The following is a 111,142-nucleotide window of genomic DNA, read 5'->3' on the forward strand; positions in this document are numbered from 1 at the left end:
CTGGTCGTCCTCACGTCCAACCGCACGCGCGAGGTGCACGACGCCCTCAAGCGCCGCTGCCTCTACCACTGGCTGGAACACCCCGACCTGGCCCGCGAGGTCGCCATCCTCCGCCGCCGGCTGCCGGGCGTCACCGAACGCCTCGCGCACCAGGTGGCGTCAGCCGTGCGGCGGTTGCGCGAACTGGACCTCCTCAAGCCGCCGGGCGTCGCCGAGTCCCTCGACTGGGCGGAAGCCCTGCTCATCCTGGGCCGGACCGAACTGGACGCGGACACGGCGGCGACCACGCTCGGTGCCGTCCTCAAGTACCGGGAGGACGCCCAGCGCGCCCTTTCAGCCGGTGTGCTGGGCGGCATGACCGGGAGCACAATCGGGGGATGACGGGAGCCGGGGCGTCGATCGGGCTCGTGGGGTTCGCCCGCGCGCTCCGGCACGGTGGCACCGCGTGCGGGCCCGAGCGGGTGCAGGCGTTCGTCGCGGCGGTCGACCTGCTCGACGTGGCACGGCGCGAGGACGTCTACTGGGCGGGCCGGGTGACGTTGTGCGGCGAGCCCGACGACCTGCCCCGGTACGACGCGGCGTTCGCGGCCTGGTTCGGGGGGATGCCGCCCGCTCCACCGGGCAGGCGCGCCCGGCAGACCAGTCACCTGGCCGCCCTCGGCAGCGGCACGGCGAGGCACCGCCGGGCGGCGCCCGCGGTCAAGGTGGCCGCCAGTGACGTGGAAGTGCTGCGGCACAAGGACATCGCCACGCTCAGCCCCGCCGAGAAACGGCACCTGGACGAGCTGCTGGCCGTCCTCAAGCCCGTCCCGCCTCAGAGACGCGCGCTGCGCCGCACACCGGCACGGCGAGGCGCGATCGACCCACGCCGCACCCTCAAGGACATGCTCGCCACCGGCGAGACGACCCGGCCGCGCCACCGCCGCCGCGCCACCCGGCCCCGCAAGGTCGTGCTGCTGATCGACGTCTCCGGCTCGATGAAGCCCTACGCCGACGCCCTCCTCCGCTTCGCGCACGTCGTCGCCCGCCGCATGCCCGTCGAGGTCTGCACGCTGGGCACCCGCCTGACCCGCGTCACCCGCCACCTGCGCCACCGCGACCCGGAGCAGGCGCTGCGAGCCGCCGCGCGCGCCGTGCCCGACTACGAGGGCGGCACCCGGCTCGGCGAGACGCTCAAGGCCTTCCTGGACCGCTGGGGCCAGCGCGGAGCCGCACGGCGCGCCGTCGTGGTCATCTGCTCGGACGGCTGGGAACGCGGCGACGCGGCCCTGCTCGCCGACCAGGTCCGACGGCTGCGCCGGCTCGCGCACAAGGTCGTCTGGGTCAACCCGCACGCCGGCCACGACGGGTACCGGCCGGTGCAGTCCGGCATCGTCGCCGCCCTCCCGCACCTGGACCGGTTGCTCGCCGGGCACAGCCTCGACACCCTGCACGCCCTGCTGGAGGAGGTTCGACTTGCGTGATGTCCTCGCCGAACTGGCCGATCGCGTCGACCGGGGCGAGACGGTCGGCGTCGGCACGGTGGTCGCCACGTTCAGCTCCGCGCCCCGACCACCCGGCGCGGCGATGCTGGTCGGCGCGGACGGCGCCGTCGTCGGCAGCGTCTCCGGCGGCTGCGTCGAGGGCGCGGTCTACGACCTGGCCCAAGAGGTGGTGCGCGAGGACCGGCCGGTCCTCCAGCGGTACGGGGTGAGCGACGACGACGCGTTCGCGGTGGGCCTGACCTGCGGCGGGATCATCGACGTCTACGTCGAGCCGGTCAACCGGCAGAGCTTCCCCGAACTGCCCGAGGTCCTCCAGACCGTCCGGGCCCAGGAGCCGGTGGCCATCGCTACGATCGTGGAACACCCGGAGTGGGTCGGCCGGCGGGTGGTCGTCTGGCCCGACCGCGCCACCGGCGACATCCCCTCCGCCCGAGCCCGCGACGCCATCACCGACGACGCCCGCGGCCTGCTCGCCACCGGCCGCAGCGGCACCCTGCACTACGGTCCCGACGGGCAGCGACGCGGCGAGGGCATGGCGGTGTTCGTGAACTCGTTCGAGCCGCCGCCCCGGATGCTGGTGTTCGGCGCGATCGACTTCGCCGCCGCCGTGGCCAGGCTGGGCGCGTTCCTCGGCTACCGCGTCACGGTGTGCGACGCGCGCCCGGTGTTCGCCACGAAGAGCCGGTTCCCCGAAGCCGACGAGGTCGTCGTCGACTGGCCGCACCGCTACCTCGCCGGGCAGGCCGACGCCGGGAAGGTCGACGAGCGCACGGTGGTCGCCGTCCTCACCCACGACCCGAAGTTCGACGTGCCGCTGCTGGAGGTCGCGCTCCGCCTCAAGCTCGGCTACGTCGGCGCGATGGGCTCCCGCCGCACGCACGACGACCGGCTGCGCCGGCTGCGCGAGGCGGGCCTGGCCGAGGGCGAATTGGCCAAGCTCGCGTCCCCGATCGGCCTCGACCTCGGCGCGCGCACGCCAGAGGAGACGGCGGTGTCGATCGCCGCGGAGATCATCGCGCTGCGCTGGGGCGGGGGAGGCGAGCGGCTGGCCCGGACGGACGGCTCCATCCACAAGTGAGGGGGTTGTTTGACGAGGCAACAACGAGCAGGCTCGGCTGTGACCCCCATCACCACCACTCTTGGAGGGTTCATGCGGATAACGGTCACCGTCGACGGCGTCGACTACCGCGACGACGTCGAACCGCGCACGCTGCTGGTCCACTACCTGCGCGAACGACTCGGCAAGACCGGCACGGTCGTGGGTTGTGACACCAGCAACTGCGGCGCGTGCACGGTCCACCTCGACGGCCACAGCGTGAAGTCCTGCGCCGTGCTCGCGGTGCAGGCGAACGGCCGCGAGGTCACCACGGTCGAGGGACTCGCCCGCGACGGGCAGCTGCACCCCGTCCAGCAGGCGTTCCACCGCAACCACGCGTTGCAGTGCGGTTTCTGCACCCCCGGGATGATCATGCAGGCCATCGACCTGCTCGCGGACAACCCCGACCCCGACGAGGACGAGGTGCGGCACGGCCTGGAGGGCAACCTCTGCCGCTGCACCGGCTACCAGAACATCGTGCGCGCCGTGCGCGACGCCGCGCGGACGATGAGCCCCGGCGCCGGCCCCGAAGCGGAGCGCGTGGACGAGGCGGCGCTGGTCGACCGCGCCCCGCTGCACGCCGGCGGTGGCGAATGACCGCCACCGCCGAACCGGAAGCCGGCGCGCGGGAGGTCGGCCGGGCCCGCCGCCGCAAGGAGGACGCCCGGCTGATCACCGGCGCGACCCGGTGGACCGACAACATCCAGCTCGCCGGGATGCTGCACATGGCCGTGCTGCGCAGCCCCGTGGCGCACGCCCGGATCACCTCGGTCGACGTCACCGAGGCCGTGCGGATGCCCGGCGTGCTGGTCGCGCTCACCGGCCAGGACCTGGCCGCCGAGCAGGGCAGCCTGCCGTGCGCGTGGCCGATCACCGAGGACATGCTCGCGCCGCCCGCGCCCTCGCTGGCCGTCGACCGGGTGAACTTCGCCGGCGAGGCCGTCGCCCTGGTCGTGGCCCGCAGCGCCGCCGAGGCGCACGACGCGCTGTCCCTCGTCGACGTGGACTACGAGGACCTGCCGGTCGTGCTCGACCTCGAGGAGGCGGTCAAGGACGGCGCCGACCTCGTGCACCCCGACCTGGGCACGAACGCCAGCGCCACCTGGGTGTTCGACTCCGCCGAGGCGGGCACCGGGTCCGACGTCGACCAGGCCGTCGCCGACTCGGACGTCGTCGTCGAGCGCACCTTCCGCCAGCAGCGGCTGATCCCGGCGTTCATGGAGCCCCGCTCGGTCGTGGTGGACCCGTCGCCCGACTCGGTGACGATGTGGTCGTCCACGCAGGTGCCGCACATCCTGCGGTGGATGCTGTCGGCCGTGCTCGACATCCCGGAGCAGCGGATCCGGGTCATCGCGCCGGACGTCGGCGGCGGCTTCGGCGGCAAGCTCCAGGTCACGCCGGAAGAGGTGCTGACCCTGCTGGTCGCGCGCCGGCTGGGCAAGCCGGTCAAGTGGACCGAGTCGCGCACCGAGTCGATGCTGTCCGGCCACCACGGCCGCGACCAGCTGCAGCGCATCACGATCTCCGCCCGCCGCGACGGCACGGTCACCGGCCTGAAGGTCGACCTGCTCGCCGACATGGGCGCCTACCTGCGGCTGGTCTCGCCCGGCGTGCCGATCCTGGGCGCGTTCATGTTCAACGCCATCTACAAGTTCCCGGCCTACCGGTTCACCTGCACGAACGTGTTCACGACCAAGGTGCCGACCGACGCCTACCGCGGCGCGGGACGGCCCGAGGCCACGTTCGCCATCGAGCGGATCATGGACGAGCTGGCCGCCGAGCTGGGCGTCGACCCGCTGGAGCTGCGCGAGCGGAACTGGATCAAGCACGAGGAGTTCCCGTTCACCACGGTCGCGGGCCTCACCTACGACTCGGGCGACTACGAGGCCGCCACCGCCCGCGCGAAGGAGCTGTTCGGGTACGACGCGCTGCGCGCCGAGCAGGCCGAACGCCGCGCCAACGGCGACCCGGTGCAGCTGGGCATCGGCATCTCCACCTACACCGAGATGTGCGGGCTCGCGCCGTCACGGGTGCTGGGCGCGCTGCGGTACGCGGCGGGCGGCTGGGAGCACGCGGCGATCCGGATGCTGCCGACCGGCAAGGTCGAGCTGATCACCGGCACCTCGCCGCACGGCCAGGGCCACGTGACGGCGTGGAGCCAGATCGTGGCCGACCGGCTCGGCGTGCCGTTCGAGGACGTCGAGGTGCTGCACGGCGACACGCGCGTGTCGCACCGCGGCATGGACAGCTACGGCTCGCGGTCGCTGGCCGTCGGCGGCGTGGCCGTGGTGCTGGCCGCGGACAAGGTGCTGGCGAAGGCGCGCACGGTCGCCGCGCACCTGATGGAGGTCGCCGAGGACGACGTCGAGTTCACCGCCGGCACGTTCTCCGTGCGCGGCACGTCCACGACCATGGCCCTCGGCGACGTGGTGGTGGCCGCGCACGTGGCGCACAACCTGCCCGACGGCGTGGAGCCCGGCCTGGACGCCGAGGCCACGTTCGACCCGGAGAACTTCTCCTACCCGCACGGCACGCACCTGTGCGCCACCGAGGTCGACACGCAGACCGGCGCGGTGAAGATCCGCTCGTACGTGTGCGTGGACGACGTCGGCAAGGTGGTCAACCCGATGATCGTGGAGGGCCAGGTGCACGGCGGCCTGGCGCAGGGCATCGCGCAGGCCCTGTACGAGGAGGCGGTGCACGACGAGAGCGGCACGCTCACCACGGCCACCTTCGCCGACTACCTGCTGCCGTCCGCGGTCGACCTGCCGCACTTCACCACCGACCGCACCGAGACGCCATCGACCACCAACCCGCTGGGCGTGAAGGGCGTCGGCGAGGCGGGCACGATCGCGTCCACGCCCGCCGTGGTCAACTCGATCGTCGACGCCGTGCGGCACATGGGCGTCACCGAGGTGGAGATGCCGTGCACCCCGATGCGGGTCTGGAAGGCGATCCACGGCCGCGGTGACGGCGTGCCGACGACACCCGGCGCGGGCGGCGGCCTCGGTTCGCTCGACTCGCGCGCCGCCGACGAGCGGGGAGGTGCGGAATGATCCCGGCCGAGTTCGACTACGTCGCGCCCACCACGGTGGACGAGGCGGTGCGCGCGCTCGCCGCCGGCGGCGAGGACGCCAAGGTGATGGCGGGCGGGCAGAGCCTCATCCCGGTGCTGCGGATGCGGCTGGCCGTGCCGACCGTGGTGGTCGACCTGTCCGGGCTGACCGAGCTGACCGGCGTGCACGACGACGGCGACTCGCTGCGCATCGGCGCCATGACCACGCACTACGAGGTGCAGCGCGACCCGTTGGTGCGCGAGCACGCGGAGCTGCTGCGGCTGGCCACGGACACCGTCGCCGACCCGCAGGTGCGGCACCGGGGCACGTTCGGCGGCTCGCTCGCCCACGCCGACCCGGCGGGCGACCTGCTCGCGCCCGCGTTGGCGCTGGACGCCGTGATGGTGTGCGCCGGGCCCGGCGGCACGCGCGAGGTGCCCGCGGCGGAGTTCTTCGTCGACTACTTCACCACCGCGCTGGCGCCCGACGAGCTGCTCACCCACGTCAAGGTGCCCAAGCTGACCGGCTGGGGCGCGCACTACGAGAAGTTCAACCGCGTCGCGCAGGCGTGGTCGATCGTGGGCGTGGCCGCCGCGGTGCGGGTGTCCGAGGGCCGGATCGCCGCCGCGCGGGTCGGCCTGACCAACATGGGTTCGACCCCGGTGCGGGCCCGCGGCGTGGAGGAAGCGCTGGTCGGGCAGCCCGCGACGGCCGAGGCGATCACGTCGGCGGCCACCCGTGCCGCCGAGGGTGCCGACCCGCCGAGCGACGGCAACGCCGACGCCGAGTACCGGTCGCACCTGGCCCGCGTGCTCACCGAGCGGGCGGTGACGGCCGCGGTGAGCGCATGAAGCTCGAGCACCGGTTCGCCGTCCCCGCGCCCGTGCCGGACGTGTGGGCGGCGCTGCTCGACCCGGAGAAGGTGGCGCCGTGCATGCCGGGCGCCACCCTCACCGGGGTCGACGGGCGGAAGTTCACCGGCACGGTCAAGGTCAAGCTCGGGCCCGTCACGCTGGTGTACAAGGGGGCCGGCGAGTTCACCTCCGTGGACGAGCGGGTGCACGCGGCCGTGCTGAAGGCGTCCGGCAAGGACACCAGGGGCAACGGCACCGCGTCCGCCTCCGTGTCCGTGGCGCTGGTGTCGGCCTCGGACGGCACCGAGGTGTCCGTGGTCACGGACCTGAACGTCACCGGCCGTCCGGCCCAGTTCGGCCGGGGTCTGATCAGCGAGGTCAGCGGCAGGATCATCGGCGAGTTCGCGGAATGCCTGGCGACGCGGCTCGCGCCGGCGGAAGCTGAGGAGGTGACTGGAACCGAGACCGCCGCCAAGCCGCACCTGCGCGCCGTGCCCGACGAGCCGATCGACCTGGTCGACGCGGCGGGCGCGCCCGTGCTCAAGCGGGTGCTGCCGGTCGTGGCCGGGCTGCTGGCGGTGGCGCTGCTGGTGCGCGGGCTCCGCGGGCGGCACCGCTGAACGCGCGCGGCGGGCGATCGGTCCTCGGGCTGGTCGCCTGCCTCTGCCTGCTCGCGGCGTGCACCGGGTCGCCGGTGGTGATCACGACCGCGCGGCACGCGCCCGCGACGTCGTCGGTCGCGCCCGAGCCGCCGTCGTTCACCCTGGCCGCGGGCGGTGACATCCTCATCCACCCGGCGCTGACCGAGCAGGCCGACGCCGACGGCGCGCGCAACTTCGTGCCGCTGCTGGAGGGGCTGCGCGAGGCGATCGACGCCGACGTGTCGATCTGCCACCTGGAGACGCCGCTGTCCGCGCCCGGCGCGCCGACCTACGGGTACCCGGCGTTCAGCGCGCCGCCGGAGGTCGCGTCGGCGTTGAAGGAGATCGGCTACGACAGCTGCTCCACCTCGTCCAACCACACCCTCGACCGGGGCGCGCCGGCGATCAGGACGACGCTGGACGTGATGGACGCGGCAGGGCTGAAGCACACCGGCTCGTTCCGCTCGCCGGAGGAGTCCGCGACCCCGTTGCTGCTGGACGTGGGCGGGGTGAAGGTCGGGCACATCGCGTTCACGTACGGGTTCAACGGCATCCCGCTGCCGCAGCCGTGGATGGCGAACCAGCTGTCCACGGAGGGCGTGCTGGCGGCGGCGCGCGCGGCTCGCGCGGCCGGCGCGGAGGTCGTGGTGGCGAGCCTGCACTGGGGCAACGAGTACCAGCACGAGGCCACGCCGCAGCAGCGGGAGATGGCGCGGGCCGTCCTCGCCGACCCCGCGGTGGACCTGATCATCGGCACGCACGTGCACGCCGTGCAGCCGATCGAGCAGATCGGCGGCAAGTGGGTCGTCTACGGCATGGGCAACGAGGTGGCCCGCCACTCCGAGCCGCGCGGCATCACGGAGGAGGGCATCGTCACCCGCTTCAAGTTCGTGAAGGGCCCGTCCGGCTGGGCGGTCCAGGAGGCGTCCTACGTCCCGACCCTGGTCGAGTTCGGCCCACCGATCCGCGTGGTCGACCTGACCCGGGCGCCCGCCAACCCCCGCCGCACCGAAGCGCTGAACCGCACCGACGGCATCGTGCGCAGCCTGGGCTCCACCATCGCCCACCCGTGAGCGGACAGGTCCCCTCCTACGGGTGACCGTCGGACACGGCCCGGCCCCACCGGTCCAGCCGTAGGATCACGTCGGTGAGCGCCGGAGGGGTGACGTCGTGGTCGACAGGTTCCGCGACCCGCTGCTGACCACGAAGGAGACCTCCCGCCACCTCCTGATCCCGCAGAGGACGTTGAACAACTGGTCGGCCGAAGAGGCAGGCGGCGCGCCCTTGGTGCACCGGGTCGCCCCGGAGCGCCGGGGTTGGCCGAGGGTTCCGTTCATAGCGGTGGTCGAGGCCTAACGTCCTGCGGTCGCTCCGCGATCTCGGGCTCACGAAGCGCAAGGTCAGGGACGCGGCGGCGGCGGTGCGCGGTGAGTTCGGCACGGCTTACGCCCTGGCGACGAAGAAGATCGTCACGGACGGGGTCGACATCTTCCTGGACTACGCCGACGGCGACCTGGCGCGGGTGGGGCGCGCCGGCGTCGAGCAGAACAAGGTCCCGGTCGACGCGATCGTGGAGATGTGGCTGGCGGGCGACTCGCCCAAGGACGTCGGCTACGAGTACGACCTGGACCCCGAGCAGGTCGAGGCGATCTGCCGGGCCGCGCAGCGTGTCCCGGCTTGAGTTCCTCCTCGATCGCGGTCTCGGCCGGGGCGTGGCGGACGGCCTGCGCGCGCGGCTGGCTGGTGCACCGCATAGCCGATCACTTCCCCGACGACGCCCAGCACGTCGCGGACGAGGACTGGCTGTCCCACGGGTTGGAACGCGGTGGGTGCCGCTGTGCAAGGACGGCCGGATCAAGGGCCGGCACCACGAGCGCGAGCCGCTGGTCGTCCACTCGGCGGTGCTCTTCCACCTCGACAACCAGCAACTCCGCCGCGACGAGATGGTTGCCCGCTTCCAGCGGGTGAGGTCGGCGATCGACCACGCCGTGGCACGCGGCGGACCGGCCGTCTACGCGATCGGCGACTCGGGTATCCGGCGAACCTGGCCGTGACCCGGGCGCCCGCCGACCCCGCCGCACCGAAGCGCTGAACCGCACCGACGGCATCGTGCGCAGCCTGGGCTCCACCATCGCCGACCCGTGAGCGGACCCGGCGAGTCGTAACGCTCCGAAACCGTTGGGGCGAAAAGGAAAGCCACTTGTCACCCACTCAGTTATTACCGGCCGGGATCGGCGGCCGGGCACAGACGGACGAGCCCGCCTGTGTTGCACTCGATGGGCGAACACTCACGGGCAGCCACTACGACGAACGTCGTGACGCCCACGGTGGAGGGAGGCTCCAATGTCTGTTCACACCTTCGTCCGGCCGGTCGCCGCGCCGGCGGACCTGGCGGAACTCAGCACGCTCGTGGCCGAGCCCGAGTCCACGATCGGCGACCCGCCGCTGCCCGAGCCGAACGCGGCGGGCGCGCTCCTGCTCGGCCTGCTGATCTCGCCCCCGACGCCGAAGGAGCCGCGGAAGTAGCCACCTGCCGCCCGGGGCCGGGCGGATGTGATCGGTGACGGGAGGGACCTGTGGACGCGTCGTCCTGCGCGCGTGACGCCGCCGACCTGGCCGGTCGGGTGCTCGGCGCACTGCGCGGCGGTGGCGGCGCGGACCTGGCCGATTTCCTCGACTCGTGCGCCGACACGACCGCCGGCCTCGGTGCGGTGCGGCTGGTGGGCGCGGACGTCTTCCTGCCGCACGTGGTGCTGGACCACCCGCTGACCGACCGGGACGCCGAGGTGGTCGCCGCGTCCTTCACCGTCTTCCCGCCGGTCACCGCGCCGGTCGCGAACGAGCAGCGGGTGATGGCCTGGCACGACTGGTCCACCGTCCGGCTGCTGGCGCGCTTCACCGGCGACGCGCCCGTCACGACGCCGGACGACCCGGCCGTCGTGCTGGGCCCGGCCGAGGACTGGCCGCGCTGGTCGGTCGTGGTGGCCCAGTTGTCAGCGCTGGCGCACCCCGGCGCGACCGGCCCCGTGGTGGACGCGGTCGCGGCGCGGCCCCTGGCGCTGTGCCGGGGCGTCGTCCGGACCGTGCTGCGCCGCGACTTCGCCACCGCGAGCCGCCTGACCCGCTGGGTGGCCCTGGTGCACGCGGGCGGTGCCCGGCTGCCGGTGGACCCGGTGCTCCTGGTCGAGCACGTCGGGTCGCGACTCGGCGCGGAGCCGCGCCGGCTGCTGGACCTGGCCGTGGCCCGCCACCTGCTGGAGGCACCGTGAAGAGCGTGGTCCACCTCGCCCACACCGTGACGGCGGGCGCGCTGGGCTGGTTGCACGCCAACCGCGAGCTGGGCGCGTTCGAGGACGACGCCACCGCGGACCTGGACGAGCCGGACGGCGTCTACAAGCCGCTGTGCGAGCTGGCGCTCGCGTCGTCGCTGGTGCTGCGCGAAGGCGTGGCCGGCACGGCGGAGCTGAGGGCGGCGCGCGAGCTGGTCGAGTTCTCGTGGCGGCAACTGCGCGAGGGCGACCTGCTCTACGAGCGCCAACTGCGCCACGCCCTGCTCACCGACCCGCTGGAGACCTACGTCCACCACGCCCGCAGCGGCTTGCGCCACGAGGCGCTGGAGCGGGCCGTCGTCCAGGGCTCGGCCGCGGACGTCATGACCGAGGTGCTGCCCAACCGGCGGCTGGCCGTGGCGAACGCGCACCGCGTGGTGGGCGTGCGGCGGGACGACGACCTCCTCGGCATGCTCCGGCAGACCTGGCTGGGCCGCACGCCGCAGCCCTGGGCGCTGGACTGGCACACCGCCTACTACATGACCCACACCGTCTTCCACCTCACCGACTGGGGCGCGCTGCCCGGGCAGCTGCCCGCCGACGTGGTCGAGTACCTGGAGAACTGGCTGCCGGTGTGGTTCGCGGTGTGGGCGGAGGCGGCGCAGTGGGACCTGCTCGGCGAGCTGCTGATCGTGGGGGCGTGCCTGCCCGAGCCGCGGTGCGACCGGGCGGAGTGGGAGCTGGTGGCGGGCGCCCAGCACGCCGACGGTCTCGTGCCGCGGGACGCCGAACCCGTCGACGACGACCCGCGCGTGCGCTTCCTCGACCACCAGCACACCGCCGTGGTGGCCACCATCGCGGGGACGCTGGCCACGTCCCGGCTGCTCGGCGGGAGCACGTGAAGGACCTCGTCGCGCACCTGCCGGCCGCCGTGCGCGACGCCACGGGGGTCGCGGTCGCCCTCCGGGAGGGCAGCCGTGAGCTGGTCCTGGTCGGTGGGACGACCGGTGGGCGCGACCCGCGGCCCGTGACCGGGCGGACCCGCTTCGAGCTCGGCTCGCTGACCAAGACGTTCACCGGTCTGCTGCTGGCCGACATGGTCGACCGGGGCGAGGTGCGACCGACCGATCCCGTGCTGCGCCACCTGCCGTTCGGGGCGGCACCCCACCTGGGTCCCGAGGTCACGTTGGAGGGCCTGGCCACCCACACCTCCGGGCTGCCGCGCCTGCCGCCCGGGCTCCGTCGCCTGGCGGTGCGGCGCTGGCGCACCAACCCCTACCGCGATTTCACCGGCGACGACTTCGCCGCCGCCTTGCTCCGCACCAGGGGCCGAACGCCCGGCGCGTACCGCTACTCGAACCTGGGCGTCGCCCTGCTCGGTGAGGCCCTGTCCCGCGCGGCCGGGAGGCCTTACGCCGAACTGCTGGCCGAGCGCGTGCTGCGCCCACTGGGCCTGACCGACACCGACTGCTCGCCGTCCGCGCAGGTCACGGGCCACCTGCGCGGACGTCCTCGACCGCCGTGGGAGATGCCCGGCATGCCCGCCGCGGGCGCCCTGCGCTCGTCGGCGGTCGACGTGCTGCGCTACCTGACCGCCCACCTGCCCCCGCCGACCGGACCGCTGGCGAGGGCCTGCGCCGACGTGGCCCGACCCCGTGCGTCGGCACGCGACCACGACGTGTGCCTGGTCTGGAACCTGCGTCGCCGAGCCGGCCGGGAACTGCTGTTCCACTCCGGCGGCACGCGCGGCTGCACCGCGTTCGCCGCCTTCAGCCCCGGCGCCGGCACCGCGTTCGTGGCCCTGGCCAACGCCGGCTGGACCGTGGACAGCACGTTCGTGCACCGTTCCTACGAAGCCGCCTGGTCACTGGTCGAGCGCGCCGCGAGTCGACCCTCCAGGCCCCTCGTGTCGAACACCCAGGACCCCTGAACCCACCACTCAGGACAAGGCCCGGACCCGGTCGAGCCGGGCCAGCCACCGGGCGGCAGTCTCCTCGTCGGCGGCGAACTCGCCGAACCGGTCGGGGTCCGGTGCGTGCGTCGGCACGGGCAGGCGGCCGTTCACCGGCAGCAGCGAGTCGCCGGTCACGTCACCGTCCATCAGCGACAACGTGGCCAGGCCGCACGCGAAGTCCAACTCGGGCAACGCGCCCGCCAACGCCAACCCGGCCGCCATCCCGACGGACGTCTCCACCGCCGACGACACCACGCACGGCAGCCCGCACGCCTCCGCCACGGCCAACGCCCGCCGCACACCGCCCAGCGGCGCGACCTTGATCACCGCGACGTCCGCCGCACCGGCCACCGCCACCTTCAACGGGTCCTCCGCCCGCCGGATCGACTCGTCCGCCGCGATCCGCACGTCGACCCGCCGCCGCACCGCCGCCAACTCCTCGATGGACGGGCACGGTTGCTCGACGTACTCCAAGCCGCCGGCCGCCCGTTCCAGCTCGCGGATCGCGCGCACCGCCGTGTCCACGTCCCACGCCATGTTCGCGTCCACCCGGACGGCCCCGGACGGCCCGAGCGCGTCCCGCACCGCCTCGACGCGCGCCAGGTCGTCGGCGAGCGGCGTGCCCGGATCGGCCACCTTCACCTTCGCCGTGGCGCAGCCCGAACGGGCGACGATCTCGTGCGCGCGCTCCGGTGAGACGACGGGAACCGTGCAGTTGACCGGGATCTCGGCGCGGACCGGCGCGGGCCAGCCCCGCTCGGCGGCCTCCAGCGCGCACGCCAACCACGGCGCGCACTCGTCGTCGGAGTAGTCGAGGAACGCGCAGAACTCACCCCACCCGGCGGGCCCTTCCAGCAGCACGCCCTCGCGCACCGTGATGCCGCGGAACCGGTTGCGCATCGGGATCGAGTAGACCAGCACCGGACGAGCTTAGAGCGGGTCCAGCGCGGCGACCCGGCGCAGTGCGGGGCCCGTGAGCTCCGGGTCGGGCTCCTCCACGGCGATCCGCAACGCCGACTCGAACTGGTCGAGCCGGCGGTCCAGTTCGGCCAGCTCACGGGTCGGCTCGGCGATCGCGGCGGCCAGGCCCGGCCGGTTGTCCGTCCGCCGCAACGCCTCCCGCACTGGCTGGCTGTCCCGCAAGGCCAGCAACGCCCGCCACAGCAGCCGTTCCACCTGCGCCACCCACCGCGCGTCCAGGTCGCGCATCGCGTCGAAGTGGGCGCACAAGCGGCCGGCACGGCGGCGTTGGCCGGGATCGGTGAACTGCTCGCAGTGCACGACGTCCCGCGCGCCGGCCGCCAGCACGACGTCCCACTCGGACGGCCGCGCCCAGACCCGTTTCCCCTTCGCCGCACGGCGGATCGCGTCGAGGTCGGCCTCGGGCCGCCACATCCACCAACGGGGTAACGGCGCGATCCGGGTCACCGGTCCTTAATAGCGTTCTTCTCCCGGACCGCAAAATCCCCGGGCTCGCCCCGACCCGGACGCGGGTCGGGGCGTCCCGGTGCGTCGGCTCAGCCGACCTCGGGCAGCTTCGGGCCGAGCAGGTCGTCCGCGTCCACGATCTTGTACGCGTAACCCTGCTCCGCCAGGAACCGCTGCCGGTGCGCCGCGTAGTCGGTGTCCAACGTGTCCCGCGACACGACCGAGTAGAAGTGCGCCTGCCGCCCGTCGCCCTTGGGCCGCAACAACCGGCCCAGCCGCTGCGCCTCCTCCTGCCGCGACCCGAACGTCCCCGACACCTGCACGGCCACCGACGCCTCGGGCAGGTCGATGGAGAAGTTCGCCACCTTCGACACCACCAACGTCCGCAGCTCGCCGCGCCGGAACCTGTCGAACAGGGCCTCGCGCTCCTTGTTCTTCGTCGAACCCTGGATGATCGGCGCGTCCAGCGCCTCGCCGAGCGACTCCAGCTGGTCCAGGTAGGCCCCGATCACCAACGTCGGCTCGTCGGGGTGCCGTTCCAGGATCGCCTTCACCACCGGCAGCTTCGTCCGGGCCGTGGAGCACAGCTTGTAGCGCTCCTCCGCCTCGGCCGTCGCGTACTCCAGCCGCTCGTTGTCGGTCAACGTCACCCGCACCTCGACGCACTCGGCGGGCGCGATCCAGCCCTGCGCCTCGATGTCCCGCCACGGCACGTCGTACCGCTTCGGCCCGATCAGCGAGAACACGTCGCCCTCCTGGCCGTCCTCGCGCACCAGCGTCGCGGTCAGGCCGAGCCGGCGGCGCGACTGGAGGTCGGCCGTCATCCGGAACACCGGCGCGGGCAGCAGGTGCACCTCGTCGTAGACGATCAGGCCCCAGTCCCGCGAGTCGAACAGCTCCAGGTGCTTGTACTCGCCCTTCGACTTGCGGGTGATCACCTGGTAGGTCGCGATCGTGACCGGCCGGATCTCCTTGCGCTCGCCGGAGTACTCGCCGATCTCGTCCTCGGTCAACGACGTCCGCGCGACCAGCTCCCGCTTCCACTGCCGACCGGCCACGGTGTTGGTGACCAGGATCAACGTGGTCGCGCCCGCCTCGGCCATCGCCGCCGCGCCGACCAGCGTCTTGCCCGCGCCGCACGGCAGCACGACCACGCCCGAGCCGCCCGCCCAGAACGCCTGCGCGGCCCGGCGCTGGTAGTCGCGCAGCTCCCAGCCGTCCTCGACCAGGTCGATCGGGTGGGCCTCGCCGTCGACGTACCCGGCCAGGTCCTCCGCCGGCCAGCCGATCTTGAGCAGCAGCTGCTTGAGCCGGCCGCGTTCGCTCGGGTGCACGACCACCGTGTCGTCGTCGACCCGGGCGCCCAGCATCGGCTTGACCTTCTTGTGCCGGAGGACCTCCTCCAGCACGGCGCGGTCCAGCGAGTTCAGCACCAGGCCGTGCGCGGGGTGGTTGGCCAGCTGCAGCCGGCCGAACCGGCCCATCGTGTCGACCACGTCCACCAGCAACGGCTGCGGCACGGGGTAGCGGGAGAACCGGACCAGCGCGTCGACCACCTGCTCGGCGTCGTGGCCGGCGGCACGCGCGTTCCACAGCGCCAGCGGCGTGATGCGGTAGGTGTGCACGTGCTCGGGCGCGCGTTCGAGCTCGGCGAACGGCGCGATGGCGGTGCGCGCGTCGTCCGACAGCGGGTGCTCGACCTCCAGCAGCAGGGTCTTGTCCGATTGGACGATCAAGGGGCCGTCGGTCACGGGTGCGCGCTCCTGTCGCTTGGTGTCCTTCAAGTGTGCATACCGCGTGCAAGTCGAAAGCGGACAGTACGCGCACGTGCACGCAACGCTTACGGACTCGGTTCGGTAAAGCCGTGTACGCCCTCGTGATGCAGTCGATAGCGTCCCTGCGCCCCACCGCGACCCTACGCGCGGATGCACTGGGGCCCTCCCCGGATGAACGAAGGTCCACATGAGCACGGACATGCCCGCGTCCGCACCGCAGTACCAGAACGGTCCGCAGCACCAGGGCGCCCCGCAGTTCCACAACGCCCCGCAGGGCCAGCCGATTCCGCCGGCGCCGAAGAAGAAGGGCATCGTCGCGCGCATCCTCACCGCGATCATCGGTATCGCGGTGGCCGGTGTGGTCGTCTACGGCATCAACTACTTCACCAGCGACGCGGCCCAGTCCAAGGCGGGCGACTGCGCGAGCGTGACCGGCACGAACACGAAGCCGGAGTTCAAGACCGTCGACTGCGGCTCGGCCGAGGCGAACTACACCATCGGTCAGGTGCTCGACTCGACCACCGCGAAGTGCGCCAGCGAGTACTACGACGAGTACACCGAGACCGCTCGCCGGGGCCCGGACTCGAAGCTGTGCCTGGTGCCGAACCTGGTCGAGGGCAGCTGCTACGACCTCGACAGCACCACGCAGATGGGCTACCCGGCCGTCGACTGCGGCAAGGCGGGCACGGTCAAGCTGGTCAAGCTGATCAAGGGCAGCGCCGACGAGAGCGCCTGCGGCGAAGGTGCGCCGCTGACGTTCCCCGAGCCGAAGACGACCCTCTGCTTCGCGCCCACCGAGAGCGCCTGATCCACCTCGCGGGTGCGCGTGGCGCTACCTTCTGGGGCGTCACGCGCACCCGTCCAGCGAGGATGATCATGAGCAACGAGCCGAGTCGACCCGCCGACGACGACGCGCCGACCGGGGCCGCCGGCGATCCCGCCGCCCGTCCCGACGTGCCGCCCGCCGACGCCGAGCGCATCGCGGCCTCGCGGGACGCCGCCGCGACGGCCGACGAGCGGGAGCTCGCCGGCCCCGCGTCGTCCGGTCTCGGCTCCGGCTCCGCCGAACCCGACGACACCGCTCCCGAGCCGGGCTCCGCCGCCAGGGAACGCCCCGTGGCCGGCAACGAGCCCGTCACCCCGGCCGGCCCGACCGCCGTGCCCGGCGCGCGTCCGGCTCCCGCCGCGGACCCCGTGGCCGCCTCCCCGGCGAACGGGACCGGCAAGCCCGGCGGCAGTGGCCGGAAGATCCTCATCGGCGTGCTGGTCGTGCTGCTGATCGGCATCGTCGTCTACGGCGTGCGCTACCTCACCAGTGATCCCGCCAACGCCGAGGTCGGCGACTGCGTCAGCGTGGCAGCCGAGGCCGACAACCGGGCCGAGGTCGACACCCTCGACTGCTCCGCCGACGAGGCCTCGTACAAGGTGGCCAAGGTCCTGGAGACGACCGACGCCACCTGCCCCGAGGACGGCCTCTACACCGAGATCGTCCCGGCCGCGCGCGTCGGCGACGGCTACAAGCTGTGCCTGCTGCCCAACATGGCCGAGGGCGCCTGCTACAAGCCCGACGAGGGCACCGGGTTCGTCAAGACCGGGTGCACCGGCCCCGAGACCATCAAGGTGGTCAAGGTCATCGAGGGTTCCGCGGACCTGGAGGCCTGCCCCGACGGCGCGGGCATGGCCTACCCGGAGCCGCCGGTCACGTACTGCCTGGCACCTGCCGAGATGTGACGCCCGCTGCGATGTGACGCCCGCCGAGGTGTGACCCCGTCCGGGGCCCGGCCACTGGCGGGTGAACCCGCTCAACCCGGCGCGCGGCCGTGCCGATGCCCTGTTCCATGCGGAAGATCGGGTTGGGCATCGGGGTGGTCGCGGTCGTGGTGGCGGGCGCGTTCGCGTTCACGCTGCTCACCGGCGGGCCCGAGGGCGCCCGGCCGGGCGGCTGCGCGCACATCGAGAAGGCCGAGAAGGGCGCCAGGTACCGGCCGCTCGACTGCGCGGCCGACGACGCCAACGTGCGGGTCGCCAAGGTCGTCGACGAGGCCTCGCAGTGCCCCACGGGCGGCGCGCCGTACACGATCTTCACCCTCGCGGAGACGTTGTGCCTGATGCCGAACTTCGTGCAGGGCGCCTGCTACCAGGGCGACCGCGAGTCGGGGATGAAGAAGGTCGACTGCACGACCGCCCAGTCGATCCGGGTGGCGAGCGTCGCCCGTGAGCCGGTGGAGTGCGCGAACGGCCAGAAGTTGACCTACGTGGAGCCCGTCGTCACGTTCTGCCTGGTCCGCGCCTCCGACAAGGGCTGAAATCGCTGCGCCCACGCGACGCGCGAGGGTACGTTCCGCTCGTTGTACGTCGAGAGGAACGCCAGGTGACCACGCCACCCGACCAGCCGTCCCACGGCTCCCCGCCACCCCAGCAGCCGGGCTGGGGCCCGCCGTCGTCGCCGCAGGGCTTCCCGGCCCAACCGCCCGGCGGGCAGCCGTACCCGCAGCAGCCCCACCAGCAACAGCCCTACCCGCAGCCGGGTCACCCGCAGGACCCCGGCCACCCGCAGCCGGGCCCGGGCTACCAGCCGATGCCCGGCTACCAGGACCAGCCGCCCCAGTACGCGCAGCCCCACCCCGACCAGGCCCGATTCCCGGGTCAGGCCGCGTACCCGGGTCAGGCCGCCCAGCCGGGCCAGTTCGGCCAGCAGCCGGGTCAGCCCGGGCAGTTCGGCCAGCCGGGCCCGTTCGGCCAGCCAGGTCAGCCCGGCCAGTTCGGGCAGCCGGGTCAGCCCGCTTACCCGCAGCAGTTCCCGCCCCCGCCCGCCAAGGGCACGTCCCGCGGTGCGAAAGCGCTGGTCGCGGTGGTGGCGCTCGGCATCGTCGGCATCGTCATCGCGGGCATCATCGCGAACATCACCGGCCCCTCGGGCGCCGAGGCGGGCGACTGCATCAAGGTCATCTCCGCCTCCGTCACGGACGCCGACGTCGAGAAGGTCGAGTGCTCGTCGCCCGAGGCGGCCTTCAAGGTCGCCGCCAACCTGGACAGCAGCGCCGACTCCTGTCCCGACGGCGACTACGCCGAGTACTCCGACAGTGGCGGTCGGCGCAGCAACGGCTTCAAGCTGTGCCTGATGCTCAACGCCGCCGAGGGCGACTGCTTCAAGGAGGAGGGCTCGATTGTCGCGGGCAAAACCACCAAGGTGACCTGCGATTCGAGCGCTTCGTACAAGGTGGGCAAGGTCGTGAGGGGACGCGCGGACGAGAACGAGTGCGAGAGCGGCGACACCGTGACCGTTTACTCACAGCCCGCTACGACGATCTGCATGACGGAAGCCTGATCCGGCGACGCGCCGTGACGGGTTCGCCACCGGATCGAGTTCCAACCGACGCGGAAATCGAAAAAAAGGGGGCCTTCCCGCAATGGGAAGGCCCCTTTTGAAACCGGTTTCGCTGACGGTGAGTCAGTTGGTGGTTCCAGGCGGCAACAACCCGCCGACGTCCAACCGCTCCTTCAGCACCTCTTCGGTGTCCATCATGTCGGCCACGCGCTGCAGCCGGACCGGGTTGAGCGACAGCGGGAACGTGCCGACCGACACCAGCGCCGCGGTCTGCTGGTCGACGTCCATGTAGCCGGTCAGCGCGTTCTGCACGGACAGCTTGTCGTTCGACGCGGCCTCCTGCGCGTCCCGCAGGACCTGCCGGAACAGGGCCAGCGTGCGCGGGTTGCCCTCGGCGAACTTCTTGCTCGACGCGTACCCGGACATGGGGAAGTCCTTGGTCGGGCCGACGGCGGTGTCGGTGAGGATGCGCGCGCCGGCCCCCGCCTGGGCCTGCGTGATGTACGGCTCGGTCATCCACGCCGCGTCGACCTGCTTGGCCTGCATCGCGGTGACCATCTGCTCGAACGGCATCTCGGCCGGCCTGATCCGCTGCTTCTCCACGCCCGCCGTCTTGAGCACGGCCTTCGTGGTCAGCGCGCCGACGTCACCGGCCGAGGGCACGGCGATGCGCGGGTTGGGCAGCTTGCCGGGGCTGTCGTAGTTCGGGTCGAGCGTGACCAGCGCCATGGTGTTCGCGCCCGCCTGGTACGCCTCGCCCTGCAGCTGCAGCTCGGTGCCGTCGGCGTAGCTGCGGAACAGCGTGACGTGCGTCGCCCAGGTCAGGTCCAGCGTGGTGTCGAGCTGCTCGACGCCCTCGAGCTCGTTGTTCAGCGGAACCAGCTGCACCTGCAGCCCGGCCTTCTCGAACAGCTTGTTGTTGAACGCGAGGCGCAGCGGCGCCACGTCCACCACCGGCAGCACGCCGATGCGCAGTGTGTTGCGTTCCACGTCGGGGCGGCTGTTCCCGTCGGTGCCGGGGATCAGTCCGCACGCCGTCAAGGTGGCGGCACAAGCGAACAACGCTGCCGCACGTCGCAGAACACGCGCTGGGGTAGGCATGGCACCTCTCGCCGGGATGACCTCGAGAGCGGGGTCTTTTGATCAACGAATTTGTCGACGCACTTGTCGATGCCCGGGATGGTAACCACCCGGAGGTATGAAACGACAGCCCTGCTCCGATACGGTGAGTGCTTCCGGAGTCTTCCCGGGAGCTGGGGTCGAGCACTACGCTCCCCGGCTGGTGGCACAGGTCGTCGCAGACCGTCGTGTCCCCGCGCGGGGTGGGGGTGACTAGCCGGCACCACCGCTCCTGTGCTGCAATTCGGCCCGAATTCGAGTCCATGCTTCGGTCCGCGGGGGAGAGGCCGGAACCACTGCTGCCGGAAGAGGAAGCCCAGGGTGGCCCGTCGAGAGAGAGGTCCCAGCCAGTCAGGCGTGGGGATTACACCGCGCTCCGAAAGGCCCGGAACGGGTGACGGACTGGTTGCGCTGAGTGATGGAACTGTGACCGAGCAAACGGGGCCGACGACGACGGGCTCGACCGCGGCCGGACGGGTCCAGCCGACCCGCACGGCCGGCTGGCGCCTGCGCAACTGGCGACTGCCCACCAAGCTGACGGCCGTCCTGCTGATCCCGACCATCGCCGCGGTCGCGCTCGGCGGCCTGCGCGTGAACTCCGACCTCGCCGACGCGGCCGACCTCAACCGGCTCGCGAACCAGATCCAGCTGGAGTCGGCGGTCGCCGACCTGGTGCAGCAGTTGCAGCGCGAGCGCGACCTGAGCGCGAGCCACGTGGCGTCCGGCAAGCAGCTCGACCGCGTGGTCCTCGACCGCCAGCTGCGCCGCGTCGAGGACACCGTCCAGGCCCTCAACGCCAAGATCGTGGACCTCAGCGCCGACCTCGACGACGAGGTGGTGACCCGGTTCCGCCGGGCGTCCAGCCAGCTCAACCGGCTCAACAGCCTCCGCAACGCGGTCCGCGAGACGCAGTACCCGTCCGACGCCGTGATGCGCACCTACTCCGAGTCCGTGGAGAGCCTCCTCGACCTCGGCGAGCAGGCCATCGCGGGCATCAACGAGCCCGAGCTCGTGCGGCTGCACCTGGCGACCAACGCGATCGCCCGCATCAAGGAGCAGGAGTCGCGCAAGCGCGGCATCATGCTCGACGTCTTCCAGCGCGGCCAGTTCGGTCCGGGCCAGGAACGGCAGCTGCTGGCCGCGAACGCCGAGCTGGACGCGGCCCGCAACGACTTCCGCAAGTCCGCGACGGCCGACCAGGCCAAGATCTACGACGACACCGTCACCGGTCTCATCGTCGACACCGCGAACGACATGCAGGAGACGGCGCTGAACCTGGCCGCCGCCGACAAGCCGATGACGTCGCTGCGCCCGGAGAAGTGGGACATCGCGTCCACGCTGACCGTGAACCTCACCCGGGACGTGGAGAACCTGCTGCTGGAGCAGCTGCAGAACCGCACCGACGAGCTGACCGGCGTGGCCCGCGCCGCGGCGTTCCGCGACTCCGGCATCGTGCTGGGCGCGTTGCTGCTGGCCCTGGTCATGGCGCTGTTCGTGGCCCGCTCGATCCTCAACCCCCTGCGCACGCTGCGCCGCACCGCGCTCGCGGTGGCCGACCACGGCCTGCCCGAGGCGGTCAACCGGATCCTCGCCGACCCGAACCCGCAGGAAGCGGCGAAGACGGCCATCGCGCCGGTGCCGATCACCACCCGCGAAGAGGTCGGCCAGGTGGCCCGGGCGTTCGACGCGGTGCACGGCGAGGCCGTGCGGCTGGCCGCCGAGCAGGCCCTGCTGCGCGACAACGTCAACTCGATGTTCGTCAACCTGTCCCGCCGCTCGCAGGCCCTGGTCGAGCGCCAGCTGAACCTGATCGACCGGCTCGAGCAGGACGAGCAGGACCCCGACCAGCTGGCCAGCCTGTTCGAGCTGGACCACCTCGCCACCCGCATGCGGCGCAACAGCGAGAACCTGCTGGTCCTGTCCGGCACGGACCTGTCCCGGCGGCTGACCCGCCCGGTCCCGGCGGCCGAGGTGCTCGGCGCCGCGGTGTCCGAGGTCGAGCAGTACGCCCGGGTGCAGGTCGGCCAGACCCCCGAGCTCACCGTCCAGGGCCGCGCGGTCAACGACCTCGTGCACCTGATCGCGGAGCTGCTGGACAACGCCACCGCGTTCTCCGACCCGGTGACGAAGGTCACCGTGCGCACCGCCCGCACCCGCAAGGGCGAGCTGGCGATCGAGATCCAGGACCGCGGCGTCGGCATGGGCGAGCAGGAGATCAACGACGCCAACGAGCGGCTGGCCGACCCGCCGGACGTGGACGTCGCGGTGTCCCGCCGGATGGGCCTGTACGTGGTCGCGCGGCTGGCCAAGCGGCACGACATCAAGGTGCGGCTGCGGTCGAACGAGGACATCGAGGGCGGCACCACCGCGCTCGTGCTCGTGCCCGACACGCTGGTCGCCTCGCCCGGCTCGATGGGCTCCCCGATGGGCGCCGAGCCCGCCTCGGCGTTCGGCGACTCCGGTTACGCGGACTCCGGGTTCGGCGACTCCGCCGGGTTCGGCGACTCCGGGTTCGGGACGACGGCGCAGCGCGCGTCCGGCATCGCCGGCGCGTTCGGCACCGGCACGGTGTCCCGCCTGGACGACGACTCGAGCTTCCCGAGCATGCCGCGCATCGAGGACGAGCCGGCGTTCCCGGTGAGCTTCGTGCAGGGCCAGGGCGAGCAGGACCCGGCCCGCGTGCCCGCCTTCGGCGAGGCGCCGGCGTTCGGGCAGGCTCCCGAGGAGTCCCCCGCCGAGGTGTCGCAGTCGTGGATGCGGCCCGCGGACGAGCGCGACGTGGAGCGGGAGCCGGAGGGCTCGTTCGGCGAGCCGACCCTGTTCACCGCCTACGAGGACCGCTCCGAGCACGACGCCGACTACGAGCACGGCTTCGAGACCACCCAGTTCGCGCCGCTGGACAGCGGCTTCCTCATCGAGCCCGAGCCCGCACCGGAGCCCGAGCCCGCGCACCGCAACGGCTCGGCCCCGCAGGCCGCGCCCGCGGCCAGGGAGATCGATCGCGACTTGGACGCGCCGACCGAGCGGCTGCCGATCTACGAGGCGGTCCTCTCCCAGTGGTTCCAGGCCGTGGGCAGCGAGACGTCGGCGGCGACCGCGCAGGCGGTGCCACCGGCGCCGGCCGCCGAGCCGGAGCGCGCCGCGCCCGCCGAGTCGGTGCTGCCGACCCGCAGGCCGCGCCCGATCCCGCCGGTCGCGCCCACCACGTCCGCCGACCCGCTGCCGTCGCGCGGCCTGCTCGACTCGGGCCACCACGCCCAGCCCCAGCGCGAGCAGGAGGGCGGTGCGCTGCCCCAGCGGGGCGAAGCGACGACCGATCGCGCCGAGGGCACTAGTCTGACCGAGGGCGGGCTGCCCAAGCGGCGGCCCGGATCGCCCAACAACCTGCCCAAGCGCGCCGCGGAGGTGTCCCGCGTGACCGAGCCCGAACCGGTCGCCGAACCCGAGCCGGCCGCACCTGCCGCCGAGGCGGTGTGGGAGTCCCCCGCCGACGAGGGTTGGCAGGCGGCACAGGCCTTGCTGAACAAGGCGCCCGAGACCACGACACAAGCGGGTTTGCCCAAGCGGGTGCCCAAGGCTCAACTTGTGCCGGGATCCGCCGCACCGAAGCCGACGGCCTCGGAGCGGCAACCGCAGCGGCCCCCGCTGCCACCACGATCGGCTGACGCGATCCGTGGACGCATGTCGAGTCTTCAGCAGGGCGTCCGTCGAGGGCGACACGCTTTGATCGACGCTTACGCTGGTGACATGTCGAGCCGGCAAGACGAGGAGCAGGAGTGACGACCGCAGCTCAGCCAGGCAGCTTTGGTTGGCTTATCACCGACTTCGTGCGCCGGGTTCCCGGTGTGGCACATTCCGTGGTCGTGTCGGCGGACGGGCTGTTGCTCGCCGGCTCGCAGGGCCTGCCCCGCGACCGCGCGGAACAGCTGTCCGCCGTGGCATCCGGGCTCGTCAGCCTCACGGCGGGCGCGGCGCGGTGCTTCGAGGCGGGCACGGTCAACCAGACCGTGGTCGAGATGGAACGGGGCTACCTGTTCCTGATGTCGATCAGCGACGGGTCGTGCCTCGCGGTGCTCGCGGCCCCGAACTGCGACATCGGCCTCGTCGCGTACGAGATGACGTTGCTGGTCGAGCGCGTGGGCCAGCAGCTCACCCCGGAGCTGCGCGCGCAGCTCCAGGGCGTGGTTCGGCGGTAGATCCTCATGAGATCGTGGGGGTGAAGGTAAATGGCTGAACGATCTGGCGCCGGCGGCCGACGCTTCGGTAGGAACTTCAACTACCAGGAGTGGGCGGTCGGCGGCTTCCAATTCGCTGAGCCGGATGCCGACCCCGCACAGGACGAGGAAGCCGAGGACGCACCCAACTCGTGGCGAGGCCGCCGGGCGGAGCAGGCGCAGCGGTCACGGGTCGAAGGCACAGGGCAGGGGCAAGGCGATATGTCTCAGCGTGAGGTTGACGACTCGTCGTACGACTACGACGACGTTCCCAACCGGTTCGACATCGACGGGTACGGCAGCGGCCTGTTCGGTGGTCCGGGAGCCGATCTCTTCGGCGCGCACGGCCTGCCGGACAGCGTGCCGGAACAGGTGCCCTACACGACGGGCCCTCAGCCGGTCGTGCGGCGCGAGGAGAACCCGGCGGCGGAGTCCGGGTCGCTGGTCCGCCCGTACACCCGGACCGGTGGCCGGACCCGGCCCGACTACGACCTCGCGATCGAGGCGCTGGTGTCGACCAGCGAGCGGGGTCTCGAACGCGACGCGGCGGTGCTCCCCGAGCACCGGTCGATCTGCGGGCTGTGCACCGACACCAGGTCGGTGGCCGAGGTCGCCGCCCACCTCCGGCTCCCGCTCGGCGTGGCCAGGGTGTTGATCGGCGACATGGCGAGCATGGGTTTGGTTTTGATTCATCAGGGTGGCTTGATCACGGGGGACAAGCCGTCCATTGATTTCCTTGAGAGGGTGCTCAGTGGGCTTCGCAGGCTCTAGCCCCAACGCGGCCGATGGCGAACGGAAGCCGACGACCTCCGCGAAGATCGTGGTGGCCGGTGGCTTCGGCGTGGGCAAGACTACGTTCGTCGGTTCCGTGTCGGAGATCGTTCCGCTGACCACCGAAGCGGTGATGACCGAGGCCAGTGCCGGGGTGGACGACCTCTCGGCCACGCCGAACAAGGTCACCACGACGGTGGCCATGGACTTCGGTCGGGTGTCGTTGGACCAGGATCTGATCCTGTACTTGTTCGGCACACCGGGCCAGCACCGGTTCTGGTTCATGTGGGACGACCTGGTGAAGGGCGCGATCGGTGCGATCGTGCTGGTGGACACGCGCCGGTTGGCCGATGCGTTCGCGTCGATCGACTTCTTCGACGATCGGCAGTTGCCGTACGTGGTCGGGGTCAACTGCTTCGACGGGTTGCTGCACCACCGCATCGAGGACGTTCGCGAGGCGCTCACGATCGACCAGTCGGTGCCGATAGTGACGTGTGACGCGCGGAACCGGCAGTCGACCAAGCAGACGCTGATCACGTTGGTGGAGCACGCCATGCGGCAGTGGATGTCGGTCCGCGCCGGTTGATCGGTCTCGTGGTCGATCGGTGTGCGCATTGATCTGACGGCTTTCGCGCCGAAGGGCGGTCTCCTCGTAGGAGGCCGCCCTTCGACGTGCCCGAGCAGGCGGGGGTGGCCCGGCCGTTCGACGCACGGTGATGTGTGGCGCGAGCGCCGCGACTCGACGCTAAGGCGTTGCGGGTTCACCGATCAGGTGATCATCACTGCCGAACGGGTATTACGCGCCGTCACCCTCGACCAGGGCGGCGGACGTGATGCGGTGCAGGGGGAACCGGCGGACCTCGCCGTAGCTGACGTCGACGCCCTCCAGCACACCACCGCCCACGACCTGCGGCGTGATCACCCGACGGGCGGCGGTGCCATGGCTGTCCACGAAGTCGACCAGCACGCTGCGACCCTCCCGAGCCGCCCGTTGCAGCAATGCGAGCGTGGCCGAAGGTCCCGCGCCCAGGTGACCCGGCACCGAGACCCGCGCACCGCCGGTGGTCGTCGCCGCACGGTCGCCCGCCCGCACCAGCCGCACCAGCTCGTCCAACTGCTCGTCCGACGGCGCACCCGGCTGCACCGGCCGTCGCCGCCCCTTGCCCGCGATCCGCCGGCCACCGGCCCGCAGGTCCAGCACGTGACCGTCCGGGCCCTCCGCGGCGGGAGCGAAGCCGGCGCCGCGCAACCCGTCCAGCACCTCCGCCAGCGGCAACGGGCTGACCAGCACGGTCGGCGCGATCTTGCGCAGCGCCAACCGCTCGGCCTCCGCGTGCGACATCACCTCGGTGATCAGCACGGGGTCGTCGCAGCGCAGGAACGACCCGGCCGCACCGCCCCGCAACCGGCCGTGCTTGCGCGCCGCGTCGTCGATCAGGTACGTCAACGACTGCGGCACCGGCGTGCGCGACCGGGTCTTGAACAGCTCGTGCAGGTCGGCGGCGCTGCGCCCGGCGTCGAACGCCCGCCGCACCGAGCCCTCACGCACCCGGTACACCGTGGCGCTGCCGGCCGACTCGACGTCCGCGACCAGCGCGATCTCGTCCGCCAGCTCCGGGTCCAACCGCCCGGGCGCGACGACGGTCAGGTCGGCCTGCACCAGCACGTGGTCGACCGGCGCGGGCAGCGCGTCGCCCAGCCGCTTCGCCGCCGCGCCCGGCCCCTCGGACAGCAGCGTGCGGCCCTGCGCGGTGACGGCGTTGTGCGCGAGGACGCCGACCTGCGTGCCCTCGTCCACGGTCCACCGCACCAGCTCGTCGCGCAGCCGTCCGCCACGCCGGGGCGCCCGCCACGCCAGCACGGCGGCCAGCTCGTCGGGCTCGATCACGGCGGTGCCCGGCTCCAATGCGGCCAGCGCTTCGAGGATGCGCTTGCGGTCGCGGGGCGCGCCCGGCCGGTTCAGCTCCGGCGCCAGCGGGTTGAGCAGCCGGTCCCGGTCGTCGCGCCGCCCGATCAGCCCGGGCAGGCGGGGCAGGTCGAGCCACGCCTGCGCGAGCGTCGCCCAGCGGTGCTCGGGTGCGGCGACCAGCCACGCGTCGGTCTGCGTGGTCGGCACCCACTCGGGCTCGACGCCCTCCGTGTCGGCGACCAGGCCCGCGTTGACGACCAGCTCGACCAGCAGCGCGGCCCGCCGCTCGTCCACGTCGAGGTCCTTGGCGAGCTTGCGCAGCTCCCGCACGCCGACACCGCCCGACCTCAGCACCGCCGGCGGGTCCTCCGACCAGCTCTTGAGCAGCGTCTCGACGTGCCGGCAGAGCTCCAACGCCTCCCCGCCGCCGGTGTGGTCGACGTCGGACGGGTCGCGGCGGAACGTGGTGAGCGGCGGTTCGGTGGTCTGGATCGCGCCGAGCGGTCGGTCGCCCCGGACCTTCAGGCCGATCTCGCGGGGCAGCTCGACGGTCTGCGCGTCCCGCCGGACCAGCAGGCCGCGGGCGAGCAGCTTCTGGATCGGCGTGCGGGCGTTGGCGAGGGAGACGACCTGCGCGGCGTCCTTGGTCTGGCCGACCGGCGGACCGGCTGCGAGGGTCTGCAGGACGCGGTGCTCGTCGGGGTCGAGGGCGGTGAGGTCGGCGGTGGCGAGGCGGGGCACCGAGCGGCCCAGGCCGCAGGGGAACGGGTTGACCGCGTCACGGGTGGCGGGCGGGGTGCTGAGCGCGTGGTCGCCGCCCCAGAGCAGGGCACGGGCGCGGAGCGCGTCGAGGGGCGCGCTGATGTCGGTCGGGCCGAACAGCTCCTGCACGGCGCTGCGGCCGACCGGCGTGAGGTCGGCGTCCAGCACGAGCAGCGCTTCGAGGACCGTCAACGTCAGCGTGTCGAGGTCTTCGCAGGCCCGCGCCACGGAGGCCCGCGACCCGATGCGGGTGGCGAGCACGGTCGTGTCCGCCGGCGGGGGCGTGGCCAGGTCCGGCCGGGCGCGCAGCAGCGCCACGAGCGCGGAGTCGTCCTGCGCCCGCAGCCACTCGGCGAGGGTCGTGCCGGACATCCTCACCACGGTATATGCCGACCACCCGCACCGGGCCGCCCAGCCCCCGGTAACACCGGGGTTCGGTTCGGGTGTGTGGTGGGGAAGCATGTCCTCGCCGGACGGGCAGATCAGCAGGATGAGGGCTGGTGGGTGGTTCGGTGCCCCTACCGGTAATCCTCGGGGCCGGTGGTCGGGGCGGTGGGCCAGGCGTCGCGACCGGTCAGGTGCAGGACCAGGGCGGCGATGTTCCACGCGTCGTCCGCGCCGGAGTGGTGCCTGCCCTCCAGCGGCAGGTCGGCGATCGTCAGGGCCTGCGCCATCCCCGGACGTTTCCGCAGGCCGTGCGCCTGGGCGAACACCAGCTTCGCGTTCCAGTGCCGGTTCCCGAACGGGTACGGCACGCCCGTCGCCTGGCACTGCCGCGCGAACTGCTTGCGGTCGTAGTCGCCCCAGCTCGCCCACGGCCGCGAACCCGCCCGGTGCTCGACGGCCAGTTGTCGGCACGCCTCGGCGAAGTCCACGCCGGTGTCCACCTCCGCCTGCGTCAGGCCGGTCAGCTCGGTGCAGAACGGGCTGACGGCGGAACGCCGCGGCCGGACCAGGATCCGGTGCTTGCCGACCCGTTCGCCCGACGCCGGGTCGACCGTGGTCAGGCCGATCTCGATGATCTCGCTGACCTGGCCGGGCGGCGGGTCGCCCGGCCAGCACGTGGCCTCGATGTCGACCACGTTGAGCAGTGCCGTCGTGTCGCTCACCGGCACGAGGGTAGGGATCACACCCGTGACGTGGCTCTCGCTTTTCGCCGCCGGGCACCGCGCGTCGTCACCAGGACGGATGAGGCACACTTGTCCCGACGAAGGCACGACCGAGGAGGAACCGTGGCCAAGGCCCGCCCCGAGCGCATCGACCCGCACTGGCCGGAGCCGCCCGCCGACGGCAAGTACGCGGTGTCCGAGCTGGCCAGCGACGTGCAGGGCGCGTTGTCCCCGTTCGGCAAGGTCACCTTCCCGCTGCCGGTCGAAGAGCTCGGCTACCACCACCCCGTGACGGAGATCAACCGCTAGCCCGGATGCGCGCGGCCGTCGAGCCGCGCGCGTTCCGTATATCTGCGCGGACTACGCTCGACCCCCTCTTGAGCTGTGCTGTTCTGGGAGGTTCGATGCCGGTCCCCGGCCCTGGTTACTCGATCACCGTCCGGCTGGAGGCCCCGCCATCGGCGTCGGCCGCCGGCGACCTCACCTCGGCCGTCGGCCGGGCGGGCGGCGTGATCACCGCGTTCGACGTCGTCGAGTCGCACACGGACCGGGTGATCATCGACCTCACCTGCAACGCGCTGTCGGCCAACCACGCCAAGGACATCACCGACACCCTGGAGCTGCTGCCCGGGATCGTGGTCCGCAAGGTGTCCGACCGGACGTTCCTGGTCCACCTCGGCGGCAAGATCGAGATCTCGTCCAAGGTGCCGCTGCGCAACCGCGACGACCTCTCCCGCGCCTACACGCCCGGCGTCGCCCGCGTCTGCATGGCCATCGCGGAGAACCCGGACGACGCCCGCCGGCTCACCATCAAGCGCAACACGGTCGCCGTGGTCACCGACGGCTCGGCCGTGCTCGGCCTCGGCAACATCGGCCCGGCCGCCGCGCTGCCCGTGATGGAGGGCAAGGCCGCGCTGTTCAAGAAGTTCGCCGGCGTCGACGCCTGGCCGGTCTGCCTGGACACCCAGGACACCGAGGAGATCATCCGCGCGGTCGAGCTGATCGCGCCGGTCTACGGCGGCATCAACCTGGAGGACATCGCCGCGCCCCGCTGCTTCGAGATCGAGGCGCGGTTGCGGGAGAAGCTGGACATCCCGGTCTTCCACGACGACCAGCACGGCACCGCGATCGTCGTGGTCGGCGCGCTGCGCAACGCCCTGCGCGTGGTCGGCAAGAAGATCACCGACTGCAAGGTCGTGGTGTGCGGCGTCGGCGCGGCGGGCAGCGCGATCATCCGGCTGCTGCTCAAGCAGGAGCCCGGCGACGTGGTGGCGGTCGACGTGGACGGCATCGTGCACCGCGACCGGCCGGGGCTGGACGACAACCTGAAGTCCGTCGCCGCGTCGACCAACAAGGAGAACGTCAGCGGCCGGCTGCACGACGCGCTGGTCGGCGCGGACGTGTTCATCGGCGTGTCGGCCCCGAACCTGTTCGGCGCCGAGCAGGTCGCCACGATGAACAGCGACGCGATCGTGTTCGCGCTGGCGAACCCGGACCCGGAGATCGACCCGATGGAGGCGCAGAAGCACGCCGCCGTCGTGGCCACCGGGCGCAGCGACTTCCCGAACCAGATCAACAACGTGCTGGCGTTCCCGGGCGTGTTCCGCGGCCTGCTCGACGCCCACGCCCGCACGATCACGGACTCGATGCTGATCGCGGCGGCCAACGCCATCGCCGACGTGGTCGACGGCGAACGCCTCAACGCGTCGTTCATCGTGCCCAGCGTGTTCGACACCTCGGTCGCGCCCGCGGTCGCCGAGGCGGTCCGGAAGGCCGCCACCGAATCCGCCTAGCATCGCGGGTATGAGCAACCAGTTCACCCACCTGGACGCCGCCGGCGCGGCACGCATGGTCGACGTGTCCGAGAAGGAGCCGACCACGCGCACGGCGGTGGCGTCCGGTGTCCTGCGCACGACGGACGAGGTGGTGGCGTTGCTGGGCAGCGACGGCCTGCCGAAGGGCGACGCCCTGGCCACGGCCCGCATCGCCGGGATCATGGCGGCCAAGCGGACCTGGGAGCTGGTGCCGCTGTGTCACCCGATCGCGTTGTCCGGGGTCAAGGTGGACCTCGTGCTCGGTGACGCCGAGGTGCGCATCACCGCGACCGTCCGCACGACGGACCGCACGGGCGTGGAGATGGAGGCGTTGACGGCCGTGTCGGTGGCCGGGCTGACGCTGCACGACATGGTGAAGGCGGTCGACCCGGCCGCGTCGCTGGACGCGGTGCGGGTCGAGCGCAAGGAAGGCGGCAAGACCGGCCTGTGGGAGCGCCCGTGACGACCGCGCCCCGGACCGCGCGGGTGATCACGGCGTCGAACCGGGCGTCCGCCGGCGTGTACGCCGACCGCGGCGGGCCGATCATCGTGGCGTGGCTGCGGGAGCGGTCCTACGACGTGCCCGACCCGGTGGTCGTGCCGGACGGCGAGCCGGTGGCCGAGGCGCTGCGGGCGGCCGTGGCGGACGGCGTCGCGGTCGTCATCACGACCGGTGGCACGGGCGTCAGCCCCACCGACCGCACGCCGGAGGCGACCAGGTCGGTGCTGGACTTCGAGGTGCCGGGTGTGGCCGACGCCATCCGCATGTCAGGCTGGCCACGCGTGCCGACGTCCGTGCTGTCGCGCGGGGTGGCCGGTGTGGCGGGCCGCACGCTCGTGGTGAACCTGCCGGGCTCGACCGGCGGGGTGCGCGACGGGCTGGACGTGCTCGCGACCGTGCTGGAGCACGCCGTCGACCAGGTGTCCGGAGGTGACCACGCATGACCGAGGTCCTGCGCGCGACCGTCAGCGATCAGCCGCTGTCCGTGGACGAGCACGCCAAGCTCGTGGAGCACGCGTCGGCGGGCGCGGTGGTGACGTTCGCCGGGGTGGTGCGCGACCACGACCACGGGCGTTCGGTGCGCGAGCTGGAGTACGTCGGGCACCCGACGGCCGGCGCGGTGGTGGCCGAGGTGGCGGCGGACGTGGTGGCGCGGTTCGAGGGCGTGCGCGCCGTCGCCGTGTCGCACCGGGTCGGTCCGCTGGCGATCGGGGACGTGGCGCTGGCCTGCGCCGTGTCGGCCGACCACCGGGGTGAGGCGTTCGCGGTGTGCTCGGAACTTGTCGACGAGGTGAAGCGGCGGCTGCCGGTGTGGAAGCGCCAGGTCTTCACCGACGGCACCGACGAGTGGGTCAACATGCCCTGACCAGGGGCGGGGCAACTCGGTCCGGAAACGGGTCGGGGACCCCGGATCGCCGAGGGGGGCGGTCCGGGGTCCCTGTTCCGTCGTGCACCGACTCGCGCCGGCCACAGATCACTTGGTGGCGATCTTGTGACCCGGCAGGATGAGGTCGGCGTTCGGGATGAACTGCTTGTTCAGCTCGTGCAGCTTGGCCCAGCCGCCTTCGACCTTCAGCTCCTCCGCGATCTTCGACAGGCTGTCGCCCGCCTTGATCTCGTAGTCGCCGTTCGGGTTGGAGGACGGCAGCGCCACGGTCACGGGAGCGGGGGCCTCCTGGACCGGCGCGGCCTGCTGGACCGGCGCGGGGGCGGCCTGGCGCGGCTGCGCCGGGGCCGGGGCGGTCCTGGCGGGCGCGGGGGCGCCGCCGAGGCCCTTGGGCCCGCAGACGGGCCAGGCGCCGATGCCCTGGGTCTTCATCACGTTCTCGGCGACGCGGATCTGCTCCTCGCGGGAAGCCTGGTGGGGCATTCCGGAACCACCGTGCGCGGTCCACGTGGACGGCAGGAACTGCAGGCCGCCGTAATAGCCGTTGCCGGTGTTGATGCTCCAGTTGCCGCCACTCTCACACGCGGCGACCGCGTCCCAGTTGACGCCGGACTGCGCGTTGGCGGTGCCGGCGGCCATGGCCAGCGGGGCTCCGACGATGACGCCGGCGACGGCGACCTTCGCGATGCTCCGGGCGGTGGAACTGGTGGTCGGACGGTGCTTGCCTCGGTAAGAAGCCATTTCCCTCTCGTCCACCCGCACCTGCGCGTCCGGCTCGGGTTCGGGCCCGGTGCGCCGTTCGGCTTGATCCCTGTCCGGTGGTTGTCTCTCGCTCGGGGGTGTTCCGGGACACCGTTGGACAGGTTCGGTGCGAGGCGTCCCGGTCTAGCTCTGGTCGGTCGGGGCCAACCGAGAAGCGACGGTACGTAACCGGGAGGCTCGCGCCAAATGATCTGCCATGTGACGCACATCACTGTAACGCGACCGAGTGACTCCCCGAGCGACCCGTTTAGCCTGCTCAGGGCACCGTTACCGGTCTGTTTCCGTTCCGAGATTCGCCGAGATCAATCACCGTAAGTGAGGTTTAGCTCACGTATTAAGCCGCAAGAGTGGAGAAGCCTCATCCGCCGGCGAAGGGTGGCAACACGTCGAGTTGCGCCCCGGAACACACGGCCGTGTCATGATCGCGAACGGCCACACCGTCCAACAGGTAGCTGCACGCGGGCAGCACGCGGGCCGCTTTCGCGCCGTGCCGGCTCCGGACCGCCTCGATCGCCGCCTGCACCGTGGCCGCGTCGCCGGGCAGCTCGAAGCTCTCCTCCGACACGCCCACCGCCGCCCGCGCGCCCGCGAAGTACCGCACCGTCAGCCGCACCTCACCCTCCGATCGCGCTCATGGGCCGGTCGGGCTGGCTGAACCCGGCCGAGTTGATGCCGTGCCCGGCGGCCTTGGCCCACGAGTTGCCGCGCCACACGTGCGCGATGTCCTCGTCCGACGCGCCACCGCGCAGCAACGCCCTCAGGTCCGTCTCCGACTGGCTGAACAGGCAGTTCCGCACCTGGCCGTCGGCGGTGAGCCTGGTCCGGTCGCACGCCGCGCAGAACGGCCGGGTGACCGACGCGATCACGCCGACCACGGCCGGCCCGCCGTCCACCAGCCACCGCTCGGCGGGCGCGCCGCCCCGCTCGCCCGGCTCGGGCGTCAGGGTGAACCCGGTGCTCAGGGACTCGAGGATCTCCTCGGCGGTCACCATGTCCTCGCGCTTCCAGCCGTGCTGCGGGTCCAGCGGCATCTGCTCGATGAACCGCAGCTGGTAGCCCTGCTCCAGGCAGTGGCGCAGCAGCGGCACGGCCTCGTCCTCGTTCACGCCGCGCATCAGCACCGTGTTCACCTTGACCGGCGTCAACCCGGCGTCGCGCGCGGCGGCCAGGCCCGCGAACACGTCCGCCAGCCGGTCGCGGCGGGTGAGCCGGTGGAAGCGCACGGGGTCGAGGGTGTCGAGCGAGACGTTCACCCGGTCGAGGCCCGCGGCGACCAACCCGGCGGCGCGCTTGGCCAAGGTCAACCCGTTCGTGGTCATCGAGATGCGCGGCCGGGGGTCGAGCGCCGCGGTCGCCGCGATCACGCCGTCCAGGCCGGGCCGCAGCAGCGGCTCGCCGCCGGTGAACCGGATGTCGGTCACGCCGAGCCGGGTCACCGCGATGCCGATGAGGCGGGTGAGCTCGTCGTCGGAGAGCAGGTCCGGCTTCGGCAGCCAGTCCAGGCCCTCGGCGGGCATGCAGTAGGTGCACCGCAGGTTGCAGCGGTCGGTCAACGACACGCGCAGGTCGGTGGCGATCCGGCCGAACCGGTCCACCAGCAGCGGTGAGTCCGGTCGTTCGGAGGTGTCCGGGTTGCCGCGCACGGCGGGTAGCCCCAACTCGACAGCTGTCACCCCTGCCAGGGTAATCGGCTGACACTTGTGGGTGCTGGTGGAAATGGGGGACGGCGGCGCGCGGTGAGTTGGGCGAAGATGCCGGACACGTTCGCCGGAACTTCGGGCCGGAACGCTAAGTTGCCTGACATGAGCAGTGAGCACGAGGTGCCCGCGGACGTGCTGGAGCGGTTCAGCGTCTACGCGCGGGAGACCAGCGCGCTCACCGTCCTCTTCCACACCCGGGTGGCCGAGCGGATGGGCCTGTCGCCGACCGACGAGAAGTGCCTGGACCTGGCCGTGCGGGCGCGGGGCCCGATCACCGCGGGCAAGATCGCCGAGCTGTCCGGGCTGTCCACCGGCGCGGTGACCGGCGTGATCGACCGGCTGGAGCGCGCCGGGTACGTGCGGCGGGTCCGCGACCCGCACGACCGGCGCAAGGTGCTGGTCGAGGTCACCGCGGCGGACGGCGGCAGGTTCGACCACCTCTTCGTCGGCGCGCGGGAGACGCTGCGCGAGGTGCTGTCGCGCTTCACGCCGGAGGAGCGGGACGTGCTGGAGCGCTACAACCAGGCGCTCATCGAAACGTTCCGGCGACGCGTGGTCGAGGCCTGAGCCGGCAGCATGTCCGCCATGGCCGCTCAGTGGAACTACCTGATGGACATGGACGGCGTGCTCGTGCACGAGGAGCACCCGATCCCGGGGTCGAGCGAGTTCGTCGCCGAGCTGACCGCGAACGACATCCCGTTCATGGTGCTCACGAACAACTCCATCTACACCCAGCGCGACCTGCGGGCCCGCCTGGCCCGCACGGGCCTGGAGGTGCCGGAGGCCGCGATCTGGACCTCCGCGCTGGCCACCGCGAAGTTCCTCGACTCGCAGCGGCCGGGCGGCTCGGCGTACGTGATCGGCGAGGCCGGCCTGACCACGGCGCTGCACGAGATCGGGTACGTGCTGACCGACCGCGACCCGGACTACGTGGTGCTCGGCGAGACCCGCACCTACAGCTTCACCGCGATCACCAAGGCGATCCGGCTGGTGGAGGAGGGCGCGCGGTTCATCGCGACGAACCCGGACGCCACCGGCCCGTCCCGGGAGGGCTCGCTGCCCGCGACCGGCTCGATCGCCGCGCTGATCGAGCGCGCGTCGGGCCGTGCGCCTTATTACGTCGGCAAGCCGAACCCGCTGATGATGCGGTCGGCGCTGCGGGCGCTGGGCGCGCACTCGGAGAGCACGCTGATGATCGGCGACCGGATGGACACCGACGTGCGGTCCGGCCTGGAGGCCGGGTTGCGCACGATCCTGGTGCTCACGGGGATCTCGACGGAGTCGACGGCCGAGCTGTACCCGTACCGGCCGACGCGGGTGGTCAAGTCGATCGCGGACCTGGTCGGCCACTCGGCCGACCCGTTCCCGGACGGGCTCGCGGACGAGGGCTGAGCTCGCGGGATGCGGGTCGAGCCTCGCGGATGGGGGCCGGCTCGCGGGCCCCGGTCGGGGTCGGTCCGGTGATCGACCCCGGCGTGCGGACGTGTCGGAACCGTCGGTAATCGGCGCTAGCGTGATCGGTCATGGGAATCAATCACCTGGCGGTCATCGAGCAGTACAGCGGGTCCTTCACCAAGGCGGTCGCCGGCAACCTCGGCTTACCCGTGCCGAGCTGTCCGGGCTGGACGGTGGACGACCTGGTCGCGCACATGGCGGAGGTCCAGTCCTGGTGGACCGCGGTCGTGCTGGCGAAGGGCGCGTACCCGGACGAGGAGGCGGCCCGGCTGGCCGCCGACACGGGGCCCGACCGGGTCGAGGGGTGGCGGGAGATCAGCGCCCGGTTCGTCGCCGTGCAGGAGGACTACCTGCGCGTCGCCGGGCCGGACGCGCCGGTGTGGGTGTTCTGGAACGAGGAGAAGCGCGACACGGCGTTGGCGCTGGCGTCGCGGCAGGCGCACGAGGTGGTCGTGCACTGCTGGGACGCGCAGCAGGCGGTGGGCGCGCTCGAGCCGATCCCGGCCGAGTTGGCGGCGGACGGGGTGGACGAGTTCCTCCTGCGCTTCCTCAACGGCAAGGAATGGGAGGGCGGGCCCCTGGTGCTGGAGCTGGCGGCGACCGACACCGGCGCCACGTGGCTGCTGGGCACGGACGGGTCGGCGAGGCCGGCGCGGCTGGCCGAGGGCACGGCGGACGTCCGCGTCAGCGGCACGGCCGAGCAGCTGTACCTACTGCTGTGGCGGCGGCTCGTGGTGGAGGACGTGACCGTGGCGGGCGACCGCGCGAAGGTGGACGCGCTGCTCGGGTGGCCCAAGCTGGCGTGAGGGGAAGCCGCCCTCCGCGGAGGGCATGCCGTTGATCCGGTCGGCCATGCGCTCGGCCCGGTCGCGCAGCAGTTCGGCGCGGCACGAGCCGGGGCCGCCGAACGCCGCGCCCAGGCGGTCCAGCAGGTCCGCCTGGAGGCGCAGCCACTCGATGTGCTGCCACGGGTGCCAGGTCGTGCCGGCCCGCGCGGCCACCGCGACCATCGCCTCGTCCAGTTCGCCGGCGACCTGTTCCAGGTGCTCTCTCATGGTCGGTGAGAGCCCGCCGGTCGGCTTTCGTCACGGCGATCCACCCGGATCTCACCCTGACGGGTGAGGTTCGCGGTGGTGCGGCCGAAGCCTCCGGGCCGGGCGCTGATCGACTTTTGCGCACCACACCCCCGCGTCGCTTATCGTCGCAGGTGTGGAAAGACCGCTCTTCGTGGTTGGCGACGTGCACGGGCACCTCGCCGAGCTGACCCGCGCCCTGCACGCCTCGGGCCTGGTCGACGCCGACGGTGACTGGTGCGGCGGTGACGCGGAGCTGTGGTTCCTCGGCGACTTCGTCGATCGCGGCCCCGACGGGATCGGGGTGATCGAGTTCGTGATGCGGCTGGCCGAGCAGAGCGGCGGCCAGGTCGACGCGCTCATCGGCAACCACGAGGTGCTGCTCCTGGGCATGCACCGGTTCGGCGACCGCAACGTGCCCGGCGCGCCGACCCCCCGCAGCTTCGCCCGCAGCTGGCTGCTCAACGGCGGCCTGCGCAGCGACCAGGACCGGCTCACCGACGCCCACATCGAGTGGCTGACCTCCCGCCGCGTGCTCACCGAGGTCGACGGGCACCTGCTGATGCACTCCGACACCCTCGCCTACCTCGAGTGGGGCGACACGATCGACGAGGTCAACGAGGCGGTGTGGGACGTGCTGAAGGGCGACGACCTGGACCACTGGTGGGAGTGCTGGCGCAAGATGACCACCCGCTACGCGTTCCGCGGGCCGGACGGCGCGGTGGTGGCGGGCGAGTTGCTCGAGGTGCTCGGCGGCCACGAGGTGGTGCACGGGCACAGCGTCATCGCCGACCAGCTCGGCGTGCCGCCGGAGGAGATCGACGGCCCGCTGCGGTACGCCGACGACAAGGTGCTGGCGGTGGACGCGGGTCTCTACAGCGGAGGTCCGTGCCTGGTCGTCCAACTGGTTGCGGACCAGGCGGAGTAGGCGCAGCATTGCCCCACCCGCACAGCAAGAGTCCCCACCCCGAGGGCTCCACCCGCAAGGAGGAGCGCCATGCTCACCGCGACGCGGACCACGACGATCCTGCCCGTGACCGACTCGGACCGGGCGTCCCACTTCTACGCCGACCAGCTCGGCCTCACGCCGATGGGCGGTGGTGACGACGGCACCCGCCTCTTCGAGCTCGGCCGCGGCGACGTGCTCGGCCTCATGCCCGCCGAGGAGGGCGCGCAGACCGGGCACACCGTGCTCAGCTTCGAGGTCGACGACCTGGACGCCGAGATGGGCGAGCTGGAACGGCGCGGCGTGAGGTTCGAGGACTACGACCTGCCCGAGCTGAAGACGGTGAACCACGTCGCCGTGCTCGGGTCGGAGAAGGCGGCGTGGTTCCACGACAGCGAGGGCAACGTGCTGTGCCTGCACGAGGTGATCGGCTGAGCAGGTCGGGGCTCAGTCGGCCGAGTCGGTCGGCTCGGCTGGTCAGGGGGCGGCGACGATCTCCTTGCCCAGCGGCATCAGCGAGACCGGCACCATCTTGAAGTTCGCCACGCCGAGCGGGATGCCGATGATCGTCACGCACAGCAGCACGCCGGTCACCACGTGGCCGATGGCCAGCCAGATCCCCGCGACGATGATCCACACGACGTTGCCGATGAGGGACGGCGCGCCGGCGCCGGGCCGGTCGACGACCGTGCGCCCGAACGGCCACAGCGCGTAGTTCGCGATGCGGAACGACGCCAGCCCCCACGGGATGGTGATGATCAGCACGCAGCACACCACGCCGGCGACCACGTACCCGACGGCCAGCCAGAAGCCGCTCAGGACCAGCCAGATCAGGTTCAGGATGAGCCTCACGCGTCCATCTTGCCCGATTAAGCTCCCGTCCCGTGCTGAACAAACTCCGCTGGGGTGTCGTGGCGACCGGCGGCATCGCCGACGTCGTCACCGGTGACCTCCGCCTGCTGCCCGACGTCGAGGTGCTCGCGGTGTCGTCGCGCGCCCTGCCCAAGGCCGAGTCCTTCGCGGCCAAGCACGGGATCCCGCGCGCGTACGGCGACTACGCCGACCTGCTGGCCGACCCGGACGTGGACGTCGTCTACGTGGCGACCCCGCACGTCCAGCACCACGCGGTGACCCGCGCGGCGTTGGAGGCGGGCAAGCACGTGCTGTGCGAGAAGCCCGCCACGCTGACCCTGCGCGAGCTGCAGGACGTGGTGGACCTGGCGCGCGAGCGCGGCCTGTTCTTCATGGAGGCCATCTGGACCAGGTTCAACCCGCTGATCGTGCGGATGGCGGAGCTGGTCGCGAACGGCGAGATCGGCGAGGTCCGGTCGGTCCGGGCGGATTTCGGCTTCACGCTGGAGCACGACCCGGCGCACCGGCTGTGGAACAAGGCGCTGGGCGGCGGGTCGTTGTTCGACCTGGGGATCTACCCGGTGTCGTTCGCGCACCTGCTGCTGGGCGAGCCGGAGACGGTCCACGCGCACGGGCGGATGGTCGACGGCGTGGACGCCGAGATCGGGATGCTGCTCGGCTACGAGGGCGGCGCGCACGCGTTGCTGGGGTCGTCGTTGGTCAGCCCGCTGAAGTCCGGCGCGGTCGTGTACGGGACGCGCGGCCTGGTCGAGCTGCCGGAGGCGTTGTTCAACCCGAGCCGGATCGTGGTCAACGGGGTGGAGCACCGGCACGAGCAGGAGGGCGCGGGGTACGTTCCACAGCTGCGCGAGGTCGTGAACCGGGTGCTGGCGGGTGAGACGGAGAGCCCGTCCATGCGGCCCGACGAGTCGTTGGCGATCCTGCGCACCCTCACCAGGGCCGCCGAGCGGGTGGGCCTGGACTACGACGACGTGGCGGTGGGTTGATCATGGGCAAGAAGTGGGTGCTCGCGGCGGTGGCCGGGCTCGTGGGCGCGGCGGGTGTGGTCGTGCTCTCGCGGCGGGGCGCGGGGAGCGACGAGCCGGTGCGGACCGTGGCGGTGCGCAGGCGCGAGGCGCCGCGACGGGCGGACGCGCGCCGGGTCGTCGTGCCGCGGGTCGTCGTGCCGAGGCAGGTCGGTGCGGGGAAGGGCGGCGTGAAGGTCGGTGCCGGGAAGGGCGGCGTGAGGAAGGGCGCGGCGCGTCGGTGACGGTCAGCCGGGCAGCAGGGCTTCGGTCACCAGGACCACCGCGTCGACGCGGCGGCTGCCGGGCGTGAGCAGGTGGCTCAACGCGACCCGCACGATCGTGTCCGCGATCAGGTGCACGCGCGCGTCCGGCATCGCCGGCCAGTGCTTGCGGATGTGCTGCGCGAACACCGAGGTGGCGAACGTCAGGACCGGTCGCCCCTTGGTGGTCAGCAGGGGCAGCATGTCCTCGGCGTTCGCACCGCCCAGCACCGACTTGGCCAGCTCGTCCCGGGTGGCCAGGTCGAACGCGAACCTGATGCCGCGCCGCAGGCCCTCCAAGGGGTCGGACGTGCTCGCCAGCTCCCTGCGCACGCCGTCGAGGAACTCGGCGGTCTTGTGCAGCGCCACGGCCTGCACGAGCCGTTCCTTGTTGCCGAACTCGTTGTAGACGGTCTGCCTGCTCACGCCCACCTTGGCGGCGACCTCCGCCATGCGCAGGCCACGCGAGCCGTGCGCCGCGATCAGCTCCACCGCCGCGTCGAGCAGCGCCCGGGTGAGTTCCGTCACGGCGCAAAGCTTTGCACAGCGAATAGGGTGCGAACCGTGCCTTTGACCGTGGGTTTCGACCTGGACATGACGTTGATCGACCCCAGGCCGGGCATGGCCGCCGTGATGGACGCGGTCGCGGCGGAGAGCGGCTACCCGCTGGACGGGGCCCACTTCGCGGCCAACCTCGGCCCGCCCCTGGACATGATCTACCGCGACTTCGGCGTGGTCGAAGAGGACATCCCGGGGTTGATCGCCCGGTTCCGCGAGCTGTACCCGGAGGTCGTCATCCCGGCCACGGTCGCCCTGCCGGGCGCGGCGCAAGCGCTTGCGGCGGTGCGTGAGCTGGGCGGGACGACGATCGTGGTCACCGGCAAGTACCGGGCCAACGCGGCGCTGCACCTGGCGGCGCTGGACTGGGAAGTGGATCACCTGTTCGGCGAGCTGTGGTCGACCGGCAAGGCCGAGGCGTTGAAGGCGCACGGCGCGGCGGTGTACGTGGGCGACCACGTGGGTGACGTGCGCGGTGCGAAGGCGGCCGGAGCGGTGGCCGTCGCGGTGGTGAGCGGGCCGTGCGACGCCGAGGAGTTGGCGGCCGAGGGCGCGGACGTGGTGCTGGCGGACCTGACGGAGTTCCCGGGGTGGCTCCGGGCGAACGTCGACCGGCTCAGCGCCGGGGCCGGGCGCTCCGCACCGCGCTGAACACGCCCAGCGCGAGACCCGCGGGGGCGAGCAGCCAGCCCGCGGCGAACACCCAGGCGGGAAGGCCGCGTTCGCCGGCGATGAACATCGCGACGATGGCCGCCACGCCGAGCGCGAACAACGCCACAGCCGGTGGCATCAGCTTCGAGGTCGACATGGCTGAAGCGTAGTCGCGGGTGCGGGCGGGGCCGGGGGTGGCGTAGTCGCGCGATCGGAGGTGCCCCGGCGGTGGTGTTCTGGATAGTCTGGTGGGACGCGCCTTGGGCACGCCCGGGGCGCGTTCGTCGTGTGATCGCATAAGGATTGGTGAGAACGGTGCCGACCGGCAAGGTCAAGTGGTACGACTCGGAGAAGGGCTTCGGCTTCGTCACACAGGATGGTGGCGAAGACGTCTACGTGCGGAAATCCGCGCTGCCTCCGGGTGTCGAGGGCTTGAAGGCCGGTCAGCGGATCGAGTTCGGCATGGCCGAGGGCAGGCGCGGTCCGCAGGCGTTGTCGGTCCGGCTGGTCGACCCCGCGCCGTCGGTGGCGGAGGCCCGTCGTCGGCCCGCCGAGGAGCTGCACGGCCTGATCGAGGACATGATCAAGCTCCTGGAGAACAAGGTGCAGCCCGAGTTGCGGCGGGGGCGGTACCCGGAGCGGAAGAACACGAAGTTGATCGCAGAGGTGGTTCGGGCGGTCGCGCGGGAGTTGGATCCGTAGGCCGGCTCGATGGGCGGTGGTGAGGCCGGCTCGAGGTGTGGTGGTCAAGTCCGGCTCGATTGACTGCTCGCTCAAGTCCGGCTCGATTTGACATGGGTTCGACCAGCCTGAAGGACCCGAACCCATGTCGAATCGGGCCTCGGTGGGGATGTGGCGGGTCCGTTGTAATGGGTCAGTGGCGGTCGTCGACTGAGAGGACCCAGGTGCCCCGGGCGACGAAGTCGAACGCGCCGGTGGTGCCTGCCTCGATGCGTGCGCCGTACTGCTGGACCTCGACGCTTTCGAGCTGGTCGTCGGGGTTCGGGAGCACGAGGGTGTAGGCGTACTTCGGGTCGCGTTCGGTGAAGAGGCGGCTTCGCAGTGGTTCCTGCGGTTCGCCCTGGGCGTTGCGGTAGGTGAACTTGACCGACCAGGCGGTGTCGGCCAGGTCGCCCGGCACGGAGATCTGGACCGGCTTGCCCGGGCGGACGCGCAGCACGCCGACGGCGTCCGGGGCCACGTCGCAGTTCTCCGAGTGCAGGTCGCAGTACTGGGTCGGCTGGACGTTGATCGTCTTGCCGTCGGCGTGGAACGTCACCTCGGGGTTGGTGGGTGCCGCCGCGCAACCGGCTAGGACCAGGAGCGACACGGGGATCAGGACTCGGCGCACGGCGGTCGAGCCTACGTGCCCGGCCTGGGCACGACGGGTGCGGGCCGCAGTGGGCGGTCGCCGCCCAGACCCGGGATGAGAGTCGTGCCCCGCTTGGTCTGGATGGTCTGCGCCAGGCCCACCGCGAGCAGGACGGCCAGTACGGTGAAGCCGATCCAGTACTCGGTGGGCAGCAGGACGCCGAGGGCGCCGCCGAAGACCCAGCCCAGCTGGAGGATGGTTTCCGAGCGGCCGAAGGCGGAGGCCCGGGATTCGTCGGGGACGTCGTCCTGGATGACCGCGTCGAGGGACACCTTGGCGAGCGAGCTGGCGGTGGCGCCGACCAGGCCGACGGCGGCGGCCGTGACCAGGCCGGGGAAGACGGCGGCCACGACGACCACGGCCAGCGCGGTGGTGAGGCAGCCGATGACCACCTGGTCCGGGGCGCCGAAGTGCAGTCGTGCGCCGACGGCGTTGCCGAGGAAGCTGCCGATGCCGGCCGCGGCGGCGATGACGCCCAGCAGGAGGACCTGCATGAGGGCGTCGCCCTCGGTCTGGGCGCGGACGACGAAGGCGGCGAAGAGCATCAGGAAACCGGTCAGCATGCGGATCGAGCCGTTGGCCCAGAGCGCGACGACGACCGAGCGGCCGAGTGGTTGCCGCTTCGGTTTCTGCGGCTTGGCGCGCAGCGAGGTGGGGACCTCGCCCTCGGTGACCTCGACCCACGACGGGATGCGCAGGCAGTAGAAGGCGTTGACCAGGCAGAGAGCGGCGGTGAACCAGAGGGCGCCCGGTGAGCCGAAGAGGTTCGCGAAGCCGGCCGCGACCGCGCCGAAGACGCCACCGGCCGCGAGGCCGAACACGGTCATCCGGGCGTTCGTCTTGGACAGCGTGATCTCACGGGGCAGCACGCGGGGTGTGATCGCGGCCTTGAGGACCGTGAACGACTTGGAGAGCACCATGCTGCCCAGCGCCGCCGGGTAGAGGCCCCAGTTGTCGAAGTTCAGCGCCATCGCGATGGACAGGAAGACGCGGATCACGCAGGACGCGGCCAGCGCCACCCGCCTGCCGTGCTGGATGCGGTCCAGGGCGGGGCCGATGACGGGCGCCACCAGGGCGAACGGCGCGACGGTGATCAGCAGGTAGAGCGCGACCTTGCCCCGGCTCTCGCCGGACGCGGCGGAGAAGAACAAGGTGTTGGCCAGGGCGACGGCCATCGCCGCGTCGGCGGCGTAGTTCAGCATCACCGCGTAGGTGAGGGAGGACAGGCCGGACTGCTTGGCGCCGTCGGCGTGCGCGGCCTTGCGGAACGCGGCCAGCGCCTGGCTGCTGAGCTGCCGGGTGCGGAACCACGCCACGCGCGTGACGGTCAGCTTCTTCGGCAGGGTCGGGACCGTCGGTTTGTCGGCGTCCGGGGGTGAGGTCGGGGGTGGGGCCGGCGGTGGGGTGAAGCGGGCCGATTCGCGTTGGTCACGTGGATCGCGGTTGCCGCGTGGGTCGCGGTGGTCCTGCCGGGGTGGGTCGGGTGGTGGGGGTGAGCCCGGAGTCGGGTACGGCCGGGTCCGCGGCTTGTACTCGTCGTCCTCCCACGGGTACCGCCGCGACTGGTCTTCCGGCCGAGGGGGTGTCACGTGTTCAATCCTGCCTCACCCGGTGCGGGCTGTCTCACACATTGCCGCCGGTGAGCACGGTGGCGATCGTCTCGCCCGGGAGGTCGGCCACGGCGATCGCGGCCAGGCCGACGGCCCCCGCCGGTTCGAGCACGAGGCCGAGCGTGCGCTGGGCCAGCGCCATCGCGTCTCGGATGGCGTCGTCGGGCACCAGGAGCATGTCGTCGACGAGGGCACGCAGGCGGGGGATGGCGGCGGGCACGGGGACGCGGACGGCGATTCCGTCCGCGATGGTGTCGATGGGCGTGTCGGCCACCGGGCGGCCCGCCCAGGCGCGGGCCAGGGCCGGCGCGCCCTCGGCGCAGACGCCGACGACGCGGGTGTCCGGCGAGTGCTCCTTGATCCACCGGGCCATGCCGGTGATGAGGGCGCCGTCGCCGACGGGGACCACCGCCGTGTCGAACCGGCAGGCCCGGAGGAGCTCGACGGCGATGCTGCCCGCGCCCTCGGTGATGGCGACGTCGCGGCCGTCCTCGACGAAGATCGCGCCGACGCGCTGGGCGTGGTCGCGGGCGGCGTCCTTGGCGGCGGTGAAGTCGCCCGGGACCTCGATCACGGAGGCGCCGAGGGACTTCATCCGGCGGACCTTGTCGCGGACGGCGGCCCGGGAGACGAAGACCTCGACCGGGAAGCCGCGGTTGCGGCCGACGTAGGCCACGGCCTGGCCGAAGTTGCCCGCCGACGCGCACACGACCGGGCGCCCCGGCGGCAGGGTCGCGCCCATGAAGTCCGCGCCGCGGCCCTTGAAGCTGCGCAGCGGGTTGACCGTCTCGACCTTGATCAGCACCCGGCGGCCCAGGGCGGTGCCGAGCTGCTCGTCGACGTACTGCGGTGTGCCGCGGAAGACGGGGTCGATGGTCTCGGCGGCGCGGGCGATGTTGTCGAGGTCGATGTCCACGTGCGAGACCGTAGGTCACTACCGGGTGAACCGGACCCGGAAGATCGTCGGCCAGTTCTTGCCGGTGACGAGGAACTCGTCGGTGCCCGGCACGGCCGCGATGCCGTTGAGCACGTCGGTCTTCGGCACGTCGGCCGGCCGCAGCCCGCTGAGGTCCACGGTGGCCGTGACCTGGCCGTTCGCCGGGTCGATGCGCACCACCTCGTCGGTCTGCCACACGTTGGCCCACACCTGGCCGTCGACGCACTCCAGCTCGTTGAGCAACGGGACCGGCTGCCCGTCGCGGCGGACGGCGACCGTGCCGGTCTCGGCGAAGGAGGTCGGGTCGCGGAACGCCAGCTCGTCGGTGCCGTCGCTCATCACCAGCCGGCCGCCGTCGCGGCACAGCCCCCAGCCCTCGCCCTCGTACGTGACGCGTCTCACCTCCTCGAGCGTGTCCCGGTCCCGCTCGATGGCCACGCCGTCCCGCCACGTGAGCTGCCAGATCCGGTCGTCGACGACCGTGATGCCCTCGCCGAAGAGGGGTTCGGGCAGGTCGACGCGCTGTTCGACCTCACCGGTGGAGGGGTCGAGCCGGCGCAGCGAGGACTGCCCCTCCAGGCCGGTGCCCTCGTAGAGGACGCCGTCCACGAGTTCCAGCCCCTGGGTGAACGCGCCGGTGTCGTGGGGCACCGTGCCCAGCACTTCGACCCGGGTCGGACCGCCCGTTGGACCGCTCGGCGGGGTGGTGCACGCCGCCGACAAGACGAAGACCGCCGCCATCAGGAGCCACCGCACGTCCGAAAGGGTGGCACGTGTGCGCGGGGCCGTGCGGACGTGCGGCACAATTCACCCCGTGACCGCCACGCCGACCCGCCAGCCCGATCCAGCGCTCGCCGACCCAGCGGCAGTCCGGCTCGCCCGAGCCGCCGCGCAAGAGGAGGCGGGCGCGGAGCGCGTCGGCGACCACGTGGGCGCGGTCGCCGAGGACGCGGTGTCCGCGACGCACCTGTTCGAGGCCGACCACGCCGGCTACCAGGGCTGGAACTGGGCCGTCACGGTCGCGTTCGCGGGCCCCGGCACGCCGCTGTCGGTCAGCGAGGTCGTGCTGCTGCCCGGCGAGGACGCCCTGGTCGCGCCCGAGTGGGTGCCGTGGCACGAGCGCGTGCGGGCCGGCGACCTCGGTGTCGGCGACCTGCTGCCCGCGCCCGAGGACGACCCGCGCCTCGCGCCGGGGTACGTCGGCTCGGACGACCCGGCGGTCGAGGAGGTCGCCCTGGAGGTCGGGCTCGGCCGCGTGCGCGTGCTGTCGCGGGAGGGCGTGCTCGACGCCGCCCAGCGCTGGCACGGCGGTGACTTCGGGCCGCGCAGCGAGATGGCCCGCAGCGCGCCCGCCACCTGCGGCACGTGCGGCTTCTACACCCGTCTCGCCGGGTCGCTCGGCGCCGCCTACGGGGTGTGCGCGAACGAGATGACGCCGGCCGACGGGCACGTCGTGCACGTGGAGTACGGGTGCGGCGCGCACTCCGAGGTCGAGGTCGAGGGCGGTCCGCTGGTGCCGGTCGCCGAGGTCGTCTACGACGACGCGGTGCTCGACGTCGAGGCCAACTCCGAGAGCGGGAAGTGAGCGCGGACCCGTTCGGCACCGAGGCGCTGCGCGAGTCGGTGCTGGCGGCGTGGCGCGGCTCGCCCACGCGGTTCCGGGAGGACGCCAACGCCGAGGAGGACCTGAGGCTCGGCGGGTACCGCGACCGGCTGCTGGTGGAGTTGGCGCAGAACGCCTCCGACGCGGCCGGTGACGCGCCCGGTGTGCTGCGACTGTCCGTTGTGGACGGTGAGCTGCGCGCGGCGAACACCGGGGCGCCGCTGGACGCGGCGGGCGTGGCGGCGCTGGCGTCGTTGCGCGCGTCGTCGAAGGCCGCGGACACGGTCGGCCAGTTCGGCGTGGGCTTCGCGGCCGTGCTGGCGGTGACCGACGAGCCTCGGGTGGTGTCGCGCAGCGGTGCGGTGGCGTTCTCGGCGTCCCGCACGCGCGAGGCGGTGCCGTCGCTGGCGTCCGCGCGCGGCGGTGACGTGCCGGTGCTGCGGTTGGTGTGGCCGTCGGACGAGACGGATGTCCCCGACGGGTTCGACACCGAGGTGCGGTTGCCGTTGAAGGTCGACGGTCCTGCGCTGCTCGCGGAGTTCGCGGTGCAGGTGCCCGACCTGTTGCTGGCGTTGCCGGGGTTGCGGCGGGTCGAGGTCGGCGCGGAGGCGTGGGAGCGGTCCGAGGCCGACGGCGTGGTGGTGCTGACCGGGCCCGGCGGGGCGCAGCGGTGGCTGGTGCACCGGGTCGGTGGCGAGCTGCCGGCGGCGCTGGTCGCGGGGGTCGAGTCGCGGCCGCAGTGGTCCGCGTGCTGGGCGTGGCCGATGGACGAGCCGCTGGCAGGCGACGTGCTGCACGCGCCGACGCCGACGGACGAGAAGCTGTCGCTGCCCGCGCGGTTGATCGCGACGTTGCCGGTCGAGCCGTCGCGGCGGCGGGTGCTGGCGGGCGCGGCGGCGTCGTTCGTGCTGGAGCGGGCCGCGTCGGCGTACCCGGAGCTGGTGGCGAAGCTGCCGGCGGTCGAGCGGACGTCGCTGGTGCCGCTGCCCGGGTTCCCGTTGTCCGAAGTGGACGATCGGTTGCGGACCGGTGTGCTGGCGGCGTTGCGGTCGGCGTCGTGGTTGCCGCTGGCGGACGGCGAGTGGGCCGCGCCGTCGGCGGCGAAGGTGCTGGACCTGGCGTCGTTCGAGCTGGTCGAGCTGCTGGAGGACGTGATCCCCGGGCTGCTGGACTACGAGCTGACGCTCCCGCCGCACGCGAAGGCGTTGGCGGCGCTGGAAGTGCCGCGGCTCGGTGTGTCCGAAGTGGTCTCCGCGCTGGCCGGTGTCGGCGGCGACCCGTCGTGGTGGCACCAGGTGTACGACGCGCTGTCGCCCGTCGCGGACGTCGACTCGACCGCGCGCGAGGCGATGGGCGGCCTGCCCGTGCCGCTGGTGGACGGGCGGCTCGTGAGCAGCCCGCGCGGGGTGCTGGTCGGCACGGACACGGAGCTGTTCTCGGTGCCCGGGCTGCGGATCGCGCACCCCGAGGCGGCGCACCCGTTGCTGGTGAGGTTGGGCGCGACCGAGGCCGGTCCGGCGGAGCTGCTGGACTCCGACGCGGTGCGCGAGGCCGTGCACCGGAGCCTGGACGACCCCGCGCTGGACGGTCCGGAGTTGATGCGGACCGTGCTGCGGCTGGTGTCGCGGGCCGGCGGGCGGCCGTGGCTGTCGGAGCTGGCGTTGCCGTCGGCGGACGGTGAGTGGCGGCGCGCGGACGAGCTCGTGCTGCCGGACTCGGCGCTGCTGGCCGTGCTGGAGTCCGACGCGCCGTTCGGCGTGCTGGATTCCGAGGTGGCGGCCGAGTGGCCCCGGTCGGTGCTGACGGACGTCGGCGTGATCGACGGGTTCACCGTGGTGGAGGACGACTCGCCCACCGAGCCCGACCACGACCTGGCCGACGAGGGGTACTGGTGGGACGCGTTCGACGTGCCGCCGACGCGGGTGCTCGGCATCCGTGACCTGGACCTGGTGGCGCGGGACAAGTGGCCGCAGGCGTTGGCGATGATGGCCGCCGACCCGGTGGCGTGGCGTGCGGTGAGCGAGCCGGACGGTTACACGGGCTGGTGGCTGGCCCGTTACGCGACGATCGACGGCGTGCCACTGGGGTCCTGGCGGCTGCCGGACGCGGACGGGCTGGAGGGCCTGTACGACGTGGTGCCGTCGATCGGGCTGCCGCCGCACGTGCTGGCCGCCGCCGGGGTGCGCACGTCGTTGAGCGTGGTGGACTCCGACGACGTCACGGATTTGATCGCGCGGTTGGGTGATCCGGCGCGCAAGCTGTCCGATGCCCTCGTGCTGCGCGTGCACGCAACGCTTGCCGAGGTGGCGGAGTCGGTGAGCGTCGAGCCGCCGGACCGGGTGCGGGTGCTGACCGGTGCCGCCGAGCCGGCGGACGACGTGCTGGTGCTGGACCTGCCGTGGTTGCTCGGCGTGCTGCCCCCGGCCCAGGTGCTGGCGTCGTCCGGGGCGGCGGGGGAGCTGGCCGAGCTGCTGGCGCTGCCGTTGGCGTCGGAGGAGGTGTCCGGTGCGGTGGTCGGCGAGGGTGACGAGGTGATCTGGTCGGAGCTCGGTGCCGTGCGGCTGGCGTGCGACCTGCTCGGTGTCGACCTGCCGGACGGTTCGCTGGTCGTGCACGACGATCTTGTCGTGACGGCCGAGGGTGGGGAGCACTCGGTGTCGTGGTGGGTGGACGACTCGGTCGTGCATGCCGCCGACACGCCCGAGGGCTTAGCGCGTGCGTTGGCGTGGACGACGGGTCGCTGGGATGATCGGCACACGTTCGCCGCGCTGATCGCCGACCCGACGCCCGCCGTGCTGCTGGGCTGACCGACGGGGCTGATCGACGGGGCCGACCGGCCGGGCCGCCAAGATCACCCGATCGTGGCAGCCGCTCCGGGGATGAATGGAAATCCCGGATTTGTTGCCGGAAAAGAGGGAGGCGCGGCGCCCCGGCCCCCAGTGTCGGTCGGGATCCGTCGACCGCCAGCCGTCCGCCGCTCTCGGCCGACGCGAGCGGTGGTCGACGGGCCGCAGTGGTGCGAGCGGCGGTTGGCGGGCATGGTGGTCGGCCGGTACGGGCCAGCGGCGACCGACGGCGGGCGTTGGGCAGCGGGCGGCGGTGGCCGGTGCTTGCTGGTGCGGCCGAGCGCAGCCGACGCGGCTCGTGCGGACCGGGTGTGGGCCGAGCGCGGCCGGCGTGCGCCGAGCGCGGGTGCCAGGGCTGTGCGATGTCGCTCACGCTCAGCCGAGGTTGGCCAGGCTGCCGCTCCCGCTCACTCCAGGCCCTGGCCGTGCTGGGCGGTGCGGCTGCCGCGGCGCGCGGCGGACCGTTGCCAGGTGAAGATGCCGTAGCCGATGATCCCCAGCACACCGCCGGACAGGCACGTCCACACCAGGACGGTCTGGTCGCGGGCGAGCAGCAGCACCCCGACGAGCGCCAGCAGCCACAGGGCGGTCCCGGCCACGATCGCGGGCACGGGATCGGCCAGCTTCGGTGGAAGCGGGGGCGGGGGTGGGAGGGGTGTTGCGTCCTGTTCGGCCACGTCGGGCAGGCTACTCGCCCGAAACACGAGTAGGGCACGCTCTGCCTGCTCCGCACGCACGAGCACGGCACGCGCTGCCTGCTCCGCACCACCGATCGAGGAGATGAGATGGCCACCGCCGGGACACCCGCCGCTCAGACGCCGCCGCCGACGCCGCCCAAGCCGCCGGCCCGGTCCAAGCTGGACGGGTTCTTCAAGATCTCCGAACGCGGCTCCTCGGTCGGGCGGGAGGTGCGCGGTGGGCTCGTCACGTTCGTGACCATGGCTTACATCGTCGTGCTGAACCCGCTGATCCTGGGCAGCTTCGCCGCCGACGACCCCTCCGCGAAGGTCGACGTGCTCGGCAACATCCTCACCATCCCGCAGGTCGCGGCGGTGACGGCGCTGGTGGCGGGCGTCATGACGATCCTCTTCGGACTCGTCGCCAACTACCCGTTCGCGCTGGCCACGGGCCTGGGCATCAACTCGTTCGTGGCCGTCACGATCGTGCCGCAGATGTCCTGGCCCGAAGCGATGGGCCTGGTCGTGGTCAACGGCCTGGTGGTGCTGCTGCTGGTCGTCACGGGCGTCCGCACGGCCGTGTTCAACGCGGTGCCCGCGGAGCTCAAGGCGGCCATCGCGGTCGGCATCGGGTTGTTCATCTGCTTCATCGGCCTGGTCGACGCCGGGTTCGTGCGCCGGCTGCCGGACGCGGCGGGCACCACCGTGCCGGTCGGGCTCGGCATCAACGGGTCCATCGCGTCGTGGCCGACGTTCGTGTTCGTGGTCGGCCTGGTGGTCACCGGCATCCTGGTCGCGCGCAAGGTCAAGGGCGCGATCCTGATCGGCGTGCTGGCGGCGACCGTGCTGTCCATCGTGATCGAGGCGATCGTCAAGGCAGGCCCGTCGCAGGGCACCAACCCGACCGGCTGGAACCTCGGCTACCCCGGCCTGCCCGAGCAGGTCTTCGGGCTGCCCGACCTCTCCCTGCTGGGCGACGTGTCGTTCGGCGCGTGGACGCGGGTGCCCGCGCTGACCGCCGCGCTGCTGGTGTTCACGCTGGTGCTCACGGACTTCTTCGACACCGTCGGCACGATGACCGGCCTCGGCAAGGAAGCCGGCGTCATCGGCAAGGACGGCCAGCTGCCGGGCGTGTCCAAGGCGTTGTTCGTGGACGGCCTGGGCGCGGTCGCGGGCGGTGCGGCGTCCTCGTCGTCCAACACGGTCTTCATCGAATCGGCGTCCGGCATCGCGGAGGGCGCGCGGACCGGCCTGGCGAACATCGTCACCGGGCTGCTGTTCCTGGGCGCCATGTTCCTCACCCCGCTGTACGCGGTGGTGCCGATCGAGGCGGCGGCGCCCGCGCTGGTCGTCGTCGGCGCGCTGATGATCATGCAGATCAAGGAGATCGACTTCGCCGACTTCTCCGTCGGCCTGCCCGCGTTCCTCACCATCGTGATCATGCCGTTCACGTACTCGATCGCGAACGGCATCGGCGCGGGCTTCGTCAGCTACGTGGTGTTGCGGGCGCTCACCGGGCGTGCGCGCAGCGTGCACCCGCTGATGTGGGTCGTGGCGGCGGCGTTCGTCGTCTACTTCGCGATGGGACCGATCCAGGCCGCGCTCGCTGGCTGAGGCGGGCGACTCCCGGGCGACTTCCGGGCGATTCCGGGCAACTCCTCTTCGACGGGCGACGAGATCGTGAGGTATGCTAACTACGTGGAGACCGAGGCTGAAGCGGGACTGGCGAGCCGGCTGCGACTGGCCGTCGTCCGGCTCAACCGGAGGCTCCGCGCGCAGCGGGTGAACTCCGCGATCTCGCTCACCCAGGTGTCCGCGCTGTCGACGCTGCACAAGTGCGGACCCCTGACGCCGGGCGAGCTGGCCGCCAAGGAAGGCGTCCAGCCACCGTCCATGACCAGGGTGATAGCCGCCCTGGAGGAGTACGGGTTCGCCACGCGCCGCCCCCACCCCACCGACGGCCGGCAGGCCATCGTGGAGCTGAGCGAGGCGGGGCTGAGCTACATCAACGAAGAGGTGTCCGCGCGCGAAGCCTGGCTGGACAAGCGGCTGGCCGAGCTGACACCGGAGGACCGGGGCACGCTGTCGCGGGCCGCCGAGATCATCGACAGGATGGCGGGGCAGTAACGAAGTGCCGGCGTACGCGGGTGGGGCAGAGACGGACCAGGTCGAACGCAACCCAGCCGCACCCCCGCCGCGCAAGCGCATGTTCGGCTCGCTCCGCGTGCGCAACTACCGCCTCTACGCCTCCGGCCAGGTCGTCTCGCTCGTCGGGCTGTGGATGCAGCGCGTCGCGCAGGACTGGCTGGTGCTGGAGCTGTCCGACGGCTCGCCGGTCGCCCTCGGCATCGCGGCGGCGCTGCAGTTCGCGCCCACGCTGTTCCTGTCGCTGTGGGCGGGCGTGCTCGCCGACCGGATGGACAAGCGCAAGCTGCTGCTCGTGCTGGAGACCGGCCTCGGGCTCTGCGCGCTGACGCTCGGCCTGCTCGACGTCACGGGCGTGGTCGAGCTGTGGCACGTCTACCTGCTGTGCCTGCTGCTCGGCGCGGTGTCCGCGGTGGAGACGCCGGTGCGGCAGAGCTTCGTGGTCGAGATGGTCGGTCGCGACCAGCTCACCAACGCGGTGGCGTTGAACGCGATGACGTTCAACCTGGCCCGGATGGTCGGCCCGGCCGTCGCCGGCGTGATGATCATCTTCGTGGGCACGGGCTGGGTGTTCCTGATCAACGCGATCAGCTTCCTCGGCGTGCTGGGCGGGCTGCTGCTGATGCGTGCCGCCGAACTGCACCGCGGCGACCCCGTGCCGCGCGAGAAGGGTCAGCTGCGGGAAGGCCTGCGGTACGTGCGCAAGCGCGCCGACCTGGTGATCCTGCTGTGCCTGGTGTTCTTCATCAGCACGTTCGGGCTGAACTTCTACGTCACGCTGGCCGTGCTGGCGCGCAACACGTTCGGCGGCGACGCCTCCGCCTACGGCCTGCTCTCGACGCTGCTCGCGGTCGGCACGCTGGCCGGCGCGACGCTGGCGGCCAAGCGCAGCGCGCGCGGCAAGCCGCGGCTGAGGCTGCTGATCCTGGGCGCGCTGGCGTTCGGCGTGCTGGAGGTCGTGGTCGGGCTGATGCCCACGATGTGGCTGGCCGGGCTGGCGCTGATCCCCGTGGGCATCGCCATGATGACGTTCACGACGACCGCCAACGCGACCGTGCAGCTGGCCGTGTCGCCCGCCATGCGCGGCCGGGTCATGGGCCTGTACATGCTGGTGTTCCTGGGCGGCAACCCGCTGGGCGGCCCGGTGATGGGCTGGCTGGCCGAGCACTTCACCGCGCGGGCGCCGCTGGTCGTCGGCGGCGTGGTGTCGATCCTGGCGGCCGTGGTCGGCGGCGTCGTGCTGGCCCGGCGGGATGGCGTGAGGCTGCCGACGCACCGCTTGGGCCTGCGCCGCCGCGCCCGCGTCTGACAATGGTCCGGTGGTCATCGCAACGGACTGGGTCCGGCTGCTCGTCGTCTGTCTGATCTTCACCGCCGTCGCGGGCGCCGTGGTGTGGTGGGCGCGGTTGGCGTCGCCCCGGCCCGTGGTCCGGGCGGCCGTGCGGGCGACGGCGCAGCTGGCCGCCGTGTCCGCGGTGATCACGGTGGTGCTGGCGTCGTTGCCGCTGACGGCGGCGTTCCTGGTGGTGATGGCGGGCGTGGCGACGGGGACGTCGGCGGCCCGCACGAAGACCGGGCGGCGTGGCGCGTGGGTGGGTGCGGCGATCCTCGGCGGGACGGTGCCGGCGCTGGTGGCGCTGGTGGCGAGCGGCCTGGTGCCGTTGCGGGGGATCGCGCTGGTGCCGGTCGGGGGGATCCTCATCGGTGGGGCGATGACCGCCACCACGTTGTCCGTGCGGCGGGCGTTGGACACGTTGCGGGACCGGCACGGCGAGTTCGAGGCGGCGTTGGCGCTGGGGTTCGCCGAGCCGGTGGCGGTGCGGGAGCTGGTGCGGGGGCCGGCCGCGGAGGCGTTGATCCCGGCGTTGGACCAGACCCGGACGGTCGGTCTGGTGACGTTGCCCGGCGCGTTCGTCGGGATGCTGCTCGGCGGCGCGCCGGTGTGGCAGGCGGGCGCGTTGCAGCTCGTCGTGCTGCTGGCGCTGCTGGCGGTCGAGGCGGTGGCGATCGCGGTGGTCGTCGAGCTGGTCGCGCGCGGTCTCGTGCGCAGGACTGGTGTGGTCGGTGAAGTTAGGCTAACCTAACGCTCGTCGCTTCGTGGTGGGAGCGGCAGTCAGTTCGGGAACAGACGAGGCCCCGCCTCCCGGTCGTACCGCCGGGTGGCGGGGCCTCGTCGTACCGGTTGGGCGCGGGTGGGGAATCCGGGGGCTGTGGGGGTTGACCACACGTTGGACGCGCGGGCCCTGGCAAGATAGGCGCATGGGCACCGAGGAGGACTGGCCGGTCGAGCAGACGTGGTCACTGCGCAACACGCATTGGCACGCTTATGTGGAGCACACGTCCCTCGACCACGCCTCCCCGCGCGCCGAGCGGCTGGAGCGCACGCCGGAGGAGGTCCTGACCACGCCCGCCGAGGTGGCCGCGTGGTTGGAGGTCAACCTGCGCAGCGCGACCAAGCCCGAGGAGGCCGGGAAGAAGCGCACGAAGGACGAGCGGGACTTCTCCGACTCGAACCGGGTGCACACGTCGCTGGCGTCGGCGGGCGAGAGCATCTACACCGGGGTGAAGGGCATGCTGACCCTGGCGGTCGAGGCGGTGACGCCCGACGAGTGCCGCAGCTCCCACGACGGCGCCGACGTCGCTCCGTTGAAGGCGGGTCGGCGGCGTTGAGTCGGTGATTGGGGCGCTGACCTGCTATTTTGGGTGGCGGCGGCCCTGGTGGTCGGGGCGCGAAGATCACCCGAACGCGCGAATCGAGCGGGTTCGGGGATCAATGGAAACGCCGAAAGCGTTGCCGGAAGAATGAAGGTGTGGCGCCCGGCCCGGACCAGGCATCGCGCTCTGGGCAGGAACGGCCAGGGCTGCGTGGGAAGGGCCGGGGATCGCTCGCCCGAAGGTCGGGATGCCGCCCACGGGACAGGCTGCGGAGACCCCGCCCACGGGGCAGGGCGGGCTTGGGTACGTACGCCCGCAGGTGCGCACCCGAGCGGGACCGGGGTCGAGCGTGAGCCGGTGCCCGCCACGCCCGTGGACGCGGCGGGCACCGAGCGCCGCGTGCAGAGCGCGGCTGGCACCGGGTGCCGTGAGCCTGAGCGAGCCGGGCACCGGGTGCGGCAGGGGCTACAGGCCCACGGGCCAGGTGTGGACCGGTTCGCCGGCGTGTGACAGTTCGACGTACCGGCCCAGCATGGCGGCCAGGGCGGTGTCGCGGTCGGCGCCGCGTTCCTCCAGCAGGGTCACCGTCTCGCGTTGCCACTGGGAGCCCGTGCGCCGCGCCAGGCACCTCGCCTCGATCACGCCCAGGTAGCGCTCGCACGCCTCGTCGGACACGCCGCACGCCCGCAGCCCTTCGTGGGCCAGTGGCAACAGGCGGCGCAGGACGAGTTCGTCCGGCGGCACCCAGCCGATGCCCGGCCAGTACAGCTGCGAGCCCATCCCGTGCCGCGACCCGGCGTAGAGGTTCTCCTCCGCCGCGTGGAACGACATCTGGGTCCACAAAGGACGCTCCAAAGTGGTCAGCGCCCGTTGCGCGCCGTAGAAGAACGCCGCGTTCGCCATCGTGTCGAGCACCGTCGGCCCGGCCGGCAGGACGCGGTTCTCCACGCGCAGGTGCGGCACGCCGTCCACCACGTCGTACACCGGCCGGTTCCAGCGCCACACGGTCCCGTTGTGCAGCCGCAACTCCGTCAACGACGGCGTCCCGCCCGCCCCGAGCACGTCCAACGGGTCCTCGTCGCCGGTCTCCGGCAGCAACGCCGGGAAGTAGCGCACGTTCTCCTCGAACAAGTCGAAGATCGACGTGATCCACCGCTCCCCGAACCACACCCGCGGCCGGACGCCCTGGTTCTTCAGCTCCTGCGAACGCGTGTCCGTCGCCTGCAGGAACAGCGGTATCCGGGTCTCGTGCCACAACGCCCGCCCGAGCAGGAACGGCGAGTTCGCCGCGATCGCCACCTGCACCCCGGCCAACGCCTGCGCCGCGTTCCAGTGCGCCGCGAAGTCGTCCGGCGCCACCTGCAAGTGCAGCTGCACGGACGTGCAAGCCGCCTCCGGCATGATCGACTCGGCGTAGCTGGACAACCGCTCGCCCGCCCGCCCCGGCAGGGGCGCGCCCTCCATCGACAGCACGACCTCCTCACCGCGCGCGGCGAGGATCTGGTCGTTCAACGTCGTGTACCGCGCCTGCTGCGACAACCACCGCCGGTCGAAGTGCTCGTGCCGCAACGTCGGCAGCACCCCGATCATCACGATCGACGTGCCGGCGTCGTGCGCCTTCACGTCCGCCGCCGCGAGCGTGGAGACCAGCTCCCGCTCCAGGTCCAGCGTCTCGTCACCGGCCAGCTCGCGCGGCGGGACGTTGACCTCCAGGTTGTGCTGGCCCAGTTCCAGCGTGAACGACGGGTCGTCGATCTTCTCCAGCACCTCCGAGTTGGCCATCGCGGGCCGACCCGCGCCGTCGACCAGGTTCAGCTCGATCTCCAGCCCCATCTGCTGCCTCGGGAAGGAGAAGCTCTCCTCCACCAGCATGGTTCCCAGCGCGTCCATGCACCGCTGCATGCGCTCGCGGTAGCGCTGGCGGTCCTCTCTGGTGAACGTCCGACTGGACACATCCGTACCCATGCCGCCTCCCAATCGGTAGGGCTGCTCCGGCGGGCTTAGCGGAGGCCAACCGTGACACAGCAACCATCTGCCCGCCAGCGCCCAAATCGGTGCTCTCTGTCACATAGCAGTAACAATCAGCAAGAATGTGCTGGTTGGCGGCTTGCGGCTGCGACATCCGATCCACGAGGGGTGTTCACCTGTCACCAAGTGGGACACTCCTCGGTGTGATCGAGATCGACGACCCGGCGGACCCGCGGCTGGACGACTTCCGGGACCTGTCGACGGCCGACCGGCGGCCCGACCGACCCGGTGGGCGGGGACTGGTCATCGCCGAGGGCGTCGTGGTCGTCGAACGGCTCCTGGACTCGCCCTACCCGGTGCGCGGGCTGCTCGGCGTGCGGCGGAGGGTGGAGGCGCTCGGCGACCTGCCGGCACCCGCCTACGTCACGTCCGCCGAGGTCATGGCCGAGGTGGTCGGGTTCCACCTCAACCGGGGCGTGCTGGCCGCCGCCGACCGGGCGCCGCAGCCGGACGTGGCCGATCTCGTGGCCTCGTCACGGCGGCTCGCGGTGCTGGAAGGCGTCGGCGACCACGAGAACCTGGGCTCGCTGTTCCGCAACGCCGCCGCGCTCGGCATCGACGGCGTGCTGCTCGGCCCGGGGTGCAGCGACCCGCTGTACCGGCGCAGCGTCCGCGTCTCGATGGGTCACGTGCTGCGCGTGCCGTTCGCGTCGATGCCGAACCTGACCGAAGGCTTCGAGCTGCTGCGCCACAACGGTTTCACGGTCGCCGCGCTCACGCCGCGGGCCGGTTCGGCGAACCTCGCCGACGCCGGCCTGCGCGGTCGCAAGGTCGCTGTCCTGCTCGGATCGGAGGGCCCGGGCCTGACCGACGAGGCCATCGCGGCGGCCGATGTCGCGGTCCGGATCCCCATGGCGGACGGGGTCGACTCCCTGAACGTGGCAACCGCGGGCGCGATCGCCTTCTACGCGATCGCCTGAACGCGCTACGTTCTCCTCCCGAGCAGAGGAGGACGCAGGTGGAACTGCGGGTGCAGGACGGCCGGGCCGTGCTCGCGGGCCGCGACGACGCGGGCGAGCGGGAAGTCGACCCGCACACCCTCCCGCTCGGCGCCGGGCTCGCCGACGCGTTGCACGAGTGGGCGAAGGTGGCCGACGCGGTGACGCGGGCCGACCCGCCCTCCGACGGCGCCGCGAACGCCCTCGTGACCAGGCGGGGACGACAGCTGGCGGGGAGGTTGGCGGCGGACATGGGCACACCGGTGGAGTACACCGATCCCGTGACCGGTGAGCTGGTGGTCGTGGACGTCCCGTCGGTCGAGGCCGCGGACGAGGAGCCCGAGGTGGATGACGGGGCCGAGGCCGAAGCGCCGGAACCCCAGGAGGAAACCCCCTGGGGCACCGGGCTCACGGTCAGCTTCATCGTCGCCGCCGTGGTGACGTTCACCGTCTACACGCTGTCGGTCGGGCTGGGCGAGACCAGCCAGTGGCTCGCGCTGCTGGCGAACGTCCTGGTGGTCGGCGGCATCACCCCGTCGGTGTGGCTGGCGCGGAAGGTGCCGGTGTGGCGGTGGGTCGCGTACGGCGTGGTGGCGGGTGTGCTGGCGGCGTGGTCGTCGTTGTTGCTGACGACCCTCCTGTGACGGTCGGCTAGGCCAGGGAGTCCCGCCAGGCGGTGTGCAGCGCGGCGAACCGGCCGTGCCCGCCGATCAGCTCCTCCGGCGTGCCGTCCTCCACCACCCGGCCGCCGTCGAGCACCAGGACCCGGTCGGCGATCAGCACGGTGGAGAGGCGGTGGGCGATGATGAACGCCGTCCGCTCGGCCAGGACGGTCTCCAGCGCGCTCTGCACCGCGCGCTCGGTGGGCACGTCCAGGCTCGACGTCGCCTCGTCCAGCACCAGCACCGCCGGATCGGCCAGGAACGCCCGCGCGAACGCCACCATCTGCCGCTGCCCGGCCGAGAGCCGCCCGCCGCGCTTGCGCACGTCGGTGTCGTAGCCCTCGGGCAGCGCCCGGATGAACTCCTCCGCGCCGACCGCCCGGGCCGCCGCCTCGACCTCCTCGCGGGTCGCGGACGGGCGGCCCAGCGCGATGTTGTCCAGCACGGACCCGTCGAACAGGAAGTTCTCCTGCGTCACCATGACCACCGCGCGCCGCAGCTCGGCGTCCGCGACGGACCGGAGGTCGACCCCGTCGAGCCGCACCGAGCCCTCGGTCGGGTCGTAGAACCGGGCCACGAGCTTGGCCAGCGTGGACTTGCCCGCGCCGGTCGCACCGACCAGTGCCACGGTCTGCCCGGCGGGCACGGTCAGGTCGAACGGCGGCAGCACGACCGGGGAGGAGGCCGAGTAGCGGAACTCGACGCCGTCGAACCGGACCGCGCCCCGGACGTCGCCGAGGGGCGTCGGCTCCTCGGGCTCGCGGACCTGCGGTTCCTCTTCGAGCAGGCCGGAGATCTTCTCCAGCGCGGCGGTGGCCGAGGCGTAGGCGTTGGCGAACATCGCGAGCTGGTCGAACGGGTCGTAGAACCGCCGCACGTACAGCGTGAACGCGGCCAGCACGCCCAGTTCGAGCTGCCCGTTCGCCACCCGGAACGCGCCCCAGGCGAGGATCACCGCCAGGGAGATGTTGCCGATCACCCGGACGAGTGACGTGAACGCGGCCATCACGCCCATCGCGTCGGTGTTGGCGTCGCGGAACCGGGTGTTCAGCTCACCCATGATCTTCTCGTTGCGCCGCTCCCGCCGGAACGCCTGCACCGCGCGGATGCCGTTCATGGTCTCCACGAACTGCACGATGATCTTCGCGATCGCGCCGCGCGTGTGCCGGTAGGCCCGGCCGGAACGGCGGCGGAACCACTGGGTGAGCATGATCAGCGGCAGGAAGCCGGACAGCACGACGAGCGCGAGCGGGACGTCCAGGTAGAGCAGGACGACCGAGATGCCCAGCAGGGACAGCATCGAGGTGAAGAAGCCGTCCAAGCCCTCCTCGACCAGGTCCTGGAGGGAGTCGACGTCGCTGGTCAGGCGCGAGATGACCTTGCCGGACGTGTACTTCTCGTGGAACGAGACCGACAGCCGCTGCGCGTGCCGGAAGACGCGTTCGCGCAGGACGAGCAGCACGTCCTGGCCGATCCGGCCGGTCAGGCGGACGAACGACCAGCGCAGCAGCGTGGCGGAGATCGCGGCGGTGACGTAGCCGCCTACGCACCAGGCCAGCGCGTCGGGGCGGCCGTCGAGCGCCGCCGGGATGCCGGTGTCGATGGCCGCGGCGATGAGCAGCGGGCCGGCCAGGTTGACCACGTTCTCCGCGATCACGATCACCAGCGCCAGGATCGCGGCCCTGGTGTGCGGGCGGATCAGCTCACCGAGGAGGCGGCGGGAGCGGGCCTGGAGCTTGACGCCGGTGGCGTAGTCGACGTCTTCGACGTCCTCGGCCCCCACGCCGCGCCAGGCTTCTTCGTCCGAGGTGTCGTGGGGTTGGGGTTGGGCCACGCTCGTCACGCCGCCACCTCCTCGTCCTCCATAGTGGACAAGAGGTTGCGGTAGTCCTCGTTGTCCGCCAGCAGTTGCGCGTGCGTCCCGGTGGCCGCGATCCGGCCGTCGACCAGCATCGCCACCCGGTCGGCCAGCTGCACGGTGCTCGGCCGGTGGGCGACGACGAGCGCCGTGACGCCCTTGAGCACGCGGCGCAGCGCGGCCTCGACCTCGGCCTCGGTGTGCACGTCCAGCGCGGACAGCGGGTCGTCGAGGACCAGCACGGCCGGGTGGCCGGCGACCGCGCGGGCGAGGGCGAGTCGTTGGCGCTGGCCGCCGGACAGGGACAGGCCCTGCTCGCCGATCCGGGTGTCGAGGCCCCACGGGAGGGCGTTGACGAACTCCTCGGCCCGGGCGACCTTCAGGGCTTCGCGGACCCGTTCCTCGCTGACGTCCTTGGAGCCGAGGGCCACGTTCTCGGTGACGCTCGCGGAGAACAGGATCGGCTCCTCGAACGCCGTGCCGACGACCCGGCGGAGCTCGGCGAGGTCGAGGTCGCGCACGTCGACGCCGTCGAGCGTGATCCGGCCGGCCGTGACGTCGGCCAGCCGGGGCACGAGCGCGGTGACGGTGGTCTTGCCGGAGCCGGTGGCGCCGACGAGGGCCACGGTCTCACCCGGCCGGATGTCCAGGTCGACGCCGCGCAGCACCTCGTTGTCGGAACCGGGGTGGTGGTAGCGGACGCCCTCCAGGCGGACGTGCCCGCGGACGGGGGCGGCCAGCGGTTTCGGGTCGGCGGGGGTGGTCACGGTGACCGCGGTGTCGGTCACCTCGAAGTACCGCTCCAGGGCGGAGGCGGTCGAGTTCGTCTCCGCCAGCAACCACCCGATCGAGTCGACCGGCCAGCGCAGGTAAGCGCTCACCGTGATGGCCGCGACGAGCGTGCCGACGGTGACGGTGCCGTTGGCGATGCCGATCGAGCCGAACGCCAGCTGACCGGCGATGCCCAGCTCGGGCAGCACGATCAGCACGGCCCACAGCGCGGCGAAGATCCGCACCTTCGAGATCTCGGTGTCGCGCAGCTCCCGTGCCTGGCGGATGAACCGCTTGGTCAGGTGCGGGCCGCGGCCGAAGGCCTTGAGCACGCGGATGCCGAGGACCGACTCCTCGACCACGGTCGTGAGGTCACCGGCCTGGTCCTGCGCGCGGCGGGCGACGACCTTGAACTTCGTCTCGAACAGGTAGGACAGCGCGACCAGCGGCAACGTGCTCGCGAGCACGATCAGGCCGAGGACGGGCGAGAGCCAGAACAGCACGCCCAGGCCCGTGGCCACGACCAGGGTGTTGACCACCAGGAAGATCACGGCGAAGCCGACGAACCGCCGCACCTGGGTGAGGTCGGTGGTGGCGCGGGACAGCAGCTGCCCCGACTGGTAGCGGTCGTGGAAGGCCACCTGCAGGTCTTGCAGGTGGTGGTACAGCTCGGCCCGCATCCGCGCCTCGACGTCCGACGCCGGTCCGGCGATCAGCTTGCGACGGGCGTAGAACAGCGCGGCTTCGGCGCAGCCGAGCAGCACGATGACGCCGATGAGCAGCGGCAACGCATCCAGGTCGCGGCCGGCGATCGGGCCGTCCACGATTCGTTGGGTGATCAGCGGGATGCCCAGGCCGCACGTCATCGCGAGCATGGTGGCGGCCATCGCCAGCACGACGGGTGTGCGAACGGGCTTGAGGTACGGCCACAGCCTGCGCAGAGTCGCGGCTGTGGAAGTACGGTCTTCCGACACGAGTCCCCCTCCGGTCCACCATGACGTTACGAAGGTGGACCGACGATCGGCATCCGGTTTTCGTGTCTTTGACCCTGCAAGCTGGAGTCAGGTGGAGGTCAAGGTGGATGTGCGGTATCTCCGGGCGGAGCCGACGATGGCGTTCCCCCGCGGTCGGCTGTTGGCGGTGAGCGGGGGCAGGCTGTACGTGCTCGCGCCCGACGGGTGGGACGTGGTGGGTGGGCGGCGGCCCGAGGGGGCGCGGCCGATCAGCCGGGAGGAGGCGGAGGACTGGTGCCGGTTCGAGGGGGTCGAGGTGGGGGTGCTCGACGCGGTGCCGGTGCCGGGGTGATCGTTCCTACTTCTTGCGGCGGCGGAGGATCGCAGGTGCGGTGAGCAGGCCCGCGAGGCCGTAGCTCGCCCCGGCGAGGAGGACCATGACCGTCCACCGGTCGCCGAGGGACGAGAACCGGTCCGGCACGGCGAAGTAGTGCGCGAGGCCCAGGATGACGGGGCCGATCAGGATGATCGGCCACACCGGGCGGATCTTCAGCAGCCACAGGACCGGTCCGGCGAGCAGCGCGCTGAACACCAGCGCGATCGGCAGGCCGACCACGACGAGCAGGATGAACTCGCCCAGGGTCGTCTCGTTCACCACCCGGTCGAGGACGCCGCTGCGGTAGGCCCAGATCCACGCGATGAGCAGCGCGGAACCGGTGACGGCCGACACCACGACGCGCAAGAGCACCTTGAACGCGAAGCCGCCCGCCGTGAGGCGCGTGGGGTGCGGCGTGTCAGTCACGGGCAGAAGTGTGGCTGACCGGGTGCCGTGCTGTCACCGGGGCGGCCAGGACGAACCCGATCACGCCGGCGGCGACGGAGCCGGCCGGGATCGAGATCCAGACGGTGAGCAGGGTGAGGACGGCGGTGAACGTGACGCCCACGGCGGCGTAGCCGAGCGGCCGGTCCTGGTGGGCGGCCTTGAGGACGGCCCAGGCGACGAGCACGCCGAGGACCAGGCTGATCGGCATGGCGAACAGGCCCATGGCCAGGCAGTCCCAGTCCTCGGTCGAGCAGACGGCTCCCGACGCGATGAGTTCGCGCAGGCCCCACCAGGCCGCGCCCAAACCGGCGCCCACCGCGGCGCCCGCCACCAGTCGTCCCAGCATGGCGGGTGGTTACCCGGATGAGGTGGTGGTCAAGCAGGTCCGCGGGCGGCGGTCACGGCGCGTTCGTCGTGGAGGCCCGCCGCGCCCGTTGCCGGTCCCGGGTCGACTCGGCGTGCGCCTTGACCGCGACCAGCGTGTGCTTGATCGACTCGACGTTGTAGCCGGGCCGGTCCTCGCGCCCGGTGACGCGGGGACCCAGGAACCGGCGGACGAACCAGTTGCCCACCCGGTACCAGTTCTCCGTCAGCACGCACCCGTGCGGGGCCGGCGTGATCACGTACGACCACCGCGCCACCCGGACCGTCAACGGCGACCGCACGTCGAAGGTCAGCAGCCGTCCCGGCTCGCAGGCCACGATCCGGGACGTGGTCCACCAGAGCTTGGCGCCGTTGCGGTTGAAGCCGCGGAACTCGACGTCGACCGCGGGCCCGGAGGCCCCGTGCAGCCACCGGCCGCCGAGGTTCTCCGGGCTGAACCGGCCCATCCGGGGCAGGTCGCTCACCAGCGCCCACACCACTGCCGGGTCCGCGGCCACGTCGATGCTGTGCGAGATCGTCGGTTCCACCAGATCCAAGGTAGGAGCGATCGACGCCGATGACGACCCGCGATCGGGTGGACACGGTGAGTGAGCTCTGTCCTTGGTCTGCCTGACCGGACATGAGCAGGCCCCCGCGCAGCGGTGCTGCGCGGGGGCCTGGTCAAGATCCGGTCGTTCAGCCCCGGGTGGAGCGGACGCCGAGGAGGACGTCCTCCCAGGAGGGCACGATCGGGTGGTTCTTCTTGCCACGCTTGGGCGGTGGGTCCTTGCGGGGCGGTTGCTGCTTGGCGCCCGCCGCCGGCTGTTGCGGCGCCGGGGTCGTCGGGGCCGGCGCGGGCTCCTCGGCCACCGGAGCGGGCTCCGGCGTCGGCTGGGGCTCCTGGACCGGGGGCGGGGGAGGCGGTGGCGCCGGCTCCTCGCGGACGAGGATCTCCGGTTCCTGCTGCTTCTCCAGCTCCAGGGCCTGGCGCGCCAGCTGCGTCACCGGCCGGACCGTGCGCAGGGTGCGGTTGGGGTTCGGGTCCATGAGCTCCATGGCCCCGTCGTCCAGCGCGGTCACCGTGCCGCCCTGGGCACCCGGGTGGAACGCCCAGTGCGCCAGGTTGTCGGACCTGCCGGCGGTCCAGTGCAGCTGCACGACCCAGCGGCCGTCCTCGCCCCGCCACGAGTCCCAGCTGACGTCGGCGTACTCCTGGCCGCGGAGGCCGAAGGAGTGCGCGACGACCTCGCCGAGGGTCTGCACGTCCGGGCCGTCCTCGCGGACGGGGTGGGCGCGCTGGGCCAGGTCGGCGGTGCGGGAGCGCTCGAGGAGCACGGGGTAGGCGTAGCGCTCGACCCGGTGCGCGGGCAGGCCGGCCGCCGCCGCCACCTGGGCGACGGACTCACCGGCGCGGATGCGCGCCTGGATCTCGCGGGGCCGCATCTGGCTCTCGACCTCGATCTCGATCTGGCCGAGCCGGGTGAGGTCGCCGCGTGCCGCCGCGCGCAGCCGTTCGTCGGCGGGGAGCACGAAGCGCTCGCCGCGATCCGGGTCCTCGAGGATGACGGACTTGCCGTCGTCCTCGAGCCCGATGACTCGCAACGCTCGCATCATGGCCTCCCGGATGGCTCACCTCGCCGAGTACTCACGTTAATGCGGCGCGCCGCCTTGACGGGGGAGACTCGCCGTGTTCGCCGATATCTTCGTGTGATCTTGCCGTATGTCGGCGGCCCGCGCACCTCCGTTAGCACAAGGTTCACCTCGCCCGCGATGGGTGCGGGTTCCCGAAGGGCCTGGTCATGGCTGTGGGGGCCGTCCCGGCAAGGACGACCCCCACAGGTGTGACCGGGTCAGAGACGGGAGACGACCCAGTCGACGGCCTTCGTCAGCGTGCTCACGTCGGTCGGCTCGACGGCCGGGAACATGGCGACGCGGAGCTGGTTGCGGCCCAGCTTGCGGTACGGCTCGACGTCCACGATGCCGTTCGCGCGCAGGACCTTGGCCACCACGGAGGCGTCCACCGAGTCGTCGAAGTCGACCGTGCCGACGACCTGGGACCGGTGGGCCGGGTCGGCCACGTACGGGGTCGTGTAGGAGGTCGACTCGGCCCAGGTGTACAGCCGCGAGGACGAGTCGGCGGTCCGGTCGACGGCCCACTTGAGGCCGCCGTTGGCCAGGATCCACTCGATCTGGTCGTTGAGCAGGAACAACGTGGCCAGGGACGGCGTGTTGTAGGTCTGGTCCTTGGTGGAGTTGTCCAGCGCCGTGGTCAGCGAGAGGAACTCCGGCACCCAGCGGCCCGACTTGCCGATCTCGGCGACGCGCTCCAGGGCGGCCGGCGACATCAGGGAGATCCACAGGCCGCCGTCGGAGGCGAAGCACTTCTGCGGCGCGAAGTAGTAGACGTCGAAGTCCGACGGGTCGACCGGCAGGCCGCCCGCGCCGGAGGTGGCGTCGATGGCGATCAGCGCGCCGTCCGAGCCCGCGGGGCGGGAGACGGGCACCGCGACGCCGGTCGACGTCTCGTTGTGCGCCCAGCCGACGAGGTCGGCGCCCTCGGCGTAGGCGATCTCGGGCGCGCTGCCCGGGTCGGCCTTGACCACGATCGAGTCGCCCAGGAACGGCGCGTCGCTGGTGACCTTGGCGAACTTCGAGGAGAACTCGCCGTAGGTGAAGTGCTGGGCCCGCTCGCGCACCAGGCCGAACGCGGCGGCGTCCCAGAACGCGGTGGTGCCGCCGTTGCCGAGGACGACCTCGTAGCCCTCGGGCAGCGAGAACAGCTCCCGCAGGCCGGCGCGGACCGAGCCGACCAGGGACTTCACCGGCTTCTGCCGGTGGGAGGTGCCCATCAGCGCGGCGCCCTCGGCCGCGAGCGCCGCCAGGGCCTCGGGACGGACCTTGGAGGGCCCGCACCCGAACCGGCCGTCGGACGGCAGCAGTTCGGGGGGCAGGACCAACGAGGTCGGGTCGGCGGTCTGGGTCATCGCGAAGCCTCCGGTTACGGGGAGGGGGTCGGCACGACCGGCGCCGTTGCCGGGAGCCCCCAGTGTTGCAGCCGGGTGGCCGGGCGGTGACAGCCGGGTGTCGCGGGTCACCCCACGCGGGGTGGAAACCCCCAGTTCCGGCCGGTCGGGTCAGGCGATCTCGGCCCAGCCCTCGACCTCGGACGGCGTGCGGGGGCCGGGGCCCACGTACTTGGCGGACGGGCGGACGAGGCGGCCCGTGCGCTTCTGCTCGAGGATGTGCGCCGACCAGCCGGCGGTGCGGGCGCAGGTGAACATCGCGGGCATCATGTGCGGCGGGACCTGGGCGAAGTCGAGGATCACCGCGGCCCAGAACTCGACGTTGGTCTCGATGGCCCGGTCCGGGCGGCGTTCGCGCAGCTCGGCCAGGGCGGCCTGCTCCAGGGCGTTGGCGGCCTCGTAGCGGGTGGCGCCGAGTTCCCGGCACGTGCGCCGCAGCACGCGGGCGCGGGGGTCTTCCGCGCGGTACACGCGGTGGCCGAAGCCCATCAGGCGCTCGCCCCGGTCGAGGATGCCCTTGACGAAGCCCTCGGCGTCGCCGGTGCGCTCGACCTCTTCGATCATGGGCAGCACGCGGGCGGGCGCGCCGCCGTGCAGGGGGCCGGACATCGCGCCGATGGCGCCGGACATGGACGCGGCGACGTCCGCGCCGGTGGAGGCGATGACGCGGGCGGTGAAGGTGGAGGCGTTCAGGCCGTGCTCGGCGGCCGACACCCAGTAGGCGTCCAGCGCCTTGACGTGCGCGGGATCGGGCTCGCCGCGCCAGCGGGTGAGGAAGCGCTCGGTGATCGTCGTGCACTCGTCGATGCGGTGCTGCGGCACGGCGGGCCGGCCGATGCCCCGCGCGGACTGCGCCGCGTACGACAGGGCCATGACCGAGGCGCGGGCGAGCTGCTCGCGGGCCTGCTCGTCGGTGATGTCCAGCAGCGGCTGGTAGCCCCAGATGGGCGCGACCATGGCCAGCGCGGCCTGCACGTCCACCCGCACGTCACCGGTGTGCACGGGGATCGGGAACGGCTCGGCGGGCGGCAGGCCGGGGCCGAAGCGGCCGTCTACCAGCAGCGCCCACACGTTGCCGAAGGTCACGTGACCGGCCAGGTCCTCGATGTCCACGCCGCGGTAGCGCAGCGCGCCACCGTCGCGATCCGGTTCGGCGATCTCGGTGCGGAAGGCGACCACGCCCTCGAGACCCGGCCGGAATCCGTCGTCCTCGGTCTGCACCACGCTGTGCGCTCCTTCTCGGCGGAAGTAAAGAGTTGGAGAAACCTTGCTCCCCTTCAGACGTGCGGGCAATCGCGGGTGCGCGTGTCGTCGGTCACGATCAAGGAACCGATTCAGAAGGCCCGTCGATCGTTAAGGCCTTGTTTCGGTTCGGCGGTGGGCCGTGTTTCCCGTGGTAGACCACCGGCCATGCACCTGACACCGCACGAGCGGGACAAGCTGCTGGTCCACGTGGCGGCCGACGTCGCGCGCAGGCGGCTCGACCGCGGGGTGGTCCTGAACTACCCGGAAGCGGTCGCGCTCATCACCGACCACGTGCTCGAAGGCGCCCGCGACGGCCGGACGGTCAGCGAGCTGATGGACAGCGGCAGGCACGTGCTCAGCCGGGACCAGGTGCTCGACGGCGTCCCGGAGATGATCGAGTCCGTGCAGGTCGAGGCGACCTTCCCGGACGGCACCAAGCTCGTGACCGTGCATGACCCGATCGTGTGAGGAGCAGCCCGTGGTCCCTGGCGAGATCGTCACCGGCGACGAGCCGGTCGAGCTGAACCCCGGCCGGCCGCGCACCACGCTCGTCGTGGTCAACGCGGCGGACCGCCCGGTGCAGGTCGGGTCGCACTACCACTTCGCGGCGGTCAACCCCGGGCTGGAGTTCGACCGGGAGGCCGCGTGGGGCAAGCGGCTGGACGTGCCGGCGGGCACGGCGGTGCGGTTCGAGCCGGGTGTCGAGCGCGAGGTGACGCTGGTGCCGCTGGCCGGGGCGCGGCGCGTGCCGGGGCTGCGGCCGGAGCTGGCCGGGGAGCTGGACCGGTGACCGGGATCAGCCGCCGCCGCTACGCGGAACTGCTGGGGCCGACGGTCGGCGACCGGATCCGGCTCGCCGACACCGACCTCCTGATCGAGGTGACCGAGGACCGGTCGATGGGCCCTCAGGGCTCGGGCGACGAGGTGATCTTCGGCGGCGGGAAGGTGATCCGCGAGTCGATGGGGCAGGGCGTGGCCACCCGCGCGGAGGGCGCGCCGGACCTCGTCATCACGGGCGCCGTCGTGCTCGACCACTGGGGCGTGGTGAAGGCCGACGTCGGGGTCAGGGACGGCCGGATCGTCGGCATCGGCAAGGCGGGCAACCCCGACACCATGGACGGCGTGGACCCGGCGCTGGTCATCGGGCCCTCCACCGAGGTGCTCTCGGGCAACGGGAAGGTGCTCACGGCCGGCGGCATCGACTGCCACGTCCACTTCATCACGCCGGGGATCGTGGACGTCGCGATCGCCTCGGGGCTGACCACGTTGATCGGCGGCGGCACGGGGCCGGCGGAGGGCACGAAGGCCACGACGGTGACGCCCGGCGCGTGGAACCTGGGCCGGATGCTCGCCTCGATGGACCACATGCCGGTGAACGTGCTGCTGCTCGGCAAGGGCAACACCACGCGTGAGGACGCGCTGCGCGAGCAGTTGGCCGGTGGCGCGGGCGGGTTCAAGCTGCACGAGGACTGGGGGACGACGCCGGCGGCGATCGACGCCTGCCTGAGGATCGCCGACGAGTCCGGTGTGCAGGTGGCGATCCACACGGACACGTTGAACGAGGCCGGGTTCGTGGAGTCGACGCTGGCCGCCATCGCGGGCCGGTCGATCAACGCCTACCACTCCGAGGGCGCGGGCGGCGGCCACGCGCCGGACATCATCCAGGTGGTGTCGGAGCCGAACGTGCTGCCGTCCTCGACCAACCCCACGCGCCCGCACACGGTGAACACGCTGGAAGAGCACCTGGACATGCTGATGGTGTGCCACCACCTCAACCGGTCCGTGCCCGAGGACCTGGCGTTCGCGGAGAGCCGCATCCGGCCCACCACGATCGCGGCCGAGGACGTCCTGCACGACCTCGGCGCGATCTCGATGATCAGCTCGGACTCGCAGGCGATGGGCCGGGTCGGCGAGGTCGTCATCCGGACGTGGCAGACCGCGCACGTGATGCAGCGGCGGTTCGGTGAGATGGCGGACAACCTGCGCGCCCGCCGGTACGTGGCCAAGTACACGATCAACCCGGCCATCGCGCACGGCATCGACCACGAGGTCGGGTCGGTGGAGGTCGGCAAGCTGGCCGACCTGGTGCTGTGGGAGCCGAAGTTCTTCGGCGTGCGGCCGGCGGTGGTGCTGAAGGGCGGGTTCATCGCGCACGCGGCGATGGGCGACGCGAACGCGTCCATCCCGACACCGCAGCCGATCTTCGCGCGGCCGATGTTCGGCGCCCACTCGGCGGCGCGCTCCAGCGTGCACTTCGTGTCGCAGCAGGCGGTCGACGCGGACCTGGCGGACGTGCTGCGGTTGGCGCGGCCGCTGGTGGCGGTGCGGGACACGCGCGGCGTCACCAAGGCCGACATGGTGCTCAACGACGCGATGCCGTCGGTGAAGGTGGACCCGGACAGCTTCGCCGTGCGGATCGACGGCGAGCTGGTGGAGCCCGCGCCGGTGGCGGAGTTGCCGATGGCCCAGCGCTACTTCCTGTTCTGATGAACCTCGCGGCGCTGATGATCGCGGACTCCCGGTTCCCGGGCGGCGGCCACGTGCACTCGGGCGGGTTGGAGGAGGCCGTCGCGCGGCGGCTGGTGACCGACGAGGCGTCGTTGGCGTCGTTCCTCATCGGGCGGCTGCGGACGGCGGGCGCGTTGGGCGCGGTGTTCGCCGCCGCCGCTTGCCGCGGGCGTTACGCCGAGTTGGACGCCGAACTCGACGCCCGCACGCCGTCGCCCGCCCAGCGCAACGCGTCACGCGTGCAGGGGCGCGGCATGGCGCGCGCGGCTCGGAAAGCCTGGCCGACGGCGGCGTTGGCGGAGCTGTTGCGGGTGACGCCGAGGCCGCACCACCCCGTGATCGTCGGCGTGCTGGTCGGCGAGCCGTTCGAGGCGGCGCAGACCGTGGCCTACCACGCGGTGACGGGTCCGGCGACGGGCGCGATCCGGTTGCTCGGCCTCGACCCGTTCGGCGTGAACGCGGTGCTGGCCCGGCTGGCGCCCGTGATCGACGAGATCGCCGCGATGGCCGCGGGCCACGCCGACACCCCGCCCGAGGACCTGCCCGCCCCGAGCGCGCCCGGCCTGGACCTGCTGGCCGAAGCCCATGACCGCCACCACACGGAAGAGGTGCGTCTCTTTGTCAGCTGACCACGTGCACCCGGTGAACTTCGACCCCACCGACGCGGGCCACGACCCGCACCACCCCCACGACCACGAGCACCGGGCCGTGCGCATCGGCATCGGCGGACCCGTCGGCAGCGGCAAGACCGCGTTGACGGCGGCGCTGTGCCGGGCGCTGGGCGACAGCGTGAACCTCGCCGTGGTGACGAACGACATCTACACGACCGAGGACGCCGACTTCCTGCGCGCGGCCGGGGTGCTGGACGTCGAGCGGATCGAAGCCGTGCAGACGGGCGCGTGCCCGCACACGGCGATCCGCGACGACATCACGGCCAACCTGGACGCCGTGGAGCTGCTGGAGCACCGGATCCACGGCCTGGAGCTGGTGATCATCGAGAGCGGCGGCGACAACCTGACCGCGGTGTTCAGCCGCGGGCTGGTGGACCGGCAGATCTTCGTGGTGGACGTGGCAGGCGGCGACAAGGTGCCGCGCAAGGGCGGCCCCGGCGTGACCACCGCGGACCTGCTGGTGATCAACAAGACGGACCTCGCGCCGCTGGTGGGCGCCGACCTCGGTGTCATGACGGCCGACGCCCACCGGATGCGCGGCGAGCTACCGGTGATCAGCCAGTCCCTTGTGGACACACCGGACGCACCCGCGGTGGCCGACTGGGTGCGCGCTCAGCTCCGCACGCTCGCGGCGGTCAGTTGATTGCCGAACGGGCTGACGTCGCCCGCGCAGCCGTGCTGGTCGGTCATCGGCAGGTACAGCGGCACGGTCTCGTCCGGCGGGAACACGCGGATGCCCCACACGGGCGTCTTGCGGCACACGTCCGGGTCGAAGTTGTCGACCTGGGCGAAGCCGACGTCCGAGCGCACCGCCGTGCCGTGCGGCAGGGTGAGCAGCGGACCGCGGTCACCGACGCGTTCGGCGGCGGCGCCGACCCGGTTGCCGTTGCCGTCCACATAGGACACACCCGGGAAGCCCCGGAGCACGCACGTGTGCAGGCCCCGGTTGGTGAACACGACCTCGCGGTACACCGTGCCCGCCGCGCCTCCCTCGTGGCCGAAACCGATGGTCAGGTCCGCCGAGCGGCACGTGGAGACCTCGGCCCCCTGCGCGACCGCGGTTCCCCCGGTGACCGCCACCGCCGCGATGGCGGCTGTGGCGATGACGGCGGCTGTTGCGACAAATCTCCTCATCACGATCTCCCCCGAGAATCGCGGGTGGGAGTTCCACCCGACCTGATGACGTGTCGGGGGTCACAGGGGTTGCTCCGGTGAGGGCGCGGGCTCACCTGGTCGTGGCACGCGACCCGAACGGACGAACCGTCGTGCGCGAGATGCGGTCGATGGCGCCGCTGCGCCTGGTGCCGCGCCGCCGGCTGTCGGACGACCGCGGCGCCGACGAGGTGGCGCTCGTGCACCTGGTCAGCGCGGTCACGGCACCGCTGGGCGGTGACGACCTGGAATTGCGGGTGACGGTCGAGGAGGGCGCGTCGCTGGAGCTGCGCGGTGTGGCCGCGACGCTGGCGCTGCCCGGTCGGCACGCGGGCGGCAGCCGTGCGCTGGTGGACGTGGAACTGGCCGACGGCGCGTCGTTGGCGTACCTGCCGGAACCGACGGTCGTCACCGCGCGTGCGTGCCACGAGTCCGTGTTCCGCGCGCGGATGGGGGATGGCGCCCGGCTGCGGGTGCGGGACGTCGTGGTGCTGGGTCGGTCGAACGAACGGCCGGGCTCGCTCACCACGACGCTCGACGTGCGGCGGAACGGGCCGCTGGTCAAGCAGACGTCTCGTTTGGGAATGCCCGAAGTGGACGCGAGCCCGGCCGGCCTGGCGGGGCGGCGGGTGTTCGGGACCGAGTTGCTGTGCTGGGGCGACGACCTGCCGGGAGCGGTGTCGGAGCAGTGGTGGTCACTCGTCCCGCTGGCCCGCGGCGGAAGCCTGAGCACCGCCCTGGCCGACGACGCCGTGACCGTCGAACGCGCGCTCGACGAGGCGCGGGCCAGGCACCCCGGGTCGAACGACCCTCTGACTCGATCTCGTACTCGATTCCGAGGTGCGGGTCACACCGAAAGTCACGGATCGGGTGGCGGTCATCACCGTGCGGGCGGTTTCGCCTTCGGCGGGAAAGCCGTACGGTCGCTGGATCGCTAGGTGCCACAAGTGCCTTGGCCAGGACGAATTACGCTCCGGGAGGTCGGGATGTCGGAGACGACGAACATCGCGTTGCCGTCGATGCGGGTGTCCTACGAACAAGGCTCGCTCACGGAGAGCGACCTCGCGGCCAGCTGGCACGAGCAGTTGCAGCTGTGGCTGGACCAGGCGGCGGGCGCGGGCCTGCCGGAGCCGAACGCGATGGTCCTCGCCACCTCGGACACCGACGGCCGCCCGTCCTCGCGGACCGTGCTGGCCAAGGGCCTGGACGAGCGCGGGCTGGTGTTCTTCACCAACTACACGTCGACGAAGAGCCACGACCTGATGGCCACCCGGTACGCCTCGGCCACGTTCCCGTGGTTCGCGATGCAGCGGCAGGCGCACGTGCGCGGCACCGTCGAGAAGGTCGGCCCCGCCGAGACCGCGAGCTACTGGGAGAGCCGCCCGCGCGGCTCGCAGCTGGGCGCCTGGGCCTCGCCGCAGTCCCGCGTCGTCAGCGGACGCTCCACTCTGGAGAGCGCGCTGAACAAGGTCGAGCGGCAGTTCGCCGACGCCGACCGGGTACCCGTGCCGCCGCACTGGGGCGGCTGGCGCATCCGGCCAGAGGAGGTCGAGTTCTGGCAGGGCCGCCGCGACCGGATGCACGACCGCCTCCGCTTCCGCCTCGGTCGTGACGGCTGGGAAGTGCAGCGCATCGCCCCCTAGCCCGGGCGCACTGTGATGACGTCATCGGCCTCCGCCACCTCAACGGGTGGCGGAGGCCGTTTTCGCGGGTCGGCCTCGGCGGTGATCACGGTGTGCGGCGCGGGGTGTTCCACGTCTCGGTGAAGAGGTTGTTAGTTGCCGTACGCTAACGACCGTGCGGAGAGTGCTGGGGAAGATCGCCATCGACACCCGACCGCTGAAGGTCGTGGCGTTCCGGCGGTTGTGGCTCTCGACCGTCGTCACGGCTGTCGGCAGCCAGTTGACCGCGGTGGCGGTGCCCAAGCAGGTGTACGACCTCACCGGGTCGTCGGGCTGGGTGGGTGTGGCGGCCGGTGTGGCCCTGGTGCCGTTGTTGGTCTTCGGGCTGTACGGCGGTGCGATCGCGGACGTGGTGGACCGGCGCAAGCTGCTCGTCGTCACGAACACGGGTATCGCGGTGACGTCCGTGCTGCTCTGGGCGCAGGCCGCGCTGCACGTGGACTCGGTGTGGCTGGTGATCGGCCTGCTCGGGCTGCAACAGGTGTTCTTCGCGGTGAACGCGCCCGCCCGGACCGCCTCGATCGCCCGGCTCGTGCCCGCGGACCAGATCCCGGCCGCGACCGCGCTCGGGTCGACGGTGATGATGTTCGGCGGCGTGTTCGGGCCGATGCTGGCGGGCGCGTTGATGCCGGTCGTGGGCCTGTCGACGTTGTACCTGGTCGACTCCATCGCGTTGACGCTGACGATCTGGGCGGTCTGGAAGCTGCCGCCGCTGCCGCCGTTGAGCGGCACGTCGCGGCGCGCCGGGCTGCGGGACGTGGTCGACGGGTTCCGGTACCTGGCGGTGCAGAGGATTCTGCTGGCGAGCTTCCTGCTGGACATCATCGCGATGGTGTTCGGCATGCCGCGGGCGTTGTTCCCGGAGATGGCGGAGCAGACGTTCGGCGACCCGGTGGGCGGTGGGTTGGCGCTCGGGCTGCTGTTCGCGGCCATCCCGCTGGGCGCGATGCTGTGCGGCCTCACGTCCGGCTGGACGTCGCGCGTGACGCGGCACGGGATGGGTGTCGTGCTCGCGGTGGTGGCGTGGGGCGTGGCGATGATCGGGTTCGGGCTGTCGAACGCGCTGTGGCTGGCGGTGGTGTTCCTGGCGATCGGCGGCGCGGCGGACATGATCAGCATGGTGTTCCGCAGCGCGATCCTGCAGTCGGCGGCGACGGACGAGATGCGCGGGCGGATGCAGGGGGTGTTCATCGTGGTGGTGGCTGGTGGTCCCCGGTTGGCGGACTTGTTGCACGGGACCACGGGTGCGGTGATCGGTGCTGGGAGCGCGACGGCGTTGGGTGGTGTTCTGGTGGTGGTCGCGACCGGGGTGGCGGTGTTGGCCATTCCGGCGATCAGGCGGTACCGGTTCGCTCCCGCGGAGGTCGCTTCCGGGGAGGTCGCTTCCGGGGACACCGCCAAGTGAACCGCTGACCGCGGTCAGACGGGGGTTCGCGGAGCCTGGCCCGGGTCACCGTGCCGGACCCTCGCCGCGCGCTCCCTCAGGCGGTCCAGCAGCAGTATGGCCGGGGTCGCCGTGATGCCGTGCAGGACGATGGAGCCGATCACCACCAGGCCGACAACCCGCCAGATCGCGTCCTGGTCGGCGAAGTCCCCGGCCTGCAGCGCGTAGGCGACGTAGAAGAGCGATCCGACGCCCCGCACCCCGAAGAACGAGATGACGGCCCGCTCACGGGGACCCGTCTTGCCCCGCGCCAGCCCGATCAGGCCGGCCGCCGGTCGCACGACCAGCAGGAAGACCAGCGCCACCAGCACCTCCCGCCACCCGGTGCCGGCCAGCAGACCGGTGACCGCCGCGCCGCCGAGCAGGAAGATGATCAGCACGGTGAGCATCCGCTCGACCTGCTCGACGTACTGGTGCAGGACGCGGTGGTAGCCGTGGGACCGCTCGCCCGCCCTGATCGTGCAGGCGCAGACGAAGACCGCGACGAAGCCGTACCCCTCGGCCAGTTCGGTGAGGCCGTAGGCCAGGAACGTGGCGGCGAGCGCGACGAAGCCCTCCGCGTGCTCCGCCAGCCGGAAGTCCTTCGACGGCGCGGCGAAGAACAGCTTGCGCAACGCCCACCCGGTGAGCAGCCCGACGAGCAGCCCGCACGCCAATCGCCACAGCAGGTCCACGGCGAACCACTGCGGCAGCCAGGCGTCCGGCGCCGCGCCGACGACGCTGATGGCCACGGCGGCGTAGGTGAACGGGAACGCCAGCCCGTCGTTCAGCCCGGCCTCGGACGTCAGCGCGAACCGCGCCTCGTCCTCCTCCTCACCCGGGTCGTCGGGGTTCTCCGCGGGTTCGGCGACCTGCACCTCGCCGGCGAGCACCGGGTCGGTGGGCGCCAGCACCGCCGCGAGCAGCACCGACGAGGCCAGGCCCAGGCCGAGCGCGCCCCACCCCAGCGCGCCGACGGCCAGCATCGACAGGGGCATGGTGATGCCGAGCAGCCGCCAGGTCGTCGACCAGCGACGCAGGCCGACCGGCCGGTTCAGCGCGAGGCCCGCGCCCATCAGCGAGATGATCACGCACAGCTCGGTCAGGTGGAGGGTGAGCGTGCCGTGCTCGGTCGGATCGGGGTCGGGCAGCGGGTCGATGACCGTGAACGCGACGGCGCCGGCGGCCAGGAAGACCATCGGCATGGAGACGGGCGCCCGTCCCAGGACCCGCGGCAGCACCGCGGCCAAGAGGGTCGCGACACCGACACTGGCGTAGGCCACGGCAGTCGCACCCAACGGCCGAGTTCCTCTCGTCGGTTCGTGGTCGAGCGTGTGCCCCGGTCGAGCGGATCGGGTACTCAGCCAGTTACCCGGATCGGGGGGCGCCAACCCCTCGCGCTGCTCGGGTGCGCCGTCGCGCCTGCGTCCACAGCCTCGGGGGACATCCCTAGGTGATGCCCCTGACCTGCGGGAACACTGAGAGGGTCTTCAGTTCCCCCACGTTAGCGTCCCCCGGCATGAGAGCAGCCGTGCACGCCAGGTTCGGCCCGCCGGACGTGGTCCGGGTCGTCGAGTCGGCCGTCCCCGTTCCCGGCGAGGACGAAGTGCTGATCAAGGTGCACGCGACGACGGTGACGTCGGCGGAGTGCGCGATGCGTCGCGGCGAGCCGCTGTGGGGACGCGTCGTCATCGGGCTGCGCCGACCGCGCCGGAAGCTGCGGACCCTGGGGATGGAGGTCGCCGGGGTCGTCACGGCGGTCGGTGCGGACGTGCGGCGGTTCGCGCCGGGTGACGAGGTCTTCGGGTTCACCGGCTTCGGCGCGGGCGGGCACGCGGAGTACGTGCGGATGCCGGCCGACGGGTCCCTGGCGCTCAAGCCGGTCGGCCGGACGTTCGCCGAGGCCGCCGCCGCCGTGGACGGGGCCACGACGGCGTTGTTCTTCCTGCGCGACAAGGTCGGCGTGCGCGCGGGGCAGCGGGTGCTGGTCAACGGCGCGTCCGGCAGCATCGGCACGTACGCGGTGCAGCTGGCGAAGCTGTTCGGGGCGGAGGTCGTGGGGGTCTGCGGGCCGGGCAACGTCGAGCTGGTGAGGTCCCTCGGGGCCGACGAGGTCATCGACTACACGAAACGCGACTTCACGGCCGACGTGGACGCTTACGACGTCGTGTTCGACACGGTCGGCAAGAGCTCGTTCGCGCGGTCGCGGCGGGCGTTGCGGGCCGGCGGGAAGTACGTGCCGACCACCGGTCTCGGCAACGTGCCGTTGGGGTTGTGGACGTCGGCGCGCGGCGGCAAGAAGGTCGTGTTCGGCATGTCGGTGCGCAAGAACGCCGGGTTGCTGGTCGTGAAGGACATGCTGGAGGACGACCGGCTGCGCGTCGTCGTGGACCGGACCTACCCGCTGGAGCGCATCGCCGAGGCCCACCGGTACGTGGATTCGGGGCACAAGCGGGGCAACGTCGTGATCAGCGTGGTGGACTAGGCGGGTGATCACCTACGACCGCCGGGCGTTCGTGCAGGCGTTCCTCGACGCCCACCCGGACGCCAAGCGCGGTTACTACTACAGCCAGGCGTACAACACGGCTCTGCGCGAGCACCGGCAGCGGGTGCTGGAGGGCTTGCAGATGCTGTTCGGCCTCACGCTCGACTTCGAGGGCGTCGCCGAGTAGAAGGCGCTGTTCATGCTGTTCCGGACCACGGCGTCGTCGTACGTCAAGATCACCGGACCGGGCGAGGGGTTCGGGGAAGCCGGGTTGATCCTCAAGCAACTCGCCCAGGCCGGGGTGGAGCAGCAAGTCCACGACGCGCTGAACCGGATCACCGCGTGCAACGACCAGTCGCGTGACGCCCACCTCGACGTCATGGAGACGTTGATGGAGGTCTTCCTGGGCGACCGGGCCGGCGCGACGTTCACGTCGGCGGACCTGGCCGCCATCGGCGTGGACGACACCGCCGGCCCGAACAGCTCGGACTACGACCTGTGGGAGGACTACTGAGCCCGCAGGAACCGCGCCCATGAGGAGGCGGGGAAGGTGATGGTGGGCGCGGGGTTCTTCGAGTCACGCGCCGCCACCACCCGTGCCGGGAGGTGCGCCACCTCCACGCAGTTCGCGGTGCTGGCGCTGCGGGAACTCTTCCGCCACAGGGTCATGTCTTCATCGTGTCACGCGAGGCCCTTCAAGTAATCCAGCGTCTCCTCCGGGGTGTAGGCCAAACGCCGGAGCGCGGCCCAGGTCGCCTCGAACACCTCGATCCGGTCGTCCTCGTCGATGAACAGGCTCGCGACCTTGTTCTCCAGCAACACCAGGCTCGGGTCCTCGTCGTACCTCAGGATCACGAACGGCCCGCTGAGCCCGCCGTGCAACTCCGCGTCGGTCGGCACGACCCGCACCGTGATGTCGGGGCGTTCGCCGGCGTCGACGAGATGACGGATCTGGCGGCGCTGTGCCCCTTGATCGTGGAACGGACGCTCCAGGACGCCCTGTTCGATGATCACGCTCAGCTTGAGCGGTGGGTTGCGGCTGAGCAACCCTTGGCGCGCCATCCGACTCGCGACCAAGGCATCCACCTGGGGGTTGGTCAGGCCGTGGCCGGTGGCCTTGATGATCGACCGGGCATATTCCGGGGTCTGGAGCAGACCGGGGATGACGAGAGGTTCGTAGAACAGGAGGGAGCTGGCCTCATCCTCGAAATCGGCCCAGGTCTGCCAGTCTTCGGGAAGGTTCTGGTTGTTCATGCGCAGCAGGCCGCGTTGTTCGGCGTGCCGGGCGAGGTCGAGGAGTTCGACCCGTTGCTTGCGCGCGACCTTGTAGTAGTCGAGCAGCTTCTCCAAGTCGTCCAGGTAGATTCCCATCCCGGAGGTCTCGATCCGGCTGATCTTGCTCCCGGACATGCCCACGGCCTCGCCGACGGCATCGGTGCTGATGCCCGCGGCGCTGCGGAGCTTCTTGAGGATGTACGCGAGTCGGCGGGAGCGGACCGACGTTCCGGCGCGGCGTGCCATGGCGGCGAACTTAGGGGCGCTGCGGATTTGGTTGCAACGGTGCTCACTCGATCGTGTAATTGCGAATTGAGAAGAAGCGCTGCGAATCTGATGCGCATGGAGCCGATCATCAAGGTGACGTTGCCGAAGCGCGAGTGGTTGTTGCGGTGCTACTCCGAGCAGGAGGACGTGATGACGCTGGAGGTCCACGACGGGGGGATCGACGTGTTCCTGCCGTCAGGGGTGGACGGGGTCCGCCTGGAAGCGGCGCAGATCGCGGCGTTCCGGGAGGCGCTGGACGAGGCCATCGCGCAGGCCGAAGCCGACCTGAGGGCCGCCGCGCGAGGCTGAACATCAAGACTTGCCCAAGGTGTGCCGATTCGACTATCCCGTCCCAGTGTGATCCGGCACACTCACTCGGCATGGCGGAAGCGACGAGCGCACCGGCGCAACCGGAACTGAAACGGGCCATCGGCCCGAAGTTGCTGCTGTTCTTCGTGGTCGGTGACATCCTCGGCACCGGCATCTACGCCCTCACGGGCAACGTCGCGGGCAAGATCGGCGGCGCGCTGTGGCTGCCCTTCCTGATCGCGTTCGTGGTGGCGTTCCTGACCGCGTTCAGCTACCTCGAACTCGTCGGCAAGTACCCCAAGGCGGCCGGCGCGGCGCTGTACACCAACCGCGCGTTCAAGATCCAGTTCCTCACCTTCATGGTGGCGTTCGCGGTGATGAGCTCGGGCATCACGTCGGCGTCGTCCGCCGCGCTCGCGTTCGGCCGCACGTACCTCCAGTCCGTCATCAAGGAGTTCTTCTCCGACACGTTCACCGTGTCGGCGACGCTGGTCGCGATCCTGTTCATCATCGGCCTGGCGCTGATCAACTTCCGGGGCGTCTCGGAGTCGGTCAAGGCGAACGTCGTCCTGACCTGCATCGAGCTGTCCGGCCTGGTGATCATCATCGCCATCGGCCTCTACGCGGTGCTGGCGGGCGACGGCGACCCGAGCCGGCTGACCCAGGTCGACCCGGCGCCCGACCAGAGCGCGCTCGTCGCGATCACGTCCGCCACCGCGTTGGCGTTCTTCGCGATGGTCGGGTTCGAGGACTCGGTGAACATGGCCGAGGAGACGCAGAACCCGACCCGCATCTTCCCGCGCGCGATGCTGTGGGGCATGGTGGTCGCGGCGATCATCTACGTGCTGGTCGCGATCACGTCGTCGCTGCTCATCCCCGCCGACGAGCTGTCGAAGGCCGGTTCCTCGGCGCTGCTGCGGGTCGTGCAGGTCGGCGCGCCGGGCTTCCCGCTGTGGATCTTCGCGCTGATCGGCCTGTTCGCGGTCATCAACTCGGCGCTGATCAACATGCTGATGGCCAGCCGGTTGGTCTACGGCATGGCGAACGAGCGGATCATCCCGAAGGTGTTCGGCACGGTCCACCCGTTCCGCCGCACGCCGTGGATCTCGATCGTCTTCACGTCGGGTGTCGCGATCATCCTGGTGTCGACCACGGACATCGCCAAGCTCGGCGGCACGACGGCGTTGCTGCTGCTGGTCGTCTTCACCATCGTCAACATCGCGGTGCTGGTGCTGCGCAAGGAGAAGGTCGACCACGAGCACTTCCGGGCGCCGACGTGGGTGCCGGTGCTCGGCGCGATCACGTGCGCGTACCTGGCGAGCCCGCTGTCGGGCCGCGCGTCGGCTGACTACGAGATCGCGCTGTACCTGCTCGCGGCCGGCGTCGTCCTCTGGCTCATCAACCGCCTGGTGCACGGCAAGGTCACGTTCGACCCGGAGAAGCTGTCCAAGTGACCCGTCGACGGTGGTGGGACGCCCCCACCACCGTCCGCACGGGCGGTCAGGCGTCGAGTTCCGCCAGCACGGCCAGGAGTCGTTCGCGGTCCTCGTCGTCCTGGCGGACCCGGCGGCCGTGGATGCCGCCGCCCGGCAGCGCGGCGTCGCCCTCGGCCAACGCGCGCAGGCCGGGCAGCAGCGGGGCGGCGTCGGGGCCCAGTTCCCGCAGCGACTCGACCAGCCAGGCGCCGGGGCCGACCCACGCCAGCCGCTGCTGGACGGCGTCGACGAGGGGCTGGGCCTCGCCCGTCACGCGGCGGATCGCCAGGGCGGCGGAGTGGGTGTCGTGGCGGTCGGCGAGCAGTTCGCGCAGCCGTGGCACGAGGGTGGCGGCCGGTGGTCCGATCAGGCCCGCCAGCTCGGCCGCGTCCGCCACGTGCCGGGCGCTGTCGAGCGCGTCGGTGACGGCGGCGAGCGGGGCGGTGGTGTCGCCGGCGCTCAGCATCAGCCGTGCCGCCTCGATCCGCAGCCGGATGGTGGCCGGGTCGTCGCCGGCGGCGGTGGTGGCGATGGCGCGGAGCGCGGGCAGCAGGTCGTCCAGCGGGAGACCGTGGCGCAAGGCGGTCTGCGCGGCCGGAACGGGTGAGCCGGCGGTGGCTTCGGCCACGCAGGAGCGCACGTGGTCGAGGTCGTCGGTGACGGCGGCGAGGGCCGAGGCGCAGTCGAGCCGGTGCCGCCAGGACGCCGCCGCGTCGTCGCGGACCGCCGTCAGCACGGGCACGGCCGCCGACGCCGCCGGACCCATCGCGGCCAGCGCGCGGACCGCCCACCACTGGTCGTGCGGGACGAGCGCGACCAGCTCCGGCACGGCGTCGGCCGCGTCCGCGCCCCACCGGTGCAGCAGCCTGGTCAGGGTGTTCACCTCGTTGTGCCACCGCATCCGGCCGAGCACGGCGGCGTAGTCCGACGACGGCTGCCACTGGGTCGGCAACGCCGCCAACCGCCGCCGCACCGCGTCCAGCAGCACGGGATCGCAGGCCACACCGGTGTCGATGAGCAGCTCTACGACGTCGTGCGTCACCGCCCCCGCCGCGAGCGCCGCGGTGAACGGCGAACGCCAGCGCGGGTCGCCGAGCGTGATCAAGACGTCCAAGCTCAACCTGAACAGGTGTCCCTCGGGCGAGTCCACATCGGTCGGCACGGGCTCGGCGACGATCGCCGCCAGCGACTCGGCGGCCAGGGGAGCGGCGACCGGCACGTCGCGCACCCCGGTCGCGGCCGACACCCGGACGCCCGGGTCGGGGTGGTCGACCGCGGCGGCGAGCAGGGGCGCGCTCTGCGCACGTGCCGCCCGCGACCCCACGCACCGCTCGTAGACGGCGTCGACGGCCCGGCGCGCGGCATCGGCCGACCCGCGCTCGAACAACGTCCGGCACAGCTCGGCGAACGGCGCGTCGTCGATCCGCGCCACGACGTCCGCGAACGGGTACCCCGACCACACCCAGTCCTTCACCGGCTCGCCGTCGAGCCAGCAGTCGACCACCGCGCCCGTCGCCGCCTCCGGCCACGGCAGCCCGGCGTCGGCGATCGCCCACAGCGCACCGGCCCGGACGGCGGCCGGACGGGCCGGCGCCAGCTCACCGACCAGCCACTCGGCGCTCTCCGCCGGCGCCTGCCGACCGGCCGCGGCCAGCAGGCCCGCCACCACCCGCGGCGACCGCTCGCGCTCGCGCCGCGCCCTCAACGCCGCCACCACCTCGGCGGCGGGCGGGAGGTTGCCCAGCAGGTACGTGGCGACGTGCCGGACCTCGACGTCCGGGTCCTCCAGCAAGGGCAGCAACCGCCCCGTCTCCCGCCCCAACGCCGCGCTCACGTCCGCCAGCACGTCCGGCGGGGCGTCCCCGGTCTCGGCGATCGCGCCGAGCAGGTGCACCAGGCTCCCGCGCCGCGGTGTGGCCGGGTCGGCGGCGAGCCGGGCGACGAACGGCACCGCCCGCGGCGTCGCCGAGTACAGCGTGCCCTGGTGGTAGATGCTGCCGAACAGGTGCTCGAACGCGTCGCCGGCCACCGCGTCGTCCTCGCCGACCGCCGCGCGCAACGTCCGCGGCACGTCCTCCGCCGAGCCGTACGCGTGGTCGAGGGACGCCCAGTCGACGTCGTCCACGCCGTCGAGCGCGGCGGCGGTCATCGGTCTGCTCCCATGAGCGGTGCAGCGTAGGCGGTCAGGCCGCCTCCACCCGGTAGGGGTCGTGCTCGGCGAGCAGCTTCTCCAGCCGCGCCTGGTCGACCCGGCTCACCACGTAGGTCTCCTCCTGCCGGTCGCGGATGCACTTGGCCAGGGTGAACGCCGACGTGACGGTGAACAGCAGGCCGAGCGCCAGGAAGGCGCGCACCCAGCCGTTCACCGGCAGGTAGGCGACGCCGAGCCCGACGGCGGCCAGCGAGATGGCGAAGGAGATCACCGCCTGCGCGTAGAAGGCGTTGGTGGTCGGCGAGTGCGGTTTCGCGGTCATGGCCGAAGCGTCCCCGCCGACCCGCGTCGGTGTCATGAGTACCGCTACTCAATCACGCGCGGACTTTCCGGTGGCGGCGCAGCTCGGTGGGGTCGTGGGCGCTGAAGACGTCGACCGAGTCGCCGTGGTCGCGCACCAGCTCCCGCAACCGCTCCTGGTTGGCCACGCGCAGCTCCGGCAGCACCTGCATCCGCTTCTGCATGTACCTCAACGCGGGTGGGCACTGCCGACGCGGCTCCATCTCGCCGTGGAAGAAGTACGAGTCGCCCGCGTGCAGCAGCCACCGGTCGCCGACGCGGACCGCCACGCCCGTGTGGCCGTGCGTGTGCCCGAACAACGGCACCAGCAGCACGTCCGGCCGGACCTCGCGCACGCCGTCGAAGCCGAACCACGTCTCGCCGGTCGCCTCGTGCGGCGTCCACTTCGGCCCGTGCGCCCACTGGTTGTCCGGGTAGCGCAGCCGGTCGTTGCCCGACTTGCCCGGGCGCGTCGCCGCGGCCAGCTCCTCCGCGGCGACGTGCACCCGCGCGTGCGGGAAGTCGCGCAGGCCGCCGCCGTGGTCGAGGTCCAGGTGCGTCAGCACGACGTCGCGCACGTCCGAAGCGGCGAACCCGAGCGCTTCCACCTGGCGCAGCGCGGTTTCGGACTCCTCCAGCACGGGTCGGCTCATCACCAGGAACCGGCGCGCCAACGTCTCGCCCGGCCGCCGCACGTCGTCGACGCCGAGACCACTGTCGACGAGCACCAGGCCGTCGTCGGTCTCCAGGAGCAGCACGTGGCAGACGAGCTCGGTCGTGTCGAAGTAGGAGCCCGCGCCGGTCACCAGCTTTCCGCCGAACGGTCGCATGGTGCCGCAGTTCAGGTGGTGCGCCTTCACGGTTTCGGCCTTCCCAGGAGTGCGCCCAGGCGGGCGGCGACGGCGTGCAGGGGGTCCAGCGAACGGCGGGTGCGGGCGAGCAGGAGCGCGCCCTCGATGGCGGCCAGCACGACCGTCGCGAGGTCGTCGTCGCCCACGTGCGCGGCGATGAGCCGCTGCCACGACGCGTAGACGTCCTCGCAGGCGACGCGGATCGGCTCGCTGTCCGACGCCGCGTCCAGCGCCACCGTCGCGACGGGGCAGCCGTTGCGGAAGTCCGAAGCCAGCAGGTCCTGGCTGAGCAGCTCCAAGGCCCGGGGAAGCGCTTTCGAGGGGTCGGTCTCGGCGGCCAGCACGGCGGCGAGCGCGTCGCACAAGTCGTTGCCCGCCAACGTCACCGCCTCGACCGCCAACTGCTCCTTGCCGCCCGGGAAGTGGAAGTAGAGGGAGCCCTTGGGCGCGCCGCCCTCGGCGAGCACCTGGTTGATCCCCGTCGCGTGGTAGCCCTGCGCCCGGAAGAGGTCGGCGGCGGTGCGCACCACGCGCTCTCGGGTGTCGGTCCGTCTCGGCATGGTTTTACTATAGAGACCGGTCTAGTAACTACGTCAAGGGGAGAGTGGCTCGGATACGCTCCTGACCCATGCTGGAGATCGCCCACGGCGCGGCACGCGCCGTCATCGCACCCGAGGGTGCGGGACTCAAGTCCTACGAGGTCGGCGGCGTGCCGTACGTGGAGACGTACGACGACGAACCGCCCATGGGCAGCGGCGCGGTGCTGGTGCCGTGGCCCAATCGCGTGGCCGGTGGCAGATGGGTGCTCGACGGCGAGGAGCAGCGGCTCGAGATCGGCGAGCCCGCGCGGGGCAACGCCATCCACGGGCTGGTGCGCCGCGCGATCTGGGGCACGGTGGAGCACACCGGGTCGCTGATCTCGCTGGAGACGCCGGTCGCCGGCCTCGGCTGGCCGGTCGAGCTGCGCACCACCATCACCTACGCGCTCGACGACAACGGCCTGACCGTCTCGCACGGCGTCACCAACGTGGGTGACAAGCGGACCCCGTTCGGGGTGGGCACGCACCCGTACCCGCGGGCCGGCGCGTCCCTGACCGACGAGACCTCGCTGTCGCTGGCCGCCACGACCGTGCTGCCGGTGGATCCGCAGACCATGATCCCGAACGGCCCGGCCGTGCCCGTGGAGGGCGACTACGACTTCCGCGTGGCGCGGCTGCTGGAGGGCGTGCGGCTGGACACCGCGTTCGGCGGGTGCGAGCCGGTGGACGGGCTGGTGCGGCACGTGCTGAAGGGGCCGGCCGGCGGGGTCGAGGTGTGGGCGGACCCGGACTTCAAGTGGGTGCAGGTCTACACGCCGGACAACTTCCCCGGCCGTGGTCGCGCGGTGGCGATCGAGCCGATGACGTGCCCGCCGGACGCGTTGAACAGCGGGATCGACCTGCTGTGGCTGGAGCCGGGCGACTCATGGGCCGGGCGGTGGGGTTTGCGCCCGTTGTCGTAGGCCGTTAGCGTCGCTAACTATGAACGTCGCCATCACGGGTGGGTACGTCGTCCCGGTCGCCGGAGAGCCGATCGACGGCGGCACGGTCCTGGTCCAGGACGGGAAGATCGTCGCGGTCGGCGCCGACGTCGAGGTGCCGGACGGCGTCCCGGTCGTCGACGCGGCGGGCGGTTGGGTGCTGCCCGGCTTCGTGGAGGCGCACGGCCACCTCGGCGTGCACGAGGAGGGCGAGGGCTGGGCCGGGCAGGACACCAACGAGATGACCGACCCCAACGGCGCCCGGCTGCGCGCGTTGGACGCGATCAACGCCGCCGACCAGGGCTTCGCCGACGCCCTGGCCGGCGGCGTCACGACCGCGGTGGTCAAGCCGGGTTCGGGCAACGTGATCGGCGGCCAGACCGTGGCGGTGAAGTGCTGGGGTCGCACGGCCGACGAGATGCTGGTGCGCAACCCCGTCAGCGTGAAGAGCGCGTTGGGGGAGAACCCGAAGCGGGTGTACGGGGAGCAGAAGAAGCTGCCGTCGACGCGTCAGGGTGTGGCGGCGGTGATCCGCGACGCGTTCACCAAGGCGCAGGACTACGTGGCCAAGCGGGATTCCGCCGAGGACGGCGCGTTCGAGCGGAACACCACGTCCGAGGTGCTGGCGCGCGTGCTGTCGGGTGAGCTGCCGTGGTGCCAGCACTGCCACCGCGCGGACGACATCGCGACGGCGTTGCGGCTGGCGGAGGAGTTCGGCTACCGGCTCATCGTCAACCACGGCACCGAGGGCCACCTGATCGCGGACGTGCTGGCGGAGCGCGGGATCCCGGTGATCATCGGGCCGCTGTTCACGTCCCGCTCGAAGGTCGAGGTCCGCAACCGCTCGTTGCGCAACCCGGGGATCCTGGCGCGCGCGGGCGTGCAGATCGCGATCACCACGGACCACCCGGTCGTGCCGATCCACTTCCTCGTGCACCAGGTGACGTTGGCCGTGAAGGAAGGCCTGGACCCGCGCGTGGGTCTGGAGTCGATCACCGTGAACCCGGCCCGGATCATGGGCCTGGACGACCGCGTCGGTTCGCTGCGGCCGGGCCTGGACGGCGACGTCGTGATCTGGTCGGGCGACCCGCTGGACGTGATGAGCCGAGCCCTGAAGGTCTACGTGGAGGGCCGCGAGGTCTACCGCTACGAGAACGGCGAGGAAATCGTCACCAACCCCTTCTACCGCGAACCCTGACCCCCGCGAGAGTCCTACGTTCACCGCGCGAGAGTCCTACGTTCACGACCCCCGAGTTCAACGCTCACGCCTAACGGTGTGAGGGCTGAGCGTTGAATTCAGGTGCTCTGAACGTAGGACTCTCGCGGCTTGAACGCAGGACTCTCGGGTCAGCGGAGGGAGCGGCCGATGACCAGGCGTTGGATCTGGTTGGTGCCCTCGAAGATCTGGAGCACCTTGGCCTCGCGCATGTAGCGCTCCACCGGGAAGTCGCGGGTGTAGCCGGCGCCGCCCAGCACCTGCACGGCGTCCGTCGTCACCTTCATCGCGGTGTCGGTGCAGACCAGTTTCGCGATCGCGGCCTGGCGGCGGAACGGGAGGCCGCGGTCACGGCGGCGGGCCGCGTCCAGGTAGGTGGCACGGGCTGATTCGACCGCGGCGGCCATGTCGGCCAGCAGGAACTCCAAGCCCTGGAAGTCGATGATCGCGCGGCCGAACTGCGTGCGCTGCTTGGCGTACGCCACGGCCTCGTCCAACGCCGCCTGCGCCAGACCGACGCCGCACGCGGCGATCCCGAGCCGGCCGGAGTCCAAAGCGGACAGTGCGATCTTCAGGCCGTCGCCCTCGGCCCCGATCAGGCGGTCGGCCTCCAGGCGGACGCCGTCGAACGACAGCTGCGCCGTGATCGAGCCGGTCAGGCCCATCTTGCGCTCCGGCTTGGCGGCAACCAGACCTTCGACGTGGCCGGGCGCGAAGAAGCAGCTCACGCCCTTGCCGCCGTCGTCGGACGTGCGCGCCATCAACGTGTAGAAGTCGGCGACGCCCGCGTGCGTGATCCACGCCTTCGTCCCGTTCACGGTGTAGTGGTCGTCGGAGCGGACGGCACGGGTGGAGATGGCGGCGGCGTCGGACCCGGCGTGCGCCTCGGACAACGCGTACCCGCCCAGCTGGTCGCCGGCCACCACGTCCGGCAGCCAGCGCGACTTCTGCGCGTCGTCCCCGAACGTCGCCAACGCGTAGCTGGACATGACGTGCACCGACAGCCCGACCGCGACCGACATCCACGCCGACGCGACTTCCTCCAACGCCTGCAAGTAGACCTCGTACGGCTGCTCACCCCCGCCGAACCGCTCCGGGTACGGCAGCCCGAGCAACCCGGTCTTGCCGAGCAGCCGGAACGCCTCGCGCGGGAACCGCGAGTGCTCCTCCGCCTCGGCGGCGTGCGGCGCGAGCTCGTCGCGCGCGATCTCGCGGACCAGGGCCAGCAGGTCCTCGGCCTCGGTGGTGGGCAGCAGGCGCTCGGCGGGCATCGTCGACCTCCGGATCACGGGGTACTGTCAACAGTACTGTAGGACGTACTCCAGTACTGGAGCCAGGCACTGTGACAGAGTTGCCGCCCATGACCTCGATCGCGCGCCGACCGTTGACGCCCAGGCAGGTGGAGCTGCTGGTCAGGCTGGAAGCGCTCGTGCTCGCCGAGGGTTTCGCGCACTTCACGCTGGACGACCTCGCCGCCCGCCTGCACTGCTCCAAGTCCACGCTCTACGCGCTGGCCTCGAGCAAGGAGCAGCTCGCGGTGAAGGTGGTCGGCCGCTACTTCAAGGGCGCGGCCGAGCGGATCGAGCAGCGCATCGCCGACGTCAAGGACGTCCGCGCCCGCGTCGGCACGTACCTGGCGGGCGCGGCCGAGGAGCTGCGGCGGGCGTCGGCCCAGTTCATCACGGACGTGTCCGCGTTCGCGCCCACGCGCAGCACCTACGAGCGCAACGCCCGCGCCGCCGCCGAGCGGATCCGCGAGTTCATCCAGGAAGGCGTCCGCGACGGGGTGTTCCGCGACGTGCATGCGACCCTGATCGCCGAGATGGCCGGGCTGCTCATCGAGGGCATCCAGACCGGTGTGCTGCCCCGGCGCGCGGGTGTGTCGGACGCCGAGGCGTTCACCGCCCTGGGTGAACTGCTGCTGGACGGGTTGCGGAGAGAACGGAGCCAGTCGTGATCGTCGTTGCAGGTGAGGCGCTGGTGGACCTGGTGCCCACGCCCGAGGGCACCCTCGCGCCGCGGCTGGGCGGCGGGCCGTACAACGTGGCCGTGGCCGCCGGACGCCTCGAAGCGCCGGTGAGCTTCCTGTCCCGGGTGTCGACCGACCTGTTCGGCGACCGGCTGATCGAGCGGCTGCACGCCTCGACCGTGCGCACCGACCTGGTCCAGCGCGGCGACCAGCCGACGACGCTGGCCGTGGTGGGGCTCGCCGACGACGGCTCGGCGCGCTACTCGTTCTACGTCGAGGGCACGGCGGACCGCCAGGTGACCGATCCGGGCCCGCTGCCCGCCGGCACGAGGGCGGTGTCCTTCGGCACGCTGTCGATGGTGCTGGAGCCGGGCGCGAGCACGTACGAGCGCGTGCTGTGGCGCGAGGCCGAGCGCGGCGCGCTGACCGTGCTCGACCCGAACATCCGCGCGGGCCTCATCCGCGACCCGATGGCCTACCGCGACCGGTACGACTCGTGGCTGCCGCACGTCGGCCTGCTGAAGGTGTCCGTGGAGGACGCGCGGTGGCTGGCCGAGCTGCCGGAGGACGCGCCCGAGGACGCCGTGCTGGAGGTCGTGCGCGACTGGCAGGGTGCGGGACCGGCCGCCGTCGTGCTCACGCGCGGTGGCGACGGGCTGGCCGTGCTGACCGCCGCCGGTGACGTGATCCGCGTCCCACCCACGCCCGTGGACGTGGTCGACACCATCGGCGCGGGCGACACCGTGCAGGGCGCGCTGCTCGCCTGGCTGCACGCCCACGACGCGCTGTCCACCGAGGCTGTCCGTGGTCTGGACGCCGCGCGGTGGGGCCGGGCGCTGGCCTACGCGGGCGCCGCGGCGGCCATCACGTGCTCCAGGGCGGGCGCCGAGCCACCCTTGAAACGCGAGCTGGAGATGACCTAGCTCTCACCCCGCGTGAGATGGAGAAACAGCCCCGAAGGGCTACCGTGGTGGATGCACGCTAGCCACCCATGCATCCGGATGTGATGCCGGTCCCATCTCACAGAATCGGTTCACACCGCGACTGTGTGGAGGGTCGTCCTCTGACTAGCGTGGGAGAACTGACAGGACCCCAACGGGGTGGTGCTGCGGTGCGGGGCGATCCCACGCCCGCGCGCGTGCGTGCGAGACCCGCATGAGCCACCCCGCCCTAGCGTGAGAGGGACTCTGCATGCCCGACGCGACGACTGCGCCGAACGACACCCGTACCGTCGCGCTGCGCCATCCGGGCGGAGAGCACGAGATGAAGGTAGTGCCGGCCACCGAAGGTGCGCCCGGCATCGACCTCGGGAAGCTCCTGGCCACAACAGGTCTGGTCACACTGGACAGCGGGTTCGTCAACACCGCGTCCTGTTCCTCCGAGATCACCTACATCGACGGTGACGCCGGCATCCTGCGCTACCGCGGCTACCCGATCGAGCAGCTCGCCGAGAAGTCGAACTTCATCGAGGTCAGCTACCTGCTGATCTACGGCGAGCTGCCGACCCAGGCCCAGCTGGAGGAGTTCTCCTCCAAGATCAACCGGCACACGCTGCTGCACGAGGACCTGAAACGGTTCTTCGACGGCTTCCCGCGTGACGCCCACCCCATGCCCGTGCTGTCCTCGGCGGTGTCGGCGCTGTCGACGTTCTACCAGGACAGCCTCAGCCCCTTCGACGCCAACCAGGTCGAGATCTCCACGATCCGCCTGCTGGCCAAGGTGCCCACCATCGCGGCGTACGCCTACAAGAAGTCCGTGGGCCAGCCGTTCCTGTACCCGGACAACTCCCTGGGCCTGGTGGACAACTTCCTGCGCATGACGTTCGGCTTCCCGGCCGAGCCCTACGACGTCGACCCCGACCTGGTGCGGGCGCTCGACCTGCTGTTCGTGCTGCACGCCGACCACGAGCAGAACTGCTCCACGTCGACCGTCCGCCTGGTCGGCTCCTCGGAGGCGAACCTGTTCGCGTCCATCTCGGCCGGCATCAACGCGCTGTTCGGCCCGCTGCACGGCGGCGCGAACTCCGCGGTGCTGGAGATGCTGGAGAAGATCCGGCGCGAGGGCGGTGACGTCTCCGCGTTCGTGAAGAAGGTCAAGAACAAGGAGGACGGCGTCCGCCTGATGGGCTTCGGCCACCGGGTCTACAAGAACTACGACCCGCGCGCCGCGATCATCAAGAAGACGGCCGACGAGATCCTCGGCAAGCTCGGCGCGTCCGACGAGCTGCTCGACATCGCGAAGGCGCTCGAGGAGACCGCGCTCGCCGACGACTACTTCGTCGAGCGGAAGCTGTACCCGAACGTCGACTTCTACACCGGCCTGATCTACCGCGCGATGGGCTTCCCGACGAAGTTCTTCACCGTGCTGTTCGCGCTCGGCCGGCTGCCCGGCTGGATCGCGCACTGGCGCGAGATGATCTCCGACCCGGCCACCAAGATCGGCCGCCCGCGGCAGGTCTACGTCGGCGCGCCGGAGCGCTCCTTCGTGCCGCTCGACCAGCGCTGACCGCGGTTCCCACCACGCTTGCGGCGCGATCAGTCCGCTCGGATGGGCCAGATCAGGGAACCGGCGCGGATGTCGTCCACGACCGTGTCGATCCAGGCGAGTTCGGCGCGGGCCTGGCCCAGCGCGTACTCGGTCTCGATGACGTGCAGCCGGGGCACGCCGCTCGCCAGCACGTCGGCCAGGGCGCGCTCGTCGGCGGCGATGCGGGCGGAGAGCCGGTGCCCGCGTTCGGTCAGGGCTTCGACGGCGCCGATCGGGCCGAGCGCGCCGAGGTGGGCGACCGCGCCGAGGAACTGCGTGAACTCCCGCTGCGGGGTGCGGATCTGGCTGTCCAGCCGGCGGACCAGCTCGTCGTGCCCGGCGTCGGTGAGGGCGTAGACGGTCCGTTCCGGGCGGTTGCCGGTGCGCTCCGTGCCCTGCGGCGCGACCCACCCGGCGGTGACCAGGGCCTCGACGACGTCGTACAGCGTGCCGCGGTTGATCGCGGCGGCGCGGTCCCCGCCGCGTGCCCGCAGGTCGGTGAGCATCTGGTACGGGTGCGTGGGGTGCTCCAGCAGGAGGCCCAGCACCGCGAGCACGAGGGGGTTGTCGAGCGCTCGACGTGGCATGGCAGAAATCTATCAGTCGAAATCGACTAATGGCGAACGAGCTGGTCATGCGAGGTGTCGGTCGCGCTCTTAGGGTCGGTCCGTGGACTCCTCGACCGTGCTGTGGTTCCGACGCGACCTGCGGACCGCCGACCACCCGGCGCTCCTCGCGGCGGCCGGACGGGCGTCCCGCGCGCTCGCGTTGTTCGTGCTCGACCCCGTGCTGCTGAAGGCCTCCGGCGAGCCGCGGGTCGAGTTCCTGCACCGGTGCCTGCGGTCGTTGGACGCCGAGCTCGACGGGCGGCTCGTCGTGGTCGCGGGCGACCCGGTCGAGGTCGTGCCGCGGGTGGCCGCCGAGATCGGCGCCTCGTCCGTGCACGTCTCCGCGGACGCCGGCCCGTACGGGCGCACGCGTGACGCGGCGGTGGCGGAGCGGGTCGAGCTGGTGCGCGCCGGGTCGCCCTACGCGGTCACGCCGGGGCGGGTCACCAAGGCCGACGGCACGCCGTACCGGGTGTTCACGCCGTTCCTGAAGGCCTGGCTGGACCACGGCGTGCGCCCGCCCGCCGGGACCGACGCGTCGTCGGTGGAGTGGATCCGGTCGGACATCGGGCGCGAGCTGCCGCCGGGTGAGGCGCTGCCGGACGTCCGGGCGCTGTGGGAGGCGTTCCGCGACGAGAAGCTGCCCGACTACGCCGCCCGCCGCGACCGGCCGGACCTGGACGGCACCAGCAGGTTCTCCGCGTTCCTGAAGTGGGGCGTGGTGCACCCGCGGACGTTGCTGGCCGACCTCGGGCGCGGTGCGGGCGCCAAGGCGTTCCGCACCGAGCTCGCCTGGCGCGACTTCTACGCCGACGTGCTGTGGCACCGGCCGGATTCGGCCCGCCGCAACTACAACCGCGCGTTCGACCGGATGCCGCTGGACGACGACCGCGACCGGTTCCGGGCGTGGTGCGAGGGGCGGACCGGCTACCCGTTCGTGGACGCCGGGATGCGCCAGCTGCGGCAGGAGGGCTGGATGCACAACCGGGTCCGCATGGTCGTGGCGAGCTTCCTCGTCAAGGACCTCCACCTGCCGTGGTGGTGGGGCGCCCGGCACTTCATGCGCCACCTGGTCGACGGCGACCTCGCGTCCAACCAGCACGGCTGGCAGTGGGCGGCCGGCACCGGCACGGACGCGGCCCCGTACTTCCGGGTGTTCAACCCCGTGACGCAGGGCGAGAAGTTCGACCCCGAGGGGGACTACGTGCGTCGGTACGTGCCCGAGCTGCGCGACGTGCCGGGCAAGGCCGTGCACCAGCCGCGCGACCCGATCGTGGACCACGCGCACGAGCGCCTGGAAGCACTCGCGCGCTACGCCGCCGTCAAGGGGTGAACGCCGTCAAGGGTTGAACGCCGCGAACGGCTACCGCAGCACGTCCCGCAGCCGCACGCGGGCGCCCGTGCGCAGGACGGCGTTCGAGTAGACCTTGCCGCCCAGCCACGTGATCGCCGCGATCGCGGCCAGCGCGAGCACGATCGCCAGCAGCACCTGCCACGTCGGCGCGACGCCCATCGCCATCCGGCCCGGCATCAGGATCGGCGCGAACGGCGGCAGCACCGACAGCACCGCCACCGTCGTGCCGCTCGGGTCGGTGATCATGAAGTTGATGCCCAGCATGAACGCCACCACGATCGACGTGCTGATCGGCATCAGCACCGACTGGAGCTCCTCCTGGCGCGACACCAACGACGCGGCGGCGGCGAAAACGGTGGCGTACAAGAAGAAGCCGAGCACGTACCACAGCAGGCCGGTGGCCAGCGCGCCGCCGGCCACGCCCGCGACGTCGATCACCCCCGACAACGACGCCAGCACCAGCCCGATGCCGCCGATCAGGAGCAGCTGCAGCAGACCCACCGCGCCGAGCCCGACGACCTTGCCCAGCAGCAACTGCCACGGCCGCAGCGTGGCCAGCAGGATCTCCACCACGCGGCTGGACTTCTCCTCCACCACGCCCTGGGCGACCATCGCGCCGTAGACCAGCAGCGAGTAGTACAGCAGCCCGGCGATCACCAGGCCGATCGCCAGCCGCTGGCCGCGCTGCTCGTCCTCCTGCTGCAACGCCACCACGTCGACGCTCGCGCGTTCCAGGTTGCGCGCCACCTCGGCCGGGTCCACGCCCGCCTCGGCGAAGTGCGCGTCCAGCACCTGCTGCTTGACGAGCAGGTCGAGGGAGTTGCGCAGGGAGTCGCCGAGCGACTCCTTCACCACCACGCGCAGGTCGTCGGAAGCGCCGGTGATCAGCGCGTCCAGCTCGCCCGAGCGCACCTGCCCCTCGGCCGCCGCCAGGTCGGTCACGTCGACCGTCTCCACCTCGCGGCCGAACGACCGGGCGGTCTGCTTCAACGGCTCCGCGAGCACGGTGGCCTGACCGCTCAGCGCGACCCGGTCGCGACCGGCGTCGTCGAACAGCAGGGCTTGCAGCAGCACGTACCCGGCCAGCAGGGCGACGATCAGCAGCGTGCCCCACAGGAACGACTTCGTGCGCACCTTGCCCAGGAACTCCCGGCGCGAGACCAGGAACACCGCCCGACGGGGGGTGAGGCTGCTCATGCGGCGGACTCCTCGGTCACCACGCTGCGGAACAACTCGGTCAGCGACGGCCGCTGCCGGGCGAACTCGTGCACCGGGCCCGTGTCCAGGGCGGCGCGCAGCACGGCCTGGTCGTCCACGTCCGACGTGACCTCGAGGACCGTGCGGCCGGTCGACGTGTGCGCCGAGCGCACGCCCGGCAGGTGGTCGGCCCAGCCCACGGGCGCCAGCGGCGCGTCCACGACGAGCTTCGACTCGCCGCCGGCGCGCAGCTCGTCCACCGAACCGGACGCCACGAGCGTGCCGCTGCGGACGATGCCCACCCGGTCGCACAACCGCTCGACCAGGTCGAGCTGGTGGCTGGAGAACACCACCGGCACGCCGCTCGCCGCCTTCTCGCGCAGCACGGTGCTCATCACGTCCACCGCGACGGGGTCGAGGCCGGAGAACGGCTCGTCCAGCACGAGCACGTCCGGCTCGTGCACCAGCGCCGCGGCCAGCTGCACGCGTTGCTGGTTGCCCAGGCTCAGCTTCTGCACCTCGTCGCCGCGGCGGTCGCGCAGGCCGAGGCGGCCGATCCAGTCCTCCGCCGAGCGGTGCGCGGCGTTGGTCGACAGGCCGTGCAGCTCGGCGAGGTAGACGAGCTGGTCGAGCACCTTCATCTTGGGGTAGAGCCCGCGTTCCTCGGGCATGTAGCCGATCCGGCGGCGGGTCTCGAAGGTGATCGGCGCGCCGTTCCACCTGACCTCGCCCGAGTCCGCGGCCAGCACGCCGAGCGCGATGCGCATCGCGGTGGTCTTGCCCGCGCCGTTGCTGCCGACGAACCCGTACAGCTCGCCCGCGCGGACGTCGAAGGTCATCCTGTCGAGCGCGACGACCTCCCCGTAGCGCTTGGAGACGCGGTCGACCTCCAGCACTCCCTGTGCCACGTGCTCTCCTCCTGTCGTGACCGGTCGTGCTAGCCGTAGACCTGCGTGGACAGCGGCGCGAACGGCGTGCGGCTGAACACCGCCTCGACCGGCAGGCCGAACACGTCGCAGATCCGCAGCGCCAGGTCGAGGCTCGGGTAGTGGTCGCCCCGCTCCAGCGCCCCGATCGTCTGGGGGTTGACCTCGACCGCCGCGGCCAACCCCGCCCTGGTCATACCCCGTTCGACCCGGAGCACCCCGATCCGGTTGTGGATGGGTTGCCCGGGGCCTCGGCGCACCGGACTCATGCTACGAAGTGTTGCGAAAACCCAACAGAACGGCAAGTAAACAATTCACAGAATAGGCCGAACGGCGGTATCCGCGGGTCGCGCCCCCGAAGAATCACGTTTCGGTGAAACGATACGTCGCCGGGAACCGAATCGAGTGTCGACGGGTCGAATTGCGCAGTAGGGCCGCAAGCCCCGTTGCCGTGAGGGGTGAACATGGAGCCGGACCAGTGGCTCGCGCAGTACGGAGAGAAGATCGAGCAGGCCAAGCGGAACGCCGCGCAGGCCGAGTCGCAGCTCGGTGGCGTCGGCGGTAGCGCGACGTCGCCGGACGGCCTGATCACCGTCACGGTCAACGCCTCGGGCGCGTTGACCGACCTGATCCTGCGCCCGCAGTTGCGCGGCGAGGACCCCGAGCGGATCTCCGGCGCGATCATGACCGCCGTCGCCCAGGCGCAGCGCGCCGCGGCGGGCAAGGTCGTCGAGATCATGACGGAGTTCGTCGGTGACAGCCCCGCGCTGGAGTTCGTGAAGGCGAAGATGCCCAACGGCTATTCGGGTGACGGCACGGACGCCGTGGAACCGGAGCCCGAGATCCAGCGTCGAGACACCAGGCCCGATGACGACTACTTCACCAACCCACCCGATGTCATGGCCTGAGCAGGGGGTAGATGACCATGTTCGACTCGTTCAACGTGAACCCGGAGGAGATCCGGGCGCACGCTGGCACGGTCGACCAGTTGACGCAGCGGATGCTCTCGGCCACCAACACCGCTGACCCGTCGCTGTCGACCGACGCCTTCGGCGTGTTCGGCTCGTTCCTGGCGCAGTTCCTGCTCAAGGCGGCCGGCTCGTCCCAGGACATCCTCGGCCAGGCCACGGAAACCGTCGCCGACATGTGCCAGGGCCTCAAGGAGGTCGCCGACCTCTACGAGAACGTCGACCTCGACAACGCGTTCGGCTTCACCGGAAGGGCACGGGGATGAGCGGGCAAGCCACCACCACCCAGGGCCGAGACCCCTCGCACTTGATCAGCGACGTGCAGGGCACCGTCGCGGCGGTCGAGCGCGGCGACTGGGTCCAGGCCGGCCTCGGCATGGCGAACACCGCCATGGGCATCGTCGGCATGGCCAGCAACCCGTTGTCGGGCTTCCTGTCCGCCGGTTTCAGCTGGGCCATGCAGCACGTCGACTTCCTGCGCGAGCCGTTCGACGCGCTGCTCGGCGACCCGCAGGCGATCCAGAAGATGTCCGACAGCTGGGCGTCCGCGGCCAAGCAGATCGAGGGCATCGTCGCGGACTACCGGCGCACGTCGGTCGAGGAGACGCGGACCTGGCGCGGTCGTTCCGCCGACGGCTACCGGGCGGCGAGCAAGCGGCACGCGGCCGGGCTGGAGACGCTGTCCAAGGCCACGCAGGGCATCTCGCGCGCGGCCAAGGGCGCGGGCGAGCTGGTGGCGACCGTGCGCAAGACCATCATGGACCTGATCAGCCAGGCCGTGTCCGAGATGGTCATGAAGATCATCCAGTGGTTGGCGGCGTCGTTCCTGACCTTCGGCGCGGCCATCGGCGCGGCGATCGCGGACATCGTGCAGATGGCGTGCAACTACGCCAAGAAGCTCGCCGACTTCCTGCAGAAGCTCGGCAACTCGCTCAAGAAGCTGATCGACCTGATCAAGTCGGTCGCGCAGATCGCCCAGACCGCCAAGCAGATCCTGCAGGCGATCACCGCGATGACGTCGTCCAACAAGGGCGGCGGCGGTGGCGGCTCGGGACCGCGGTTGTCGCAGGGTGGCCTCGGGCTCGACGAGCGGCAGCTCAACGAGATGGACCGGGGCGCGAACGACCGGTACACGAACAACCCCGGTGGTGGCGGCGGTGGGTCGACCATCCCGTCCGGCGGTCCGAGCCCGATCGGTCCCGTCGTGAGCCAGCCGCCGCGGGTGGGCACCGGCTACGGGCCGGGCACGGGTGGCGTGACGGAGCCGGGTCGTGCGTACCCGGGCGGTCCGAGCGGTCCCGTGGTGAGCCAGCCGCCGCGGGTGGGCACCGGTGGCGGCTCCGGTGGTTCCGGCGGGTCCGGTTCCGGCGGTTCCGGCGGCGGCGGTCACTGGGAGCCGGGTCGGTGGGTGCCGGGCGGTTCCGGTGCGGGCACCGGCCAGGTGCCCCCGCCGCCCACGTTCCGCGACACGACTTACGCGACGGGCAGCGGCAGCGGTACCGGCACGCCTTCCGTGCCGACCATGCCGACCGTGCCGCCGATCCGTTCGACCGACCTGCCCACCGGCGGTGGCGCGGGTGGCGGTGCCGGCGGCTTCGGCGGTGGTGGCGGCGGCTTCGCCGGTGGCGGTGGCGGCGGTGGTGGTTTCGCGGGCGGTTCCGGTGGCGGTGGCGCCGGCGGTTCCACCCTCCAGGCCGGTGGCTCGTCCGGCGTGCTCGGCCAGTCGGGCGGTCCGGCGGGCGGCGCGGCTGCCGGCGGTGCGCCGGGCGCGGCCGGCGGACGTCCCGGCGGCGCGGGCGGCATGGGCATGATGGGCGCGCCGATGATGGGTGCGCCGGGTGGCCAGGGCGGCGACGGCAAGGACCACCAGCGCAAGGTGCGGCTGGAGGGCGAGCCCCTGATCGAGGAGCCGCCGAAGGCCGCGAAGCCGATCATCGGCGAGTGACCTGAACGCCAAGGGGACCTCCACTCCGGAGGTCCCCTTTCGCGTGCCCGCCCCCGTCCTGAACGTTGAACTCGGGGTACCTGAACGTTCGACACGTGGTACCTGAACGTTCGACACGCCCCAGGCGCCCCCCGGGGGGGCTCCAACAACCCCCTCACCCCGTCGCCCCACGCTCAGGTCAGGTTTGGGCGGCCAGTTCCTCGGCCACCTCGGCGGTGACGGCCGGTTCGGCGGCGGTGCGGTCGGTCGGCACCAGGCCGATGCGGGTGCGGCGGTCCAGGACGTCGTCGGCGGTCAGGGCTCCCTCGTGGCGCACGGCCCAGGCGACCTCGCCGACCTCGGCGACGTCGGGTGCTTCCGCGCCGTAACGAGCGACCAGGTGCGGCGGGCCGGTGGTCGGGCCCGCGCCCACCAAGGGGATCCCCGCGGTGCGGGAGCGGGTCGTGGTGAGGGCGGTGGCGTCGACGGCTTTGGCGGCCATGCTGCGGTAGGTGGTGAGCTTGCCGCCCACGACCGTGGTCACGCCGTCGTTCGTCAGCACGGCGTGGCCGCGCGACAGCTCGGCGCTGGGGCCGTCGCCCGTGTCGAGGAGGGGACGCAGTCCCGCGAAGGCCCCCAGGACGTCGGCACGGGTGAGTTCGCGCTCCAGGACCGAGGACGCGACCCCCAGCAGGAAGTCCACATCGGACTGCGGCACGGTGGGGACGTCCGGGATCGGGCCGTCCACCGGCTCGTCGGTCAGACCCACGTACACCCGCCCGTCACGTTGCGGCAGCACGAGCGCGTAGCGGTTCCGGGCGCCCGGAACCGGCACGGTCAGCGCCGTGCTCGACAGGCCGACGGTGGACGCGGACAGCACCAGGTGCGAACCCCGCGACGGGCGGAGCCTCACCTCCGGCGCCAAGTCTCCTGCCCACACACCGGTGGCGTTCACCACCGCACGCGCCCCGATGTGCAGCGACGCCCCGGTGAGCGTGTCGACCACGTGCGCGCCGCGGCCGGAAAGGGAGGTGGCACGGGCGCGGGTGACGATCCGGGCGCCGAAGCCGGCGGCGGTCCGGGCCAGGGCCACGACCAGGCGGGCGTCGTCGATCAGCTGCCCGTCGAAGCTGAGCAGGCCGCCGCGCAGGCCCGCCCGCCGCAGACCGGGGGCCAGTGCCAGCGCCTCCGCGGCCGGCACCCGCCGGGGACCCGGCAGCACGCGTGACGGCGTGCGGGCCAGCCGGCGCAGCACGTCGCCCGCACGCAGACCGGCCATCACCACGGGGTCGTGCGCCTTGCCGTGCAACGGCACCAGTTGCGGCAGCGCCCGCACCAGGTGCGGCGCGGTGCGGGTCATCAGGATGCCCCGCTCCACCGCGCTCTCGTACGCCACCCCGACCTCGCCCTGGGCCAGGTAGCGCAGGCCGCCGTGGACCAGCTTGCTCGACCAGCGGGACGTGCCGAACGCCAGGTCGTGCGCCTCCACCAGGCACACCGACAGCCCGCGTGACGCCGCGTCGAGGGCGACACCCGCCCCGGTCACGCCACCACCGACGACGAGCAGGTCGACGGGCGAGGACGCCAGGTGGTCGAGGTCCGCGCGCCGCCGCCCGGCGTTCAGAGAGGTCTTCACGACAGCGCCCCGTCCAGGTAGGCGGCCAGTTCGGCCAGCAGGTCCTCGAAGTCCAGGTCCGTGGTGGCCGGTCGGATCGAGAGCACCAGCGACTGCGTGGTCAGCAGCACGAGCCGGGCCTGGGCGGACGTGGAGCCCGGCCGGATCGAGCCGTCCGCGTGACCCTCCTCGATCCGGTCGACCAGGAACGCTTCGACCAGCCGCTGCGTGCTCCCCAGCCGTCGCACGAGGTACGGCAGCATCAGCTCGGCGTCCAGGTCGAGCACCCGCCGCATCAACGGGTCGGCGGCCAGCAGCCGGATGCCCGCGATGGCCTGCGCCACGAGCCGCTGCCTGGCGTTGTCGCCGGTCGCCTCGACGCGCTGGAGCAGGGCGGTGAACTCCCTGGTCATGAGGGTCCTGACCAGCGTGCCGACATCCGGGAACCGGCGGTAGAGGGTCATCCGGCTCACGCCGGCGCGCTTGGCGATGTCCGTCAGCGTGGTGCGGCGGACCCCGACCTCGACCACGCAGTCGCGGGCCGCGTCGAGGAGCGCGTCATCACTGTGACGTTGAGACGTCATGTGTCACACTGTAGCGGTGACCGAGCACATCGACCACACCCTCCGGGGCAGGTGGACCACGACCGAGGCCTCGCTACCGCCGCACGCGCTGAAGTGGCTGCGGGAGCGGACCGGGCTGGGCGACGTCCGCACGCCGGCCCGGCCGCCGGGGGTGCCGGAGTCCGGGTTGAGCACCGCCGCGCGGGCCGCGCTGGGCGAGGTCGTCGGCCCCGGCTACGTCCGGGTGGACCACGACTCGCGGCTGGGGCGGGCGGGTGGTCTGTCCTATGTGGACCTCTTGAGGCAACGCGGTGACGGCGAACTGGCCGTGCCGGACGCCGTGGTGCTGCCCGCGTCACCCGAGCAGGTCGTCGAGGTGCTGGCGGTGTGCGTCGAGCACGACGTGGCGGTGGTGCCGTTCGGCGGCGGCACGTCCGTGGTCGGCGGGGTGAACGCCCTGCGCGGGGACAAGGCGGCGGTGATCGCGCTGGACCTGAACCGGTTGGACAAGCTGGTCGAGGTCGATCCGGTGTCCCGGTTGGCGGTGTTCCAGGCGGGGTTGCCCGCGCCCCGGGCCGAACGGTTGCTGGCGGCGCACGGGCTGACCATCGGGCACGTGCCGCAGTCCTACGAGCGGGCCACCATCGGCGGGTTCGCCGCGACCAGGTCGGCCGGTCAGGCGTCGTCGGGCTACGGGCGGTTCGAGGACATGGTGGAAGGCGTCCGGCTGGCCACGCCGGTGGGCGAGTGGCGGTTGGGCGGTGCGCCGGCGTCGGCGGCCGGGCCGGACCTGAAGCAGTTGGTGGTGGGCAGTGAGGGCGCCTTCGGCGTCATCACGGAGGTCGCGTTGCGCGTGCGCCGCCGGCCGGAGGTCGAGCGGTACGAGGGTTTCGTGGTGGACGGGTGGGAGCGCGGGTCGGCCCTGGTGCGGGAGTTGGCACAGCGGCGGGTGCTCGCGGACGTGACGCGTCTGTCCGATGTGGACGAGACGGAGGTGTCGCTGGCGCTGGGCGGTGGGTGGAAGGTCAACGCGCTCAAGGGTTACCTCAAGGCGCGGGGCGTGCGGGAGCCGTGCATGCTCATCCTCGGTTGGCACGGCGCGTCGAAGCGGGAGGTCGCGCGGCGGAGGGCGGAGGCGCTGCGGGGCGTCAAGGCCCTGTCGCTGGGGAAGGTGCTCGGCGAGGCGTGGCGGCACGGGCGGTTCAACGGGCCCCGTCAGCGGGACGCGTTGATGGACGTCGGCGTGTGCGTGGAGACGTTGGAGACGGCCACGCACTGGTCGAAGGTGTCGGACCTGCGTGCCGCAGTGCGGGAGGCGTTGGTCGACGCGTTGGGCGAGTGCGTGGTCATGTGCCACATCTCGCACGCGTACGAGACCGGCGCGTCGCTGTACTTCACCGCGCTGGCGGCCCGGGACGCCGCCGATCCGATCGGGCAGTGGCAGGTCGCGAAGGCCGCCGCGAGCGAGGCGATCACCGGCCTCGGCACGATCAGCCACCACCACGCGGTGGGCGCCGACCACGTCCCGTACCTGGAAGCCGAGATCGGCGGGCTCGGGCTGGACGTGCTGGCCTCGGTCAAGCGGACGCTCGACCCGACCGGCGTGCTCAACCCGGGCAAGCTCCTCGCTGGCGACATCGGTGTCTCAGGGCTAGCGTCGCCTGGTGACCGGTGACCTGCTGATCCGTTCCGTGCGGCCGTGGCCGAACGCCCCGGGCGCACCCCTGGTCGACGTGCTCTGCGAGGGCGGGCACGTCGCGGCGTTCGGCCGGGACGTCGGCCCGCCGCCCGGGGTGCCGGTGGTCGACGGGCGGGGTGGCGTGCTGCTGCCCGCGTTCACCGACGCGCACGCGCACCTCGACTCCACCCGGCTGGGGCTGCCGTTCCGCCCGCACAGCGCGGGTGACGGGCTCGCCGGGCTGATCGACAACGACCGGCGCAACTGGCGCTCGGCGGAGGCGTCCGTCGCCGAACGCGCCACGCACACGCTCGGGCGGACGATCGCCTACGGCGCCACGCACGTGCGCAGCCACGCCCAGGTCGACGTCGACTCGGGGCTGGAGAAGCTGGAAGGCGTGCTCGCGGCGCGGGAGGCGCACGCCGGGCGGGCGCACGTCGAGGTGGTGGCGTTCCCGCAGTGCGGCATCCTGCGCGAGAAGGGCACCGCCGAACTGCTGGACGCGGCGCTGCGGGCGGGCGCGGACCTGGTCGGCGGGCTCGACCCGGCCGGGTACGACCGGGATCCGGTGCGGCACCTGGACGTCGTGTTCGGGTTGGCGGAGAAGCACCGGTGCGGGGTGGACGTGCACCTGCACGACGCCGGGACGCTGGGCGCGTTCCAGGTGGAGTTGATCTGCGAGCGGGTGAGCGCGCTCGGCATGCAGGGGCAGGTGACGATCAGCCACGCGTTCGCGCTGTCGAGCGTGGACGAGGAGCGGCGGGCGGAGCTGGTGGACCGGCTGGCCGAGCACGACATCGCGGTGACGACCGTCGCGCCGGGCGTGCGGGAGCCGTTGCCGTTGCGGCAGTTGCGGTGGGCGGGCGTGCGGGTGGGGCTCGGGCAGGACGGGATCCGGGACTACTGGTCGCCCTACGGCAACGGCGACATGCTGGACCGGACGTGGCAGTTGGCCTACCGCAACGGGTTCCGGCGCGACGAGCTGGTCGAGATGTGCGTGGACGTGGCCACCCGGGGTGGCGCGGCGGTGATGGGGAAGGCGTTGGGGCTCACCGAGGGCGCTCGGGCGGACCTGGTGGTCGTGCCCGGCGACACGGTGACGGCCGCCGTGATGGATCGCGCGCCGCGCACGCTGGTCGTGCACGAGGGGCGTGTGGTGGCGGCGGACGGCGAACTCGTGTGAAGCGCGGGGAACTGTCGGTGGTGCTCGGTAACCTGCGTGCGTGACCGAGGACATGTGGGACTGCTTCGTGGCCACTCCGCCGGCCGAGGTGCGGCGGCGGGCGGCGATCGTCGGCGAGCTCGCCGGGGTGGCGCCGGTGGTGGTGGACGGCGCGGAGCGGTTCGCGTGGAACGACTCGGGCGGGCAGTCGGCCGTCTGGTACTTCACGCCGGACGGGCGCGCGTTGCTGCTGACGTTCGACCACGAGTCGGACCTCAACCTGTACGCGGAGGGCGACTACGCGCTCCAGGAGTCGCTCTACCGCGGTGTGCCGGAGGACTTGGTGCGCCTGGTGCGCGACCGCCCGGAGAACTACGAGTCGCTGAACCTCGTCGACGAGGCCACCGGCAGCACGATCCACTACGCCGGCGGGGTGTTCTGGTTCGACGGCGAGCGGTGGCGGGAGGCCGAGGGGTTCCTGGCGCACTGCGCGGCGGAGGGCTTGGAGCCGATGGTCGAGTCCGGGTTCGGGTACTGCCTGGAGTCGTACCTGTTCGGGCGGGAGTTCACCCCGGACGCGGTGGTCGAGAGCCGGGCCGACTGGTACCGCGACGACGCCGCGCGGGCCGCCGCGCTGGGCGAGATCCGGGAGGTCTTCGCCCGGCACGGCGGCTGAGCCCGTCCCCTACAGGGTCACGAGCGCCTTGCCGAGGTTCTCGCCGCGCAGCATGCCGATGAACGCCTCCGGCGCCCGGTCGAGGCCCTCGGTCACGGTCTCGCGGTAGCGCAGCTCGCCCGAGGCGATCCAGCCGCCGACCTCGCGCACGAACGCCTCGCGCAGGTGCTCGTGGTCCCAGATGATGAACCCGCGCAGGGACAGGCGCTTGCCCACGGCCAGGCCGAGGTTGCGGGGGCCGGCGGGGGTGGTGGTGTTGTAGTTCGAGATCGAGCCGCAGATGGCCACGCGGCCGTGGTTGTTCAACGAGGCGATCGCCGCCTCCAGGTGCTCGCCGCCGACGTTGTCGAAGTACACGTCGATGCCGTCCGGCGCGGCCTCGGCGAGCAGGTCGGCGACCGGGCCGTCCTTGTAGTTGAACGCCGCGTCGAAGCCCAGCTCGTCCACCAGGTACTTCACCTTCGCGTCGCTGCCCGCGCTGCCGATCACGCGCTTGGCGCCGCGCAACCGGGCCACCTGGCCCGCGACCTGGCCGACCGCGCCCGCCGCGCCGGACACGAACACCACGTCGCCCTCCTTGAACGCGGCGACGTCCAGCAGGCCCGCGTACGCCGTCATGCCGGGCATCCCCAGCACGCCCAGGTACGCGCCGACGGGCGCGGCCGCCGGGTCCACCTTGGTCGCGTCGGCCGCGTCCACCGCGGCGTACTCGCGCCAGCCGAGGCCGTGCAGCACCGTGTCGCCGACGTCGAAGCCGGGCGCGTTCGACGCCACGACCTCGCCGACCGCGCCGCCGGTCAACGCCTCGCCGACCCCGTAGGGCTCCACGTAGGACTTGCCCGCGTTCATCCGCCCGCGCATGTACGGGTCCACGCTCATCACGAGGTTGCGGACCAGCAGTTGTCCGTCGGCGACGTCCGGCAAGGGCACGTCGACCAGCTCGAAGTTCTCACGGGTCGGGAAGCCCTCGGGGCGGGAGGCGAGGTGGATCTCGCGCGCGGTGCTCGGCAAGGTCATATCGCGTGCAACAGCGCGGCGTCGGGGTGCTGTTCCGCCGATCAGGTGTGACCTGGGTCCCGCAGCGCGGTCACGCTCCGGTAGGTGAAGCCGAGCCGTCGGTAGACCGTGATGGCGGCCTGGTTCCCCTTGTCGACCATCAGCCCGCACGTGCCGTGCTCGGCCAGCAACGCGCTCACGACGAACGAGCAGACGGTCGTGGACAACGACTTGCCGCGGTGGTCCGGGTGCGTCGCCACGCCCGCGACGAAGCCGACCCGGGGGGAGGGCCAGGCGTCCGCCGCGACGGCGACCAGCACGTCGTCGACGTGGACGCCCGCCCAGCGCGACGGTCCCGGCTCGCCGGGGCGCACCCAGGACTCGGGGTTCGCCTTGCGCAGCAGCGACTCGACGTCGTCCCGGTCCTGTTCGGTCAGCCAGCGCGCGCCGGGGGCGGGGTCGAGGGAGCCGCCGCGTTCCATCCAGCCGAACGTGCCGACGACCGGCCGGCCGAGCTCTTCGGCGACGGCGGTCGTCACCAGCGGTCTCGTGCCGGGGCGCGCGTGGGCGCGCAGGAGCGCCGAGACGTCGTCCGCCGGGCCGGTGAGCACGAGGCGGTCGAAGCGGTACAGCGCGGGCGCCAGGACGGCCACCGCGTCGCCGTGCGCCCAGGCCGTGCCGCCGCGGCCGGGCAGGAGGGACTGCGCGGCCCAGCGGGCGATGGGGTCGGGCGTGGCGGCGGACACGTCGGCGGGGGTGGGCAGAACGCGCATGACCGCATCATCACCCAAGAGCTACCCTCGCCCGCATGGACATCCGGCGGATCACGTCGTCGGCCGAGGTGATGGCCGCGGGGCACCTGTTCGACGACGTGCCGCGCGAGGACGCCACCCGCGCGTTCCTGGCCGACGACCGCCACCACCTGCTGATCGCCTACGTCGACGGCGAGCCGGCCGGGTTCGTGTCCGGGGTGGAGACCATCCACCCCGACAAGGGCGTCGAGATGTTCCTGTACGAGCTGGGCGTGGACGAGGCCTACCGGCGGCGCGGGATCGCGTCCGCGCTGGTCGACCGGCTGATCAAGTTGGCCGGGGAACGCGGCTGCACCGGGGTGTGGACCGGCACCGAGAAGGACAACACCGCCGCCCTGGCCACCTACCGCCGCGCCGACGCCGAGCTCGACTTCGACACGGTCGCCGTCTCCTGGGGCTTCTAGCGGAACAGGGCGCGCTTCTGCAGCGACTCCTCCAGCGCCCGGAACGCCAGGTCCAGCGCGGTGTTGTACTCGCGCTGGTCCCGCGGCGGGACCGACTCGTCCGGCGCGGGCACCGTGGTCATGGTGAACCACCGCTCGTCCCACAGCAGCCCGACCACGGCGTCCCAGTGCTCCTTGACGACCTGCTTGACCAGCTTCTCCTGGTCGATCACCTCGGCCATCCGGTCCTGCGACTCGGCCAGCCGCTCCAGCAGCTGCCGCACCCGGGCCCGGTCGGCGGCGCGCAACCGCTCGGCCGACTCGCCGGCCAGCGCGACGACCTCCCGGTACCGCTCGATCGCCGAGACCGCCTCGACCTCCGGCACGGCGTGCCCGCCGGTGCGCTGCACGGGCACGACCGATGCGTGGCTGATCATGGTTCCTCCCCGGTGTCGAACGGGATGACGACCTGCGGCCGCGAGTGCTCGAACCGGTCGAAGAACAGGCCGCGCCGCGGTCGCGGTGACCACGCCATGACCTGCTCCGGTCCGAACGACAGCAGTTCCTTGCCCTGGATGTCGAACGCGATCCACGCGCCGATGTCGTCGTAGACGCCCGGCGACAGGCTGTTCTTCAGCCGTTGCGCGCCGCGCCACCAGCCGAGCACGTGGGTGCGGTTCTCCGGCCCGTGCTTGAGCACGGTCCGCAGCCCGTCCACCCCGGAGGCCCGGGTCGTCGGGTTCTTCGCCTCCAAGAGGGTGTGCGCCGCGTCGACCGCGTAAACCACCAGATAGTGCGGCGGCAGCGGCGCGCCCGTCTCGCCGGTCATGCTCGCGGTGATCCGGGCCGCCGTGTCGTCGACCAGCGCCCGGACGCCGTCCAGGCCGACCAGCTCGACCGAGTGGCCCTCCTCGCCCAGCTGCTTGGCCAGCCGCTGCGCGTGCGGCCAGGCGTCCTCGGCCAGGCACGCGAGGGTGAACTGGGCGTCGCCCGGCCGGTGCTGACGGGCCAGCGACAGCGCCGCGCCGCCCAGCACGCCCGCCGCGTCGTCGGCCAGCGAGCCGAGCACCGCGATGTTGCGGCCCGGCGTGCGGGCGAACCGCACCTTCGCCGCGCTGCCCGCCACGTCGATCACCTGGCCCAGCAGCACGGTGGGGCTGCCGCCGTCGAACGGCCGCAACGCCCGGAAGTCCGCCAGCGCCCGCAGCGCGGGCACCTTGCTGCCGTCGAACAGGATCGGCTCGGCCAGGTCGGGCGGGCGCAGCCGGTGCAGCTCGGCCTGCAGGACGTCGAACGTGCCCTTGGCGGTGGCGTCCGGGATGCGCGCGACCTCGTTGCCCGGCCGCACGCCCGACTCGTGGTTGACCACGGCGTGCCAGCGCGGCAGCTCCACCGCGGCGTCGTTCTGCGGCTCGGCCAGCACCCGCCGCGCCTTGGGCAGCGCGATGCGCACGGTGAACTGCTCGAAGATCGCCGACTTGCCCCAGAAGCCCTCGATGCCGGACACGTCCTGGCTGGACAGCACCAGGTGGATGCCCTGCGACCGGCCGCGCCGCGCCACGTCCTCCAGCAGCTGGGTCGCCTGCGCGGTGACCTGGTCGCGTTCGCCGAACAGGTACTGGAACTCGTCGATCACCGCCACGATCCGCGGCCAGTGGCCGAGCGGGTCCTCCTCGCGCAGCTGCTCCAGCTTGGTGACCTCGTGCCGCTTGGCCGCGTCCGCCCGCCTGCGCATCTCGTCGGCCAGGAACGCCAGCAGCGCCACGCCGAACTCGCGGTCTGTGTTGACGTTCACCCCGACCAGCCGCGCGTGCGGCAGCCACGTCGGGTCCTTGCGGCCCGGCGCGAACTGCGCGAACGACACGCCCTCCTTGAAGTCCAGCAGGTACAGCTCCAGCTCGTCCGGCGCGTACCGGGCCGCAAGGCTGCCGAGCATGGCGTAGAGGAAGTTCGTCTTGCCCGAGCCGCTGGGACCGCCGATCAACGCGTGCGGCGACGTGTCGCCCAGCCCCACGTGCACCGGCTCGCCCTCCAGGAACCCCACCGGCGCGAGCACGCCCGCGGACGAGTCCTCCCGCCAGAAGCGCTCCGGCAGCAGGTCGGCGAACGTGCTGAGCCGGTTGCGGCGCTCCTCCCGCTTGTCCGCGATCGCCGCGCACGCTCGGGGCACCTGCGCGCGGGGCAGCGGCGGGTCGAGCGCGACGGTCACGTGCTTGCCGGTCATCGTGCACGTCGCGGACTGGTCGGCGGCGATCGTGACGGTCTCGATCGGCGAGTTGACCGTGACCGGGATGTCGACGATGAACAGCTGGATGCCGGCCGCCAAGCCGTTGCGCGCCACCCGTTGCAGCTGCTGCTGGTGCTCTTCCCGCAACGGCTGCCGGTTGCCGAACAGCACCGCCACCCGCCACGGCTCGGTGCGCCGCCCGCCCGCCGCCCGCACCGACTGGTGGCCCTCGGTCAGCACGCCGGTGTGCACGCGGCGGATGTGGTCGGACAGCTCGTCGAGCAGCTCGTGCAGCCGCGCGGGGTCGTGCACGGTCAGCAGGCCCGCCCTGGTCAACGGGTACAGGCCGGGCAGCGCGCCGGTGAGCTGGCCGACGTCCCACACGTGCACGTGCACCAGGCCGGGCTGGAAGTGGCTCAGCACCCGCAGCAGCAGCGATTCCACCAGCGACTCGGCCGCGGCCCGGCTCTCGTGGGTGGAGGAGACGTGCAGGTGCGAGTGGTCCAGCAGCGGCACCGCCACCGGGAACCGCTGCGGCTCGGGCGCGCCGCGCACCACGCCGGTGCCGATGCGCCACAGCTCCGGCACGCCGTCGCCGCCGTCGGCCGTCCCCGGTGTGCCGAGCCACGTCTCCGGCGGCCACGACGCCGGGCCGCCCGCCGCCGCGTCGACCAGCGCGGTCAGCTGGTCCGGGCCGCGTTCGGACCACTCGCGGAACGCCTCGACCCGGTCGATCAACGCCCTCGCCAGCTGCTGCTCGAACAGCGGGTTGGCCAGCGCGTCGGCCAGCAGCGGGTCGGCGAGCGCCCGGTCGACGCCGTCGCCGCGCAGGATCACCTCGAACATGTCGCGGGCGCGTTCGTCGGCGAGGAGGCGGTGCGCGCGCGAGGCGTTGCCCAGCGCGGCGGCGACCGCCTTGCGGAACTCCTCGAAGGAGCCCTCGATCCTCCTGCGGCGCTCGTCACGCCTGCTCACGTCACAGCTCCACGGCTAGGCGTTGGACCAGTTCCAGGCTGCCGACGATCAGCTCCAACTCGTCGGCGAACTTCTCGCCGGCCGCCACGAACCCGGCGGGCACCAGGGACTCGTGGTGGTCGGCGCTCGCCTCGACGAGGATCCCGACCGCCTCGTCCAACGCGTTCTGGGCCTCCCGAACGCTGCGGTAGGCGTCCCTGAGGAACTCGCAGCTCTGCTCGAGAGCGAGCTTGATCTCGCCTACCGAGGTCACGTCACAACCTGGAATTGATGCTCTCGGCCTGGGAGATCCCGGCGCCGAGGTGGTTCTGCAGATCTGACACGCCGCTGACCACCTCGGCGAAGCGCGCGTTGGCCTGCTCCACGTCGGCCTGGACGCTGCCCTGCGTGGCCGTGCTGAGCAGCGCCTGCGCGTCCTCGGCCAGGTCGGCGGCCTGTTGCAGGGCGTTCACGCTCTGACCCGCCTTCTCGACGGCCTGTGCGATCGCGGCGCGGACCTCTTCGATGCTGGCCATGTCGGATCCCGACCCCTCCTGGCGAAACTGCTCGAGTTCCTATAGTTGAAAGTAGTACCTAAAGTTTCACGATTCACAAGCAAGATCGGCTGACCGGGTGGCATTCGAAATCCACTCGATCGGGTCAGCGATGTGGATCTCAGTCGGGCACCGTCCACACGAATGCCGAGTCCGGTGTCGCTGTCAGTTCCAACGCGGCGATCCCCGCCTGCGGCACCGGTGCGGCCGACCAGCGGATCGACCCGGACCCGTCGGCCCACTCGACCTCGGACCACCCCGAACGGCCCAGCGACGCCACCGCGTCGTGTAGCGCGACCGTGGGCGAATTGGTGCTCGAGCCGAGGTCGATGTGCACGCTCAGTAGGTGCCCGTGGGGAGCCACTCGGGTGATCTTGCCACTGCGGGCGACCCGACTCGCTACCGCCCGCGCTTGCCATTCGGCGCCCGCGGACCGGTCGGTGGCCACGTCGACCCGCAACGACAGCCGCGAACCCGCCCTCGGCTCGGCCGCGTTCCCCCGTTCAGGCGCGGGTGCTTCGTCCGGTCGCACCTCGTCGACCAGGGGCTTGTTCTGCTGGGGGTCGCCGCCGGCCCACGCCTCCACCAGCAACCGCTCCGCGCCGGGCAGCAGACCGTCGAGCAGCGCCGGGTCGTCGAGCACCGTCCACGCCGTCGGCGGCTCGCAGGCCACCCTCGGCGTGGGGAACTCGTCGCCGAGCTGCCGGACGAACGTGCGCACCGCGCGGGCCAGCGCGCCGGCCACGTTCTGCGTCGCGCGTTCGCCGCTGACCCGGCTGATCGTGACCGACCAGCAACCCGGTTCCTCGTCGGAGCAGTCGGAGGCCCGCACGACCCGCCCGCCGACCTGGCGCAGCAGTGCGGAGCAGGCGGCACGCGCCTGCTGCTCGTCGTCGGCCGCCACCACCGCGGTGATCAGCAGCTCCAGGTCTTCGCCAACCATCTCGCCGCGAATTGTCCA

Annotated in this window: 120 protein-coding genes and 1 pseudogene (1 of these 121 running past the window's edge); 72 read left to right on the forward strand and 49 right to left on the reverse strand. The window is 72.1% G+C overall.

The features are described from left to right. From LNK82_RS26725 to LNK82_RS26795, 15 genes are all read left to right on the forward strand, one after another. On the forward strand, nt 1-381 hold the 3' portion of the coding sequence (locus tag LNK82_RS26725; protein ID WP_230569924.1) for an AAA family ATPase. The gene continues 504 nt to the left of window position 1, outside the view; the window shows 381 of its 885 coding nt (coding positions 505-885); its start codon lies beyond the left edge, outside the window; it ends in the stop codon at nt 379-381. After that, on the forward strand, nt 378-1,463 hold the full coding sequence (locus LNK82_RS26730) for a vWA domain-containing protein (protein WP_230569755.1): 1,086 nt from the start codon (nt 378-380) through the stop codon (nt 1,461-1,463). The genes LNK82_RS26725 and LNK82_RS26730 overlap by 4 nt, the downstream gene beginning before the upstream one ends. Next, entirely contained in the window at nt 1,456-2,562 is a 1,107-nt protein-coding gene (locus LNK82_RS26735) for an XdhC family protein (protein WP_230569756.1), read from the forward strand. Before LNK82_RS26730 ends, LNK82_RS26735 begins: the two co-directional genes overlap by 8 nt. 72 nt (nt 2,563-2,634) lie before the next feature. Next, complete coding sequence (locus LNK82_RS26740) at nt 2,635-3,177, forward strand: (2Fe-2S)-binding protein (RefSeq protein ID WP_230569757.1); 543 nt, start codon at nt 2,635-2,637, stop codon at nt 3,175-3,177. Next, entirely contained in the window at nt 3,174-5,636 is a 2,463-nt protein-coding gene (locus LNK82_RS26745; RefSeq protein WP_230569758.1) for a xanthine dehydrogenase family protein molybdopterin-binding subunit, read from the forward strand. The genes LNK82_RS26740 and LNK82_RS26745 overlap by 4 nt, the downstream gene beginning before the upstream one ends. Next, nucleotides 5,633-6,487: an FAD binding domain-containing protein gene (locus LNK82_RS26750; RefSeq protein ID WP_230569759.1), complete on the forward strand. Its 855-nt coding sequence runs from the start codon at nt 5,633-5,635 to the stop codon at nt 6,485-6,487. The genes LNK82_RS26745 and LNK82_RS26750 overlap by 4 nt, the downstream gene beginning before the upstream one ends. After that, nucleotides 6,484-7,110 carry an SRPBCC family protein gene (locus LNK82_RS26755; RefSeq protein WP_230569760.1) on the forward strand — a complete coding sequence of 209 codons (627 nt, stop codon included), beginning with the start codon at nt 6,484-6,486 and terminating at the stop codon, nt 7,108-7,110. Before LNK82_RS26750 ends, LNK82_RS26755 begins: the two co-directional genes overlap by 4 nt. 74 nt (nt 7,111-7,184) lie before the next feature. Then, nucleotides 7,185-8,204: a CapA family protein gene (locus LNK82_RS26760; RefSeq protein ID WP_230569761.1), complete on the forward strand. Its 1,020-nt coding sequence runs from the start codon at nt 7,185-7,187 to the stop codon at nt 8,202-8,204. 97 nt (nt 8,205-8,301) lie between these two features. Beyond that, a complete protein-coding gene (locus LNK82_RS26765) occupies nt 8,302-8,487 on the forward strand; it encodes a hypothetical protein (RefSeq protein WP_230569762.1) in 186 nt (61 codons plus the stop codon). Between the two features lie 64 nt (nt 8,488-8,551). Beyond that, nucleotides 8,552-8,812: a DUF433 domain-containing protein gene (locus tag LNK82_RS47920; protein ID WP_230569763.1), complete on the forward strand. Its 261-nt coding sequence runs from the start codon at nt 8,552-8,554 to the stop codon at nt 8,810-8,812. Between the two features lie 148 nt (nt 8,813-8,960). Next, complete coding sequence (locus LNK82_RS26775; protein ID WP_230569764.1) at nt 8,961-9,185, forward strand: hypothetical protein; 225 nt, start codon at nt 8,961-8,963, stop codon at nt 9,183-9,185. Nucleotides 9,186-9,474: 289 nt separating this feature from the next. After that, nucleotides 9,475-9,657: a hypothetical protein gene (locus LNK82_RS26780; RefSeq protein ID WP_230569765.1), complete on the forward strand. Its 183-nt coding sequence runs from the start codon at nt 9,475-9,477 to the stop codon at nt 9,655-9,657. A 50-nt stretch (nt 9,658-9,707) separates the two neighbouring features. Next, on the forward strand, nt 9,708-10,400 hold the full coding sequence (locus LNK82_RS26785; protein WP_230569766.1) for a hypothetical protein: 693 nt from the start codon (nt 9,708-9,710) through the stop codon (nt 10,398-10,400). Further along, nucleotides 10,397-11,302: a DUF6895 family protein gene (locus LNK82_RS26790; protein WP_230569767.1), complete on the forward strand. Its 906-nt coding sequence runs from the start codon at nt 10,397-10,399 to the stop codon at nt 11,300-11,302. Before LNK82_RS26785 ends, LNK82_RS26790 begins: the two co-directional genes overlap by 4 nt. Beyond that, nucleotides 11,299-12,330 (forward strand): serine hydrolase domain-containing protein, encoded by a 1,032-nt coding sequence (locus tag LNK82_RS26795; RefSeq protein ID WP_230569768.1) that lies wholly within the window; start codon nt 11,299-11,301, stop codon nt 12,328-12,330. The genes LNK82_RS26790 and LNK82_RS26795 overlap by 4 nt, the downstream gene beginning before the upstream one ends. A 9-nt stretch (nt 12,331-12,339) precedes the next feature. Here the strand turns inward: LNK82_RS26795 and LNK82_RS26800 are convergent, their stop codons facing one another. The 3 genes from LNK82_RS26800 to LNK82_RS26810 form a co-directional block, all read right to left on the reverse strand. Then, nucleotides 12,340-13,275, reverse strand: coding sequence for an o-succinylbenzoate synthase (locus LNK82_RS26800; protein ID WP_230569769.1), 936 nt, complete (start codon nt 13,273-13,275; stop codon nt 12,340-12,342). 9 nt (nt 13,276-13,284) lie between these two features. Further along, nucleotides 13,285-13,749 carry a hypothetical protein gene (locus LNK82_RS26805; protein WP_230569770.1) on the reverse strand — a complete coding sequence of 155 codons (465 nt, stop codon included), beginning with the start codon at nt 13,747-13,749 and terminating at the stop codon, nt 13,285-13,287. A gap of 122 nt (nt 13,750-13,871) precedes the next feature. Continuing rightward, nucleotides 13,872-15,533 (reverse strand): DNA repair helicase XPB, encoded by a 1,662-nt coding sequence (locus tag LNK82_RS26810; protein ID WP_230569771.1) that lies wholly within the window; start codon nt 15,531-15,533, stop codon nt 13,872-13,874. A 211-nt stretch (nt 15,534-15,744) separates the two neighbouring features. Here LNK82_RS26810 and LNK82_RS26815 point away from each other — a divergent pair, with 211 nt between their 5' ends. The 4 genes from LNK82_RS26815 (at nt 15,745) to LNK82_RS26830 (ending at nt 18,885) form a co-directional block, all read left to right on the forward strand. After that, nucleotides 15,745-16,365: an LppU/SCO3897 family protein gene (locus LNK82_RS26815; RefSeq protein WP_230569772.1), complete on the forward strand. Its 621-nt coding sequence runs from the start codon at nt 15,745-15,747 to the stop codon at nt 16,363-16,365. A 68-nt stretch (nt 16,366-16,433) separates the two neighbouring features. After that, nucleotides 16,434-17,288: an LppU/SCO3897 family protein gene (locus LNK82_RS26820; protein ID WP_230569773.1), complete on the forward strand. Its 855-nt coding sequence runs from the start codon at nt 16,434-16,436 to the stop codon at nt 17,286-17,288. Between the two features lie 107 nt (nt 17,289-17,395). Next, nucleotides 17,396-17,863 (forward strand): LppU/SCO3897 family protein, encoded by a 468-nt coding sequence (locus tag LNK82_RS26825; RefSeq protein WP_230569774.1) that lies wholly within the window; start codon nt 17,396-17,398, stop codon nt 17,861-17,863. Between the two features lie 65 nt (nt 17,864-17,928). Continuing rightward, on the forward strand, nt 17,929-18,885 hold the full coding sequence (locus LNK82_RS26830) for an LppU/SCO3897 family protein (protein WP_230569775.1): 957 nt from the start codon (nt 17,929-17,931) through the stop codon (nt 18,883-18,885). Between the two features lie 123 nt (nt 18,886-19,008). Here LNK82_RS26830 and LNK82_RS26835 read toward each other — a convergent pair whose 3' ends face one another. Next, nucleotides 19,009-19,875 carry an ABC transporter substrate-binding protein gene (locus tag LNK82_RS26835; protein WP_230569776.1) on the reverse strand — a complete coding sequence of 289 codons (867 nt, stop codon included), beginning with the start codon at nt 19,873-19,875 and terminating at the stop codon, nt 19,009-19,011. Nucleotides 19,876-20,430: 555 nt separating this feature from the next. On the opposite strand from LNK82_RS26835, the gene LNK82_RS26840 reads away from it, so the two are divergent. The 4 genes from LNK82_RS26840 to LNK82_RS26855 are packed head-to-tail and all read left to right on the forward strand — an operon-like array spanning nt 20,431 to nt 25,575. Beyond that, nucleotides 20,431-23,784, forward strand: a complete 3,354-nt coding sequence (locus LNK82_RS26840; RefSeq protein WP_230569777.1) for a sensor histidine kinase — start codon at nt 20,431-20,433, stop codon at nt 23,782-23,784. Further along, nucleotides 23,781-24,200: a roadblock/LC7 domain-containing protein gene (locus LNK82_RS26845; RefSeq protein ID WP_033442969.1), complete on the forward strand. Its 420-nt coding sequence runs from the start codon at nt 23,781-23,783 to the stop codon at nt 24,198-24,200. The genes LNK82_RS26840 and LNK82_RS26845 overlap by 4 nt, the downstream gene beginning before the upstream one ends. Before the next feature lie 30 nt (nt 24,201-24,230). After that, entirely contained in the window at nt 24,231-24,989 is a 759-nt protein-coding gene (locus LNK82_RS26850; RefSeq protein WP_230569778.1) for a DUF742 domain-containing protein, read from the forward strand. Beyond that, the gene (locus tag LNK82_RS26855) at nt 24,970-25,575 is read left to right on the forward strand and encodes a GTP-binding protein (protein ID WP_230569779.1); all 606 of its coding nucleotides are present in this window, start codon (nt 24,970-24,972) and stop codon (nt 25,573-25,575) included. Before LNK82_RS26850 ends, LNK82_RS26855 begins: the two co-directional genes overlap by 20 nt. A 210-nt stretch (nt 25,576-25,785) precedes the next feature. Here LNK82_RS26855 and LNK82_RS26860 read toward each other — a convergent pair whose 3' ends face one another. Then, a complete protein-coding gene (locus LNK82_RS26860) occupies nt 25,786-28,032 on the reverse strand; it encodes a helicase-associated domain-containing protein (RefSeq protein ID WP_230569780.1) in 2,247 nt (748 codons plus the stop codon). Nucleotides 28,033-28,178: 146 nt separating this feature from the next. Next, a complete protein-coding gene (locus tag LNK82_RS26865; RefSeq protein WP_230569781.1) occupies nt 28,179-28,769 on the reverse strand; it encodes a 3'-5' exonuclease in 591 nt (196 codons plus the stop codon). Nucleotides 28,770-28,892: 123 nt separating this feature from the next. On the opposite strand from LNK82_RS26865, the gene LNK82_RS26870 reads away from it, so the two are divergent. The 4 genes and pseudogenes from LNK82_RS26870 (at nt 28,893) to LNK82_RS48400 (ending at nt 31,950) form a co-directional block, all read left to right on the forward strand. Next, entirely contained in the window at nt 28,893-29,078 is a 186-nt protein-coding gene (locus LNK82_RS26870; RefSeq protein WP_077005610.1) for a hypothetical protein, read from the forward strand. Nucleotides 29,079-29,173: 95 nt separating this feature from the next. Then, a complete protein-coding gene (locus LNK82_RS26875; RefSeq protein ID WP_230569782.1) occupies nt 29,174-30,562 on the forward strand; it encodes an NAD-dependent malic enzyme in 1,389 nt (462 codons plus the stop codon). A 10-nt stretch (nt 30,563-30,572) separates the two neighbouring features. Beyond that, the gene (gene moaC, locus LNK82_RS26880; protein WP_230569783.1) at nt 30,573-31,046 is read left to right on the forward strand and encodes a cyclic pyranopterin monophosphate synthase MoaC; all 474 of its coding nucleotides are present in this window, start codon (nt 30,573-30,575) and stop codon (nt 31,044-31,046) included. Then, nucleotides 31,043-31,950: pseudogene (locus LNK82_RS48400) on the forward strand (molybdenum cofactor biosynthesis protein MoaE). The gene moaC and the pseudogene LNK82_RS48400 overlap by 4 nt, the downstream one beginning before the upstream one ends. A 108-nt stretch (nt 31,951-32,058) precedes the next feature. On the opposite strand, the gene LNK82_RS26895 reads toward LNK82_RS48400, so the two are convergent. The 3 genes from LNK82_RS26895 to moaA all read right to left on the reverse strand — a co-directional run bounded on the left by LNK82_RS26895 (nt 32,059) and on the right by moaA (nt 34,406). After that, nucleotides 32,059-32,712 (reverse strand): LysM peptidoglycan-binding domain-containing protein, encoded by a 654-nt coding sequence (locus tag LNK82_RS26895; RefSeq protein WP_230569786.1) that lies wholly within the window; start codon nt 32,710-32,712, stop codon nt 32,059-32,061. 379 nt (nt 32,713-33,091) lie between these two features. Further along, on the reverse strand, nt 33,092-33,346 hold the full coding sequence (locus LNK82_RS26900) for a MoaD/ThiS family protein (protein WP_230569787.1): 255 nt from the start codon (nt 33,344-33,346) through the stop codon (nt 33,092-33,094). Nucleotide 33,347: 1 nt separating this feature from the next. Next, nucleotides 33,348-34,406, reverse strand: a complete 1,059-nt coding sequence (moaA, locus tag LNK82_RS26905) for a GTP 3',8-cyclase MoaA (protein WP_230569788.1) — start codon at nt 34,404-34,406, stop codon at nt 33,348-33,350. Nucleotides 34,407-34,535: 129 nt separating this feature from the next. Between moaA and LNK82_RS26910 the strand changes: the two genes are divergently transcribed. The 3 genes from LNK82_RS26910 (at nt 34,536) to LNK82_RS26920 (ending at nt 36,694) form a co-directional block, all read left to right on the forward strand. Beyond that, nucleotides 34,536-35,000 (forward strand): MarR family winged helix-turn-helix transcriptional regulator, encoded by a 465-nt coding sequence (locus LNK82_RS26910; protein WP_230569789.1) that lies wholly within the window; start codon nt 34,536-34,538, stop codon nt 34,998-35,000. Between the two features lie 18 nt (nt 35,001-35,018). Continuing rightward, on the forward strand, nt 35,019-35,825 hold the full coding sequence (locus LNK82_RS26915; RefSeq protein ID WP_230569790.1) for an HAD-IIA family hydrolase: 807 nt from the start codon (nt 35,019-35,021) through the stop codon (nt 35,823-35,825). 131 nt (nt 35,826-35,956) lie between these two features. Continuing rightward, entirely contained in the window at nt 35,957-36,694 is a 738-nt protein-coding gene (locus LNK82_RS26920) for a maleylpyruvate isomerase family mycothiol-dependent enzyme (protein ID WP_230569791.1), read from the forward strand. On the opposite strand, the gene LNK82_RS26925 is transcribed toward LNK82_RS26920, so the two are convergent. Continuing rightward, nucleotides 36,599-36,943 carry a hypothetical protein gene (locus tag LNK82_RS26925; protein WP_230569792.1) on the reverse strand — a complete coding sequence of 115 codons (345 nt, stop codon included), beginning with the start codon at nt 36,941-36,943 and terminating at the stop codon, nt 36,599-36,601. The two genes, LNK82_RS26920 and LNK82_RS26925, sit on opposite strands and share 96 nt — an antisense overlap. A 154-nt stretch (nt 36,944-37,097) precedes the next feature. Here LNK82_RS26925 and LNK82_RS26930 point away from each other — a divergent pair, with 154 nt between their 5' ends. Further along, complete coding sequence (locus tag LNK82_RS26930) at nt 37,098-37,889, forward strand: metallophosphoesterase (RefSeq protein ID WP_230569793.1); 792 nt, start codon at nt 37,098-37,100, stop codon at nt 37,887-37,889. Nucleotides 37,890-37,958: 69 nt separating this feature from the next. Then, complete coding sequence (locus LNK82_RS26935) at nt 37,959-38,342, forward strand: VOC family protein (protein ID WP_230569794.1); 384 nt, start codon at nt 37,959-37,961, stop codon at nt 38,340-38,342. Nucleotides 38,343-38,384: 42 nt separating this feature from the next. On the opposite strand, the gene LNK82_RS26940 is transcribed toward LNK82_RS26935, so the two are convergent. After that, nucleotides 38,385-38,759: a YccF domain-containing protein gene (locus tag LNK82_RS26940; protein WP_230569795.1), complete on the reverse strand. Its 375-nt coding sequence runs from the start codon at nt 38,757-38,759 to the stop codon at nt 38,385-38,387. A gap of 32 nt (nt 38,760-38,791) precedes the next feature. Between LNK82_RS26940 and LNK82_RS26945 the strand changes: the two genes are divergently transcribed. Both LNK82_RS26945 and LNK82_RS26950 read left to right on the forward strand, forming a co-directional pair. Beyond that, nucleotides 38,792-39,766, forward strand: coding sequence for a Gfo/Idh/MocA family protein (locus LNK82_RS26945; RefSeq protein ID WP_230569796.1), 975 nt, complete (start codon nt 38,792-38,794; stop codon nt 39,764-39,766). Between the two features lie 2 nt (nt 39,767-39,768). Beyond that, the gene (locus LNK82_RS26950; RefSeq protein ID WP_230569797.1) at nt 39,769-40,029 is read left to right on the forward strand and encodes a hypothetical protein; all 261 of its coding nucleotides are present in this window, start codon (nt 39,769-39,771) and stop codon (nt 40,027-40,029) included. Nucleotides 40,030-40,032: 3 nt separating this feature from the next. On the opposite strand, the gene LNK82_RS26955 is transcribed toward LNK82_RS26950, so the two are convergent. Further along, complete coding sequence (locus LNK82_RS26955; protein WP_230569798.1) at nt 40,033-40,575, reverse strand: TetR/AcrR family transcriptional regulator; 543 nt, start codon at nt 40,573-40,575, stop codon at nt 40,033-40,035. A gap of 36 nt (nt 40,576-40,611) precedes the next feature. On the opposite strand from LNK82_RS26955, the gene LNK82_RS26960 reads away from it, so the two are divergent. Then, nucleotides 40,612-41,256 (forward strand): HAD family hydrolase, encoded by a 645-nt coding sequence (locus LNK82_RS26960; RefSeq protein WP_230569799.1) that lies wholly within the window; start codon nt 40,612-40,614, stop codon nt 41,254-41,256. On the opposite strand, the gene LNK82_RS26965 is transcribed toward LNK82_RS26960, so the two are convergent. Then, nucleotides 41,222-41,413, reverse strand: coding sequence for a hypothetical protein (locus LNK82_RS26965; protein WP_230569800.1), 192 nt, complete (start codon nt 41,411-41,413; stop codon nt 41,222-41,224). The two genes, LNK82_RS26960 and LNK82_RS26965, sit on opposite strands and share 35 nt — an antisense overlap. A gap of 158 nt (nt 41,414-41,571) precedes the next feature. On the opposite strand from LNK82_RS26965, the gene LNK82_RS26970 reads away from it, so the two are divergent. After that, on the forward strand, nt 41,572-41,958 hold the full coding sequence (locus LNK82_RS26970; RefSeq protein WP_123744351.1) for a cold-shock protein: 387 nt from the start codon (nt 41,572-41,574) through the stop codon (nt 41,956-41,958). A 172-nt stretch (nt 41,959-42,130) separates the two neighbouring features. Here LNK82_RS26970 and LNK82_RS26975 read toward each other — a convergent pair whose 3' ends face one another. The 4 genes from LNK82_RS26975 to LNK82_RS26990 are packed head-to-tail and all read right to left on the reverse strand — an operon-like array spanning nt 42,131 to nt 45,916. After that, complete coding sequence (locus LNK82_RS26975) at nt 42,131-42,607, reverse strand: DUF2771 family protein (RefSeq protein WP_230569801.1); 477 nt, start codon at nt 42,605-42,607, stop codon at nt 42,131-42,133. An 11-nt stretch (nt 42,608-42,618) separates the two neighbouring features. Then, the gene (locus tag LNK82_RS26980; RefSeq protein ID WP_372470664.1) at nt 42,619-44,226 is read right to left on the reverse strand and encodes an MFS transporter; all 1,608 of its coding nucleotides are present in this window, start codon (nt 44,224-44,226) and stop codon (nt 42,619-42,621) included. A 25-nt stretch (nt 44,227-44,251) separates the two neighbouring features. Next, nucleotides 44,252-45,154, reverse strand: coding sequence for a threonine ammonia-lyase (locus LNK82_RS26985; RefSeq protein ID WP_230569803.1), 903 nt, complete (start codon nt 45,152-45,154; stop codon nt 44,252-44,254). Nucleotides 45,155-45,172: 18 nt separating this feature from the next. Further along, nucleotides 45,173-45,916 (reverse strand): glutaminyl-peptide cyclotransferase, encoded by a 744-nt coding sequence (locus tag LNK82_RS26990; RefSeq protein WP_268997162.1) that lies wholly within the window; start codon nt 45,914-45,916, stop codon nt 45,173-45,175. Between the two features lie 73 nt (nt 45,917-45,989). Here LNK82_RS26990 and LNK82_RS26995 point away from each other — a divergent pair, with 73 nt between their 5' ends. Together LNK82_RS26995 and LNK82_RS27000 are read left to right on the forward strand one after the other, a co-directional pair. Beyond that, entirely contained in the window at nt 45,990-46,760 is a 771-nt protein-coding gene (locus LNK82_RS26995; protein WP_230569805.1) for a DUF3027 domain-containing protein, read from the forward strand. Then, complete coding sequence (locus tag LNK82_RS27000; RefSeq protein WP_230569806.1) at nt 46,757-49,585, forward strand: sacsin N-terminal ATP-binding-like domain-containing protein; 2,829 nt, start codon at nt 46,757-46,759, stop codon at nt 49,583-49,585. Before LNK82_RS26995 ends, LNK82_RS27000 begins: the two co-directional genes overlap by 4 nt. A gap of 446 nt (nt 49,586-50,031) precedes the next feature. Here LNK82_RS27000 and LNK82_RS27005 read toward each other — a convergent pair whose 3' ends face one another. Beyond that, complete coding sequence (locus LNK82_RS27005) at nt 50,032-50,301, reverse strand: DUF2530 domain-containing protein (protein WP_230569807.1); 270 nt, start codon at nt 50,299-50,301, stop codon at nt 50,032-50,034. A 108-nt stretch (nt 50,302-50,409) separates the two neighbouring features. Here LNK82_RS27005 and LNK82_RS27010 point away from each other — a divergent pair, with 108 nt between their 5' ends. The 5 genes from LNK82_RS27010 (at nt 50,410) to LNK82_RS27030 (ending at nt 55,116) form a co-directional block, all read left to right on the forward strand. Then, on the forward strand, nt 50,410-51,915 hold the full coding sequence (locus LNK82_RS27010; RefSeq protein WP_230569808.1) for an NCS2 family permease: 1,506 nt from the start codon (nt 50,410-50,412) through the stop codon (nt 51,913-51,915). 84 nt (nt 51,916-51,999) lie between these two features. Continuing rightward, nucleotides 52,000-52,428: a MarR family winged helix-turn-helix transcriptional regulator gene (locus LNK82_RS27015; protein ID WP_230569809.1), complete on the forward strand. Its 429-nt coding sequence runs from the start codon at nt 52,000-52,002 to the stop codon at nt 52,426-52,428. 4 nt (nt 52,429-52,432) lie between these two features. Then, entirely contained in the window at nt 52,433-53,755 is a 1,323-nt protein-coding gene (locus LNK82_RS27020; RefSeq protein ID WP_230569810.1) for an MFS transporter, read from the forward strand. 10 nt (nt 53,756-53,765) lie between these two features. After that, entirely contained in the window at nt 53,766-54,530 is a 765-nt protein-coding gene (locus tag LNK82_RS27025) for an ABC transporter permease (RefSeq protein WP_230569811.1), read from the forward strand. A gap of 175 nt (nt 54,531-54,705) precedes the next feature. After that, nucleotides 54,706-55,116, forward strand: coding sequence for a hypothetical protein (locus LNK82_RS27030; RefSeq protein ID WP_230569812.1), 411 nt, complete (start codon nt 54,706-54,708; stop codon nt 55,114-55,116). Nucleotides 55,117-55,566: 450 nt separating this feature from the next. On the opposite strand, the gene LNK82_RS27035 is transcribed toward LNK82_RS27030, so the two are convergent. Next, on the reverse strand, nt 55,567-57,066 hold the full coding sequence (locus LNK82_RS27035) for a glutamate-cysteine ligase family protein (RefSeq protein ID WP_230569813.1): 1,500 nt from the start codon (nt 57,064-57,066) through the stop codon (nt 55,567-55,569). Nucleotides 57,067-57,272: 206 nt separating this feature from the next. Here LNK82_RS27035 and LNK82_RS27040 point away from each other — a divergent pair, with 206 nt between their 5' ends. Then, nucleotides 57,273-58,049: a TrmH family RNA methyltransferase gene (locus tag LNK82_RS27040; protein WP_230569814.1), complete on the forward strand. Its 777-nt coding sequence runs from the start codon at nt 57,273-57,275 to the stop codon at nt 58,047-58,049. A gap of 38 nt (nt 58,050-58,087) precedes the next feature. Beyond that, nucleotides 58,088-58,711, forward strand: coding sequence for a DUF2537 domain-containing protein (locus LNK82_RS27045; RefSeq protein ID WP_230569815.1), 624 nt, complete (start codon nt 58,088-58,090; stop codon nt 58,709-58,711). Nucleotides 58,712-58,718: 7 nt separating this feature from the next. Here LNK82_RS27045 and LNK82_RS27050 read toward each other — a convergent pair whose 3' ends face one another. Together LNK82_RS27050 and LNK82_RS27055 are read right to left on the reverse strand one after the other, a co-directional pair. Next, nucleotides 58,719-60,572 carry an ABC transporter ATP-binding protein gene (locus LNK82_RS27050; protein WP_230569816.1) on the reverse strand — a complete coding sequence of 618 codons (1,854 nt, stop codon included), beginning with the start codon at nt 60,570-60,572 and terminating at the stop codon, nt 58,719-58,721. After that, a complete protein-coding gene (locus LNK82_RS27055) occupies nt 60,569-62,332 on the reverse strand; it encodes an ABC transporter ATP-binding protein (RefSeq protein WP_230569817.1) in 1,764 nt (587 codons plus the stop codon). The genes LNK82_RS27050 and LNK82_RS27055 overlap by 4 nt, the downstream gene beginning before the upstream one ends. Nucleotides 62,333-62,435: 103 nt before the next feature. On the opposite strand from LNK82_RS27055, the gene LNK82_RS27060 reads away from it, so the two are divergent. Further along, nucleotides 62,436-62,663: a hypothetical protein gene (locus tag LNK82_RS27060; protein ID WP_230569818.1), complete on the forward strand. Its 228-nt coding sequence runs from the start codon at nt 62,436-62,438 to the stop codon at nt 62,661-62,663. Between the two features lie 6 nt (nt 62,664-62,669). Here the strand turns inward: LNK82_RS27060 and LNK82_RS27065 are convergent, their stop codons facing one another. From LNK82_RS27065 to LNK82_RS27090, 6 genes are all read right to left on the reverse strand, one after another. Continuing rightward, on the reverse strand, nt 62,670-63,113 hold the full coding sequence (locus LNK82_RS27065) for a hypothetical protein (protein ID WP_230569819.1): 444 nt from the start codon (nt 63,111-63,113) through the stop codon (nt 62,670-62,672). Then, entirely contained in the window at nt 63,106-63,480 is a 375-nt protein-coding gene (locus LNK82_RS27070) for a hypothetical protein (protein ID WP_230569820.1), read from the reverse strand. Before LNK82_RS27070 ends, LNK82_RS27065 begins: the two co-directional genes overlap by 8 nt. 52 nt (nt 63,481-63,532) lie before the next feature. Next, nucleotides 63,533-64,045 (reverse strand): SRPBCC family protein, encoded by a 513-nt coding sequence (locus tag LNK82_RS27075; RefSeq protein ID WP_230569821.1) that lies wholly within the window; start codon nt 64,043-64,045, stop codon nt 63,533-63,535. A gap of 148 nt (nt 64,046-64,193) precedes the next feature. Next, nucleotides 64,194-65,108, reverse strand: coding sequence for a septation protein SepH (gene sepH, locus LNK82_RS27080; protein WP_230569822.1), 915 nt, complete (start codon nt 65,106-65,108; stop codon nt 64,194-64,196). 239 nt (nt 65,109-65,347) lie between these two features. After that, nucleotides 65,348-66,481, reverse strand: a complete 1,134-nt coding sequence (serC, locus tag LNK82_RS27085; protein ID WP_230569823.1) for a phosphoserine transaminase — start codon at nt 66,479-66,481, stop codon at nt 65,348-65,350. A gap of 150 nt (nt 66,482-66,631) precedes the next feature. Beyond that, on the reverse strand, nt 66,632-67,744 hold the full coding sequence (locus LNK82_RS27090; protein ID WP_230569824.1) for a citrate synthase 2: 1,113 nt from the start codon (nt 67,742-67,744) through the stop codon (nt 66,632-66,634). Nucleotides 67,745-67,930: 186 nt separating this feature from the next. On the opposite strand from LNK82_RS27090, the gene LNK82_RS27095 reads away from it, so the two are divergent. The 5 genes from LNK82_RS27095 to ureG are packed head-to-tail and all read left to right on the forward strand — an operon-like array spanning nt 67,931 to nt 71,587. Next, entirely contained in the window at nt 67,931-68,233 is a 303-nt protein-coding gene (locus tag LNK82_RS27095) for an urease subunit gamma (protein WP_230569825.1), read from the forward strand. 10 nt (nt 68,234-68,243) lie between these two features. Continuing rightward, complete coding sequence (locus LNK82_RS27100) at nt 68,244-68,555, forward strand: urease subunit beta (protein WP_230569826.1); 312 nt, start codon at nt 68,244-68,246, stop codon at nt 68,553-68,555. Beyond that, nucleotides 68,552-70,252, forward strand: a complete 1,701-nt coding sequence (locus LNK82_RS27105; protein WP_230569827.1) for an urease subunit alpha — start codon at nt 68,552-68,554, stop codon at nt 70,250-70,252. The genes LNK82_RS27100 and LNK82_RS27105 overlap by 4 nt, the downstream gene beginning before the upstream one ends. Beyond that, nucleotides 70,252-70,902: an urease accessory protein UreF gene (locus LNK82_RS27110; RefSeq protein WP_230569828.1), complete on the forward strand. Its 651-nt coding sequence runs from the start codon at nt 70,252-70,254 to the stop codon at nt 70,900-70,902. The genes LNK82_RS27105 and LNK82_RS27110 overlap by 1 nt, the downstream gene beginning before the upstream one ends. A 4-nt stretch (nt 70,903-70,906) precedes the next feature. Continuing rightward, entirely contained in the window at nt 70,907-71,587 is a 681-nt protein-coding gene (ureG, locus tag LNK82_RS27115; protein ID WP_372470665.1) for an urease accessory protein UreG, read from the forward strand. Here the strand turns inward: ureG and LNK82_RS27120 are convergent. Then, nucleotides 71,557-72,078, reverse strand: a complete 522-nt coding sequence (locus tag LNK82_RS27120; RefSeq protein WP_230569829.1) for a DUF4232 domain-containing protein — start codon at nt 72,076-72,078, stop codon at nt 71,557-71,559. The genes ureG and LNK82_RS27120 overlap by 31 nt on opposite strands. Nucleotides 72,079-72,155: 77 nt before the next feature. On the opposite strand from LNK82_RS27120, the gene LNK82_RS27125 reads away from it, so the two are divergent. The 3 genes from LNK82_RS27125 to LNK82_RS27135 all read left to right on the forward strand — a co-directional run bounded on the left by LNK82_RS27125 (nt 72,156) and on the right by LNK82_RS27135 (nt 75,183). Next, entirely contained in the window at nt 72,156-73,034 is an 879-nt protein-coding gene (locus tag LNK82_RS27125; protein WP_230569830.1) for an urease accessory protein UreD, read from the forward strand. Between the two features lie 48 nt (nt 73,035-73,082). After that, entirely contained in the window at nt 73,083-73,739 is a 657-nt protein-coding gene (gene pdxH, locus LNK82_RS27130) for a pyridoxamine 5'-phosphate oxidase (RefSeq protein WP_230569831.1), read from the forward strand. 154 nt (nt 73,740-73,893) lie between these two features. Then, nucleotides 73,894-75,183: an MFS transporter gene (locus LNK82_RS27135; RefSeq protein ID WP_230569832.1), complete on the forward strand. Its 1,290-nt coding sequence runs from the start codon at nt 73,894-73,896 to the stop codon at nt 75,181-75,183. Nucleotides 75,184-75,197: 14 nt separating this feature from the next. Here LNK82_RS27135 and LNK82_RS27140 read toward each other — a convergent pair whose 3' ends face one another. Next, nucleotides 75,198-76,484 carry a cation:proton antiporter gene (locus LNK82_RS27140; protein WP_230569833.1) on the reverse strand — a complete coding sequence of 429 codons (1,287 nt, stop codon included), beginning with the start codon at nt 76,482-76,484 and terminating at the stop codon, nt 75,198-75,200. A 236-nt stretch (nt 76,485-76,720) separates the two neighbouring features. On the opposite strand from LNK82_RS27140, the gene LNK82_RS27145 reads away from it, so the two are divergent. From LNK82_RS27145 to LNK82_RS27155, 3 genes are read left to right on the forward strand one after another with little or no spacing between them, the layout of a single operon-like run. Next, complete coding sequence (locus LNK82_RS27145) at nt 76,721-77,686, forward strand: NAD(P)-dependent alcohol dehydrogenase (RefSeq protein WP_230569834.1); 966 nt, start codon at nt 76,721-76,723, stop codon at nt 77,684-77,686. Between the two features lie 4 nt (nt 77,687-77,690). Continuing rightward, on the forward strand, nt 77,691-77,873 hold the full coding sequence (locus LNK82_RS27150; protein ID WP_230569835.1) for a hypothetical protein: 183 nt from the start codon (nt 77,691-77,693) through the stop codon (nt 77,871-77,873). Between the two features lie 12 nt (nt 77,874-77,885). Further along, nucleotides 77,886-78,200, forward strand: a complete 315-nt coding sequence (locus LNK82_RS27155) for a hypothetical protein (RefSeq protein ID WP_230569836.1) — start codon at nt 77,886-77,888, stop codon at nt 78,198-78,200. Here the strand turns inward: LNK82_RS27155 and LNK82_RS27160 are convergent. Together LNK82_RS27160 and LNK82_RS27165 are read right to left on the reverse strand one after the other, a co-directional pair. Then, nucleotides 78,194-78,355, reverse strand: a complete 162-nt coding sequence (locus LNK82_RS27160; RefSeq protein WP_230569837.1) for a DUF397 domain-containing protein — start codon at nt 78,353-78,355, stop codon at nt 78,194-78,196. The genes LNK82_RS27155 and LNK82_RS27160 overlap by 7 nt on opposite strands. A gap of 12 nt (nt 78,356-78,367) precedes the next feature. Further along, nucleotides 78,368-79,207: a helix-turn-helix domain-containing protein gene (locus LNK82_RS27165; RefSeq protein ID WP_230569838.1), complete on the reverse strand. Its 840-nt coding sequence runs from the start codon at nt 79,205-79,207 to the stop codon at nt 78,368-78,370. Between the two features lie 96 nt (nt 79,208-79,303). On the opposite strand from LNK82_RS27165, the gene LNK82_RS27170 reads away from it, so the two are divergent. Next, complete coding sequence (locus LNK82_RS27170; RefSeq protein ID WP_230569839.1) at nt 79,304-79,537, forward strand: hypothetical protein; 234 nt, start codon at nt 79,304-79,306, stop codon at nt 79,535-79,537. Between the two features lie 71 nt (nt 79,538-79,608). Then, entirely contained in the window at nt 79,609-80,991 is a 1,383-nt protein-coding gene (locus tag LNK82_RS27175; protein WP_230569840.1) for an APC family permease, read from the forward strand. 46 nt (nt 80,992-81,037) lie between these two features. On the opposite strand, the gene LNK82_RS27180 is transcribed toward LNK82_RS27175, so the two are convergent. From LNK82_RS27180 to LNK82_RS27195, 4 genes are read right to left on the reverse strand one after another with little or no spacing between them, the layout of a single operon-like run. Then, a complete protein-coding gene (locus LNK82_RS27180; RefSeq protein ID WP_230569841.1) occupies nt 81,038-83,161 on the reverse strand; it encodes a hypothetical protein in 2,124 nt (707 codons plus the stop codon). Between the two features lie 34 nt (nt 83,162-83,195). Then, on the reverse strand, nt 83,196-83,486 hold the full coding sequence (locus LNK82_RS27185) for a YiaA/YiaB family inner membrane protein (protein ID WP_230569842.1): 291 nt from the start codon (nt 83,484-83,486) through the stop codon (nt 83,196-83,198). 52 nt (nt 83,487-83,538) lie between these two features. Beyond that, complete coding sequence (locus LNK82_RS27190) at nt 83,539-84,363, reverse strand: MBL fold metallo-hydrolase (RefSeq protein WP_230569843.1); 825 nt, start codon at nt 84,361-84,363, stop codon at nt 83,539-83,541. After that, the gene (locus LNK82_RS27195; protein ID WP_230569844.1) at nt 84,360-84,914 is read right to left on the reverse strand and encodes a TetR/AcrR family transcriptional regulator; all 555 of its coding nucleotides are present in this window, start codon (nt 84,912-84,914) and stop codon (nt 84,360-84,362) included. The genes LNK82_RS27190 and LNK82_RS27195 overlap by 4 nt, the downstream gene beginning before the upstream one ends. A 68-nt stretch (nt 84,915-84,982) precedes the next feature. On the opposite strand from LNK82_RS27195, the gene LNK82_RS27200 reads away from it, so the two are divergent. Beyond that, complete coding sequence (locus tag LNK82_RS27200) at nt 84,983-85,855, forward strand: aldose 1-epimerase family protein (protein ID WP_230569845.1); 873 nt, start codon at nt 84,983-84,985, stop codon at nt 85,853-85,855. 19 nt (nt 85,856-85,874) lie between these two features. Then, on the forward strand, nt 85,875-87,071 hold the full coding sequence (locus tag LNK82_RS27205) for an amidohydrolase (RefSeq protein WP_230569846.1): 1,197 nt from the start codon (nt 85,875-85,877) through the stop codon (nt 87,069-87,071). A gap of 149 nt (nt 87,072-87,220) precedes the next feature. Here the strand turns inward: LNK82_RS27205 and LNK82_RS27210 are convergent, their stop codons facing one another. Beyond that, nucleotides 87,221-88,360, reverse strand: coding sequence for an acyl-CoA dehydrogenase family protein (locus LNK82_RS27210; RefSeq protein ID WP_230569847.1), 1,140 nt, complete (start codon nt 88,358-88,360; stop codon nt 87,221-87,223). 89 nt (nt 88,361-88,449) lie between these two features. On the opposite strand from LNK82_RS27210, the gene LNK82_RS27215 reads away from it, so the two are divergent. From LNK82_RS27215 to LNK82_RS27225, 3 genes are all read left to right on the forward strand, one after another. Then, the gene (locus LNK82_RS27215; RefSeq protein ID WP_230569848.1) at nt 88,450-89,046 is read left to right on the forward strand and encodes a TetR/AcrR family transcriptional regulator; all 597 of its coding nucleotides are present in this window, start codon (nt 88,450-88,452) and stop codon (nt 89,044-89,046) included. Next, on the forward strand, nt 89,043-89,981 hold the full coding sequence (locus tag LNK82_RS27220) for a carbohydrate kinase family protein (protein WP_230569849.1): 939 nt from the start codon (nt 89,043-89,045) through the stop codon (nt 89,979-89,981). Before LNK82_RS27215 ends, LNK82_RS27220 begins: the two co-directional genes overlap by 4 nt. Before the next feature lie 268 nt (nt 89,982-90,249). Next, nucleotides 90,250-91,563, forward strand: coding sequence for a citrate synthase (locus LNK82_RS27225; RefSeq protein ID WP_230569850.1), 1,314 nt, complete (start codon nt 90,250-90,252; stop codon nt 91,561-91,563). A gap of 29 nt (nt 91,564-91,592) precedes the next feature. Here the strand turns inward: LNK82_RS27225 and LNK82_RS27230 are convergent, their stop codons facing one another. After that, nucleotides 91,593-92,171 (reverse strand): PadR family transcriptional regulator, encoded by a 579-nt coding sequence (locus tag LNK82_RS27230; protein WP_230569851.1) that lies wholly within the window; start codon nt 92,169-92,171, stop codon nt 91,593-91,595. Nucleotides 92,172-92,253: 82 nt separating this feature from the next. On the opposite strand from LNK82_RS27230, the gene LNK82_RS27235 reads away from it, so the two are divergent. Continuing rightward, nucleotides 92,254-93,525, forward strand: a complete 1,272-nt coding sequence (locus LNK82_RS27235; protein WP_230569852.1) for a cryptochrome/photolyase family protein — start codon at nt 92,254-92,256, stop codon at nt 93,523-93,525. Between the two features lie 30 nt (nt 93,526-93,555). On the opposite strand, the gene LNK82_RS27240 is transcribed toward LNK82_RS27235, so the two are convergent. Genes LNK82_RS27240 through LNK82_RS27250 form a run of 3 tightly spaced genes read right to left on the reverse strand, consistent with a single transcriptional unit; the run spans nt 93,556 to nt 95,938 of the window. After that, nucleotides 93,556-94,743: an ABC transporter permease gene (locus LNK82_RS27240; protein WP_230569853.1), complete on the reverse strand. Its 1,188-nt coding sequence runs from the start codon at nt 94,741-94,743 to the stop codon at nt 93,556-93,558. After that, the gene (locus LNK82_RS27245; protein ID WP_230569854.1) at nt 94,740-95,651 is read right to left on the reverse strand and encodes an ABC transporter ATP-binding protein; all 912 of its coding nucleotides are present in this window, start codon (nt 95,649-95,651) and stop codon (nt 94,740-94,742) included. The genes LNK82_RS27240 and LNK82_RS27245 overlap by 4 nt, the downstream gene beginning before the upstream one ends. Before the next feature lie 29 nt (nt 95,652-95,680). After that, on the reverse strand, nt 95,681-95,938 hold the full coding sequence (locus tag LNK82_RS27250) for a helix-turn-helix transcriptional regulator (protein ID WP_230569855.1): 258 nt from the start codon (nt 95,936-95,938) through the stop codon (nt 95,681-95,683). Between the two features lie 195 nt (nt 95,939-96,133). Between LNK82_RS27250 and LNK82_RS27255 the strand changes: the two genes are divergently transcribed. From LNK82_RS27255 to LNK82_RS47075, 3 genes are read left to right on the forward strand one after another with little or no spacing between them, the layout of a single operon-like run. After that, nucleotides 96,134-96,577 carry a YbaB/EbfC family nucleoid-associated protein gene (locus LNK82_RS27255; RefSeq protein ID WP_053718681.1) on the forward strand — a complete coding sequence of 148 codons (444 nt, stop codon included), beginning with the start codon at nt 96,134-96,136 and terminating at the stop codon, nt 96,575-96,577. 11 nt (nt 96,578-96,588) lie between these two features. Then, nucleotides 96,589-96,903, forward strand: coding sequence for a type VII secretion target (locus tag LNK82_RS27260; protein ID WP_230569856.1), 315 nt, complete (start codon nt 96,589-96,591; stop codon nt 96,901-96,903). Further along, nucleotides 96,900-98,582 (forward strand): WXG100 family type VII secretion target, encoded by a 1,683-nt coding sequence (locus LNK82_RS47075; protein WP_268997118.1) that lies wholly within the window; start codon nt 96,900-96,902, stop codon nt 98,580-98,582. Before LNK82_RS27260 ends, LNK82_RS47075 begins: the two co-directional genes overlap by 4 nt. A gap of 178 nt (nt 98,583-98,760) precedes the next feature. Here LNK82_RS47075 and LNK82_RS27270 read toward each other — a convergent pair whose 3' ends face one another. Further along, nucleotides 98,761-100,197: a glycerol-3-phosphate dehydrogenase/oxidase gene (locus LNK82_RS27270; protein ID WP_230569857.1), complete on the reverse strand. Its 1,437-nt coding sequence runs from the start codon at nt 100,195-100,197 to the stop codon at nt 98,761-98,763. Beyond that, complete coding sequence (locus LNK82_RS27275) at nt 100,194-100,760, reverse strand: TetR/AcrR family transcriptional regulator (protein ID WP_230569858.1); 567 nt, start codon at nt 100,758-100,760, stop codon at nt 100,194-100,196. Before LNK82_RS27275 ends, LNK82_RS27270 begins: the two co-directional genes overlap by 4 nt. 16 nt (nt 100,761-100,776) lie before the next feature. Between LNK82_RS27275 and LNK82_RS27280 the strand changes: the two genes are divergently transcribed. The 3 genes from LNK82_RS27280 to LNK82_RS27290 are packed head-to-tail and all read left to right on the forward strand — an operon-like array spanning nt 100,777 to nt 104,255. Further along, nucleotides 100,777-102,414: an FAD-binding oxidoreductase gene (locus LNK82_RS27280; protein ID WP_230569859.1), complete on the forward strand. Its 1,638-nt coding sequence runs from the start codon at nt 100,777-100,779 to the stop codon at nt 102,412-102,414. Further along, nucleotides 102,404-103,600: an amidohydrolase gene (locus LNK82_RS27285; protein WP_230569860.1), complete on the forward strand. Its 1,197-nt coding sequence runs from the start codon at nt 102,404-102,406 to the stop codon at nt 103,598-103,600. Before LNK82_RS27280 ends, LNK82_RS27285 begins: the two co-directional genes overlap by 11 nt. 40 nt (nt 103,601-103,640) lie before the next feature. Beyond that, a complete protein-coding gene (locus LNK82_RS27290) occupies nt 103,641-104,255 on the forward strand; it encodes a hypothetical protein (RefSeq protein WP_230569861.1) in 615 nt (204 codons plus the stop codon). A 9-nt stretch (nt 104,256-104,264) separates the two neighbouring features. On the opposite strand, the gene LNK82_RS27295 is transcribed toward LNK82_RS27290, so the two are convergent. Together LNK82_RS27295 and LNK82_RS27300 are read right to left on the reverse strand one after the other, a co-directional pair. Next, nucleotides 104,265-105,272 (reverse strand): NADP-dependent oxidoreductase, encoded by a 1,008-nt coding sequence (locus tag LNK82_RS27295; RefSeq protein ID WP_230569862.1) that lies wholly within the window; start codon nt 105,270-105,272, stop codon nt 104,265-104,267. Nucleotides 105,273-105,313: 41 nt separating this feature from the next. Next, on the reverse strand, nt 105,314-106,024 hold the full coding sequence (locus tag LNK82_RS27300) for a GNAT family N-acetyltransferase (RefSeq protein WP_230569863.1): 711 nt from the start codon (nt 106,022-106,024) through the stop codon (nt 105,314-105,316). 35 nt (nt 106,025-106,059) lie between these two features. Here LNK82_RS27300 and LNK82_RS27305 point away from each other — a divergent pair, with 35 nt between their 5' ends. Next, entirely contained in the window at nt 106,060-106,467 is a 408-nt protein-coding gene (locus LNK82_RS27305) for a GNAT family N-acetyltransferase (protein ID WP_230569864.1), read from the forward strand. Here the strand turns inward: LNK82_RS27305 and LNK82_RS27310 are convergent. From LNK82_RS27310 to LNK82_RS27330, 5 genes are all read right to left on the reverse strand, one after another. Next, nucleotides 106,464-106,883, reverse strand: a complete 420-nt coding sequence (locus LNK82_RS27310; protein ID WP_230569865.1) for a hypothetical protein — start codon at nt 106,881-106,883, stop codon at nt 106,464-106,466. The genes LNK82_RS27305 and LNK82_RS27310 overlap by 4 nt on opposite strands. Continuing rightward, a complete protein-coding gene (locus LNK82_RS47925) occupies nt 106,880-109,648 on the reverse strand; it encodes an FtsK/SpoIIIE domain-containing protein (protein WP_230569866.1) in 2,769 nt (922 codons plus the stop codon). Before LNK82_RS47925 ends, LNK82_RS27310 begins: the two co-directional genes overlap by 4 nt. A 1-nt stretch (nt 109,649) precedes the next feature. After that, complete coding sequence (locus LNK82_RS27320) at nt 109,650-109,901, reverse strand: hypothetical protein (protein ID WP_230569867.1); 252 nt, start codon at nt 109,899-109,901, stop codon at nt 109,650-109,652. A 1-nt stretch (nt 109,902) separates the two neighbouring features. Beyond that, on the reverse strand, nt 109,903-110,163 hold the full coding sequence (locus LNK82_RS27325) for a hypothetical protein (protein WP_230569868.1): 261 nt from the start codon (nt 110,161-110,163) through the stop codon (nt 109,903-109,905). Nucleotides 110,164-110,302: 139 nt separating this feature from the next. Next, nucleotides 110,303-111,124 carry a hypothetical protein gene (locus tag LNK82_RS27330; protein ID WP_230569869.1) on the reverse strand — a complete coding sequence of 274 codons (822 nt, stop codon included), beginning with the start codon at nt 111,122-111,124 and terminating at the stop codon, nt 110,303-110,305. Nucleotides 111,125-111,142: the final 18 nt, after the last annotated feature.

This window comes from Saccharothrix luteola (genome assembly GCF_020859565.1).
GTDB classification, from domain to species: Bacteria; Actinomycetota; Actinomycetes; order Mycobacteriales; family Pseudonocardiaceae; genus Actinosynnema; species Actinosynnema luteola.

Bases quoted from the DNA above. Each gene is read 5' to 3' on its own strand.
- LNK82_RS26730 (WP_230569755.1), top strand. From the start codon at position 378: ATGACGGGAGCCGGGGCGTCGATCGGGCTCGTGGGGTTCGCCCGCGCG.
- LNK82_RS26740 (WP_230569757.1), top strand. From the start codon at position 2,635: ATGCGGATAACGGTCACCGTCGACGGCGTCGACTACCGCGACGACGTC.
- LNK82_RS26745 (WP_230569758.1), top strand. From the start codon at position 3,174: ATGACCGCCACCGCCGAACCGGAAGCCGGCGCGCGGGAGGTCGGCCGG.
- LNK82_RS26750 (WP_230569759.1), top strand. From the start codon at position 5,633: ATGATCCCGGCCGAGTTCGACTACGTCGCGCCCACCACGGTGGACGAG.
- LNK82_RS26755 (WP_230569760.1), top strand. From the start codon at position 6,484: ATGAAGCTCGAGCACCGGTTCGCCGTCCCCGCGCCCGTGCCGGACGTG.
- LNK82_RS26780 (WP_230569765.1), top strand. From the start codon at position 9,475: ATGTCTGTTCACACCTTCGTCCGGCCGGTCGCCGCGCCGGCGGACCTG.
- LNK82_RS26805 (WP_230569770.1), bottom strand. From the start codon at position 13,749: ATGTGGCGGCCCGAGGCCGACCTCGACGCGATCCGCCGTGCGGCGAAG.
- LNK82_RS26815 (WP_230569772.1), top strand. From the start codon at position 15,745: ATGAGCACGGACATGCCCGCGTCCGCACCGCAGTACCAGAACGGTCCG.
- LNK82_RS26820 (WP_230569773.1), top strand. From the start codon at position 16,434: ATGAGCAACGAGCCGAGTCGACCCGCCGACGACGACGCGCCGACCGGG.
- LNK82_RS26825 (WP_230569774.1), top strand. From the start codon at position 17,396: ATGCGGAAGATCGGGTTGGGCATCGGGGTGGTCGCGGTCGTGGTGGCG.
- LNK82_RS26850 (WP_230569778.1), top strand. From the start codon at position 24,231: ATGGCTGAACGATCTGGCGCCGGCGGCCGACGCTTCGGTAGGAACTTC.
- LNK82_RS26860 (WP_230569780.1), bottom strand. From the start codon at position 28,032: ATGTCCGGCACGACCCTCGCCGAGTGGCTGCGGGCGCAGGACGACTCC.
- LNK82_RS26875 (WP_230569782.1), top strand. From the start codon at position 29,174: ATGCCGGTCCCCGGCCCTGGTTACTCGATCACCGTCCGGCTGGAGGCC.
- moaC (WP_230569783.1), top strand. From the start codon at position 30,573: ATGAGCAACCAGTTCACCCACCTGGACGCCGCCGGCGCGGCACGCATG.
- LNK82_RS26895 (WP_230569786.1), bottom strand. From the start codon at position 32,712: ATGGCTTCTTACCGAGGCAAGCACCGTCCGACCACCAGTTCCACCGCC.
- LNK82_RS26910 (WP_230569789.1), top strand. From the start codon at position 34,536: ATGAGCAGTGAGCACGAGGTGCCCGCGGACGTGCTGGAGCGGTTCAGC.
- LNK82_RS26915 (WP_230569790.1), top strand. From the start codon at position 35,019: ATGGCCGCTCAGTGGAACTACCTGATGGACATGGACGGCGTGCTCGTG.
- LNK82_RS26920 (WP_230569791.1), top strand. From the start codon at position 35,957: ATGGGAATCAATCACCTGGCGGTCATCGAGCAGTACAGCGGGTCCTTC.
- LNK82_RS26925 (WP_230569792.1), bottom strand. From the start codon at position 36,943: ATGAGAGAGCACCTGGAACAGGTCGCCGGCGAACTGGACGAGGCGATG.
- LNK82_RS26935 (WP_230569794.1), top strand. From the start codon at position 37,959: ATGCTCACCGCGACGCGGACCACGACGATCCTGCCCGTGACCGACTCG.
- LNK82_RS26950 (WP_230569797.1), top strand. From the start codon at position 39,769: ATGGGCAAGAAGTGGGTGCTCGCGGCGGTGGCCGGGCTCGTGGGCGCG.
- LNK82_RS26965 (WP_230569800.1), bottom strand. From the start codon at position 41,413: ATGTCGACCTCGAAGCTGATGCCACCGGCTGTGGCGTTGTTCGCGCTC.
- LNK82_RS26990 (WP_268997162.1), bottom strand. From the start codon at position 45,916: ATGGCGGCGGTCTTCGTCTTGTCGGCGGCGTGCACCACCCCGCCGAGC.
- LNK82_RS27010 (WP_230569808.1), top strand. From the start codon at position 50,410: ATGGCCACCGCCGGGACACCCGCCGCTCAGACGCCGCCGCCGACGCCG.
- LNK82_RS27030 (WP_230569812.1), top strand. From the start codon at position 54,706: ATGGGCACCGAGGAGGACTGGCCGGTCGAGCAGACGTGGTCACTGCGC.
- LNK82_RS27035 (WP_230569813.1), bottom strand. From the start codon at position 57,066: ATGGGTACGGATGTGTCCAGTCGGACGTTCACCAGAGAGGACCGCCAG.
- LNK82_RS27070 (WP_230569820.1), bottom strand. From the start codon at position 63,480: ATGCTGGGACGACTGGTGGCGGGCGCCGCGGTGGGCGCCGGTTTGGGC.
- sepH (WP_230569822.1), bottom strand. From the start codon at position 65,108: ATGCGAGCGTTGCGAGTCATCGGGCTCGAGGACGACGGCAAGTCCGTC.
- serC (WP_230569823.1), bottom strand. From the start codon at position 66,481: ATGACCCAGACCGCCGACCCGACCTCGTTGGTCCTGCCCCCCGAACTG.
- LNK82_RS27095 (WP_230569825.1), top strand. From the start codon at position 67,931: ATGCACCTGACACCGCACGAGCGGGACAAGCTGCTGGTCCACGTGGCG.
- LNK82_RS27110 (WP_230569828.1), top strand. From the start codon at position 70,252: ATGAACCTCGCGGCGCTGATGATCGCGGACTCCCGGTTCCCGGGCGGC.
- LNK82_RS27120 (WP_230569829.1), bottom strand. From the start codon at position 72,078: ATGAGGAGATTTGTCGCAACAGCCGCCGTCATCGCCACAGCCGCCATC.
- pdxH (WP_230569831.1), top strand. From the start codon at position 73,083: ATGTCGGAGACGACGAACATCGCGTTGCCGTCGATGCGGGTGTCCTAC.
- LNK82_RS27145 (WP_230569834.1), top strand. From the start codon at position 76,721: ATGAGAGCAGCCGTGCACGCCAGGTTCGGCCCGCCGGACGTGGTCCGG.
- LNK82_RS27155 (WP_230569836.1), top strand. From the start codon at position 77,886: ATGCTGTTCCGGACCACGGCGTCGTCGTACGTCAAGATCACCGGACCG.
- LNK82_RS27160 (WP_230569837.1), bottom strand. From the start codon at position 78,355: ATGACCCTGTGGCGGAAGAGTTCCCGCAGCGCCAGCACCGCGAACTGC.
- LNK82_RS27165 (WP_230569838.1), bottom strand. From the start codon at position 79,207: ATGGCACGCCGCGCCGGAACGTCGGTCCGCTCCCGCCGACTCGCGTAC.
- LNK82_RS27170 (WP_230569839.1), top strand. From the start codon at position 79,304: ATGGAGCCGATCATCAAGGTGACGTTGCCGAAGCGCGAGTGGTTGTTG.
- LNK82_RS27175 (WP_230569840.1), top strand. From the start codon at position 79,609: ATGGCGGAAGCGACGAGCGCACCGGCGCAACCGGAACTGAAACGGGCC.
- LNK82_RS27180 (WP_230569841.1), bottom strand. From the start codon at position 83,161: ATGACCGCCGCCGCGCTCGACGGCGTGGACGACGTCGACTGGGCGTCC.
- LNK82_RS27185 (WP_230569842.1), bottom strand. From the start codon at position 83,486: ATGACCGCGAAACCGCACTCGCCGACCACCAACGCCTTCTACGCGCAG.
- LNK82_RS27195 (WP_230569844.1), bottom strand. From the start codon at position 84,914: ATGCCGAGACGGACCGACACCCGAGAGCGCGTGGTGCGCACCGCCGCC.
- LNK82_RS27200 (WP_230569845.1), top strand. From the start codon at position 84,983: ATGCTGGAGATCGCCCACGGCGCGGCACGCGCCGTCATCGCACCCGAG.
- LNK82_RS27205 (WP_230569846.1), top strand. From the start codon at position 85,875: ATGAACGTCGCCATCACGGGTGGGTACGTCGTCCCGGTCGCCGGAGAG.
- LNK82_RS27210 (WP_230569847.1), bottom strand. From the start codon at position 88,360: ATGCCCGCCGAGCGCCTGCTGCCCACCACCGAGGCCGAGGACCTGCTG.
- LNK82_RS27215 (WP_230569848.1), top strand. From the start codon at position 88,450: ATGACCTCGATCGCGCGCCGACCGTTGACGCCCAGGCAGGTGGAGCTG.
- LNK82_RS27225 (WP_230569850.1), top strand. From the start codon at position 90,250: ATGCCCGACGCGACGACTGCGCCGAACGACACCCGTACCGTCGCGCTG.
- LNK82_RS27230 (WP_230569851.1), bottom strand. From the start codon at position 92,171: ATGCCACGTCGAGCGCTCGACAACCCCCTCGTGCTCGCGGTGCTGGGC.
- LNK82_RS27240 (WP_230569853.1), bottom strand. From the start codon at position 94,743: ATGAGCAGCCTCACCCCCCGTCGGGCGGTGTTCCTGGTCTCGCGCCGG.
- LNK82_RS27250 (WP_230569855.1), bottom strand. From the start codon at position 95,938: ATGAGTCCGGTGCGCCGAGGCCCCGGGCAACCCATCCACAACCGGATC.
- LNK82_RS27255 (WP_053718681.1), top strand. From the start codon at position 96,134: ATGGAGCCGGACCAGTGGCTCGCGCAGTACGGAGAGAAGATCGAGCAG.
- LNK82_RS27260 (WP_230569856.1), top strand. From the start codon at position 96,589: ATGACCATGTTCGACTCGTTCAACGTGAACCCGGAGGAGATCCGGGCG.
- LNK82_RS47075 (WP_268997118.1), top strand. From the start codon at position 96,900: ATGAGCGGGCAAGCCACCACCACCCAGGGCCGAGACCCCTCGCACTTG.
- LNK82_RS27275 (WP_230569858.1), bottom strand. From the start codon at position 100,760: ATGACGTCTCAACGTCACAGTGATGACGCGCTCCTCGACGCGGCCCGC.
- LNK82_RS27295 (WP_230569862.1), bottom strand. From the start codon at position 105,272: ATGACCTTGCCGAGCACCGCGCGCGAGATCCACCTCGCCTCCCGCCCC.
- LNK82_RS27300 (WP_230569863.1), bottom strand. From the start codon at position 106,024: ATGCGCGTTCTGCCCACCCCCGCCGACGTGTCCGCCGCCACGCCCGAC.
- LNK82_RS27305 (WP_230569864.1), top strand. From the start codon at position 106,060: ATGGACATCCGGCGGATCACGTCGTCGGCCGAGGTGATGGCCGCGGGG.
- LNK82_RS27310 (WP_230569865.1), bottom strand. From the start codon at position 106,883: ATGATCAGCCACGCATCGGTCGTGCCCGTGCAGCGCACCGGCGGGCAC.
- LNK82_RS27325 (WP_230569868.1), bottom strand. From the start codon at position 110,163: ATGGCCAGCATCGAAGAGGTCCGCGCCGCGATCGCACAGGCCGTCGAG.
- LNK82_RS27330 (WP_230569869.1), bottom strand. From the start codon at position 111,124: ATGGTTGGCGAAGACCTGGAGCTGCTGATCACCGCGGTGGTGGCGGCC.